Source organism: Pseudoalteromonas agarivorans (assembly GCF_024518735.1).
Classification (GTDB): Bacteria; Pseudomonadota; Gammaproteobacteria; order Enterobacterales; family Alteromonadaceae; genus Pseudoalteromonas; species Pseudoalteromonas atlantica.
Window position 1 is genome coordinate 115,344 of sequence record NZ_JANIGJ010000007.1, and the last position, 115,343, is coordinate 230,686.

General features: G+C 41.5%; 111 protein-coding genes and 1 pseudogene (2 of these 112 cut by a window edge). 62 read left to right on the forward strand and 50 right to left on the reverse strand.

Translation table 11 applies throughout. The annotated features are described in order from the left end of the window. The 4 genes from ftsY to rpoH all read left to right on the forward strand — a co-directional run. Positions 1-701, forward strand: the 3' portion of a protein-coding gene (gene ftsY / locus NQT65_RS13610; protein WP_256851385.1) for a signal recognition particle-docking protein FtsY. 1,276 nt of this gene lie to the left of the window's left edge; the window shows 701 of its 1,977 coding nt (coding positions 1,277-1,977); its start codon lies beyond the left edge, outside the window; the stop codon is at positions 699-701. A 231-nt stretch (positions 702-932) separates the two neighbouring features. Beyond that, positions 933-1,610 (forward strand): cell division ATP-binding protein FtsE, encoded by a 678-nt coding sequence (gene ftsE, locus NQT65_RS13615; protein ID WP_256851386.1) that lies wholly within the window; start codon positions 933-935, stop codon positions 1,608-1,610. Further along, a complete protein-coding gene (gene ftsX / locus NQT65_RS13620; RefSeq protein ID WP_256851387.1) occupies positions 1,607-2,593 on the forward strand; it encodes a permease-like cell division protein FtsX in 987 nt (328 codons plus the stop codon). The genes ftsE and ftsX overlap by 4 nt, the downstream gene beginning before the upstream one ends. A 260-nt stretch (positions 2,594-2,853) precedes the next feature. Further along, on the forward strand, positions 2,854-3,717 hold the full coding sequence (gene rpoH, locus NQT65_RS13625) for an RNA polymerase sigma factor RpoH (protein WP_004588621.1): 864 nt from the start codon (positions 2,854-2,856) through the stop codon (positions 3,715-3,717). A 154-nt stretch (positions 3,718-3,871) separates the two neighbouring features. Here rpoH and NQT65_RS13630 read toward each other — a convergent pair whose 3' ends face one another. The 4 genes from NQT65_RS13630 to gpmM all read right to left on the reverse strand — a co-directional run bounded on the left by NQT65_RS13630 (position 3,872) and on the right by gpmM (position 8,820). Beyond that, positions 3,872-4,633 carry a divergent polysaccharide deacetylase family protein gene (locus tag NQT65_RS13630; protein WP_256851388.1) on the reverse strand — a complete coding sequence of 254 codons (762 nt, stop codon included), beginning with the start codon at positions 4,631-4,633 and terminating at the stop codon, positions 3,872-3,874. Positions 4,634-4,830: 197 nt separating this feature from the next. Beyond that, positions 4,831-6,096, reverse strand: a complete 1,266-nt coding sequence (locus NQT65_RS13635) for a S41 family peptidase (RefSeq protein WP_256846212.1) — start codon at positions 6,094-6,096, stop codon at positions 4,831-4,833. Positions 6,097-6,132: 36 nt separating this feature from the next. After that, entirely contained in the window at positions 6,133-7,272 is a 1,140-nt protein-coding gene (locus NQT65_RS13640; protein WP_256851389.1) for a murein hydrolase activator EnvC family protein, read from the reverse strand. Between the two features lie 3 nt (positions 7,273-7,275). Next, the gene (gene gpmM, locus NQT65_RS13645; protein ID WP_004588617.1) at positions 7,276-8,820 is read right to left on the reverse strand and encodes a 2,3-bisphosphoglycerate-independent phosphoglycerate mutase; all 1,545 of its coding nucleotides are present in this window, start codon (positions 8,818-8,820) and stop codon (positions 7,276-7,278) included. A gap of 530 nt (positions 8,821-9,350) precedes the next feature. Here gpmM and NQT65_RS13650 point away from each other — a divergent pair. The 4 genes from NQT65_RS13650 to gpsA are packed head-to-tail and all read left to right on the forward strand — an operon-like array spanning position 9,351 to position 11,602. Continuing rightward, positions 9,351-9,782, forward strand: a complete 432-nt coding sequence (locus NQT65_RS13650) for a rhodanese-like domain-containing protein (RefSeq protein ID WP_256851390.1) — start codon at positions 9,351-9,353, stop codon at positions 9,780-9,782. 31 nt (positions 9,783-9,813) lie between these two features. After that, a complete protein-coding gene (grxC, locus tag NQT65_RS13655) occupies positions 9,814-10,071 on the forward strand; it encodes a glutaredoxin 3 (protein WP_004588615.1) in 258 nt (85 codons plus the stop codon). Positions 10,072-10,105: 34 nt separating this feature from the next. After that, positions 10,106-10,591 carry a protein-export chaperone SecB gene (secB, locus tag NQT65_RS13660; protein WP_004588614.1) on the forward strand — a complete coding sequence of 162 codons (486 nt, stop codon included), beginning with the start codon at positions 10,106-10,108 and terminating at the stop codon, positions 10,589-10,591. 3 nt (positions 10,592-10,594) lie between these two features. Next, positions 10,595-11,602, forward strand: a complete 1,008-nt coding sequence (gene gpsA, locus NQT65_RS13665) for an NAD(P)H-dependent glycerol-3-phosphate dehydrogenase (protein WP_024031407.1) — start codon at positions 10,595-10,597, stop codon at positions 11,600-11,602. A 97-nt stretch (positions 11,603-11,699) separates the two neighbouring features. On the opposite strand, the gene trmL is transcribed toward gpsA, so the two are convergent. After that, a complete protein-coding gene (gene trmL / locus NQT65_RS13670; RefSeq protein WP_029773366.1) occupies positions 11,700-12,164 on the reverse strand; it encodes a tRNA (uridine(34)/cytosine(34)/5-carboxymethylaminomethyluridine(34)-2'-O)-methyltransferase TrmL in 465 nt (154 codons plus the stop codon). A gap of 107 nt (positions 12,165-12,271) precedes the next feature. On the opposite strand from trmL, the gene NQT65_RS13675 reads away from it, so the two are divergent. Continuing rightward, positions 12,272-13,189 (forward strand): cation diffusion facilitator family transporter, encoded by a 918-nt coding sequence (locus NQT65_RS13675; protein ID WP_029773365.1) that lies wholly within the window; start codon positions 12,272-12,274, stop codon positions 13,187-13,189. On the opposite strand, the gene NQT65_RS13680 is transcribed toward NQT65_RS13675, so the two are convergent. From NQT65_RS13680 to NQT65_RS13690, 3 genes are read right to left on the reverse strand one after another with little or no spacing between them, the layout of a single operon-like run. Next, positions 13,149-14,096: an alpha/beta fold hydrolase gene (locus NQT65_RS13680; protein ID WP_055252664.1), complete on the reverse strand. Its 948-nt coding sequence runs from the start codon at positions 14,094-14,096 to the stop codon at positions 13,149-13,151. The genes NQT65_RS13675 and NQT65_RS13680 overlap by 41 nt on opposite strands. A 2-nt stretch (positions 14,097-14,098) precedes the next feature. Next, the gene (locus NQT65_RS13685; RefSeq protein WP_256851391.1) at positions 14,099-15,514 is read right to left on the reverse strand and encodes an ATP-binding protein; all 1,416 of its coding nucleotides are present in this window, start codon (positions 15,512-15,514) and stop codon (positions 14,099-14,101) included. Continuing rightward, positions 15,492-16,181 carry a response regulator gene (locus tag NQT65_RS13690; protein ID WP_004588608.1) on the reverse strand — a complete coding sequence of 230 codons (690 nt, stop codon included), beginning with the start codon at positions 16,179-16,181 and terminating at the stop codon, positions 15,492-15,494. The genes NQT65_RS13685 and NQT65_RS13690 overlap by 23 nt, the downstream gene beginning before the upstream one ends. 175 nt (positions 16,182-16,356) lie before the next feature. On the opposite strand from NQT65_RS13690, the gene NQT65_RS13695 reads away from it, so the two are divergent. Beyond that, positions 16,357-16,848, forward strand: a complete 492-nt coding sequence (locus NQT65_RS13695) for a Spy/CpxP family protein refolding chaperone (RefSeq protein WP_004588607.1) — start codon at positions 16,357-16,359, stop codon at positions 16,846-16,848. Between the two features lie 67 nt (positions 16,849-16,915). Here NQT65_RS13695 and yacG read toward each other — a convergent pair whose 3' ends face one another. The 8 genes from yacG to nadC form a co-directional block, all read right to left on the reverse strand. Beyond that, positions 16,916-17,146, reverse strand: coding sequence for a DNA gyrase inhibitor YacG (yacG, locus tag NQT65_RS13700; RefSeq protein WP_138685529.1), 231 nt, complete (start codon positions 17,144-17,146; stop codon positions 16,916-16,918). A 47-nt stretch (positions 17,147-17,193) separates the two neighbouring features. After that, positions 17,194-18,870 carry a type IV-A pilus assembly ATPase PilB gene (pilB, locus tag NQT65_RS13705; protein WP_126008292.1) on the reverse strand — a complete coding sequence of 559 codons (1,677 nt, stop codon included), beginning with the start codon at positions 18,868-18,870 and terminating at the stop codon, positions 17,194-17,196. 146 nt (positions 18,871-19,016) lie between these two features. Then, entirely contained in the window at positions 19,017-19,637 is a 621-nt protein-coding gene (gene coaE / locus NQT65_RS13710; RefSeq protein ID WP_256851392.1) for a dephospho-CoA kinase, read from the reverse strand. A 1-nt stretch (position 19,638) separates the two neighbouring features. After that, positions 19,639-20,541 carry a prepilin peptidase gene (locus tag NQT65_RS13715; protein ID WP_126008289.1) on the reverse strand — a complete coding sequence of 301 codons (903 nt, stop codon included), beginning with the start codon at positions 20,539-20,541 and terminating at the stop codon, positions 19,639-19,641. A 152-nt stretch (positions 20,542-20,693) separates the two neighbouring features. Then, complete coding sequence (locus NQT65_RS13720) at positions 20,694-21,923, reverse strand: type II secretion system F family protein (RefSeq protein ID WP_126008287.1); 1,230 nt, start codon at positions 21,921-21,923, stop codon at positions 20,694-20,696. A gap of 89 nt (positions 21,924-22,012) precedes the next feature. Next, entirely contained in the window at positions 22,013-23,356 is a 1,344-nt protein-coding gene (locus NQT65_RS13725) for an O-antigen ligase family protein (RefSeq protein WP_164521629.1), read from the reverse strand. A 66-nt stretch (positions 23,357-23,422) separates the two neighbouring features. Continuing rightward, the gene (locus NQT65_RS13730) at positions 23,423-23,860 is read right to left on the reverse strand and encodes a pilin (protein ID WP_126008285.1); all 438 of its coding nucleotides are present in this window, start codon (positions 23,858-23,860) and stop codon (positions 23,423-23,425) included. 474 nt (positions 23,861-24,334) lie between these two features. Continuing rightward, entirely contained in the window at positions 24,335-25,180 is an 846-nt protein-coding gene (nadC, locus tag NQT65_RS13735; protein WP_248530497.1) for a carboxylating nicotinate-nucleotide diphosphorylase, read from the reverse strand. Positions 25,181-25,395: 215 nt separating this feature from the next. Between nadC and ampD the strand changes: the two genes are divergently transcribed. The 11 genes from ampD (at position 25,396) to NQT65_RS13790 (ending at position 40,591) form a co-directional block, all read left to right on the forward strand. After that, positions 25,396-25,950 (forward strand): 1,6-anhydro-N-acetylmuramyl-L-alanine amidase AmpD, encoded by a 555-nt coding sequence (gene ampD, locus NQT65_RS13740; protein WP_256851393.1) that lies wholly within the window; start codon positions 25,396-25,398, stop codon positions 25,948-25,950. Positions 25,951-25,963: 13 nt separating this feature from the next. Beyond that, on the forward strand, positions 25,964-26,815 hold the full coding sequence (ampE, locus tag NQT65_RS13745) for a beta-lactamase regulator AmpE (RefSeq protein WP_256851394.1): 852 nt from the start codon (positions 25,964-25,966) through the stop codon (positions 26,813-26,815). A gap of 404 nt (positions 26,816-27,219) precedes the next feature. Continuing rightward, positions 27,220-27,969: a pyruvate dehydrogenase complex transcriptional repressor PdhR gene (pdhR, locus tag NQT65_RS13750; RefSeq protein ID WP_004588597.1), complete on the forward strand. Its 750-nt coding sequence runs from the start codon at positions 27,220-27,222 to the stop codon at positions 27,967-27,969. A gap of 90 nt (positions 27,970-28,059) precedes the next feature. Next, a complete protein-coding gene (aceE, locus tag NQT65_RS13755; RefSeq protein ID WP_024031395.1) occupies positions 28,060-30,726 on the forward strand; it encodes a pyruvate dehydrogenase (acetyl-transferring), homodimeric type in 2,667 nt (888 codons plus the stop codon). 10 nt (positions 30,727-30,736) lie between these two features. Further along, positions 30,737-32,647 (forward strand): pyruvate dehydrogenase complex dihydrolipoyllysine-residue acetyltransferase, encoded by a 1,911-nt coding sequence (gene aceF, locus NQT65_RS13760; protein ID WP_256851395.1) that lies wholly within the window; start codon positions 30,737-30,739, stop codon positions 32,645-32,647. A gap of 175 nt (positions 32,648-32,822) precedes the next feature. After that, positions 32,823-34,250, forward strand: coding sequence for a dihydrolipoyl dehydrogenase (lpdA, locus tag NQT65_RS13765; RefSeq protein ID WP_126008273.1), 1,428 nt, complete (start codon positions 32,823-32,825; stop codon positions 34,248-34,250). 253 nt (positions 34,251-34,503) lie between these two features. Next, the gene (locus tag NQT65_RS13770) at positions 34,504-35,190 is read left to right on the forward strand and encodes a tRNA-uridine aminocarboxypropyltransferase (protein ID WP_256851396.1); all 687 of its coding nucleotides are present in this window, start codon (positions 34,504-34,506) and stop codon (positions 35,188-35,190) included. Positions 35,191-35,965: 775 nt separating this feature from the next. Next, complete coding sequence (locus NQT65_RS13775; RefSeq protein WP_256851397.1) at positions 35,966-36,970, forward strand: Fe(3+) ABC transporter substrate-binding protein; 1,005 nt, start codon at positions 35,966-35,968, stop codon at positions 36,968-36,970. After that, positions 36,970-38,601 carry an ABC transporter permease gene (locus NQT65_RS13780; RefSeq protein WP_256851398.1) on the forward strand — a complete coding sequence of 544 codons (1,632 nt, stop codon included), beginning with the start codon at positions 36,970-36,972 and terminating at the stop codon, positions 38,599-38,601. Before NQT65_RS13775 ends, NQT65_RS13780 begins: the two co-directional genes overlap by 1 nt. Next, entirely contained in the window at positions 38,602-39,648 is a 1,047-nt protein-coding gene (locus tag NQT65_RS13785; protein WP_256851399.1) for an ABC transporter ATP-binding protein, read from the forward strand. It abuts the gene before it with no gap. A 43-nt stretch (positions 39,649-39,691) separates the two neighbouring features. Continuing rightward, on the forward strand, positions 39,692-40,591 hold the full coding sequence (locus NQT65_RS13790) for a Dyp-type peroxidase (protein WP_256851400.1): 900 nt from the start codon (positions 39,692-39,694) through the stop codon (positions 40,589-40,591). Here the strand turns inward: NQT65_RS13790 and argR are convergent. After that, positions 40,588-41,055 (reverse strand): transcriptional regulator ArgR, encoded by a 468-nt coding sequence (argR, locus tag NQT65_RS13795; RefSeq protein ID WP_004587918.1) that lies wholly within the window; start codon positions 41,053-41,055, stop codon positions 40,588-40,590. The genes NQT65_RS13790 and argR overlap by 4 nt on opposite strands. Before the next feature lie 225 nt (positions 41,056-41,280). Here argR and mdh point away from each other — a divergent pair, with 225 nt between their 5' ends. Next, positions 41,281-42,213: a malate dehydrogenase gene (gene mdh, locus NQT65_RS13800; protein ID WP_004587919.1), complete on the forward strand. Its 933-nt coding sequence runs from the start codon at positions 41,281-41,283 to the stop codon at positions 42,211-42,213. Between the two features lie 94 nt (positions 42,214-42,307). On the opposite strand, the gene ispB is transcribed toward mdh, so the two are convergent. After that, positions 42,308-43,279 carry an octaprenyl diphosphate synthase gene (gene ispB / locus NQT65_RS13805; RefSeq protein ID WP_054982281.1) on the reverse strand — a complete coding sequence of 324 codons (972 nt, stop codon included), beginning with the start codon at positions 43,277-43,279 and terminating at the stop codon, positions 42,308-42,310. Between the two features lie 421 nt (positions 43,280-43,700). Between ispB and rplU the strand changes: the two genes are divergently transcribed. The 7 genes from rplU (at position 43,701) to NQT65_RS13840 (ending at position 49,389) form a co-directional block, all read left to right on the forward strand. Then, positions 43,701-44,012, forward strand: a complete 312-nt coding sequence (gene rplU, locus NQT65_RS13810; RefSeq protein WP_004587921.1) for a 50S ribosomal protein L21 — start codon at positions 43,701-43,703, stop codon at positions 44,010-44,012. Positions 44,013-44,028: 16 nt separating this feature from the next. Next, complete coding sequence (gene rpmA / locus NQT65_RS13815) at positions 44,029-44,286, forward strand: 50S ribosomal protein L27 (RefSeq protein WP_004587922.1); 258 nt, start codon at positions 44,029-44,031, stop codon at positions 44,284-44,286. 136 nt (positions 44,287-44,422) lie between these two features. Next, on the forward strand, positions 44,423-45,574 hold the full coding sequence (cgtA, locus tag NQT65_RS13820; RefSeq protein WP_004587923.1) for an Obg family GTPase CgtA: 1,152 nt from the start codon (positions 44,423-44,425) through the stop codon (positions 45,572-45,574). Between the two features lie 72 nt (positions 45,575-45,646). Beyond that, positions 45,647-46,138, forward strand: a complete 492-nt coding sequence (gene folA / locus NQT65_RS13825) for a type 3 dihydrofolate reductase (protein WP_004587924.1) — start codon at positions 45,647-45,649, stop codon at positions 46,136-46,138. A gap of 78 nt (positions 46,139-46,216) precedes the next feature. Continuing rightward, positions 46,217-46,594, forward strand: a complete 378-nt coding sequence (locus NQT65_RS13830; RefSeq protein WP_126008266.1) for a DUF3718 domain-containing protein — start codon at positions 46,217-46,219, stop codon at positions 46,592-46,594. Between the two features lie 325 nt (positions 46,595-46,919). Next, positions 46,920-48,845, forward strand: a complete 1,926-nt coding sequence (locus tag NQT65_RS13835; RefSeq protein WP_256851401.1) for a methyl-accepting chemotaxis protein — start codon at positions 46,920-46,922, stop codon at positions 48,843-48,845. A 70-nt stretch (positions 48,846-48,915) separates the two neighbouring features. Continuing rightward, positions 48,916-49,389 carry a peroxiredoxin gene (locus NQT65_RS13840; protein ID WP_055252698.1) on the forward strand — a complete coding sequence of 158 codons (474 nt, stop codon included), beginning with the start codon at positions 48,916-48,918 and terminating at the stop codon, positions 49,387-49,389. Positions 49,390-49,434: 45 nt separating this feature from the next. On the opposite strand, the gene NQT65_RS13845 is transcribed toward NQT65_RS13840, so the two are convergent. Next, positions 49,435-51,561 carry a S8 family peptidase gene (locus tag NQT65_RS13845; RefSeq protein WP_256851402.1) on the reverse strand — a complete coding sequence of 709 codons (2,127 nt, stop codon included), beginning with the start codon at positions 51,559-51,561 and terminating at the stop codon, positions 49,435-49,437. Between the two features lie 329 nt (positions 51,562-51,890). On the opposite strand from NQT65_RS13845, the gene NQT65_RS13850 reads away from it, so the two are divergent. Further along, positions 51,891-53,075, forward strand: coding sequence for a BaiN/RdsA family NAD(P)/FAD-dependent oxidoreductase (locus NQT65_RS13850; protein ID WP_256851403.1), 1,185 nt, complete (start codon positions 51,891-51,893; stop codon positions 53,073-53,075). A gap of 77 nt (positions 53,076-53,152) precedes the next feature. Next, on the forward strand, positions 53,153-54,064 hold the full coding sequence (locus NQT65_RS13855) for a tetratricopeptide repeat protein (RefSeq protein WP_223230617.1): 912 nt from the start codon (positions 53,153-53,155) through the stop codon (positions 54,062-54,064). Here the strand turns inward: NQT65_RS13855 and NQT65_RS13860 are convergent. Both NQT65_RS13860 and NQT65_RS13865 read right to left on the reverse strand, forming a co-directional pair. Further along, positions 54,061-55,167, reverse strand: a complete 1,107-nt coding sequence (locus tag NQT65_RS13860) for an S-methyl thiohydantoin desulfurase family protein (RefSeq protein WP_256851404.1) — start codon at positions 55,165-55,167, stop codon at positions 54,061-54,063. The genes NQT65_RS13855 and NQT65_RS13860 overlap by 4 nt on opposite strands. A 112-nt stretch (positions 55,168-55,279) precedes the next feature. Next, on the reverse strand, positions 55,280-57,424 hold the full coding sequence (locus tag NQT65_RS13865; RefSeq protein WP_256851405.1) for a TonB-dependent receptor: 2,145 nt from the start codon (positions 57,422-57,424) through the stop codon (positions 55,280-55,282). A 196-nt stretch (positions 57,425-57,620) separates the two neighbouring features. On the opposite strand from NQT65_RS13865, the gene NQT65_RS13870 reads away from it, so the two are divergent. Then, positions 57,621-58,139 carry an Lrp/AsnC family transcriptional regulator gene (locus tag NQT65_RS13870; protein WP_024031376.1) on the forward strand — a complete coding sequence of 173 codons (519 nt, stop codon included), beginning with the start codon at positions 57,621-57,623 and terminating at the stop codon, positions 58,137-58,139. A 55-nt stretch (positions 58,140-58,194) separates the two neighbouring features. Here the strand turns inward: NQT65_RS13870 and NQT65_RS13875 are convergent, their stop codons facing one another. The 4 genes from NQT65_RS13875 to NQT65_RS13890 form a co-directional block, all read right to left on the reverse strand. Beyond that, positions 58,195-59,469 (reverse strand): purine-cytosine permease family protein, encoded by a 1,275-nt coding sequence (locus NQT65_RS13875; protein WP_256851406.1) that lies wholly within the window; start codon positions 59,467-59,469, stop codon positions 58,195-58,197. A 236-nt stretch (positions 59,470-59,705) separates the two neighbouring features. After that, entirely contained in the window at positions 59,706-60,905 is a 1,200-nt protein-coding gene (locus NQT65_RS13880; RefSeq protein ID WP_029774333.1) for an AGE family epimerase/isomerase, read from the reverse strand. Further along, entirely contained in the window at positions 60,902-61,879 is a 978-nt protein-coding gene (locus tag NQT65_RS13885; RefSeq protein WP_256851407.1) for a carbohydrate kinase family protein, read from the reverse strand. The genes NQT65_RS13880 and NQT65_RS13885 overlap by 4 nt, the downstream gene beginning before the upstream one ends. A 16-nt stretch (positions 61,880-61,895) precedes the next feature. Beyond that, positions 61,896-63,197 carry an MGH1-like glycoside hydrolase domain-containing protein gene (locus NQT65_RS13890; protein WP_138684930.1) on the reverse strand — a complete coding sequence of 434 codons (1,302 nt, stop codon included), beginning with the start codon at positions 63,195-63,197 and terminating at the stop codon, positions 61,896-61,898. Between the two features lie 196 nt (positions 63,198-63,393). Here NQT65_RS13890 and NQT65_RS20260 point away from each other — a divergent pair, with 196 nt between their 5' ends. The 4 genes from NQT65_RS20260 (at position 63,394) to NQT65_RS13910 (ending at position 70,084) form a co-directional block, all read left to right on the forward strand. Next, entirely contained in the window at positions 63,394-65,835 is a 2,442-nt protein-coding gene (locus tag NQT65_RS20260) for a TonB-dependent receptor (protein ID WP_256851408.1), read from the forward strand. Positions 65,836-66,020: 185 nt separating this feature from the next. After that, positions 66,021-67,601 carry a sodium:solute symporter family protein gene (locus tag NQT65_RS13900; protein WP_054982291.1) on the forward strand — a complete coding sequence of 527 codons (1,581 nt, stop codon included), beginning with the start codon at positions 66,021-66,023 and terminating at the stop codon, positions 67,599-67,601. Between the two features lie 10 nt (positions 67,602-67,611). Next, the gene (locus NQT65_RS13905; RefSeq protein WP_256851409.1) at positions 67,612-68,853 is read left to right on the forward strand and encodes a glycerate kinase type-2 family protein; all 1,242 of its coding nucleotides are present in this window, start codon (positions 67,612-67,614) and stop codon (positions 68,851-68,853) included. 73 nt (positions 68,854-68,926) lie between these two features. After that, complete coding sequence (locus NQT65_RS13910; RefSeq protein WP_024031368.1) at positions 68,927-70,084, forward strand: ROK family transcriptional regulator; 1,158 nt, start codon at positions 68,927-68,929, stop codon at positions 70,082-70,084. A 106-nt stretch (positions 70,085-70,190) separates the two neighbouring features. Here the strand turns inward: NQT65_RS13910 and NQT65_RS13915 are convergent, their stop codons facing one another. From NQT65_RS13915 to coaBC, 3 genes are all read right to left on the reverse strand, one after another. After that, positions 70,191-72,950, reverse strand: a complete 2,760-nt coding sequence (locus tag NQT65_RS13915; protein WP_256851410.1) for a S9 family peptidase — start codon at positions 72,948-72,950, stop codon at positions 70,191-70,193. A gap of 158 nt (positions 72,951-73,108) precedes the next feature. Beyond that, complete coding sequence (slmA, locus tag NQT65_RS13920) at positions 73,109-73,696, reverse strand: nucleoid occlusion factor SlmA (RefSeq protein WP_004587943.1); 588 nt, start codon at positions 73,694-73,696, stop codon at positions 73,109-73,111. 97 nt (positions 73,697-73,793) lie between these two features. Further along, positions 73,794-74,987: a bifunctional phosphopantothenoylcysteine decarboxylase/phosphopantothenate--cysteine ligase CoaBC gene (gene coaBC / locus NQT65_RS13925; RefSeq protein ID WP_256851411.1), complete on the reverse strand. Its 1,194-nt coding sequence runs from the start codon at positions 74,985-74,987 to the stop codon at positions 73,794-73,796. A gap of 144 nt (positions 74,988-75,131) precedes the next feature. Between coaBC and radC the strand changes: the two genes are divergently transcribed. The 3 genes from radC (at position 75,132) to rpmG (ending at position 76,480) form a co-directional block, all read left to right on the forward strand. Further along, the gene (radC, locus tag NQT65_RS13930) at positions 75,132-75,806 is read left to right on the forward strand and encodes a RadC family protein (protein ID WP_256846120.1); all 675 of its coding nucleotides are present in this window, start codon (positions 75,132-75,134) and stop codon (positions 75,804-75,806) included. A 270-nt stretch (positions 75,807-76,076) separates the two neighbouring features. Next, on the forward strand, positions 76,077-76,313 hold the full coding sequence (gene rpmB / locus NQT65_RS13935) for a 50S ribosomal protein L28 (RefSeq protein WP_004587946.1): 237 nt from the start codon (positions 76,077-76,079) through the stop codon (positions 76,311-76,313). An 11-nt stretch (positions 76,314-76,324) separates the two neighbouring features. After that, positions 76,325-76,480 carry a 50S ribosomal protein L33 gene (gene rpmG, locus NQT65_RS13940; protein WP_004587947.1) on the forward strand — a complete coding sequence of 52 codons (156 nt, stop codon included), beginning with the start codon at positions 76,325-76,327 and terminating at the stop codon, positions 76,478-76,480. Positions 76,481-76,688: 208 nt separating this feature from the next. On the opposite strand, the gene NQT65_RS13945 is transcribed toward rpmG, so the two are convergent. Continuing rightward, on the reverse strand, positions 76,689-77,615 hold the full coding sequence (locus NQT65_RS13945) for a manganese-dependent inorganic pyrophosphatase (RefSeq protein WP_256851412.1): 927 nt from the start codon (positions 77,613-77,615) through the stop codon (positions 76,689-76,691). Between the two features lie 118 nt (positions 77,616-77,733). Here NQT65_RS13945 and NQT65_RS13950 point away from each other — a divergent pair, with 118 nt between their 5' ends. Both NQT65_RS13950 and mutM read left to right on the forward strand, forming a co-directional pair. Beyond that, a complete protein-coding gene (locus NQT65_RS13950; protein ID WP_256851413.1) occupies positions 77,734-78,249 on the forward strand; it encodes a hypothetical protein in 516 nt (171 codons plus the stop codon). Beyond that, a complete protein-coding gene (gene mutM / locus NQT65_RS13955; RefSeq protein ID WP_054983912.1) occupies positions 78,249-79,058 on the forward strand; it encodes a bifunctional DNA-formamidopyrimidine glycosylase/DNA-(apurinic or apyrimidinic site) lyase in 810 nt (269 codons plus the stop codon). The genes NQT65_RS13950 and mutM overlap by 1 nt, the downstream gene beginning before the upstream one ends. A gap of 5 nt (positions 79,059-79,063) precedes the next feature. Here the strand turns inward: mutM and NQT65_RS13960 are convergent, their stop codons facing one another. Genes NQT65_RS13960 through NQT65_RS13975 form a run of 4 tightly spaced genes read right to left on the reverse strand, consistent with a single transcriptional unit; the run spans position 79,064 to position 82,659 of the window. Continuing rightward, the gene (locus tag NQT65_RS13960) at positions 79,064-79,564 is read right to left on the reverse strand and encodes a DUF3299 domain-containing protein (protein ID WP_004589066.1); all 501 of its coding nucleotides are present in this window, start codon (positions 79,562-79,564) and stop codon (positions 79,064-79,066) included. 13 nt (positions 79,565-79,577) lie between these two features. Further along, on the reverse strand, positions 79,578-80,882 hold the full coding sequence (locus NQT65_RS13965) for an ABC transporter permease (RefSeq protein ID WP_256851414.1): 1,305 nt from the start codon (positions 80,880-80,882) through the stop codon (positions 79,578-79,580). Beyond that, positions 80,879-81,577, reverse strand: coding sequence for an ABC transporter ATP-binding protein (locus NQT65_RS13970; protein WP_256851415.1), 699 nt, complete (start codon positions 81,575-81,577; stop codon positions 80,879-80,881). The genes NQT65_RS13965 and NQT65_RS13970 overlap by 4 nt, the downstream gene beginning before the upstream one ends. 11 nt (positions 81,578-81,588) lie before the next feature. After that, positions 81,589-82,659, reverse strand: a complete 1,071-nt coding sequence (locus tag NQT65_RS13975) for a CDP-glycerol glycerophosphotransferase family protein (protein ID WP_256851416.1) — start codon at positions 82,657-82,659, stop codon at positions 81,589-81,591. A 332-nt stretch (positions 82,660-82,991) separates the two neighbouring features. Here NQT65_RS13975 and NQT65_RS13980 point away from each other — a divergent pair, with 332 nt between their 5' ends. The 6 genes from NQT65_RS13980 (at position 82,992) to NQT65_RS14005 (ending at position 89,702) form a co-directional block, all read left to right on the forward strand. Beyond that, the gene (locus NQT65_RS13980; RefSeq protein WP_256851417.1) at positions 82,992-84,095 is read left to right on the forward strand and encodes a phosphoribosylaminoimidazolesuccinocarboxamide synthase; all 1,104 of its coding nucleotides are present in this window, start codon (positions 82,992-82,994) and stop codon (positions 84,093-84,095) included. 121 nt (positions 84,096-84,216) lie between these two features. Continuing rightward, a complete protein-coding gene (locus NQT65_RS13985; protein WP_126008228.1) occupies positions 84,217-84,876 on the forward strand; it encodes a methylamine utilization protein in 660 nt (219 codons plus the stop codon). Further along, positions 84,869-87,184 (forward strand): bifunctional diguanylate cyclase/phosphodiesterase, encoded by a 2,316-nt coding sequence (locus tag NQT65_RS13990; RefSeq protein WP_126008226.1) that lies wholly within the window; start codon positions 84,869-84,871, stop codon positions 87,182-87,184. The genes NQT65_RS13985 and NQT65_RS13990 overlap by 8 nt, the downstream gene beginning before the upstream one ends. After that, positions 87,171-88,004 (forward strand): DUF3034 family protein, encoded by an 834-nt coding sequence (locus tag NQT65_RS13995; protein ID WP_126008224.1) that lies wholly within the window; start codon positions 87,171-87,173, stop codon positions 88,002-88,004. The genes NQT65_RS13990 and NQT65_RS13995 overlap by 14 nt, the downstream gene beginning before the upstream one ends. Further along, entirely contained in the window at positions 88,004-88,423 is a 420-nt protein-coding gene (locus tag NQT65_RS14000) for a group I truncated hemoglobin (RefSeq protein ID WP_126008222.1), read from the forward strand. Before NQT65_RS13995 ends, NQT65_RS14000 begins: the two co-directional genes overlap by 1 nt. Positions 88,424-88,598: 175 nt before the next feature. Continuing rightward, on the forward strand, positions 88,599-89,702 hold the full coding sequence (locus NQT65_RS14005; RefSeq protein ID WP_256851418.1) for a capsular polysaccharide export protein, LipB/KpsS family: 1,104 nt from the start codon (positions 88,599-88,601) through the stop codon (positions 89,700-89,702). Between the two features lie 29 nt (positions 89,703-89,731). Here NQT65_RS14005 and NQT65_RS14010 read toward each other — a convergent pair whose 3' ends face one another. Further along, complete coding sequence (locus tag NQT65_RS14010; RefSeq protein WP_256851419.1) at positions 89,732-90,082, reverse strand: DUF5522 domain-containing protein; 351 nt, start codon at positions 90,080-90,082, stop codon at positions 89,732-89,734. 43 nt (positions 90,083-90,125) lie between these two features. On the opposite strand from NQT65_RS14010, the gene NQT65_RS14015 reads away from it, so the two are divergent. Continuing rightward, positions 90,126-90,452: a hypothetical protein gene (locus tag NQT65_RS14015; protein WP_004589077.1), complete on the forward strand. Its 327-nt coding sequence runs from the start codon at positions 90,126-90,128 to the stop codon at positions 90,450-90,452. 119 nt (positions 90,453-90,571) lie between these two features. Here the strand turns inward: NQT65_RS14015 and NQT65_RS14020 are convergent, their stop codons facing one another. Next, complete coding sequence (locus NQT65_RS14020) at positions 90,572-91,540, reverse strand: class 1 fructose-bisphosphatase (protein WP_004589078.1); 969 nt, start codon at positions 91,538-91,540, stop codon at positions 90,572-90,574. Between the two features lie 155 nt (positions 91,541-91,695). Here NQT65_RS14020 and NQT65_RS14025 point away from each other — a divergent pair, with 155 nt between their 5' ends. Beyond that, positions 91,696-94,125, forward strand: a complete 2,430-nt coding sequence (locus tag NQT65_RS14025; RefSeq protein WP_256851420.1) for a zinc-dependent metalloprotease — start codon at positions 91,696-91,698, stop codon at positions 94,123-94,125. Between the two features lie 46 nt (positions 94,126-94,171). On the opposite strand, the gene mgtE is transcribed toward NQT65_RS14025, so the two are convergent. The 12 genes from mgtE to NQT65_RS14085 form a co-directional block, all read right to left on the reverse strand. Beyond that, entirely contained in the window at positions 94,172-95,530 is a 1,359-nt protein-coding gene (gene mgtE, locus NQT65_RS14030) for a magnesium transporter (protein WP_004589080.1), read from the reverse strand. Positions 95,531-95,789: 259 nt separating this feature from the next. Then, a complete protein-coding gene (locus NQT65_RS14035) occupies positions 95,790-96,062 on the reverse strand; it encodes an HPr family phosphocarrier protein (protein ID WP_004589081.1) in 273 nt (90 codons plus the stop codon). A gap of 40 nt (positions 96,063-96,102) precedes the next feature. Beyond that, positions 96,103-96,948, reverse strand: a complete 846-nt coding sequence (rapZ, locus tag NQT65_RS14040) for an RNase adapter RapZ (RefSeq protein ID WP_004589082.1) — start codon at positions 96,946-96,948, stop codon at positions 96,103-96,105. A gap of 19 nt (positions 96,949-96,967) precedes the next feature. Then, positions 96,968-97,420, reverse strand: coding sequence for a PTS sugar transporter subunit IIA (locus NQT65_RS14045; RefSeq protein ID WP_004589083.1), 453 nt, complete (start codon positions 97,418-97,420; stop codon positions 96,968-96,970). 4 nt (positions 97,421-97,424) lie between these two features. Beyond that, positions 97,425-97,712, reverse strand: a complete 288-nt coding sequence (hpf, locus tag NQT65_RS14050; protein ID WP_004589084.1) for a ribosome hibernation promoting factor — start codon at positions 97,710-97,712, stop codon at positions 97,425-97,427. A 27-nt stretch (positions 97,713-97,739) separates the two neighbouring features. Continuing rightward, entirely contained in the window at positions 97,740-99,239 is a 1,500-nt protein-coding gene (locus tag NQT65_RS14055; protein ID WP_138684915.1) for an RNA polymerase factor sigma-54, read from the reverse strand. A 69-nt stretch (positions 99,240-99,308) separates the two neighbouring features. Further along, positions 99,309-100,034 (reverse strand): LPS export ABC transporter ATP-binding protein, encoded by a 726-nt coding sequence (lptB, locus tag NQT65_RS14060; protein WP_004589086.1) that lies wholly within the window; start codon positions 100,032-100,034, stop codon positions 99,309-99,311. Then, on the reverse strand, positions 100,031-100,579 hold the full coding sequence (gene lptA, locus NQT65_RS14065; RefSeq protein WP_004589087.1) for a lipopolysaccharide transport periplasmic protein LptA: 549 nt from the start codon (positions 100,577-100,579) through the stop codon (positions 100,031-100,033). Before lptA ends, lptB begins: the two co-directional genes overlap by 4 nt. After that, entirely contained in the window at positions 100,569-101,123 is a 555-nt protein-coding gene (gene lptC, locus NQT65_RS14070) for an LPS export ABC transporter periplasmic protein LptC (protein WP_004589088.1), read from the reverse strand. Before lptC ends, lptA begins: the two co-directional genes overlap by 11 nt. Beyond that, the gene (gene kdsC / locus NQT65_RS14075) at positions 101,120-101,671 is read right to left on the reverse strand and encodes a 3-deoxy-manno-octulosonate-8-phosphatase KdsC (protein WP_004589089.1); all 552 of its coding nucleotides are present in this window, start codon (positions 101,669-101,671) and stop codon (positions 101,120-101,122) included. The genes lptC and kdsC overlap by 4 nt, the downstream gene beginning before the upstream one ends. Beyond that, positions 101,672-102,643, reverse strand: a complete 972-nt coding sequence (locus NQT65_RS14080; RefSeq protein ID WP_004589090.1) for a KpsF/GutQ family sugar-phosphate isomerase — start codon at positions 102,641-102,643, stop codon at positions 101,672-101,674. A gap of 2 nt (positions 102,644-102,645) precedes the next feature. Further along, positions 102,646-103,614, reverse strand: coding sequence for a calcium/sodium antiporter (locus NQT65_RS14085; protein ID WP_004589091.1), 969 nt, complete (start codon positions 103,612-103,614; stop codon positions 102,646-102,648). Between the two features lie 254 nt (positions 103,615-103,868). Here NQT65_RS14085 and NQT65_RS14090 point away from each other — a divergent pair, with 254 nt between their 5' ends. Genes NQT65_RS14090 through murA form a run of 7 tightly spaced genes read left to right on the forward strand, consistent with a single transcriptional unit; the run spans position 103,869 to position 108,521 of the window. Further along, positions 103,869-104,672, forward strand: coding sequence for an ATP-binding cassette domain-containing protein (locus tag NQT65_RS14090; RefSeq protein WP_004589092.1), 804 nt, complete (start codon positions 103,869-103,871; stop codon positions 104,670-104,672). Beyond that, positions 104,672-105,451, forward strand: coding sequence for a lipid asymmetry maintenance ABC transporter permease subunit MlaE (gene mlaE, locus NQT65_RS14095; protein WP_024033330.1), 780 nt, complete (start codon positions 104,672-104,674; stop codon positions 105,449-105,451). Before NQT65_RS14090 ends, mlaE begins: the two co-directional genes overlap by 1 nt. Positions 105,452-105,464: 13 nt before the next feature. Next, positions 105,465-106,013 carry an outer membrane lipid asymmetry maintenance protein MlaD gene (gene mlaD, locus NQT65_RS14100; protein WP_004589094.1) on the forward strand — a complete coding sequence of 183 codons (549 nt, stop codon included), beginning with the start codon at positions 105,465-105,467 and terminating at the stop codon, positions 106,011-106,013. Between the two features lie 5 nt (positions 106,014-106,018). Then, a complete protein-coding gene (locus tag NQT65_RS14105; RefSeq protein ID WP_138577854.1) occupies positions 106,019-106,699 on the forward strand; it encodes an MlaC/ttg2D family ABC transporter substrate-binding protein in 681 nt (226 codons plus the stop codon). Then, on the forward strand, positions 106,692-106,985 hold the full coding sequence (locus NQT65_RS14110) for an STAS domain-containing protein (protein WP_024033329.1): 294 nt from the start codon (positions 106,692-106,694) through the stop codon (positions 106,983-106,985). The genes NQT65_RS14105 and NQT65_RS14110 overlap by 8 nt, the downstream gene beginning before the upstream one ends. A 5-nt stretch (positions 106,986-106,990) precedes the next feature. Next, positions 106,991-107,248, forward strand: a complete 258-nt coding sequence (locus NQT65_RS14115; protein ID WP_004589097.1) for a BolA family protein — start codon at positions 106,991-106,993, stop codon at positions 107,246-107,248. A 13-nt stretch (positions 107,249-107,261) separates the two neighbouring features. Continuing rightward, a complete protein-coding gene (gene murA / locus NQT65_RS14120) occupies positions 107,262-108,521 on the forward strand; it encodes a UDP-N-acetylglucosamine 1-carboxyvinyltransferase (RefSeq protein WP_004589098.1) in 1,260 nt (419 codons plus the stop codon). Positions 108,522-108,668: 147 nt separating this feature from the next. On the opposite strand, the gene NQT65_RS14125 is transcribed toward murA, so the two are convergent. From NQT65_RS14125 to NQT65_RS14135, 3 genes are all read right to left on the reverse strand, one after another. Further along, positions 108,669-109,751, reverse strand: coding sequence for a trypsin-like peptidase domain-containing protein (locus tag NQT65_RS14125; RefSeq protein ID WP_024033328.1), 1,083 nt, complete (start codon positions 109,749-109,751; stop codon positions 108,669-108,671). 100 nt (positions 109,752-109,851) lie between these two features. After that, entirely contained in the window at positions 109,852-111,204 is a 1,353-nt protein-coding gene (locus tag NQT65_RS14130) for a Do family serine endopeptidase (protein ID WP_004589100.1), read from the reverse strand. A gap of 149 nt (positions 111,205-111,353) precedes the next feature. Continuing rightward, a complete protein-coding gene (locus NQT65_RS14135) occupies positions 111,354-111,770 on the reverse strand; it encodes a Z-ring associated ZapG family protein (protein ID WP_420875622.1) in 417 nt (138 codons plus the stop codon). Between NQT65_RS14135 and NQT65_RS20295 the strand changes: the two are divergent. The 6 genes and pseudogenes from NQT65_RS20295 to NQT65_RS14160 all read left to right on the forward strand — a co-directional run. Further along, positions 111,709-111,837: pseudogene (locus NQT65_RS20295) on the forward strand (hypothetical protein); the annotation flags it as partial. The gene NQT65_RS14135 and the pseudogene NQT65_RS20295 overlap by 62 nt on opposite strands. A 95-nt stretch (positions 111,838-111,932) precedes the next feature. After that, complete coding sequence (gene zapE, locus NQT65_RS14140) at positions 111,933-113,021, forward strand: cell division protein ZapE (RefSeq protein ID WP_055252727.1); 1,089 nt, start codon at positions 111,933-111,935, stop codon at positions 113,019-113,021. A gap of 285 nt (positions 113,022-113,306) precedes the next feature. Continuing rightward, the gene (gene rplM, locus NQT65_RS14145) at positions 113,307-113,735 is read left to right on the forward strand and encodes a 50S ribosomal protein L13 (RefSeq protein WP_004589103.1); all 429 of its coding nucleotides are present in this window, start codon (positions 113,307-113,309) and stop codon (positions 113,733-113,735) included. 8 nt (positions 113,736-113,743) lie between these two features. Then, positions 113,744-114,136: a 30S ribosomal protein S9 gene (gene rpsI, locus NQT65_RS14150; protein WP_024600778.1), complete on the forward strand. Its 393-nt coding sequence runs from the start codon at positions 113,744-113,746 to the stop codon at positions 114,134-114,136. A 555-nt stretch (positions 114,137-114,691) separates the two neighbouring features. Further along, entirely contained in the window at positions 114,692-115,282 is a 591-nt protein-coding gene (gene petA / locus NQT65_RS14155) for a ubiquinol-cytochrome c reductase iron-sulfur subunit (protein WP_004589105.1), read from the forward strand. Further along, positions 115,282-115,343, forward strand: the 5' end (the start) of a protein-coding gene (locus NQT65_RS14160) for a cytochrome b (RefSeq protein WP_004589106.1). The gene runs 1,204 nt beyond the window's last position; 62 of the gene's 1,266 nt are visible here — the first part of the coding sequence; it begins with the start codon at positions 115,282-115,284; its stop codon lies off the right edge, out of view. The genes petA and NQT65_RS14160 overlap by 1 nt, the downstream gene beginning before the upstream one ends.

Below are 115,343 nucleotides of genomic sequence, written 5' to 3' on the forward strand. Positions count from 1 at the left end.
ACTTAATGAAGCAAGAAATGGCCGCAATGCTTAAAACAGCTGAGCAACCGCTTGAGATACATGCTGATAAAAAACCATTTGTTATATTAATGGTCGGTGTAAACGGCGTAGGTAAAACGACAACCATTGGTAAGTTAGCTAAGCAATTTCAAAATGAAGGTAAGTCGGTTATGTTGGCCGCAGGTGATACCTTTCGTGCAGCAGCCGTAGAGCAACTGCAAGTGTGGGGCGAGCGTAACAGCATTCCTGTTATTGCCCAGCACACTGGTGCAGATAGTGCCTCGGTGGTGTTTGATGCATTTCAAGCCGCTAAAGCGCGTAATGTAGATGTATTAATTGCTGATACAGCAGGGCGCTTGCAAAATAAAGATAACTTAATGCAAGAGCTTGAAAAAATAGCCCGCGTAATGAAGAAAATTGACCCTGATGCACCGCATGAAGTTATGCTAACCATTGATGCGGGTACAGGTCAAAATGCAATTAGCCAAGTAAACTTATTTAATCAATGTGTTGGTTTAACCGGTATTACCCTCTCAAAACTTGATGGTACTGCTAAAGGTGGGGTTATATTTGCGGTTGCAGATAAATTTAATATTCCTATTCGTTACATTGGTGTTGGCGAAGGTATTGATGATTTACGCGCATTTAAAAGCGATGACTTTATTGACGCTTTATTTAGCCAAGATGAGGATGACGCTTAATACATAAAAGGGAGCTTGCTCCCTTTTTTGGTCTGTTTATCTTTTGAGATTAAACATGCGCTGCCCTTTGGGCTATTTCTTTTTATTGCTAGGTTTTACTTAGTCCTCTGGGCTATAAACCTTGCGCCGCGATTAAATAGGCTCTAGGCAAAGCAAATTTCAATCCTGAAAGGTCAACAGGCCCTAGCTAAGGAATTCCATTTTACTAATTTGGGACTGGCATAATAAAAAATGATAAATTTTCAGCAAGTAAGTAAAACCTATCCGGGTGGGCATCGCGCTCTCGAAAAAGTTACATTTCATATTAAGCCTGGCGAATTGGCTTTTTTAACAGGCCACAGTGGTGCGGGTAAAAGTACCTTATTAAAGCTCATTAGCTTAATGGAGCGCCCCTCTGCAGGCAACGTGCTAATTAATGGTGTTGATTTAAATAAAGTTAATTCTCGGCAAATTCCTTATGCGCGCCGCGATATTGGTATTATTTTTCAAAATCATCGTTTGTTAGAGCGTTACACTGTGTTTGATAACGTTGCACTGCCGTTGATTATTGAAGGCACTCATCATAAACAAATCGCTAAACGAGTTCATGGTGCACTAGATAAAGTAGGGCTGTTAGATAAAGTTAAATGTCATCCTTCTACACTCTCAGGTGGTGAGCAGCAACGCGTAGGTATTGCCAGAGCGATTGTAAATTCTCCGCCTATTTTATTAGCTGATGAACCAACGGGTAACCTTGACCCCGAGCTCTCTATGGAAATATTAAGGCTATTTGAAGATTTTAATAAACACGGTACGACAGTACTTATAGCAACACACGATCTAGGTCTGGTGTCGCGTTTAAAATACCTTAGCCTGACTTTAAAAGATGGCCGTATGCTTGAAGACCCACTTGCGGAGGGCACGCTGTGAGCTTGTTATTTAAAGGACGCCAAAACTCAAACGACAAACAAAAAAAATCAGCCATAGCTGGCGGTTATTTTTTTATTATTAATATTTTTCGTCAAGGGGTGCACAGTTTAGGTGAAATGTGGCGTACGCCACTTGCATCATTAATGACAATTGCTGTACTTGGGCTAAGTTTAACATTGCCTGCAACGCTGTATTTAGTTGTAAAAAATGTACAGCAAGTCAGTAGCGGGTTTGAAGAAGCCAGTGAAATATCGCTTTTTGTAAAAGAAAGTATGAGCGAGCAAGAAACACAAACCTTAGTAAAGCGTTTAGCACTTTACGCCGAGGTAGAAAGTGTTGAATTTATTTCTAAGCAGCAAGCACTAACAGAATTTAAAGATGTGTCGGGGTTTGGGCAAGCTTTAGAATACCTAGAAAGCAACCCACTACCCGATGTTGTATTAGTGACACCTACTAAGCGGCATCGCCAGCCTAATGCAGCTAAAGCGCTGCTTACAAAGCTTGAGAACGAGCGCGAAGTAGATTTTGGTAAGCTTGATATTGCTTGGCTTGAGCGCCTAAATGCATTATTAGACTTATTAAAAGAAAGCGTTATCACAATTGCTTTATTACTTCTTACCTCTGTCACGCTTATTATTGGTAATACGATTCGTTTATCGATTATGGATAAAAAGGAAGAAATACAAGTAATGAAGTTAGTAGGTGCTACCAATACGTTTATACACGCTCCGTTTTTGTGGACCGGCATTTGGTATGGCGTTATTGGGGGCTTGTTTGCATTTATTTGTATTGCCTTAATGATGTGGTGGTTAACTAGCGCAGTAAGCAGCGTTGCAGGCGTGTATCAAACAAGCTTTTCGTTAATTGGTTTAACGCTTAATGAGTTTGGCGCATTAGTATTACTAGCAACCAGCTTAGGCTTTATTGGTTCTTACTTATCGGTAAACCGATATATTAAAGAAATTGAGCCTGATAAAGTATAAGTACGGCTGCTAATGGCTGACTCAAAAATGTCATGTTTGTATATTATTATCCTCAAATGAGATTAGTTGTAAATGCGCTGTTACGCTTGCGCTAATCTCTTGCAATCCCTTAGTTCATCACTTATTCAGTCGCATGTAGTAGACTTAACATACACTAAAAAACCGCTTGATTTACGCTTAAAAAAAGTTTTAAATTGGGGTTAGCACTCTTAGAGAAAGAGTGCTAAGATGGTTTCAAATGTTTATCACCGAGGTGAAAAATGAGTAAAGATTTATACGCAATGGCACTTACAGTTGGGCAACAAAGCGCAAGCATGGACGGCTACCTTCAAGCGGTTAGCACAATTCCTATGCTTAAGGCTGAGCAAGAGAAAGAGCTAGCAACACGACTTCAAGAAGAAGGCGATCTTAGTGCTGCAAAGCAACTCATTATGTCGCATTTACGCTTTGTAGCACATATTGCTAAAAGCTACTCGGGTTATGGTTTACCGCAAGCCGACTTAATCCAAGAGGGCAATATAGGCCTGATGAAAGCGGTTAAGCGTTTCGACCCGAGTGTGGGTGTACGTTTAGTGTCTTTCGCTGTTCATTGGATTAAAGCAGAAATTCATGAGTTTGTGCTTAAAAACTGGCGCATCGTAAAAGTTGCGACCACTAAAGCGCAACGTAAATTGTTTTTTAACCTTCGTAAAAACAAAAAACGTTTAGGTTGGTTTAACCAAGCTGAAGTAAGCACTGTAGCGAATGAGCTAGGTGTGAGTGAAAAAGAAGTTCGTGAAATGGAATCGCGCATGAGCGGCCAAGACATGGGCTTTGACTTAACGGGCGACGATAACGACGACGCACCAACAAGTACATATTCACCAGTACAATATTTAACAGACGGCTCAGCTGATTTAGCTGACGATATTGAGCAGCAACAATGGCAAGAGCAGTCTCATACTCGTTTATTTAGCGCGCTTAAAACGCTAGACGAACGCTCACAAGACATTGTAAGTGCACGCTGGTTGTCTGATGACAAAGCAACACTACAAGAGCTTGCTGAAAAATATAGTGTATCTGCTGAGCGTGTTCGCCAGCTAGAAAAAACAGCGATGAAAAAGCTGCAAAGTGCTATGAGCTAATAGCGCAAAAATAGTAAAACTTAAAAAGCCCTGCATTAATATGCGGGGCTTTTGCTTTGTGGCTGTAAGTATTTTAATCAACGTTTTAGCTACTTAATATTGTTTTTGTTAGCTTAGTTGTATGGCTTAAATATACTTAAAATACCGCCTAAAGCTATCTAGCGTTGATCCCTTTACCTTGCGCCTGCGCTAATTGTATATATTTTTTATGCACTAGTTGCGATACCGGAACTAACTCAAAGCCTTGCTCGGTGAGCTCAGGTAGCGCTTGGCGTAAAAAGTCGATGGTTTCTGGGTAGGGGTGGGCAATCGCTATGGCAAAGTGATGTTTAGTCGCTTTATATTTTAGCTCATCCAGCCTTTGCTGCAGTTGCTCATGCGTGGTTATATTGTCTAAAAACACATGGCGGCCTATATTTTCAACCCCGATAAAATTTGCCGCATTTTGCGCTTGGCTTAAGTCGGTAGTACGGCTATCTAAAAAGAATAAATTACGTTTTTTAAGTACTTCCATAGTCCACTTCATGGCTTGGCTTTGTTGAGTGAGAGCCGACCCCATATGGTTATTAACCCCTTTTACTTGCGGTAAGCTTGCCAATGCGGTGCCTAAAGTTTTTTGTAGCTGTTCTTTATCCATATTTACAGTGAGCCCGCCAGGGCCGAGTGCTTTACCGTTTAAGGCTTGCATAGGTACATGCAATAAAAGCTCTTTATTTGCTTGGCTGGCAAGCGTGGCAAAAATTTGAGAGTAGGGTGTGTGGGGCAAAATTGAATACGACAATTGCCCTGGTAAGGTAAGAAATTCTAAATCTCGCTGATGATAGCCAATATCATCAATTACGATGGCTATTTGCTTTGCCCAAGTAGCGCTAGATACAAAGCAGATAGCCAACAACAGCCATTTTATTATTTTCACGTTTATAGTTTTTATTATCTTTTTAATTTATTAAGGGTATTTAATCTCAGCGCCGGGTAATAAAGCTATCTCAGCAGCCATTTTTAGCGCTAACTGCGTTGAATTTACTTAAAACTTATTGCTAGAGAATAGCAGAATTTAATAGTGTTAATATTTATTCTGTTATTAAATCACTTACCTAGAGTTCAGATTATTTACTATTGCATGCTAAGTAATTGCTTAGCTTTTACTAACTGCAAGTCGCCCAGTATTTCATGTTCAAATTGTGGTGCATTTTTGTTCTGCTCATTTTTTATTATAACGGCTTTATTTGATTGTGGAAGTGTTGCTTGCGCAATTGCTACATCGGGGGTAACTCCTACGCCTTCAATCGATACGCCCGCAGGTGTAAAGTACTTAGCAGTTGTTAATTTTAGCGCTGTATTACCATCACCGAGTGGGATCAAAGATTGCACCGATCCTTTGCCATAAGACTGATTACCAACCACTGTAGCGCGCTGATTGTCTTTTAAAGCAGCGGCGAGTATTTCTGCCGCAGAGGCCGAATTTTCATTAATAAGCACCACAATAGGCAAGCCTTTAAGTATGTCGCCTCGTTTGGCGTAGTAGGCTTGGTTAGCGTCGTAATAGCGCCCTTTAGTAGTAACTATAGTACCGCTTTGTAGAAATAGATCCGCTACCGCCACTGCGCTTTGTAAAGTACCACCTGGGTTGTCACGTAAATCAATGACTAACCCTTTAAGGGGCGTGCGATAATCATTTTTAAGTGCAGCTACCTGCAGCGCCACTTCATGTAAGGTGTGATTAGAAAAATTATTTATGGCTAAATACCCAGTGCCTGAGTCGAGTAATTGGCTAGTGGCGCTTTCTAAGTTTATTTCTTTGCGATTTACCGCAAAGCTGATTGGTTGCTGCTGCCCTGCGCGCTTTATTGTTAGTTTAACCGCGTTAAAGCGGGTATCTTTTATCAACGCGGCTACTTGCTCTAAGCTACGTGTTTGCGTGTTTGTATCATTAACACTAACTATAATATCGCCCGCTAAAATACCGGCCTTTTTGGCTGGGGAGTTTTTAACTACACCGACAATAGTAATGTCACTGTCAATGTCTTTTACTTCAATGCCTACGCCAGTGTAATGGCCATTTGTATTGTTAAACAAAGCGTCTAAGTCATTTTCATTGAGGTATTTAGAATAAGGGTCTAGCTGGTCTAGTAAAATTTCAACTTGCTGATTATTAAAGGCACCCTGCGCACCTTTTGAAAGTGATAAGTCATCAACATAATAGGCTTTAATATTGAAGAGAATTTCAGAAATTTGCTGACTTTTAAGATCTTTAACTGAGCTGGCAAGTAATGAATTGCTAAAACAAAAAATAGCAATACAGGTCAATGCGCACAATAAAAACGAATAGCGCGTACGGGAAGAGGGAAATGAGCGTGGTTGTGGTATTTTTTGAGTCATCAGCTGCTCCTAATGCGGTGCAGCTGTTTTATTCACTTAAATACGTCTGCACCATTTAACAGGATTTACTGCGCGTCCTTTGTGGCGTATTTCAAAGTATAGACCAGAACTCGACTGTCCGCCGCTTTGACCTACTAATGCCAGCGTTTCGCCTTCTCGAACCATGTCGCCCACATCTTTTAATAATGTTTGCGCATGGCCGTATAGGCTCATAAAGCCCTCACCATGATCAACCACAATAACCCAGCCAAAGCCTTTAAGCCAATCAGCAAAAACAACTTGGCCATTATTAATACTGTTTACATTAGTGCCTTCTTTTGCACCAATTAACACGCCTTTCCAGTCTATGCCGCCATGTTTGCGCTGACCAAATGTGTGTTTTAGCTTTCCTTTGCTGGGCCAATTAAGCTTGCCTTTACTTTTATTAAGGCCGAGTAATTCAATTTTTTGAGTCTTCTCTTGCTCAAGTTCTTCAATGGTGGTGATTAATGTTTGCTCGTTGTCTTTTAAGTAATTAATCGAGCTTTTAGTGCTATTGAGCTGTGCTTGTAAGTTTTTAAGGTTAGTTTGGCGCTCGCTTTGGGCGTTTACTAGCGCGCTTTGGCGTCTTTTTTGTTCTTCAAATAAGACGGCTAATTTTTGTTTGGTTTTGGCAAGTGCGGCTTGGTTTTCTGAAATTTGTTGTTGTAGTACTTTAAGCTCTTCAATTTGCTCTATGCGCGCTTTATTTAAATAGTTGTAATAGCTTAATGTACGCTCAAATTTAGCTGTGTCTTGCTGGTTTAAAAGCATTTTGGGGTAGTCGTCGCCCCCAGCCATGTAAGCACTTTTTAGCTGGGCAGCTAAAATGGCTTGAAATTGCGCATGTTGAGCTTTTAATTGCTGTGCTTTTTGTTGCTGTGCTTGTTGTTTTTGCTCGGTTTCTTTTACTGATTGCTCAGCCATATTGAGGGCTTTGGCATTTTTAGCTATTTCTAACTCGTGTTTTTTTAAGTTTTTTTGCAGTGCGGCAATTTTTTTTCGCTGTGCATTGTACTCTGCTTGGCTTTGCTCTAATGCAGATTGCACTTCAGATAGGTCTTTTTTAGTGCGGTTTTCGTTAGCAGTTGCAGGTGCAACCACTAACGAAACCAATACAAATGTATAAACACTAAACCAATTTACTGGTTTGCTCATGTGTTATTTCAACGTCATGATTGGCGTGCCGGTCATTTCGCTTGGTTGCTCCATGCCCATAAGGTGAAGCATAGTAGGTGCTACATCACTTAATGCTTTGCCTTCACTTGGCGTTGCATCGCGTCCTACATAAATAAATGGCACTGGCTCGCTAGTGTGAGCGGTATGAGCTTGGCCCGTGGCAGTATTTGCCATTTGCTCTGCATTACCGTGATCGGCTGTGATAAGCGCTTCACCACCAAACTCATCTAGGGCTTCTACCACGCGGCCTATACATGCATCAACAGCTTCACAGGCTTTAACCGCGGCTTCAAACACACCAGAGTGACCCACCATATCGCCATTCGGGTAATTACAAATAATGGCATCAAACTTACCGCTTTTAATAGCTTCAATAAGTTTGTCGGTTAGCATTTCTGAATTCATTTCTGGCTGAAGGTCGTAAGTGGCAACCTGTGGAGAAGGAATTAATTCGCGTGATTCGCCTTCAAATTCATCTTCGCGTCCGCCACTAAAGAAAAACGTAACATGAGCGTATTTTTCTGTTTCAGAAATACGTAGCTGCGTTTTGCCATTTTTTTCAAGCCATTCACCTAATACGTTTACCAATGGCGTAGGCCCAAATGCGACAGGGGCATCAATATCGGCTGAGTATTCTGTCATCATTACAAATGCGCTTAACTGTGGTGATTTTTTCTTTTCGAACCCATCAAAGCCTGGCTCTACAAAGGCACGGGTAATTTCACGGGCACGGTCGGCTCTAAAATTAGCAAAGATGATGGTGTCGCCATCATTTATTTGTGCTGCTTCAGTGCCTTGTGGCGTGATGGTGGTTGGAGCTACAAATTCATCGTTTTCGTCGCGCTCATAGGCGGCTTCTAATGCCGATACACCATCAGCATAATTAAATTCGCCTTCACCTAATGCCATTACATTGTAGGCTTTTTCTACACGGTTCCAACGGTTGTCTCTGTCCATGGCGTAATAACGCCCCACAAGAGAAGCTAAGCGGCCACAATTTAGCTCGGCAAATAAGGCTTCTATACGCTCTATTGATGCTTTAGCACTGCGTGGTGGTGTATCACGGCCATCTAAAAAGCCATGAAAATATACTTCTTTTGCACCGCGTTTAGCGGCTAATTGAATACTCGCGACAATATGATCTTCGTGGCTGTGAACACCACCTGGGCTTAATAAACCCATAATATGCACGGCTTTGCCTGCAGCGACTGCTTTATCGATGTTTTCAACAAGTGCAGGAGTTGAGTCAAATTCGCCATCGTTGATTGCTTTGGTAATGCGAGTAAAGTCTTGATAAACAACACGACCAGCACCTAAATTTACATGGCCTACTTCTGAGTTACCCATTTGCCCTTCAGGTAAGCCTACATCTAAACCTGAGCCTGAAATTAATGTGCGTGGACGGGTTGCCCATAGGTTGTCTAAAACGGGGGTGTTGGCCGCAAGAATCGCATTGCTTTGCTCATCTTCGCGGTATCCCCAACCGTCTAAAATCATTAATACCAGTGGTTTTTTATGCTCTGTCATAATAGCTCCTGAAAATTAGCACCTGTTGATGGGTACTGTGCGCCGAAAGGTTATCTGGTTAGTTTTAGCATACCGTGTTTTAGCGCCAGAATCAGCACTGAGAACAAGATATTAAATTTTTTACTTACTTTCATATATGGGGTGCTTTATGTGTTTTTAAAGCGCAGCAAACTCGCATTTTAACTTGGTTTGGGTATACTTGCGTGGCTAAAGTACAAAATACCTAGAATATTAGGGCGTGTTGCACTTTGGTGGCTGAATTTGCAGCAGTATGTTTGGTTTTTGGTAAGGCAGAGCCTATGAATTGTGGTTATTCCCCATAAATAGGCGATAACGTAGCATAAATACCAAACATGCGCTGCCCGTAGGTTTTTTCTAGGGGCTATTACCTCTTTGTTGCTTGGTTTTTACTTAGCCCACTAGGTTACAAATCTCGCGCCGCGATTTAATCGCCCCTAGATTGAACAAATTTCAATCCACAAAGGCCAACACGCCCTAGGTTTAGAACATAATTTCATAGTGGAAGTAGAATGGATCAATATATTGAATTTATTACAAATCATCCTATTTTAAGCCTAGCTTGGGTTGGTCTTGTATTCCTTATTGTAAGCGGCTGGATAAAGAGCAAGTTTTCAGCAGTGAGAGAAATAAACCCACAGCAATTAACACTTCTTATTAATCGTGAAGATGGCAAAGTAGTTGATATTCGTGCTCAAAAAGAATTTAACGCAGGTCGTATTGCGGGTGCTGAACACTTAAGCCCTGAAAAAGCAAAACAATCTGACTTTTCAAGCCTTGAAAAGCACAAGAGCAAACCCATTATACTAGTATGTGCCACAGGCATGGCTGCTCAAGGTATTGCTAATGCAATGCATAAAGCAGGCTTTGAATCGGTTTATGTATTATCAGGTGGTATGGGGTCGTGGCAATCTGCCAGCCTTCCAACTACAACAGGTCGCTAATCAGTTTAGTAGTACCGATAGAGGATTTATTATGAGTAATGTTGTTTTATACACCAAAGCGTACTGTCCATTTTGCCAACGTGCTCTTGCACTTTTAAACAGTAAAGGTGTTGAGTACACAAATATTGATATTGGTGTTCAACCAGAGCTTCGCGATGAAATGATTGCTAAAGCAGGTGGCGCAAGCACAGTACCGCAAATTTTTATTAATGATGAACATATCGGTGGCTGCGACGACATGATGGCTATTGAAGCGCAAGGTAAACTTGACGCTAAGCTAAATGCTTAATTTTAATTATAAAAACTAACACGTAGGAAGCACAATGAACGAAGAAAATCAAAACGCAGCAGCACAAGAAGGTGGCGCACAATTTACTATTCAACGTATTTACACTAAAGATGTATCGTTTGAAACGCCTAACTCGCCTGCGATTTTTCAAAAAGAATGGACGCCAGAAGTTAAGCTAGACCTAGACACGCGCTCTAATAAGCTAGACGAAGGTGTGTTTGAAGTGGTTTTAGCACTAACGGTTACTGCTTCTATCGGTGAAGAAACTGCGTTTTTATGTGAAATTCAGCAAGCCGGTATTTTTACAGTTGGTGAGCTTGAAGAAGTACAACTAGCACATATGCTAGGTGCATACTGCCCTAACGTGTTATTCCCATACGCGCGTGAAGCCGTATCTAATCTTGTTAACCGTGGTACTTTCCCACAGCTTAACCTTGCGCCAGTGAACTTTGATGCGTTATTTGCACAATACATGCAACAACGTACTGCGCAAGCTGAGCAGGTTTCAGCAGACGCATAATTTATGAGTACAGCAACTTCAGCTGTTACTGTATTAGGGGCGGGGTCTTACGGCACCGCTCTTGCTATTTGCTTAGCCCGAAATGGTCACCAAGTGACACTTTGGGGTCGCAATAGCGACGACGTTGCCACGCTTGCAGCTGAGCGGAAAAATCAACGTTACCTTCCTGATGTACCATTCCCCGACACTCTTTTATTACAAGCCGATTTACAACAAGCCGTAGCCAGCAGTGCTATTGTACTTGTGGTTGTGCCAAGCCATGCCTTTGCAGATACATTGCAGCAAATTAAACCTGCGCTGGTTGAAGGTGCGCAAGTTGCGTGGGCAACAAAAGGGCTTGAGCCAAATACTGGTCGCTTGTTACAAGAGGTTGCCCTGCAGGAACTAGGTGATGAAATGCCGCTTGCGGTTTTATCAGGACCAACCTTTGCAAAAGAAATGGCAATGGGGCTACCTACCGCTATATCGGTGTCGTCTACCTCAACGGAGTTTGCGCAACAACTTGCAGATTTACTCCATTGTGGGCGCTCGTTCCGCGTGTACAACAACGATGACTTTATTGGCATTCAGTTAGGTGGCGCGGTTAAAAATGTAATAGCCATTGGTGCTGGTATGTCTGATGGGGTGGGCTTTGGTGCTAATGCACGTACTGCACTGATCACTCGCGGCTTAGCTGAGCTAACGCGCTTAGGATGTGCCTTAGGTGCAAAGCAAGAAACCTTTATGGGTATGGCTGGACTTGGCGATTTAATCTTAACATGTACCGACAATCAATCGCGCAACCGTCGCTTTGGTTTGGCATTAGGTAAAGGTGAAGGGGTTGATGCTGCTATTGAGTCTATTGGGCAAGTTGTTGAAGGCTTTAGAAACACAAAAGAAGTGTATTTATTAGCACAACGCGCCGGTGTAGAAATGCCTATTACTGAGCAAATTTATAAAGTACTTTATGAAAATAAAGATATGAAAGAAGCCGCCATGGCGTTATTAGGCCGAGAGCAGCGCGCCGAATAAATGAGCATATAATGCCCATTTTATTAAAAGCATGAACATGCTTTGCTATTAAAAAAACCGACGCTATGTCGGTTTTTTATTGTTTGGTACAAGGTGCTTATTGCGCGTTAGGAAAGCCTAGCTGGCGCCATGACTCATAAACGAATACCGCCACAGCGTTTGATAGGTTCATACTACGGCTATTAGGCTGCATAGGAATGCGCACACGCTGATCGTTAGGTAGCGCTTGAATCATCTCATCGGGGAGACCGCGAGTTTCTGGCCCAAATACCAAGCAATCACCGGCTTCATAACTGGCTTCGTGATGAAACTGGCTGCCTTTAGTAGTGCATGCATACACTTTTTTAGGTTGGCACTTTTCAAGGTAGGCTTCAAACGAGGCATGGCGCTGTACGTTACTAAACTCGTGGTAATCTAGCCCGGCACGTTTTACTCGCTTATCGTCCCACTCAAAACCTAATGGCTCAATTAAATGCAATGAGTAACCTGTGTTTGCACACAAGCGTATGATATTTCCTGTATTTGGTGGAATTTCAGGTTGATATAAAACGATATCCAGCATAATGCGCCTTTCTATTAATCTATAATTTGACGAGTGGCAGTATACACGAAACCGGTAAAAAAATGATATACTCGCGCCATTGAATACCGCAAGTAGTGAATATTAACGTGCATCACCGTAGTTACGAATTTTGGGTTAAAACATCAAGCATAGTTACCATGGTTATGGTTAGCTTAATGATAGCCGCTAAAACCTGGGCATGGTTGGCATCGGGTTCAGCTTCTATGCTTGGCTCATTAACCGATTCATTAATGGATATTACCGCCACGGCCATGAGCTTTTTAGTGCTAGGGTATGCACTGCGCCCTGCAGATGACGATCACCGTTTTGGTCATGGCAAAGCAGAAGCCCTAGCCGGACTTGGTCAGGCTGCGTTTATAGCAGGGTCGGGGTGCTTATTGGCGTTTCACGGTATTGAGCGATTATTTAACCCAATTGTGCTTAGTCATTCACTGTTAGGTGTGTGGGTGAGTATATTTGCTATTGCTTGTACGTTAGTGATTGTGTTTTTTCAGATCAAAGTGGTTAAGCATACCGAATCCATCGCTATTAAAGCAGACTCGGTGCATTACAAAGGGGATTTAATTTTAAATGCGGCGGTATTACTTGCTATTTTGCTCTCGTACTATGGGGTGTTATACGCAGATCCGCTGTTTGCCATAGGCGTTGCCGGTTACTTACTTTATAACAGTTGGGATATTGCGTGTGAGAGTGCCGATCATCTAATGGATAAAGAACTCCCAGATGATGAAAAGCAAAGTATTTTAGATATTGCTAATGCACATAAAGATGTACACGGTGTACATGATATCCGCACTCGCCAAGGCGGTAAAATTAAGTTTATGCAAATGCACTTAGAGCTTGATGACCATTTAAGTTTAATACGTGCCCACAATGTAGCTGACGATGTAGAAAAGGCGCTTGCCGAGCGCTTTGACTCTGAGGTTGATATCTTAATTCATCTAGATCCGCTTTCGGTGGTACCTAAGTATCAAACGAAGAACAAAACTGATACAAGCGCATAAGCACAGGTTTTCTAATTTCGTCGCGTTCAAACAATAACTCGTGTTTAGCCCCTGCAAAGCTTTTCAGCTCGGCATTAGGGAGCCTATTTACGAGCTTTTGTTGCGCGTTGTTATCAACCACTTCATCGTTTTGTGCGCTGGCAATAAAAATAGGGAGGTTGATTGTGTGGGTATCCACGGCAGACATAAAAGCAAAGCTTGCATTTAACCAGCCATATGTAACGCCGCCTAACTGTAAAAGAGGCTGTTGTTGATAAGTGAGCCTAAATAGGTTGTACCGCACTTGGCTGCTGGTTAAGGTATTAAGCGCAAATTCTTCTGGGTTGTAATCGTTTTGCCCTAGCGCATAACTGTAGCCAAAACCGAGCTTTGTGGCGGCGCGGGCTATAAATTTAGCCACCGGTTTAGGAATACCTTTAGTGTAAATATCAAACATGGGCGCTGATAAAAACGCACCGCTGAAAGTATGCGGGTAATTTGCAAAATAATCGTACGCTATAGCGCCGCCCATAGAGTGGGCTAATAATATTTTTTTGCCTTGCCAGTGCTTATTTACAATATGTTGATTAAATAAATCTAAGTCGGCACTGTAGTCACTAAAGCGTTTTACATACCCTTTGTGCTTATTTTTTAACGGTCGATACGAGCGGCCTTGCCCTTGGTGGTCGGCTATAAATACCGCATAGTTATTAGTGTAAAGCTCCCACAGCAGCTCTTTGTATTTTTCAAGCCCTTCTATGCGCCCAGAGCTAATTACTATGGCAGTGTTAGCTGTTTCTGGCACTGCGTAAGCAAAAAACAGTTTACCTTCAGATGCATTAAAATAGTTTTTATTAAGTACATTTTCGTAAAAGTGATTAATGCGTGCTTGGTTACTTTCAAGCGCTGATTCGGTACTGTAAAACATGCTTACTCTTTAATTAGTGGCAGGGTGATATTGGCACAAAGCCCGCCTTTTTCTTTATTAGATAGCGCTAAACTACCGCCGTGGGCAATAATAGCATTTTTAGCGATAGCTAAGCCAAGCCCTGTGCCGCCACTTACTCTGTCGCGAGCATCAGATTGCCTAAAAAAGGGCTCACAAAGCTTGCTCAGTTGCTCATTTGGAACGCCAGGGCCATCGTCGCAAATCTCTATATAGATTTGGTTGTTATAGTGTACGTTAAAGCTAATGTTGCTGTGCGCGTATTTTATTGCGTTACGTAATAGGTTTTCGAGTGCGCTGGCAATTAATGATTCATCGCAGCTTAGCATTACATCGGCATTGCCACTAAAAGTAAGTGTTTTAGTATTTTGCTTGGCTTCAAACTGCGCATCGTTTAATACGTGTTCTACTATACCTTTTAACGATTGCTTTTGCAGTGACAGTGTTTGGCTTTGCGCTTCTAAACGCGACACTTGCAGCACGTCGGCAATCATTTTATCAAGCTGGTTTGCTTCTTTTTCTATACGTAATAAATACGATTGGCTTGCCTCGTTGGCTTGCATTTGTGCAAGGCCTGTTGCCATTTTTAAACGCGTAAGCGGGGAGCGTAACTCATGAGATATATCAGCCAGTAAGCGCTTTTGGGCACTAATAAGTTGCTCAAGCTGATTAGCCATGCTGTTAAAGTCGCGTCCAAGTACCCCTAGCTCGTCTTTTCTGCTTGCAGGTATGGCAACTCGCGCTGATAAATCGCCTGATGAAAGTTTTATAGCTGCTTTTTTAAGGCTGTTAATCGGTGCGATTAAATTGCGACTAAAAATAAAACTCAGGATTAAAGAGGCAAAAATAGCCACGAGTACTTTCATCCAATTCGGCATTAACTTAAAGCGCATGAGCAAAGGAGGTTGGTGGTTAATGTCTATTTCGTAGAGGTAAAACTGCCCCTCTGGCACGCTAATATTAACAGGGCCGAAAGCTTGGTATTTTTCGGTAAAAATGACCTGTGGTGCCAAGTTTTGACTAAAGCTAAGTAAGTTTAAATCTATTTCAGCGGGGATCTCTTTATTGCTTAATGCGTCTTCGGGTTGTGCCGCGCCTAAAAATAAAATTTTTCGTTTTGAAAGCCTAGGGTGCGATAAAACATCAGCAAGGGTGCGTTTGTGCTTAGTGGCGCTTCGCTCAATGCTTTTAGCAGTATAAATTAGGTTTTTTTTCATTGGCCCACGCAAAGGCTCGGTGCTTACTGCATTAATTGCCGTAATGTTGCTTAAAAATATAAGCGCAGCCACCGTGCCTGTTATTGTTAGCCAAAACCAAATAAATATTTTAAAAAATAAATAATGTCGAGGGTGCTTTAGCCATGCAAAGTAATGTTTGTTACTCACCTTGGATGAAGACATAGCCTGTTCCTCGCATTGTTTTTATTCGCTCGCCTTGAATATGCTCAGCTATTTTTTTTCGAATATTGCTAACGTGCATATCAATTGAGCGGTCGAACGAAGCTAAGCGCCTGCCTAGCACTTCTTCACTTATTTGCTCTTTACTGACAACTTCGCCGGCATTTTTAATTAATAACACCAGTACTTCGTACTCTGTGCCAGTAAGCGTGAGGGTGTGCTCGTTAATAGCGGCCTCTCGGGCTGCCAAATTAACTGTAATGCCATTTATATTCATTTTGCTAGGCGTTGCAACGTTTAGGCTATTTATGTGCTCTATACGGCGGGTAATGGCTTTTACACGGGCAAGTAACTCGCGGTGATTAAAGGGCTTGGGTATGTAATCGTCTGCGCCAAGTTCTAAGCCAAAAATGCGGTCAAAGTCTTCGCCTTTTGCAGTAAGCATAATAACCGGTGTTAACTTTGTTTGCCTAAGTTGTTTAAGTACTTCAAAGCCATCAAGGGTGGGGAGCATGACATCAAGCAATATCAGCGCGTAGTCATTTGATAGAGCAAGCTTTAAACCTTGCTCGCCATCGTGAACGCTTTGTACGTCAAAACCTTGCGCGGCTAAATATTCAGTAAGTAGTTCGCACAAACCTGTGTCGTCATCAATCATTAATAGCTTCATTTCAAACCCTTAGGCAATTTCTATATGGTTATTTTACTTCTTAAATTGTGCAAAAGTGAATCTTTACACAACCTTTACACTGCTTTGCGTTACTTTGCGTTGCAAGAGGTATAGTTAACTCACTGGCTTAGCAGCCACAACCAAATTCAATCCATCCAATATTAAGGTGATGATTATGACTAAAGTAAATACACTTTCAAAATTAGTACTTATTTGTGGTCTAGCAACGGCTACACTTGGCGCCGGTAGCGTATTAGCAAAAGGCGGCATGCACGATAAGCAAGGCCATTCTCAAGCGCGTTTTTTATTATCTGAGCGCGGTGCCGACAAGCTTGATTTAACGCAAGAACAGCAAACTAAGCTTGAAGCTATTTTTGAAGCGCAAAAAACACAAATGAAAGCATTACGTGGCGATGATAAAGAGGCCCGTAAAGCACAGCGTAAGGCTCAAAAAGAGAAAATGGATGCTCTACTTAGCGCACCAACATTTGACGAAAACGCTGCAAAAGAGCTATTAGCTGCTCGCCACGAAAAAGGCACTGAGTTTGGCTTAATTAAGCTAAAAACACAGCATCAAGTAATGCAGGTACTTAACGCAGAGCAGCAAGAAAAGTTTGCAAAAATGCAAAAGCGTATGGGTAAAAAACACCGTAAGCAAAGAGACTAATTTATAGATTAAACACTAAAAAGCCAGCTTAATGCTGGCTTTTGTCGTTTAAGAGGGTGAAAAACGCTTATTTAAAAAAGTCGTCATCGTTTTTTGCCATCATCTCTTCAATATCTTCAATCATATCTTGGCTAATTTGGTTAGCCGAGGTAATAGGCGTTGATATTTTATTGTTCTCAAAAGACCATTCACCTAAATCAATAAGCTGACAACGCTTAGAACAAAAAGGACGATGTAGGCTTTGCTGTGACCATTCAACTTTGTTTTTACAGGTTGGACAGTTAACAATTGTTGGCATACTTTACTCTCTACAATGTGTTTTAGCCCAAATTAGGGCTATCACTTTTACATATTAGTTACGCGATTAATTTCAGCCAGAGACGTTAAACCATCGGCGGCTTTTCGTAAACCCGATAATCGCAAGTTATTAAACCCAGCTTGTAGCGATACCTCTGCGATTTCGAGCGAGTTGCCACCGCGCATAATAATTTGTGCAATTTCAGGAGTAATTTGCATGACTTCGTAAATACCCACTCGGCCTTTGTAACCATCGGTGCAATTTTCACAGCCTTTAGGTGCGTATAGTGTCATGTCTTCAATTTGTGTTGTGCTAAATCCTTGACGAGCCAATTCTTCTGCTGGCAGTGTTTCTGGGGTTTTACATTTAGGGCATAAACGCCTAGCTAAGCGCTGGGCAATAATCAAACTTATAGAGCTTGCCACGTTATACGCAGGCACGCCCATATTTAATAAACGTGTTATGGTTTCGGGCGCTGAGTTGGTATGTAGTGTAGATAACACTAAGTGACCCGTTTGCGCCGCTTTAATTGAAATTTCTGCGGTTTCTAGGTCACGTATTTCACCTACCATCACTACATCTGGATCTTGACGTAAAAAGGCACGCAGGGCGTTAGCAAAGGTCATTTCGGCTTTCGGGTTAATTTGTACTTGGTTAACCCCTTCAAGGTTTATCTCAACCGGATCCTCGGCGGTACTAATGTTACGCTCTGGCTGGTTAAGTATATTTAAACCTGTATAAAGCGATACGGTTTTACCAGAGCCCGTTGGGCCGGTAACTAGTATCATGCCTTGCGGTTGCCCAAGCGCATCCATATAAAGCTTTTTCTGATCCTCTTCGTAACCTAATACATCAATACCTAGCATAGCGCTTGATGAATCAAGAATACGCATTACTATTTTTTCGCCCCATAACGTAGGCATAGTACTTACACGAAAATCGATACTTTTACGCTCGGTAATTTTTAATTTAATACGGCCATCTTGTGGTTTACGTTTTTCAGCAATATCGAGCCTCGACATTACTTTTATACGCGCCGACAGTTTACTTGCTAAGGTATTGGGAGGGTTGGCAACTTCATGCAAAATGCCATCAATACGAAAGCGAATACGGTATTTGTGCTCGTAAGGTTCAAAGTGTAAATCAGAAGCGCCTTTTTTAATGGCATCCATTAATATTTTATTGATATAAACAATGATTGGCGCATCGTCTTTATCATCATCTTTAGGTGTGGTTTCTTTAGGGCCTTCATTATCTAAGTCGGCAAACTCTTTAAATTCATCGGCGCTTAAATCTAAGCTGCCTGCAGCATCAAGTAGTTGCTCAATTTTGCTATCCAGCTGAATATAGTCAACCACGACTATTTCGCACGATAAGCCGGTGCTAAATTCAAAGTTTTCAAAGGCACCGTAATCGGTCGGATCTGAGGCGGCAATGTATACTTTTCTGCCTTTTTGAACCAACGGTAAAATGTGGTGTTTACGTATTAGCTTTTCTTTAACTAAGTCTTCGGGGATTTGTGCAGGGTCGAAGTCTTTTAAATCAAAATACGGTACGCGAAATAAGTCTATACATTGTTCAGCTAAGTCGTTGCTGTCAATTTTTCCACATTTAGATATAAGCTCAGCGGTTGAGGCAAACTCTTGCTGTTTTGCTTTTACGGTATCGGCATCAATGCGGCCAAGCGTTATAAATTTTCTCAATAACGGTGAGTTAATATTCATTGCGCACCTATTTTAGTCCTTCAATAGTTAACAATTTATCAGAAAAAAGCAGGTGATTAAATTCGCTGTGCTTATCAACACCTTTTTTGCTAACCAAATTACGAGTTTATGTTGTTATGACCGCATTAAGGGGCATTAGTTGTATTTTATACTGCATATTGTAGGTAATTTTTATGAAGAACAACAAGTTCTGCATGAACAAGCGATAAATCGCGGTCATTATTTAGAATATCATCAGCTTTTTGTTGTTTTTCTTCACGCGGCATTTGCGACGCTATAATGCTATTTACTTGCTCAAGGCTAATATTGTCGCGTTTTATAGTACGTTCAATCTGCACAGGCTGTGGTACATCAATCAATAAAGTACGGTTGCAGTATTTGTTAAGTTTATTTTCAAACAATAATGGTGCAACTAATACAACATAAGCACTGCTTGCATTATTTAAATCGGTGAGTATTTTTTCCCGAATAAGTGGGTGTAATAGTGCATTAAGCCACTCTTTATCATCATTGTTGGTAAATATTTTAGTGCGCAGCCTTGCTCTGTTTAATGTACCATCGGGCAGTAAAATACCCTCGCCAAAGTGTTCAATAATTGCATTTAACCCTGTGCTATTAGGCGCTACTACTTGGCGAGCAATAATGTCGGCATCAACAACGCAAATACCCAGTTCTTCAAACATATTACTAACAGCCGTTTTACCGCAGCCAATACCGCCTGTTAAACCCAATACCCAATTGTTTATTTTAGTTGCTGGCTCATTCATACTAATAACCAATTAAATTAAAATACGCAGCTTGAATTTGAGCGCCCCACAGCAGTGCTATCCAACCCGCTATGGCTAAATAGGGGCCAAATGGGATAGGGGTTGCTTTGTCTTTACCTTGGATACTTAAAAGGGCAATACCAATAATGGCGCCCACCACACTTGAAAGCAAAATAATGGTTAATAGTGACTGCCAGCCAAGCAGTGCGCCAAACACGGCCAGTAACTTAAAATCGCCATAGCCCATGCCTTCTTTACCGGTTAATAGCTTAAATAGCCAAAATACACTCCACAGGCTTAAATAGCCGCATGCTGCCCCCACTATTGCTTCGCTCGGGCTTATTGTTAAACCCATTACAGCGGCTATGAGCGCAAGCCATACTAAAGGTAAAGTGAGCTGATCGGGCAGTAGCATATGGTCAATATCAATAAAGGTGAGCGCCACTAAAATCCAGGTAACAAAAATATATAAAAGGGCGTGCTCAGTAGCCCCAAAACTATAGGCAATAACTAAACTCAATAGTGCGGTAATGGCTTCAACTATTGGGTAACGTGCTGATATTGGGTTACTGCAATTAGCGCATTTACCTTTAAGTATAATCCAACTAATAATAGGGATATTTTGCCAAGGCTTAATTGCGGTATTGCATTTAGGGCAGGTAGAATTAGGTTTTACTAAATTAAATGGCTCACTGTTACTGGCTTGTGTAGGTTTGGTTGTTAGCTCATCTTCTAATAGTAACCTGCATTCACTTTGCCATTCTCGCTGCATCATTAACGGCAGTCGATAAATAACTACATTTAAAAAACTACCTACACATAAACTAACTAAGCCAACGGTGGTTAAATAAAACCACTGTTGACTTTGCATCGCAGTGGTTATATCAAGAAAAAAATTTTCCATTAAAATACCTAACTTCAGGCCATTTATAGGCCAATTTTATTTTGCTTTGTTGAATAGTTCTTACTATTCATTTTATCTTGCGAGCTATTAATTAGCGTTTGAAATTTTGCTTACAGCTTACAGCTTACAGCTTACAGCTTACAGCTATGCTTTTAAATTACAGAGCCTAACTGGAAAATTGGCAAGTACATGGCAACAATTAAGCCACCTACAAGCACACCAAGCACTGCCATAATAAGCGGCTCTAATAAGCTAGATAAGCCATCAACTGCATCATCAACCTCTTGCTCGTAAATTGTTGCTACTTTGGCTAGCATACCATCTAACGAGCCAGACTCTTCACCAATGGCTACCATTTGAATAACCATATCAGGGAATATTTTAGAGTTACGCATCGCCCAGTTCATTTGATTACCCGAGCTCACCTCTGCTTTAATATCTAAAATAGCATAGCGATACACAGCATTACCGGATGCACCAGCAGCTGAGTCAAGCGCATCAACAAGGGGTACACCCGCAGCAAAGGTGGTCGAAAGCGTACGAGCATATCGTGCAACAGCGGCTTTATTTAAAATCATACCAATTACAGGGAGTTTTAATATAGCCCGGTCTGTTGCATCTCTAAGTTTTAAACTTCTGAGCTTGGCTTCTTTGAACGCGTAACCAAAGCCAACAATGGCTATTAAAATCACCCACCAATATTCCTGCATAAATTCCGATATACCAATAACAAATAAGGTAAAGGCAGGTAGTTGTGCGCCAAATCCTGCAAATATATCTTGAAACTGAGGTACTACGAATATAAGTAAAATAGAGGTTACAATGCCAGCAATAACCAATACTGAGATAGGGTAAAACATCGCTTTTTTAATTTTTGATTTGAGCGCTTCAGATTTTTCTTTATATAAAGCTACCCGGTCAAATATTTTATCAAGCGCACCCGATTGCTCGCCCGATGCCACTAAATCACAATACAAATCATCAAAATAGCGAGGGTGTTTTCTAAGTGCTTGTGAGAGAGGTTGACCTGCTTTAACTTCATCGCCAATGGTTTCCATTAACTTACCAACACTTTTGTTGGTGGAACCTGAGCCAATCATTTCAATGGCTTGAATTAATGGAACGCCGGCCATTAACATAGTGGCAATTTGGCGTGTAACTAACGCAATATCTTTAGGAGTAATTTTTTGAACACTTTGTATGCCAAATAACGGCTTAGGCTTGCGCTTAACTTTTGATGGGGTGATACCTTGTTTTCTAAGCTGGGCTTTAACTAGGGCAACACTAGAGCCTGTTAGCTCCCCTTCAAGTTTTTTCCCTCGTGCACTTACGCCTACCCATTGAAAGGTATCAAGGCCTTTATCTTCTTGTTTTTTTGCCATTGGAAGTACTCAGTTTTATTCGGGTTAAAGATTTATAATCATCATAAGCATAACTTAAACTAATGATTCTTGGTAGAAAATATGTTTTGTCAAAAACGCTGGCCAACAGACCAAAACCGTGGGCCGTATATATAGCCTTTATCAGGGTCTATATTATTATAAATTTCTATTGCTTTTTGTAAGTAGAATGCCCATCCGAGAATAAATACACATGCTAAAAAAAATTTTACATACATATTAATGGAAAGTGGCTGGTTTTTCTTCTTATAAACCCTTCCAATTAGTAAACCCCACATAATAAATAATAAAGTCTGTGAAACAGGCATCACGTGCACACCAGAGAATAGCGAATAGGTTAAACCTATAGTAAAAGAATAAAAAATACCTTCTGTAACTATATCATTTTTATGTTTTCTTAAGTGTGTAAATGCTTTTTTTAGCATTGTAAATACCAACACAACAATACATATAAGAGCAATTCCACCCCATTCATTCAAAATTTCAATTAATGAGTTATGTGGATGGCTAAAGGGTGCAGAGCTTCCCAGCGACATTTCAAATACCCCGGGACCATTTCCTATTAGTAAGTTCTTCCAAGTTAAATTGAATAACGTATTCTGCCACAAGTCAATGCGTCCTGATGAGCTTGTACGGAGTATTTCAGCACCTCCTTGATTAAGTGAATCCAGTACATAAAAACTAATATAGCTTACAACTAGGCAAGCTAACCCTGTTAGTATTTGCTTTTTTAAAGAGGTTTTTAATATAAGGGCTAACACCGAGAAGGTTAGAAAAGAGAGCAAAGCGCCACGGGCTTGACCAATAAATATGAGTAACAGGTTTAAAAATAAAACTATGAATACGATGCGTTGAATATTCTTAAATTTCAGAAGTAGTATTAAAAAAGGAAGAATAAAGACCTGTACCTGATTAAAAAAGCGGATATTGATAAAGCCAGAATATATTATATAAGGATTTAGTGGTTGCTGCTCAGAAAGCGTAAAAATGATGTTGAGCAAACAAATTAATACTAAGCTTGTGTGGGATATTAATAATACATAAATGATAAATAAAATAGATTTCTTATCACTTATGGTACTTACATAGTACATACATACAATAAATAAACTTATATGAAATGTATAAAGCAAGCTAAAACTTTGCTCTTCACTCATCAACGATGATAAGAAACCACAAAATAGAAAGGTACATAGCAAGACGCCACTTTCTTTATCTAATAATGATTTTCTGATAGGTTTTTTATTAGAGAAAAGATCAGTAATAGCTAGAAGACTTAGACTAATTAAGAAAGCTATTTGGATGATTCGTTGGTGGTTATGATAATCGTAGGAAACTATAGGAATTATAGGAATTAACGCATATATAAAAAGTAAACTGATGGGGAGTGTTTTTATTATATTTTTAGTATTCATAAGTGCTAATTTGCAGCATTAAAAAAGCGCCTCACTAGGCGCTTTTAAGTCTTAATTAATAGAGCATTAAGAGTGAGGACAGCTCTTTGGAGCTAAGTCTGTGGCATCACCTGATAGACCAGAAGTCGCACATGACCAAGCGCCTGATGCATTTCTCGTCCACGTTAATACTGCGTCAGTTATTTGTGAAGGAGCATTTTCAATATTGCAGATAATAGTACCCTCACCATCGGTCATAGTGGCTTCTATAGTGCAATTTTGAGTAGTAGCGTTTTTAATTGCTTTAATATCATCAACATCATCAACATCTTCGCCATTATTGGCTAATATTTCCATTTCAGTTTTAGCGCCAGTAATCTCAGCTAAACCAGCTGTAAGTTTTGAAGATGCTTGGTAGTTTGAATATGCTGGCAATGCTACTGCAGCAAGAATACCGATGATTGCTACAACAATCATTAATTCGATTAGGGTGAAACCCTGTTGTTTTTGAGTCATTGTTTTCATGTTTCCTCTCCTAAAGGATAATGTTTTGTAAGATAGTCAGGTTACTGGCGAAAGTGCCAAGCTTAATTTACCTGATTAACTTTACAGATTTACTTAAAAATAAATTTTCACGTACTTTTAGCCTTAGGTATGAAACACAAAAGCTAAATGTGAGTTCATTATGTTGCAACTTGCACAGACTACCTAAACACAAAGTAGACTAAATATAGGAAACATACTGACCATTTGCTTTAATCTTTTAGGTATTTTTTGAAGATTAAAACAAAAAGCAGTTACTTATTACTATATTTTTCAAGGAAGTAATACAACAGGGTTAGTCTAACACTTTTTTTATGCTTAAAGCACACAAAATTTTCTAAAAAGGATACTTTATTTAACAAAATGTTACAAAGTAAGCCTTTTGGATTATTAAAAGTCTTTTCATGCGTTTTGTCAATTAATTAGCATCAATAAAACTAAATTGTTGTCGTGCTTTTATACAAAACGCATCGATAAATCGATTGATTGTAAATTTTTTGTAAGTGCGCCGCTGGATATAAAGTCTACACCTGCCTGCGAGTAAGTTTTAAGCGTTTCTAGCGTCATATTGCCAGAAACCTCTAATTTAGCGCGCTTATTAGTAGTGACCACAGCTTGCTGAATTTGTTCAACGCTAAAATTGTCGAGCATGATTATATCGGCGCCTGCATTAATGGCTTGCTCAAGTTCACTTAACGACTCAACCTCTACTTCTACGGGTTTTGTAGGGTGGTTTTGCTTGGCTTGTGCGACTGCTTTATCAATTCCGCCACACGCTGCTATGTGGTTTTCTTTAATTAAAAACGCATCGAATAAGCCTATACGGTGATTTGCACCTCCGCCGCATTTAACAGCGTATTTTTGAAGTAGCCTGAGCCCTGGTATTGTTTTACGGGTATCGAGCAGCTGGGTTGTGGTGCCGCTAAGCTCTTTTACATAATTTGCAGTTGTGGTTGCGGTACCTGAAAGCGTTTGTACAAAATTAAGCGCGGTACGCTCTGCAGTTAAAATAGCACGGGCAGAGCCCTTAGCTGTAAATAAGGTGCTATTTGCTGGCACAAAGTCGCCATCATTTACTAATACGTTTACTTCAACGCTTGGATCTACTTGCTTAAACACTTCTATAATGATGTCTTTACCGCAAAAAACGCAGTCTTCGCGGGTAATTACTTTAGCATTTGCGTGCTCGTTTTGTGGAATAAGCTGCGCGGTAATGTCACCGTCTTGTGCAGATTGATAATTTAGATCTTCATCTAAGGCGAGGGTGACAAGTTGAGTAATAAGCGTGTGCGAAATTGACATATGAAGGCTCATAAGTGTTAATAAATTAAGCAAATTTTACTATGTTTAAATAACTAATAGAAGCGCTTTTAAATGAGCGGGGTTTATTACACCTACATATATAGCGTGGCTGCTAAAAGTTATGCTACCAGCTGAATGTTAGCTAGCCGCAATGGCTATCATTCTTTATATAAATCCTTTAGCATCAAGTTTATGTATACCGTGGTATTAAAATAATGCAGATAGATTCAAGCGGAGTTGTCGCTAATATAACACAGCGGCCCTGTACGCATTTTGATGAGCGCCCTGAAAATACCGATATTTCGCTGTTGGTAATTCATAATATTTCATTGCCGGCTGGGCAATTTGGCACCGAACACGTTGATGCACTGTTTATGGGGGAAATTAACTGTAAGGCGCACCCCAGTTTTTGTGATTTAAATGGGCTTAGAGTGTCAGCGCACTGTTTTATAAAGCGTACTGGCGAGATTATTCAATATGTGCCATTTAATAAACGCGCGTGGCATGCCGGGCAATCTGAATATGAAGGGCAAAGCGCATGTAATAACTTTAGTATAGGTATTGAGCTTGAAGGTACAGATACCACACCTTACACTCAGGCGCAGTACACCAGCTTACATAATCTAACAAAGGCAATTATGACCCGTTACCCGCTTATAACCACTAAGAGAGTAGTAGGGCATTGCGATATAGCACCTGGGCGAAAAACCGACCCTGGGGAAAGTTTTAATTGGCCAGCTTATATAAGCAGGCTAGAACAAGCAAATTAAGTGAGTCGCTATCATGATTTTAGTTTCTATAATTATTGCACTAATACTTGAGCGTTTAGGTGCGCGCTCACAGTATTGGCAAATAAGCCATTACGTTAATGGTTATTTAAATCGCTCGGGTAAATTACTTAGTGAAAACGGATTGTTTGGCTCGGCGATTGGCTTTTTAATTTGGTTAGTTTTGCCGGTAGTGGCTGTTGCGCTTATATATGTACTCTCTGACTTTGTACTGTGGCAATTAGCTATAAATGTTGTGGTTTTATTGGTTTGTTTTGGTTGTGCTAAGCACCGCGCTTTGTATAAGTCGTATTTAAATGCACTAACGCGGGATGATAAAACCGCGGCCTCATTATACGCACTACAAATGGGGCAAAAACACCTAGAGGATGAAGAGGGCGGAGAAACATTTGGGCAAACCTTAGCGTGGATTAATTTTAGATTTTATTGCGCCGTTATTTTTTGGTTTGTAATGCTTGGCGCCCCAGGAGCCGTGTTGTATGCAATAGTGCGTACGTTGGCCGATTTAGTCAAAGAAAACCATAAAGTGGTGTTTGCAAATCGTTTTACGCTGCTGCATAAATTATTATTTTGGCTAGATTGGCTACCAGCGCGTGTTGCAAGCTTTGGCTATTTAGTCATTGGTAACTTTAATAAAGGTACAAGCTGCTGGCTGCATTATGTATTGGATTTTAAAACGCCAAACCGCAAAGTTGTTACGTGTACAGCACTTGCGGCTGAGCAAGTAGAACAGCGTTATTACGGATGTGCTATTGAAGCCACTTGTATGATTAAATTAGTTAAACGCAACGTGCTTTTTTATTTAGTACTTATCGCACTGCTTACTTTATTTGGCGGTTTATCGTAGTCGCGATTTTATATCGCGCAATGTACGCCGCGCTTAGGGTGAGTATCGCGGCAGGATAATTAGTCGCGGGGTAAGCCCGCAGCAAGGGCCTTCTCTAATTCAAAAATTAATTTCTTCAATAAATTCAACTAGAGTGAATATTCTAATCCACTCTGGTCAGACCATTTGTTTTCATCTTGTTAACGTTTGAATAAAACAACCTCAATTGTGCATTGTTTGAACTTCGTTCAAAATGCGTTACGCTACTCTAATTGCTCAAATAACCCGTAAATTGACAGTTATTTGCCTTTTTGATACCTTATTGAAAATTTTTGGTATGACCAATTTACCTTTTGGGTGAATCGTCAAGCTCTAGGCCTTCAAAATTAGGCTTTTTAGTATTTATGCAACGTGGACGTTGATTAATGTCTTTAAAGATTAAAGCAGCAAAATTATCTGATGTTATTTTACAGCAACTTGAGAATATGATTCTTGAGGGCTCATTAGCGCCAGGTGAAAAACTGCCGCCAGAGCGCGAACTAGCAAAACAGTTTGAGGTGTCTCGCCCCTCACTGCGTGAAGCTATCCAAAAGCTAGAAGCAAAAGGATTGGTCACTCGCAGGCAAGGCGGTGGCACGTTTGTAAAAAATCAGCTTGAAGAAGGACTCACTGATCCGTTGTTTGATTTGATCAGTAAGCATCCTGAATCACAGTTCGATTTACTTGAATTTCGTCATGCGCTTGAAGGGATTGCTGCATATTATGCGGCGCTTCGTGGTACCAGCACCGATTTTACCAAGGTTAAACAAAGCTTTGATAAAATTGCTCAAGTTAATAACGATTTACAATTAAAAGCCAAAGCAATTAATGCGTTTCACTTTAGTGTAGCCGAAGCCTCACACAACGTGGTTTTACTTCACTTAGTGCGAGGCATGCAAGCGCTACTGGAGCAAAATGTATTGCAAAACTTAACGGTTTTATTAAAAAAACCAGATATTAGCAATCAATTAGCCCAGCACAGGCGCTTATTAATGGATGCCGTAATTGAGGGCAATCCAGAACAAGCCCGTTTAGCAAGTAATGCCCATTTAGCCTTTATTGAAGAAGCATTACTTGAAGCGGGTAAAGAGCATTCGCGAATTGAACGTAGTTTAAGACGCACAAAACAAAATTAAGCTAATACGCTGTACTTAGAACACACTAAATTAGGTATACGTGGTATTAAATTAACAACATTCGTATTTTAAACATAAGGAAACCTCCATATGTCTGAAGTCAATAAAATTGACGTAGACGCGCTAGAAACACAAGAGTGGTTACAAGCTCTTGAATCAGTTGTGCGCGAAGAAGGTGTTGAACGAGCTCAGTATTTACTTGAGCAAGTGTTAGAGCAAGCCCGTTTAGACGGCGTTGATATGCCAACTGGCACAACAACTAACTACGTTAATACTATTCCAGTAGATCAAGAACCGGCGTACCCAGGGGATGTAAACCTTGAGCGTCGTATTCGTTCGATTATTCGTTGGAATGCAATCATGATTGTATTACGTGCATCGAAAAAAGATCTCGACTTAGGCGGCCATATGGCGTCTTACCAATCATCAGCTGCGTTTTATGAAGTGTGTTTTAACCACTTTTTCAAAGCGCCAAATGAGGTAGACGGCGGTGACTTAGTTTACTACCAAGGTCATATTTCTCCGGGTATTTATGCGCGTGCATTTGTTGAAGGTCGTCTTACGGCTGAACAGCTTGATAACTTCCGTCAAGAAGTAGATGGCAAAGGTTTACCGTCATACCCGCATCCTAAATTAATGCCTGAATTTTGGCAGTTCCCAACGGTATCTATGGGCTTAGGTCCAATTGCGTCTATTTACCAAGCACGCTTTTTAAAATACCTAGACGGCCGTGGCTTAAAAGACACTAAAAACCAACGTGTATACGCGTTTTTAGGTGACGGTGAAATGGATGAGCCAGAATCACGCGGCGCAATCTCTTTTGCTGCACGTGAAAAGCTAGACAACCTATGTTACCTAATTAACTGTAACTTACAGCGTTTAGATGGCCCAGTAATGGGTAACGGTAAAATTATCCAAGAACTAGAAGGCCTATTTAAAGGCGCTGGTTGGAACGTAATTAAAGTTGTATGGGGCAGCGGGTGGGATATTCTGCTAGCTAAAGATACATCAGGTAAATTACTACAATTGATGAACGAAACAATTGATGGTGATTACCAAACATATAAAGCTAAAGATGGCGCGTACGTACGTGAGCATTTCTTTGGCCGTTATCCAGAAACAGCTGCACTTGTTGCAGATATGACTGATGACGAAATTTTTGCGCTTAAGCGTGGTGGTCATGAGCCATCAAAACTTTATGCTGCATTTAAAAAAGCTGAGCAAACCAACGACCGTCCTACCGTGATTCTTGCTAAAACTGTAAAAGGTTACGGCATGGGTGAAGCGGCCGAAGGTAAAAACATTGCGCACCAAGTGAAAAAAATGGACATGAGCCATGTTGAACACTTACGTGACCGTTTAGGCCTACAAGATTTAGTATCAGAAGAGCAAATTAAAGATCTTCCATACTTAACGCTTGAAGAAGGTTCAGAAGAATACAAGTACTTACACGCACGCCGTGATGCACTTAAAGGTTACACACCTACACGTATTCCTAAATTTACTGAAGAGCTAAAACTGCCAGAAGTAGACGCGTTTAAGCCGCTACTTGAAGAGCAAAAACGTGATATTTCTACCACAATGGGCTTTGTACGTGCACTTAACGTGTTGCTAAAAGACAAAGGCATTGGTAAAAACATTGTGCCAATTATTGCTGATGAAGCACGTACATTTGGTATGGAAGGTTTATTCCGTCAAATCGGTATTTACAATCCACATGGCCAAAACTATACCCCTCAAGACCGCGATATTGTTTCTTACTACAAAGAAGCTACATCAGGCCAAGTACTTCAAGAGGGTATTAACGAGCTAGGTGCAATGTCGTCATGGGTAGCTGCTGCAACATCTTACAGCACTAACGATTTACCTATGATCCCATTCTACATTTACTACTCTATGTTTGGTTTCCAACGTGTTGGCGACATGGCATGGATGGCGGGTGACCAACAAGCACGTGGTTTCTTATTAGGTGCAACAGCAGGTCGTACTACACTAAATGGTGAAGGTCTGCAGCACGAAGATGGCCACAGCCACATTCTTGCAAATACGGTTCCTAACTGTATTTCTTACGACCCAACGTACGCATTTGAAGTAGCGGTAATTATTCAAGATGGTATTCGTCGTATGTACGGTGAAAACCAAGAAAACATTTACTACTACCTAACGCTTATGAACGAAAACTACCATCAACCAGCAATGCCAGAAGGCGCTGAAGAAGGTATTCGTAAAGGTATTTACAAGCTTGAAAGCTACGAAGGTAAAAAAGCCAACGTACAGCTATTAAGCTCAGGTACTATCATGACTGAAGTGCGCAAAGCTGCAGCTATTTTAAGCGAAGAGTACGGTATTGCTTCTGATGTTTACTCAGTAACATCATTCAATGAGCTTACCCGTGACGGTCAAGACGTTGAGCGTTTCAACATGCTTAACCCAGAAAGCGAGCAAAAAACGCCATACATCACTAGCGTATTAAACGACTCAGTGACTGTTGCTGCGACCGACTACATGAAAAACTACGCAGAGCAAGCGCGTTCATTTATTCCAAGCAGCAACTATAAAGTGCTTGGTACAGATGGTTACGGACGCTCTGATAGCCGTGAAAACTTACGTCGTCACTTTGAAGTTAATGCAAGCTACGTGGTTGTTGCTACGTTATCTGAACTTGCTAAACGTGGTGATGTTGAAAAGTCAGTGGTTGTTGAAGCAATTAAAAAGTTCGACATTGACACAAATAAACTAAATCCACTGTACGCATAAGAGGTTTGCAATGAGTATTGAAATTAATGTACCAGATATCGGTGGCGATGACGTAGAAGTAACCGAAATCTTAGTAAGCGTTGGCGACAAAGTAGATGTTGATCAATCGCTACTAACCGTTGAAGGCGATAAAGCATCAATGGAAGTACCTGCTGCGCAAGCAGGTACAGTCAAAGAAATTAAAGTAAGCGAAGGCGACACGGTCACAACAGGGTCGTTAATCATGATTTTTGAAGGCGAAGAGTTAGGTTCACAAAGTGAGCCAGAAGCGCCAGCTAAAACTGAGGCATCTGCACCTGCAGAAGCTTCAGGTTCTTCAACTAAAGAAGTAACCGTACCAGATATTGGTGACGACGAAGTTGAAGTAACAGAAATCATGGTCGCTGTTGGTGACAGCGTAGATGAAGAGCAGTCAATTTTAAGTGTTGAAGGCGATAAAGCATCTATGGAAGTACCAGCTCCTTTTGCCGGTACTGTAAAAGAAATTAAAGTAGCCGAAGGCGACAAAGTAAAAACAGGCTCTTTAGTGTTTGTTTTTGAAGTTGCTGGCTCAAGTGCACCTGCATCAGATGCGCCAAAGCAAGAATCTGCGCCAGCAGAGACTACTCAAAGCGCCGAGCCAAGCACAAAAGAAGTAAACGTGCCTGATATTGGCGATGATGAAGTTGAAGTAACTGAAATCATGGTTGCTGTTGGCGATACGGTTGAAGAAGAGCAATCTATCTTAAGCGTTGAAGGCGACAAAGCGGCAATGGAAGTACCAGCCCCGTTTGCTGGTACCGTTAAAGAAATTAAAGTGGCCGCTGGCGATAAAGTCAAAACTGGCTCACTTGTGTTTGTTTTTGAAGTTGCAGGCAGTGCGCCAGCAAAAGCAGCAGCCCCGGCTGAGCAAAAGCCAGCGGCTGCACCAGCAAAAACCGAGTCTGCGCCAGCTCAAGCTGCACCTGCTGCTAAAGCAAGCGATGAAGGTTTTGAAAACAACAGCGCATATGCTCATGCATCGCCAGTTGTTCGCCGCTTAGCGCGTGAGTTTGGTATTAACTTAGCAAACGTTAAAGGCTCAGGGCGTAAAAACCGTGTAGTTAAAGAAGACGTGCAAAACTATGTTAAAAACCTAGTTAAGCAAGTTGAATCAGGCCAATTACCTGCTGGTAAAGGCAATGCGGGCGGTGGTGAGCTTGGCTTAATTCCGTGGCCGAAAGTAGATTTTGCTAAATTTGGCGAAATTGAAGAGAAAAAACTATCGCGTATTCAAAAGCTGTCGGGTAAAAACCTACACCGTAACTGGGTGCAAATCCCACATGTTACACAGTTTGACGAAGCTGATATCACCAGCCTTGAAGTGTTCCGTAAAGAACAAAACGTGTTAAGCGAGAAGAAAAAGCTTGGCGTTAAAATCACACCACTTGTGTTTGTGATGAAAGCGGTAGCTAAAGTACTTGCTGAGTTCCCAACGTTTAACTCGTCATTGTCTGAAGACGGTGAAAGCCTTATCCTTAAAAAGTACATCAATATTGGTGTGGCAGTAGATACGCCAAATGGCTTAGTTGTTCCAGTATTTAAAGATGTGGACAAAAAAGGCATTATTGAACTATCTCGCGAGCTGATGGATATTTCTAAAAAGGCGCGTGAAGGTAAGTTAACGTCATCTGATATGCAAGGCGGCTGTTTTACTATTTCAAGCTTAGGCGGTATTGGCGGTACGGCATTTACGCCGATTGTTAATGCACCAGAGGTGGCTATTTTAGGTGTGTCTAAATCTGAAATGAAACCTAAGTGGAATGGTAAAGACTTTGAACCAAAATTAATGGTTCCGCTTTCTATGTCGTACGATCACCGTGTGATTGACGGTGCTCTAGCTGCACGCTTTACCGCAACGCTTGCTAGCTACATGAGCGACATACGTCAATTAGTGATGTAATCGCTACAATATGAACAAAATCAAATCCCAGCCAGTTGTTTTTAGCTGGGATTTTTACTATATGCAATGATACAATCTTTGCACTATTTGTGAATTGCTCTGATTTTCTGCCCATGCAGAAACATGGCAGTTAAATTTTAGGGCAGTGTCCCGTTCAAACAATTAAGGTAATAGCATGAGCAACGAATTAAAAACTCAAGTTGTTGTACTAGGCGGTGGTCCTGGTGGTTACTCTGCGGCTTTCCGTGCTGCTGACTTGGGCTTAGAAGTTACATTAGTAGAATCGCGTGAAACATTAGGCGGCGTATGTCTTAATGTTGGTTGTATTCCTTCAAAAGCACTTTTACACGTAGCTAAAGTGATTGATGACGCTGCTGAAATGTCATCTCACGGTGTTTCGTTTGGCGCGCCACAAATTGATTTAGATAAAATCCGTTCTTGGAAAGATTCTGTAGTAAGCAAGCTTACTGGCGGTATCGACGGTATGGCTAAAATGCGTAAAGTAAAAGTAGTAAATGGCTACGGTAAATTTACTGGCAGCAACACTTTAGCTGTTGAAGGTGCTGACGGTACAACAACTATCACTTTCGAAAATGCAATTATTGCTGCAGGTTCTCAACCAGTTAACTTACCTTTCATCCCAGAAGATGACCGTGTAATTGATTCAACTGGCGCACTAGAGCTTAAAGATGTACCAGAAAAACTACTTGTATTAGGTGGTGGTATTATCGGCCTTGAAATGGGCACAGTTTACCGCTCATTAGGTTCTACAGTTGATGTTGTAGAATTTGCAGACCAACTAGTACCAGCTGCTGATAAAGACGTAATTAAAATTTACTCTCGCTACGTTAAAGACAAGTTCAACGTTATGCTTTCAACTAAAGTTGTTGGCGTTGAAGCGAAAGATGATGGCTTATACGTATCATTTGAAGGCAAAAACGCTCCAGCTGATGCCGTACGTTATGACAAAGTACTTGTAGCTGTTGGCCGTACGCCAAATGGTAAGCTTTTAGATGCAGATAAAGCAGGCGTAAACGTTGATGAGCGTGGCTTTATTAATGTTGATAAGCAATTACGTACTAACGTAAACCACATCTTCGCAATTGGTGACTTAGTTGGCCAACCTATGCTTGCGCATAAAGCGGTACACGAAGGCCATGTTGCTGCAGAAGTTATCTCTGGTCAGAAGCACTTCTTCGACCCTAAATGTATTCCTTCAATTGCGTACACTGACCCAGAAATCGCATGGGTAGGTGTTACTGAGAAAGAAGCAAAAGAGCAAGGCTTAAGCATTGAAACTGCGGTATTCCCGTGGGCTGCTTCAGGTCGTGCAATTGCATCTGCTCGTACAGAAGGTCAAACTAAACTAATCTTTGATAAAGACAGTGGTCGTATCATTGGTGGTGCTATGGTTGGTATTAACGCAGGCGAAATGCTTGGCGAAATCGGCCTAGGTATTGAAATGGGTGCTGATGGCGAAGATATCGCATTAACAATTCATGCTCACCCTACATTGAACGAATCTATCGGCCTTGCAGCTGAAGTATTTGAAGGTTCAATCACTGATTTACCAAACAAAAAAGCAGTTAAAAAGAAGAAGTAATTTAACTTTTTAATTTAGCCTTTAAAAACCCAGCTTTTGCTGGGTTTTTGTTTTTATAGCCGCCAATTAAAAAAATAAAACAAAACTAGCTTTTGTTGGTATCGTTTTTTATTTTGAGCTGATAGCTGATAGCTGATAGCTGATAGCTGATAGCTGATAGCTGATAGCTGATAGCTGATAGCTGATAGCTGATATCTATTCCCTTTTATTTTAGCTACAATACGCGCCGAACAAATTTTAGGTAATAGCCCTCTTGAAAAATCCCCAACATAACTCAGTATTAGTTTTACGTGCTCAGCAAATTAGCGAATCGCGCCGCGAATTTAATGCCCGTGGCGGCAAAATGGATCGCTGTGAGCAGTGTTTAATTGCTAAGCATTACTGTATATGTGAGGGGGTAGAACAAGCGCTGTGCGATGCTGGCGTGTGTTTATTAATGTATCATAATGAAAGCTTTAAACCGTCAAACACAGGGCGTTTAATTGCTGAAATAGTCCCTGACAACTATGCATTTAGATGGGACAGAACAGAGCCAAGCGCTGAGCTGTTAGCTTTATTAAACAACGCTGATTATCAACCTATGGTGATATTTCCAGCTGAAGATGTAGAGCCGGGCAGGGCAACCACCGAAGTAAACATTGAGCCTGGCAAAAAGCCATTATTTATATTTTTAGATGGCACCTGGCGCGAAGCTAAAAAAATGATCCGCAAAAGCCCGTACCTAGATAATCTACCGGTGTTGTCGATCACCGCAGATAAACTATCAGATTACCGTTTACGCGTTGCACCTCACGCATATCAGTTAGGCACTGCTGAGGTAGGCATTATGGTGTTAGCGCTCGCAGGTGAGCAAGATGCCGCCTTAAAGCTTGAACAGCACTTTATAAAATTTCGTGATGCGTACTTACTTGGTAAGCGAAATAAGGGCAGGCCACAGTAACTTAATTTTAGGCAAAGAAAAGCGCGCTCTATCTCTAGGCGCGCTTGCGGAATCTTCTAATTTTGCATCCTGCAATTGAACTTAATCAACTCCAATTTTTACTTATCCATGTGATTACGATATTACTTTTTAGTTCTATGTAATTTAGGCTATCCGGGCCTATCTCCTTTAAATCCCTGTACATCCTGTAGTGGTAAAAACTATTACCTATTCCTTTTGGCACCTCCTAGTGCAGTCCATTAATTTACAATTCCATTGTGTTGCCTCAAGGGCCTGTCCATTCAATTCCTATCACATCCTGTTAAACAACTATCCGCTGTTGTTATCCTTGCTGTATCGTCCTGATACGTTCCTTTGTGCAACAATCCATTGCGATACTCATCCTGAGCCTGTCCTAATTTCCGTGTTGTCCGTAGTAACCTAATCATTGGTTGTTCGAGTAAGCAGTCCATTTCCTTTTACTCGATAAGCATCACTGCTTGGTTGATGTAGTAATTGTAGCGTGCTGGTGCAACTAAAATAGGTTAAAACGGCTATAGATTTACTTATAAAAAATGAGTGTTTATAATAAATTGAATAAAAACAATGATTTATGTTGGTTTCGCTGGGTTGTTATAGGTTTTTTTACTCATTAGCTGTCATCTCTGTAAGAAATGTCTTACGCGGTATTTCCTTTTTGGTCATTAATTACTTATTTACATTTATGTAAAGAGTGTATATTTTCACTTATCACGATAACATCCCCTGTAAATAATTACTATTTAGGTAAATTGATATGAGAACTGCACTGGCTATACTTACTTGTATTATTAGCGCTTCGCCTGCGTTTGCGAGCGATGTTGTTAATATTTACTCTTTTCGTCAACCGTTTTTAATTCAACCTATTTTAACCGACTTCACTAAGCAAACAGGCATTAAAACGAATGTGGTTTTTGCAAAAAAAGGGTTAATAGAGCGTGTTAAGCGTGAAGGAAAACACAGTAAAGCCGATTTAGTATTAACATCTAATTTTAGTTCACTTATTCAGCTAGAAGATCTAAATTTAACGCAAAGTATTAAAAGTGATCGCATTAAAAACAATATTCCTGCGTCGTATAGAGATAGCGACGGGCAGTGGGTGGCATTAACTAAGCGGGTTCGCAATGTGTATTCATCAAAAGAGCGCCTAGGTGCATTACCTGAACTCACCTACGAAGATTTGGCTAACCCACAGTACAAAGGACAAATTTGTACACGCTCTGGCAAGCATCCTTATAACCTTGGCTTAGTTGCTTCGATGATTGCTCATCACGGTGAGGAAAAAACTAAAACATGGTTAGAAGGTGTTAAAGCTAATTTAGCACGTAAGCCACAAGGGAACGATCGCGCGCAGGTAAAAGCGGTAAAAGAAGGTTTGTGTAATCTTGCTTTAGGTAATAGTTACTACCTTGGCAAAATGCTTCAAGACGACGAGCAAAAAGCGTGGGCTGAGTCTGTTTATATTAATTTTCCTAATCAGCAAAATCGCGGCTCACACATAAATGTTTCGGGTGCTGTCATTACTAAATATGCAAAAAATCCTGATAATGCCCTTAAGCTTATTGAGTTTATGAGCGAAACCCAAGCACAAAATATGTATGCCTCAGTAAATATGGAGTACCCGGTTAAGCAAGGCGTTGAGCTATCAAGTTTAGTGGCCTCTTGGGGAAGCTTTAAAGAAGACGGCCTAGCACTTGATGAGATCAGTAAATATCGTCCGTTAGCCCTTAAGCTAATAGATGAGGTGAAGTTCGACCTTTAATGAATTTTATATTTAAGCTGTCTAAATGGCAGCTCTTTGCTTGGTCGACAGGGCTTTTATTGTCGGCCCCGCTGTTTTTTCTGATATATGAATCTTTACAAGGCGACTCAGAGGTATTTTCTCATCTGTGGGATACCGTGCTGTGGGATTATATTACTAACACCGTACTGCTTATTTTTGGCGTATGCCTGCTTAGCTGTGCAATTGCGCTACCGCTTGGCTGGCTCAGTGCGTATTGCTCCTTCCCCGGAAAAAAGCAATTTGAATGGGCGCTTATGCTGCCCCTTGCAATGCCTACCTATTTAATAGCTTATGTGTATACCGATTTGCTAGATTACGCTGGCCCTGTGCAAATAGCCCTAAGAGACTGGTTTGATTGGCACTCGCCAACGGATTATTGGTTTTTTGATATTCGCACTTTGCCCGGCGCTATTGTAATGATTGCACTTGTGCTGTATCCGTATTTATTTTTAATTTTTAAAACCGCACTGCGAGAGCAGTCATTTAAGCTAGTGCAAGCTAGTCAATTAATGGGTTTATCGCCTTGGCAAAGCTTTTTTAAGGTAAGTATAGTGCTTTCTCGTGGCTCAATTGTGGCAGCCCTTGCGCTCATAAGCATGGAAACCATGGCCGACTATGCAACGGTAAGTTACTTTGCAGTGAGCACTTTAACCACCGCAGTGTACGATACATGGTTTGGTTATTACTCACTCACGGCTGCAGCGAAAATATCGGGCGTTATGCTGTTACTGCTGTTTTTAGCTTTAATGGCGGAGCGCTTTAGTCGGCGTAACCAAGCCGTGTTTGAGCGTCAATCAGGTGTTAATAGCGAGTCGTTATACAAACTTAAAGGTAAACAAGCATGGCTGGCTACGTCATTTTGCAGTGTTATTTTGCTCATTGCTTTTATTATACCTATGTTGGTATTGCTAAATTATGCAATAACTTACTTTGATAAAGCGTGGAACACGGCATTTTTTAGTTACGCGTGGCAAAGTTTAAAAGTAGCTATTACTGTAAGCGTAATCAGCATAGTACTCGCTACACTAATCGTTTTTTATCACCGTGTGGCAAAGCAAGGCTATTCTTTAATACCTGGTCGCTTAGCGAGCACCGGCTATGCACTGCCAGGTACGGTACTGGCTATTGCTGTGTTATTACCGCTTAGCGCATTAGAAAACTCAATAAATATAGCCCTTGAGAGCTACAACCTAGATATAGGCTTATTACTAACCGGCAGCATTGTCACTATTATACTGGCTTACTTAGTGCGCTTTTATGCCATTGCGCACGGTGCTATAGAATCGAGCTTTGTACGTATTAGTCCATCACTGGATATGGCTAGCCAATCTATGGGTAAAAGCCAAGGGCAAACACTGCGCTTAGTGCACCTTCCTTTATTACGTAGAGGTCTTTTAACAGCTGCATTGCTTGTATTTATTGAATGTATGAAAGAGCTGCCAGCCGCATTACTATTAAGGCCTTTTGACTTTGAAAGTTTAGCCACACATGTATTTCAATATGTGAGCGATGAGCAGCTTGAGCTTGCTTCTATTTCCGCTTTATTTATTGTTTTGGTTGGGTTGATCCCCTTGTATTTTATTAATCGTTCTATGGAGCAACGCAGTTAAATGAGCCGTTTAAATTTACAAGGTGTGGGTTATCACTACAGTGGCACGCACGTGCTACACAATTTAGATTTAACGGTGGGTCAAGACGAAATTGTGTGTTTGCTCGGGGCCAGCGGCTGCGGTAAAACAACCACCTTAAAAGCAATTGCTGGCCTTATTGAAATAAATGAAGGTAGCGTATTTATAGATGGCAAATGTGTAAGCGATAAGCATACATTTGTATCACCAGAGCATCGTAATATAGGGATGATGTTTCAAGATTATGCCTTGTTTCCGCACCTCAGTGTGGCCGATAATATTGCGTTTGGGCTGGGTAAAGTAAGCAAAGCGCAAAAACAGCAACGGGTAGAGGAAATGCTAGAGCTAGTGCATTTAACGGGGTGTGCAAAACGCTACCCTCATCAGCTCTCGGGTGGCCAGCAGCAACGCGTGGCTATTGCGCGGGCTTTGGCTTATAAGCCTAGTTTATTGCTTCTTGATGAGCCTTTTTCGAACATAGACACACAAGTACGTTTTGAGTTAATTGCTGATATTAGGCGCATTATTAAAGCGCAGCAGGTTTCTGCGGTATTTGTTAGCCACTCAAAAGAAGAAGCCTTTGCGTTTTCAGACACGCTAGCCATTATGCATCAAGGAAAAATAGCCCAACAAGGTACACCAGAGCAGCTTTTTGCCGTGCCAAAGACAAAGGAGGTTGCAGAGTTTCTGGGTCAGGGCATATACTTAGGCGCAGAAGTGTTAACGGCAACTGAATACACAACGCCTTTTGGTGTTGTGCAATCGCAGCATGAGCATACGCACAGTGCAATAAAAGGGCAGGTGTATATTCGTCCACACCATATTGAGCTTGCGCAAAATACGCAGGCCGATAACCCTCAAGGTGTGAGCATTTTAAGCCGTCGGTTTATAGGCTCGGCTTATGTTTACACTGTTGTAATTGCAGAGCAAGAGATTGAAGTTGCCGCACAATATGGCCAGTCATTTGAAATAAATGAGCAGGTTATAATAAAAATAAAACCTCACACGGTGAATTTTTTCGAATCATAACAAATGTGTTATTCGCTGTGTTTTATAAAGCTAAGGAATAACAATGACGCAAGCGCAATCTGGGATTTGTGCTGAAGCAAACTTACACGGTTTGCATTTATTTTTTAATGTATTTGATGGTCAAGACGAGTCATTGCGTGCAAAGCTTAAGCGCGTAAGCGCAATTGAAGAAGAGTTTAGTGATCAGTTCTCCGAAGCCATGCTCTCTTGCATGGTGGCTATAGGCGCGCAATATTGGCCGCATATACTACCTGAATATATCCCAAGCGAGCTGCAAAGCTTTCCTAATATAAATCACAGTGATTTTGTTATGCGCGTACAGCCATGTGATTTATTCATACAAATTCGCTCAGACCGAGAAGATGTTAATCACCTTTTTGCATTGCAAATATTAAAGTTGTTTTCGCCCGATGTAGAGCTGGTTGAACAAATTCGCAATTTTAGGTTTTTAGATGGGCGAGACTTTAACGGCTTTATTTATGCAGGCGACACCCCACATGGACGCCAAAAACGAATCACGGCACTGGTTAATAACCCCGACAGCTTTGAACACCAAGGCAGCTATATTCATGTACAGCGTTATAAACATGACCTGAGCGTATGGCAGCATTTATCACTAAGCGAGCAAGAGCATATTATGGGGCGCACGCGTTTAGATAACACTTTAATTGAGCCTAAGCTAGATACTAGCCACGCGACTAGAAGTGAGCTTAAAGATGAGAGCGGCCAAGCAATACTGCTTAACCAAAGCATGCCGTATGGCGATGTTTACGAGCAAGGCATGCTAAGTATTACATGCTCAGCATCGGGGAATGCGTTTGAAAAGGTACTTAACAGCCGCATAGGAAAAGGGGAGTTTTACGACCACTGGCTTGATTTTACTCAAGCCGATATGGGCTCAGCGTTTTTTGCGCCGTCAGTTAGTTTTTTAAAACAGCTTTAAACCGTATCAAATAAAATACGTACGCGCTCTAGTGTAATGTCTATTTCAGATATTTTTGCTGGCGCAATAAAAATAGTGTCATCTCCGGCAATTGTGCCCAATACACCATCCGCTTTGCCTAATGAGTCTAATAAGCGAGCAATTAGCTGCGCAGCCCCTGGGCTGGTGGTTATAATAATCATCATTTCGTTATGCATAATATCAATAACAAGCTGGCGTAGTGGGCTTTTAGCAGTCGGTACGCCCATTTCTGCGGGTAGGCAATAAACCATTTCTTGTTTAGCATTACGGGTACGCACAGCGCCAAACTTGCTAAGCATGCGCGACACCTTACTTTGGCTTATATTGTCAAAGCCTTGCTCTTTTAATGCTTCGACTATTTCGCCTTGCGAGCCAAAGTTCTCTTCTTTTAAAAGTGCTTTAAACGCTTTTACCAGCGCTTCTTGTTTGTCTTGTGGTTGCATAGTCTTTATTCATTTTTGTTATTTATAATGCAAATTCTACACAAAAATGAATAATTATGCAGCAGTTGTTTAGTTAACTTGCCAGTTTGCTGCGATAAACCAACAAAGTTTACAACTATGGTCGAAAATATACCTGAAATAAGCAGGATAAATTTGTTTTTAGTCGCTAATTTCATTATCTTAAGAGCCACAAATATTTCCTACCTCAAATTACGGAGAATTCCAATGAAAGTTGCTGTATTAGGTGCTGCAGGCGGTATCGGTCAAGCGTTGTCTTTATTATTAAAAACAGGCTTACCAGCTGGTTCTGAATTATCACTTTACGATGTTGCACCAGTTGTACCAGGTGTTGCGGTTGACCTATCTCACATCCCTACAGATGTTAAAGTGGCAGGTTTTGGCGCAGACGATTTAAATAAAGCGCTTGAAGGGTGTGATATCGTACTTATCCCAGCGGGTATGCCACGTAAACCAGGTATGGATCGTGCGGATTTATTTAACGTAAACGCAGGTATCATCAAAACATTAGCAGAAGGCATTGTCGCTAGCTGTCCTAAAGCGTTAGTGGGTGTTATCACTAACCCAGTAAACGGCACTGTGCCAATTGTTGCTGAAGTATTCAAAAAAGCAGGTACTTACGACGCTAAGCGCGTATTTGGTATCACTACGCTTGACGTAATTCGTTCAGAAGCATTTGTTGCTGAGCTTAAAGGCGTAGACGTAGCAACCGTTAAAGTACCAGTAATTGGTGGCCACTCTGGCACAACCATTCTGCCTCTACTTTCTCAAGTTGAAGGCGTAAGCTTCACTGAAGAAGAAGTAGCTACACTTACTCCACGTATCCAAAATGCAGGTACTGAAGTAGTAAATGCTAAAGCGGGCGGTGGTTCAGCTACATTATCTATGGGTGCTGCTGCAGCACGTTTTTGTATGTCTTTAGTTAAAGGCCTACAAGGTGAAGACGTAGTAGATTACGCATACGTTGCTGTTGAAAATGGCGATGCAGAGTACTTTGCTCACCCAGTACGTTTAGGCACAAACGGCGTAGAAGAAATTCTTTCTTACGGCGAGCTAAGCGCATTTGAAGAAAAAGCTAAAAACGACATGCTTGAAACTCTGAAAAAAGACATCAAAGAAGGTGTTGATTTCATGGCATAATAGCCAAGTTATGCACAAAAAAGCCTGCTTATGCAGGCTTTTTTATTGCTCGAAAATTATGGCCCTTAAATACTAATTAAGGGAGGCTGCAAAGTTAGTGATCTCGCTCTACAGCTATACGCGCTAAGCTGATTAACGCTTGCTTGTACTGCGACTCTGCTAAAAAGTCTAAACAGGCAATGGCCTTGTCTGCTTCTTGCTGCGCCTTTTGCATTGTAAATTCAAGTGCGTTGGTTTGTTTAAGTGCCGTTAAAATAGCCTCAAGGTTATCCATACCATTGCAATGCTCAATGGCATCACGAATAAGGGCTCTTTGCTGATCACTGCCGTGCTTCATCGCATATATTAGCGGTAAGGTTGGCTTACCTTCTGCTAAATCATCACCAATATTTTTACCTAATTGGTCAGCGTCTGCGTTGTAATCAAGCACGTCATCAACTAACTGAAAAGCAGTACCTAAGTGCATACCATATAAATTAAGCGCATCTAACACACTGTTATCTTGCTCGGTAATAATAGCCGCAAGCCCTGTAGCGGCTTCAAATAATTTAGCCGTTTTAGAGTAAATAACCTGCATGTAACTTGCTTCGGTGGTATTAGGGTCGTTGCAATTCATAAGTTGCAATACTTCGCCCTCAGCAATCACGTTGGTGGCATCAGCAAGCACTTGCATAATTTGCATTTTTCCCAGCCCCACCATAAGTTGAAACGAGCGGGTGTAAATAAAATCCCCAACCAGCACGCTGGCAGCATTACCAAACTCGGCATTTGCAGTTGGTGTACCACGGCGCAGGTTAGATTCATCAACAACATCATCATGTAATAGTGTTGCAGTATGAATAAATTCAACAATCGTTGCCAAAGTAATGTGATCTTTACCTTGGTAACCCAAAGCTCTTGCTGCCAATATTGCCAGCATCGGGCGTACGCGTTTGCCGCCGCTGTTAACGATGTACAAACCAAGTTGATTGACTAACGCCACATCTGAGCGCATTTGCGCGTGTATAAGTTGATTGACGTCATTCATATCGCTTTCGATTAACGCCTGGATAGCTTTTATATCCATTGATCTCCGAGCCAATTTTTATGTGTGAACGGCGCCGATTGTACAACAAAAAAAGCACTAGCTCGATATTTTGTGACGATTCATTAAAAAAACCGAGTTAAAAACCTTAATTAGCGCTTAATTAGGGTATTTAATTGTATATTTCACACTCAAAGCGCGACTATTTATTGCGCAGTCAATGGGTTCTGGAGTAGGCATAGCGACACGTAAATTTATTTTGTCTTTGCGCTAAAAAGCGCTTGGCAACAGGGCAATTTAATATAAAATAGGGGAAATATTGAATTGCTCTCAATGCAGCTACTTTTTATTCATTTTAATTACAAAATAGGCTTGCTAGTTTTTATGCATTAGCGTAAACTTCGCGCCCTATCGAAGAATATTTTAGTTGCGTCGATTTGAGGGCGCACAGACGGAGTTAATTATGTACGCGGTTTTCCAAAGTGGTGGTAAACAGCATCGTGTGACTGAAGGTCAAACGATTCGTCTTGAAAAATTAGACGTTGAAACTGGTGCAGCAGTTGAATTTGATTCAGTACTTTTAGTTGCTGATGGTGAGAAAATCGAGATCGGTGTACCGTTCGTAAACGGTGGTAAAGTAACAGCTGAGGTTGTTTCACATGGTCGCGGTGAGAAGATTAAGGTTGTTAAATTTAGACGCCGTAAGCATTCTCGTAAGCAAATGGGCCATCGTCAATGGTTCACTGAAGTTAAAATCACTGGCATTAGCGCTTAATTAGAGGTACTTAGAAATGGCACATAAAAAAGCAGCTGGTAGTACTCGTAACGGTCGCGATTCAGAAAGCAAACGCCTAGGTGTTAAGCGTTTTGGTGGCGAATCAGTTCTAGCGGGTAGCATCATTGTTCGTCAACGTGGTACTCGTTTCCACGCTGGCGCAAACGTAGGTATCGGTAAAGACCACACTATCTTCGCAAAAGCAGATGGTAAAGTTCAATTTGAACAAAAAGGTCCTTTAAACCGTAAATACGTAACTATCGTAGCTGAGTAATCAGTAAGGTAGTAAAAAACCCCGCCTTTGCGGGGTTTTTTGTTTTCAGAAACGTCAAATATATACCCAAGCCTGCATTTACGTTGGCTTGGGTATATAATAGTTAAATTAAAGCCAATCCCTAAAGTGAGTAATCATGAAGTTTGTAGATGAAGTAGAAATTCGCGCAGAAGCTGGTGACGGCGGCAGCGGTGTCGTGTCTTTCCGTCGAGAAAAATATGTACCAGACGGTGGCCCGGACGGCGGTGACGGTGGAGACGGTGGTAGTGTTTATCTACAAGCTGATGAAAACTTAAATACCCTAATTGATTACCAGTTTGAGCGTTTTCACCGTGCAGAGCGTGGTACTAATGGTCAAAGCCGTAACTGTACAGGTAAAAAGGGCGAAGACTTGGTAGTAAAAGTACCTGTTGGTACACGTATTACCGACGTTGACACTCAAGAGGCGTTAGGCGATTTAACGCAGCATGGTCAAAAAATTGTGGTTGCAAAAGGTGGTTTCCATGGCTTGGGGAATGCACGTTTTAAATCAAGTACTAACCGTGCTCCACGTCAAAAAACTTTAGGTACTCCAGGCGAAGTTCGTAACCTTAAATTAGAGCTTATGCTACTTGCCGATGTAGGCCTATTAGGGTTGCCAAATGCAGGTAAATCAACGTTTATTCGCAGTGTATCGGCAGCAAAGCCAAAAGTAGCTGATTACCCGTTTACCACGCTAATTCCTAATTTAGGGGTTGTGCGCCCAGAGGCTAACAAATCCTTTGTAATAGCCGATATTCCGGGCTTAATTGAAGGTGCCTCAGACGGTGCTGGCCTAGGTATTCGCTTTTTGAAGCATTTAGAGCGTTGTCGTGTATTGTTACACGTGATTGATGTTATGCCTGTTGATGGTTCAAACCCTGTTGATAATGCATTTGCCATTATTAACGAGTTACACCAATACAGCCCTAAGCTTGCTGAAAAGCCACGCTGGTTAGTGTTTAATAAAATAGACTTATTACCAGAAGATGAAGCGCAAGCTTTGTGTGAGCAAATTGCGCAAGAGCTAGGTGAAGAAGAAAACGTTTACCGTATTTCAGCAGTCAATAAGCTTAATACTCAGCCATTAATTCACGATATTATGGCATTACTTGATAGCATGCCTAAAGAGAAGTTCGTTGAGATTGAAGACGAAGAAGTTGAGTTCAAGTGGGATACCTACCATCAAAAAGCAACCAAAGGCGATGATGATGATTGGGACGACTGGGATGAAGACGACTACGATGTAGAAGTGGTCTACGAGCGTTAATAAAAAACATATTTTAAAAAGGAGCATAAGCTCCTTTTTTATTTTTTAAGAATAAAGTACTAGGTATTTGATGTGATAATTTCAATGATCGCCGCAATGGCAAACAACCGTGTAATTGGTCTTGATAATAAAATGCCGTGGCATTTACCCGCCGATCTACAGCATTTTAAAAAGGTAACAACAGGCAAACCTGTCGTTATGGGGCGTAAAACATTTGAATCGATAGGTCGCCCTTTACCTGGGCGTCGCAACATAATTATTACCCGTAATAGCCAGTATAGCGCTCAAGGTATTGAGACGGTCACCACCCCAGAGGCTGCGCTAGAGCTGGTTAAAGCCGAAGAAGAGGTGATGATAATTGGCGGTGGTAATATTTATCAGCAGTTTTTACCAAGTGCCGATCGTTTATATTTAACCTTTATAGATTTAGAGGTTGAAGGGGATACGCAGTTTCCAGATTACCAAGCGGTAGCAACGTGGGAAAACGTCGACGAACAGGCAAATAAACCCGATGAAAAGAATCAATATAGTTATAAATTCGTAACTTTATATAAAAAAGATTAACATTATTGCGAAACTTACAGCAGGTTGGTACAATATTAGACAATCAATATAGGTAAAAAGTACCATAAAGGGTGTTTCATGTTTAAATTGTCAAAGCTAATTGTTATTACAGCCGTTGCTGCTGGTTCGTTAATGTATACCGTGCCTGCTAAAGCCAATGATCAATTAGCAGTATCTATTTGTGAATATATCACAGCTGATGATAAAAACCGTTTACGTAGTAAACTAAAAAGCTCACGTGTAAAAATTCGCAATATTTACGATGCTATTCAATGTAATGGTAATAATTTACTTCGCCATGCTGTAGTTAGTAACGCTGTTGACTCGGGCGAGTACATAGTTAAAAACTTATCAAAAAGCGCACTGTCTGATGGCGCTGATATAGCATGGGCCGAAGGCAATGGCCACGGTGGCTCACCGTTAATTGCTGTAATTAAAGACCGTGCTGGCCTTTAATTAACACAATAAAATAAAAACCGCGCTGGTCGCGGTTTTTTTGTGCCTGGCGTTAGCTAATACGCTGCGCTTTAGTAATGGTGATAGCTGTATTAAGCCTATTTTAATTTACCCACCCAAGTGATGAAACTCTCACCTTGTAATTAACCTGCGTTTCTTATCTTTAATAGTATATAAATTTAAGTCGGTTGGTTTAATAAAGGCGCTGCATTCGCTAAGCCTTTACTCGTATATTTGGGGCAAATATACGTGTTTTCCCTGAGTTACATAAAATTGTCATAAATAGTTAATAGTCTACGCGCTTAAACAATAGGGGTTGTTATTTATGCGCGTATCATCTTTTACTCGGCTGTTAGCCATACTGTTAACATTGGCAAGTATTTTATTAGCCATCACACTATTTTGGGCAAGCCAAACTTTACTTAAGCTTGAGCAACAAGACAGCGCATACAGTAAATTAAAAAACACTATTTTAGTGGATTTAGCCGGTGACTTAGGCAGTTATCTAGAACAAGGTGATAGCCAATACTTAAATCAATCATCAGCCCTAATTGAGCAAGTAAAAACACAGCAACTCACAGTACTCCCCTCGGTACTTGCCGAGCAATTAAATGAGCAGCTCAGTACGTTAGATACCGATATTAAAGGTAAGTACAGAGCGCTGGGTAAATTGTCGGGCAACGAAACGGCGTTACTTGATAATGCAATTCGCCAAATGGCCGGCTCAGCCTCGTTACTGATTGGTTATGCAAAAAAATCCCCTAATCAAAATAGCGATGCGCAAGCTTATTACACACTGGGCGCAGATTACTATAATGAGGTGACCAACCTTGCCTTATTTACTTATCAACTAATCGTAAGTTACGACAACAATACTGAACAAAGTTTGCAGCAAAGTATTGCTAATTTAAATGGGTTAGCAGCCAAAATAGAGCAACTCCCTAATTTAGGTGTTATGAGCGAAGTTGACGAAGATGCTTTATTTTTTGACGAAGAAGCTGAAGATTTGGCCGATGAAATAAAATCTGAAATTACCAGCTGGCCTAACCGCTACCCCCGTGATTTAGCCAGTACATTAGCGCAAGCCCAGCAACGAGAAGCGGGCACCAATGAATTGCGTGAGCAAATTAGCTTGCTCTCTAAAACCGTTATTAATGCAGAGCAGCAACTAAAACACGCACAAGGGGCGCTTAAAGAAAACGTATTTTGGGTATTTTGCTTTGCTATTGGCGCTTTGGTGATGCTAGCCGCAGGGGTTTATATTGTGCAGCGTAACCAAGTGCTCAACCCATTAAGGCAGCTCAGAGACGGGTTTGCCTTTTTAATTGAAAGTAACGAGCTTAAAAACATTGAAAGTAAGAACCCAAAAACAGAGGTTGGCGAAATAGCCAGTTACTTTAATTTATTAATTGAACGACAGCGCAAAGAGGCGCAAGAGCGTGCCCAAATGCTAAAAGTGGTAAATGATTTTATGCAGCAAATGAGTGAGCATTTGCAAACTATTAGTCAAAAAGCGTCTACAAGTCATGGGCAAGTGGAGCAAAACCAACATTTGCTTGCTGATATTCAACAAATTGGCGAGCAGGTAAATAATATTAATGCCCAAGTGGCTGATAACGCTCAACACACTTTTAGTGCAATGGAGCAAAGTTTAGGCTTTGCACAAAGCATGCTAAGTGCCAGTTCAGACACGCAAACACGGGTTGAGCAAAGTATGCAAAACCTACAAGAGCTGCTTGCGGGGGTTGAAGGCGTTGGGCAAATTATTGAAGTGATCCGCAATATTGCCGATCAAACAAACCTACTAGCGTTAAATGCAGCAATTGAATCAGCACGTGCTGGCGAGCATGGCCGAGGCTTTGCTGTTGTAGCTGATGAAGTACGCCAGCTTGCCCGCCAAACTCAAGGCTCATTGAGCGATATTAATGAGCAGCTCACACTACTGAGCGAAAAGTCGGGCACAGTATCTACACAAATTGCGGCCTTAGCAGATGGCGCGCAGTCGCAAACACAAAACGCGCAAGAGCTAAAAGTAAACTCAGAGGGCGTGGCCGATAACGCTCAGCAAGCCAACAAAGTGGCATTTGAGGCCATGGAGCTGGCTAAACAGCAAAGTAATTTGCTAGATAACTTTAGCCAGTCAATGCAAAGTATGAAAGGCCAAGTAAGCGAATCAAGCTTACTTGTTGACGATATTCATAGCCAGTTACAACAGCAAATGCAAACCATAAAAGTAAACCTTGGCTTGTAAATACCTGCTAACACAAAGGTAATTAGCGTTATACTGTAGGCTCATTAATCAAATGCTTTAAGGATTTATCATGATTGAACAAGGTCAAACGTTACCCGCAGTTACATTAACGCAGCTAACAGACGAAGGCATGCAAACTCATACTAACGCTGAGCTTTTTAATGGTAAAAAGGTTGTGCTTTTTGCTGTACCGGGTGCATTTACGCCTACCTGTTCAAATGCGCATTTACCTGAATTTATAACCCTTAGTGATAAAATTAAAGCGAAAGGTATTGCGGCAATTTACTGTGTATCGGTTAACGATGCTTTTGTAATGAAAGCGTGGGGAGAATCTCAAAATGCCCAACAAATCGATATGTTAGCAGATGGCGATGGCAGTTTTACTAAAGCGTTAGGGCTTGATAAAGACACCGGCAGTTTTGGTGGAACACGCTCTACGCGCTATGCAATGATAGTCGACGATAATGTAGTAACAGGGCTGTTTGTAGAAAAAGACAAAGAGTTTTCAGTAAGCCGTGCTGAGTCTGTGTTAGAAAAACTATAATCGCATTATTAAAGCCCTAAGTGCATGCACTTAGGGCCTTTTTAATTATGGCTGGTATTGGCCACTTAATGTTAAACCCGAAAAGGTTCTGTAAGCGTTAACGCTTAAATGCCACGTACCCGCTTGCGGATTGCTAAACGTACATGTTTCTGCGTTGCCGTTTTTATAAGGACGACAATCGTAGCTAGATGCGGTAGGTTGGCTGCCAAACTTAACAAATAAGTCGGCATCACCTGTACCACCTGAGGTGGTGACTGTAAATGTGCTCATTCCTGCTGGCACATCTAAAGTGTAGTGCTTCCAGTTACCTGTTGTAGCCGTTACATCGCTGACCGTGCCGCCACCGGCTTCTGGTGCAGTTGAACCGCCACCTGTAGAACCACCTGTAATATTACCCACTAAACTAACGCCAGAATAAGCCGAGTAGCCACGAAGCATTACATGGTATGTACCAGCTGTTGGGTTATCAATAGAACACTCCTCACTATTACCGCCTTTGTACGGACGACAATCGTAGCTTGAGGTAGTTGGTTGGCTGCCTGCGCGTACGTATAAATCTGCATCGCCGCTACCGCCACTCATTGTGAATGTAACATTCGTTGCACCACTTGGCACAGTCATCGTGTAATACGCTTGTGAACTTGCAGCGCCGCTTAAGCCTGTTTTAGCTTCGCCATCTGTCAGTTCGCTATCGCCACCGGTAGGAGGTGTTGTACCGCCACTTGCTGCGGCTACAGCGGCGGCTGCATCAACAATACCTGTACCACAACTTGTACACGTTGCTGGGAATGAGCGGGTGGTCGATTTTAAAATGCTTTCTATTTCATCTGGGGTAGCATTTGGTTTAGCTTGCTTTATCAGGGCTGCAACACCGGCAACATGAGGCGCCGCCATTGATGTACCTTGAGAGAACGCATAGTTATCGCTTGAAGGTGTAGACGAGCCTGAGTTATAAGTTGATAAAACGCCTTCAGAGTCGTTTGCAAAGCTTTGTGCGCCGCCCGGCGCTGCAACATCAATATTGCTACCGTAGTTTGAATAATATGCTCGTCCGCCGTTACGTCCAACAGAGGCAACATTGACAACGCCACTACAGTTACCTGGATTATAGTTTGCTGAGTTATCGTTATCATTACCGGCAGCAATAACCACGACTGCACCGTTGCTGCGTGCTGTGTTAATTGCGTTTTGTGTGGTAGAGCTACACGAGCCGCTGCCACCTAAGCTCATGTTAATTACATCAGCAGGGTTTGAGTTGGCAGGAATGCCCGATACACTTCCGCCAGATGCCCAGATAATGCCATCAGCAATGTCTGACGTTAAACCACCACACTTACCAAGTACACGTACAGGCACAACTTTAGCGCCATAAGCCACACCGGCAACACCTTCACCGTTATTAGTAACAGCCGCAACCGTACCTGCTACGTGCGTACCGTGCCAGCTTGAGCCTTGTGCGCCGTTATTTCCACATTCGCCAGCAGCTACAGCATCGCCCGGATCGCGTGCGTCACTGTCGCGACCGCCGCCATCATTAGCTACCGATAGATTAGAGATCATATCGTAACCCGGTAAAATGTTAGCATTTAAATCAACATGTGGGCGGTAGCCAGTATCAAGTACCGCAACCACTACGCCACTGCCTGTTGCAGTATCCCATGCGGTTGGTAAGTTTAGGCCGCCAGCTTGCTCGTAGTAGTGCCATTGATCGCCGTAACGAGGGTCGTTAGGCGTTGCAAATGGTTTTAACATTTGATCCACTTCAATGTATTCAACATTGCCAGAATCAACCATTTCTTGCATAAATTCTTGTGCTTCTGCAGCGCTTAGTTTTTTATCTGCGCGCATAACGTGGTGGTTATTAAGGGCCATTGCACGGATGTACTTCGCTTTTACTTTACCTTTTTTAGAAGCGAAATTTTTTACAAAGCGTTGAGCACGCTTTTTCATATTTGCAGGGCTTGCGTCAGCAGACGAAATGCTTAGCATATCGTTCGCGCTATTTTTGTACTTAATAATAAACTGAGTTTCAAAACCCGATTGGCTTTGTAGTTTGGCTGTTGTTTCTGCCATAGAGGTAGACACATCTTGAGCAACACTTGCAGATGCTGCAAATACCGTACTAATAGTGAGCGCGATAGCGCAACGCTTAAATGATTTACTTGTTGTCATAATTATCCCTAGTTGTTATTAGTTAGTTCGTAATATTGAATTACGAAACAGAAACAAAGGTAAATGATCTGTTAATTTCTTTAAAATAATAATTGCTTATGTACCTATTTCTTTTAGTTATAACCTAGGTGTACGGTGCCTTTGTCGTTGTTTAGTATTTATCATATAAAACAAAAATAAGTATAAAGGATTGTTATATTTACACTGTTTAGAAAAGCCCATAACTAGCCTTGGTTACATTTATTGCTATAAATTTAATAATAAATTCTATTCAGAGTGTTTAAACAAACTTTGCTATAATCGGGCAAATTTTTGAGTAGGGCGAAGTAATGAATCAAGTAGATGTAATTGTGATTGGCGCAGGTGCAGCCGGATTAATGAGTGCAGCACAAGCAGGTTATCGCGGGCGTAGCGTTACAGTGCTTGATATGGGCAAAAAGCCTGGTCGAAAAATTTTAATAAGTGGCGGTGGGCGTTGTAATTTTACCAATGAAAATGCCAGTCCAGAAAACTACTTATGCAGTAACCCTCACTTTGTTAAATCGTGCTTAAGCCGCTATACCCAACACGATTTTATTGAGCTGGTGGACCGCCACGCCTTGGCATACCATCATAAAACCTTAGGCCAATTGTTTTGCGATAACAGCGCGCAAGATATAGTCGATATACTACTTACCGAATGCGAGTGGGCTGGTGTTAATATTAAATTGCGCAGCGAAGTGTTAAATGTTGCTAAAACCGACATTGGCTACCGTGTTACCACTGAGCAAGAAACACTTACTTGTGAATCGCTAGTCATCGCATCGGGCGGTTTAACAATGCCCAAGCTTGGCGCCACTCCTATAGGCTATAAAATTGCAGAGCAGTTTGGCTTAAACGTACTACCTACCATGGCGGCGCTTGTGCCATTTACTTTGCATCAACACGATAAAGAACGCTTTGAAGGGCTTTCAGGAATTAGTATACCGTGCGAAGTGTCTAGCGAAGACGGCACCGTATTTAAAGAGAATATTTTGTTTACTCACCGAGGTTTATCGGGGCCAGCCATATTGCAAATAAGCTCATTTTGGCGAGCGGGGCAGGCAGTAAGCATAAACTTGCTCCCTGATCTCGATTTAAAACAGCAACTGGCTGATTGGCGAGAAACACAAGCCCAAAAATCATTAAAAAACAGCCTTGCGACTATTTTACCCAAACGCTTTATAGACATACTGCACGACAGCAAAGCTATTCCAGATTGTAATATTAATCAGCTTACCCATGCTCAAATAGATGAGTTAGCAAGCTATATTCACGCATGGCAAATAAAACCTAATGGCACAGAGGGCTATCGTACCGCCGAGGTAACTTTGGGGGGCGTTGATACCGATGAGCTGAGCTCTAAAACCTTTGAAGCTAAAAAAGCCAAAGGCTTATATTTTATAGGCGAAGTAACCGATGTAACGGGCTGGCTTGGGGGCTATAACTTCCAGTATGCGTGGAGCTGTGGGTTTGCATGTGGGCAATATGCATAAGTATTTCAGCGTATTGTGATAGATGAGATAAAAATATTACACTCTTAATTAAGGTGATTTTAAAGAGTGTAATATTGGTGCGTATATTTTTGCTGTTAAGTATTGTCGCTACAAGTTTTAATGCATTAGCATCAGAAAACTACAGCGATCATGAAGCGTTTTGCTTGCAACAGCCCAAAACGCACTGTTTAACTTATATTGAAACGCGCCTTAATGAAGTCAAAGATAACCCTGCACAGTGGTACAAAATAAAAACCTACCAATTTGATTACTACTACGACTACCAACAGTTCGAAAACTTACTCAACGCTATTACTCCTTTTTTAGAGCAAGATAAGCTGCCCGATGTATTTAAGCTACAAATGTATTTTTATTACGCGAAAGCACTTAACTATATTGGCAAAAAAGCAGAAGCTAAAACGTATGCCGCTAAAGCGTTTACCCAGTTAGACGGGATATATAATGCTTTTGGTGACCCTTTAAGATTAGTGGAGTTGGCTAACCTACACTATGTGTTTGGTAGTAAAAAAGCAGCGATGCGATTACTAAGAGATGCCGAGCAGCGCTTTGCAAAAAATAACGATCCTATTTTTCATTTAGAGCTGCACATTAACAAAGCGCATATTTACTTAAAGTGGCAGCAATACGAGCACGCAGTAAAAAGTAATTTAATGGCCTATAACGCCATAAAAAACACCAACCACGCTGCTAAAATAGTGCTTGCTAGCGGTAACTTAGCGTACAGTTATCAGCAAAATAAAGAGTATTTAGAAGCTATAAATTATTATAAAACCGCATTCAAATTTACTGAGCCCTCAAGCATTTACCATGCTATTTATAGCTTACGTTTAGCGCAGGTATATTTACAAATAGGTAAAAAGGTACAAGCGAAAGAATGGCTTAGTCGCATTGATAGAAACGCCACCGAGTTTGGTAAAGGCCATGCTGCATTGTATAGCAAGCTGCAGCACGCCCTTAGCAATAATTAATTTGCAATCGCTGCTTTATATGGGGTGTTAACGCCTGCGTAACGCGGGCCAAATATTTCTAAACCTTTAGGGCCTGTAAACTCCTTTGGCGCTGGTAAAATTACAACGGCTACTTTCATGCCTACCTCGTAATTAGGATTAGTAATTGGTGTGCCTGTTTGGCTGTTAATACAGCATATTAAATCAGGAATAGTTACGTGCACTTCATCATTTAAAAACGCGGCCATGTTTTCGTTTTTAACCGTTATTTTGTAGTTGTTATTTACAAACTCGCCTAACCCTTTAAGTGTTACTTCGCCTAACGTAAAACCCTCTACGGTGTTAAATTCAAATGTGCTTACCTCGCCTTCAAAGGCAACAAAGCCGCCGCCGTGCTTGGCAATTATGTGTGCGGTGTTAGCGTGCTGCTCGTTGGCCTCACGCATTGCTTTACCGAGTTTAAGGGCTTTACTAATGGTGCCATGAATAACCGCGTTTTTCATTTGCTCAATAGGTAAAATATGATCAATGGCTGCTATGTCGTTACGGCTAATTTTAGCCAGTGCTCGCACGACTGTTTCGGCGCGTAAGTCGTCCATTACATTTTCGCAAATAAAGCACTCACCAAATTCATTCGCGGTAATAATGGGCGCTGCGGGTAAGTTATTTAAATAATAGGTTGAATGGGTGATCTCCGGTACTGCGCGCCCAGCGGGGTCGGCATCAATAATGTAGCCATCAAACATTGCAGCTAAGTAAAACGATACTGCGGTGTTTGAGCCGCCAAGCTCACAACAAATAGTGCCATAAATAGCATCGTTACCTGTGTATTCAAGGGTGCGCTGGTAAGCGGCTAAAATAGCGTGCTTAGTGCTGCGGGGCAGGTTTGCATACGCGCGTTCTTCTTGTTCACTTAAAGCAGAAATAGCGCCTAACATGTAAGGCGTACAAACAAGCTCACCCGCGGGGACTTCATCGGCACTAATTAGTTTAAAGGTTTTACCCTGTGCGAGTGCTTCGTCAATATAGGCGATGCCTTCACTTAACTCACCGCCGCCGCCAGTGCCTAAAATGGCGCAGCCGTATAAAATATCAATAAGTTGGTCACGATTAAGAATTTGCATGTGTGTATCGCTATTGGTTAACTCATACCCATCCCCAAAACAGATCACTTAATTAAGCGGATTGGTATAAAACAGCAGGCATTAAAAAATACCTGCTGTAAAGGTGAAAAAATTAAAATTGGTAACTGAGCTCAATACCGTAACTACGAGGCTTATTAGGTTGGCGCACTAGGTCTGTAACCCCATCGGCCAGTAGAAAAATATCTTCAATAGCGCGCTCATCCGTAAGGTTGTCTACGTAAACTTGAACGCTCCACTGCTCTGATTTAAGCCCTACACCGGCATTTAGGTAGGTATAACGCGACGACTCAACATCAGGAATATCAATACTAAATGTTTTAGGGCCTTCAATTAATAGCTCAGCGCGCGAGAACAATGACCACTCACCGTTTAGTGCTAAGTTATGATTTGCCGACAGCCCGTAGTTATACTCAGGCACCCAAAATTGTGGCCTGCCAGCCAGTTCGGGGCGCAGTGCAAAGTGTTTAATTTCTGAATCAACAATACCTGCACTGAGGTCAATACTTAAATTGCTGGTGGCAGCAAAAGCGGCTTCAAGCTCTAAGCCTTTGGTTTGTACTTCGTCAATAGAGAGGTTTTCAAGGGTGAAGGTATCTATATTAAATTGGGTAAATTGCGCATCGTCTTGCTCAATAATAAACGCGGCGCCATTAAGGGTAACTTTGTTATTAAACAAAGCGGTTTTAAAGCCTATTTCGTAGCTGTCAGAAATTTCTTTATCAAAGGTGCGGCTAATACCGTCGGCCGGCTCGTTAAAGCCCCCACTTCTAAAACCACGCGAGTAGCCGGTGTAAAGTAGTAGGTCGTCATTCATTTGGTACGCTAAGGTAACTTTAGGCTGTAATTGGCTAAACGATTTTTTAGCGTAAGTGGCGTCTTTATTGGTTGGGTCGAACGACTCACGAGTATCGTGATCGTAACGCATCGCACCGGTGAGCTCTAACTGCTCGTTTATATCGTAGTTAAACTGCCCAGCAAGTGCCCATGCATCGCTGCTGTTATTATCGATAATTGAAAGGTAGGGCTCGTCGCTGGCAAAATCTGCACGCGTTAAAATTTCGGCATCGGTAAAATCATCGTAAAATAATACCGCAGTATCGCGGTCGCGCTGTTGATAAAACGCCGACACCGACCATCTAAAAGCCTGAACCGACTGGGATATAAACCGCGACTCTAGCGTTAACGATTCAATATCGTATAACCCTTCAGTACCAAATGGGGCTCTAAAAAAGCCATCTTCGTCAATAAAGGTGGCATCGGCAGAGTAGTCGCCATCGTAAAAGTGCTCGTTTTCTGAATTGCTGTACGCGGTTACAAACTCAAATTTACCTATATCGTAATGTTGGGTTAGCTTGGCGCTTAGCTCATACACATCACGCTCATCTTGGTTAATAATATTTTGTGAGGTATTAATTGAAAAGTCTTCAATGGTGTCATCGCTCACCCCTTGGTAGTAAGCAAACCCAGCTTCGCTTGAGGTGTATTTACCTTTAAGATTTATTGAGGTGTCTTCGCTTAGCTCAAACTCTAACTGTGAAAAAACCGATTGCTCTTTTAACGGGTCGGCGTAATCGCCTGTGTAGGTATTTTTAATCAGTCCGTCGGTATCTTTAATGTAACCACCGGCTCTAAAATAAGCGGTGTTTTCATCGTTAAGCGAACCCGATACAACCGCATTCAAATTATACGTGTTGCCATTACCTATTGAGCCTTTAATTTTACCTTCAAAGTCTTCAATAGGTTTTTTAGTTGTTACAATAACCGCACCACCAATGGCGCCGCGGCCATACAGTGCCCCTTGTGCGCCACGCATAACTTCAATACGTTCAATATCAACTAGGTCTTGGTTTATAAACTCTAAATCGGGGGCGGTAACACCATCAACTACAAACGCTAATGGCGGATCGCCCACCTGCGGTGTAATTAAGCCACGAATAGTAATACGGGCAAGGCCGGGTCTAAAATTATCGAGCTGCGATAAGTTGGGAGTTAAATTAGCAACATCACGAAAGTTAGTAATACGTGAATTTTCGATTGTCTCGGCGCTAAATGCGGTAACAGAGTCGGGCACGTTTTGTATCGACTCAACACGCCCACGCGATATCACCGAAATTTTCTCTATAGTGTCAGTTACTGTTTGTTGTTGTTCTTGCGCATGCACATAGTTTATGCACGACAGGGTAACTGCCGATGCTAATAGTGTTTTACGAAAGCGTATTTTGTTGTATCTGCTCATGTTCTATGTCCTAATGTGACTATCATGGTGATGTTACTTAGTGATAAACATTGTCGCTTTTTCAGACAAAATAATATTTTGTAAACCCTTAATACAGCACACACAAATTGCTGAAAATAACGCTTAAGCGCGTAATTTTATGTATTTGTTGACCTTAAATTTACAAAATTCATTATTATTAAATGTGAAACCGGTTATGAAAAAAACGATAAAAATAGACAGGTACAATCAAAAAATACTGGCAATTCTGCACCTAACTGCCGATTTAACAAACGTTGAATTGGCCGAGCAAGTTAACTTGTCGCCCAGTGCATGTTTTCAGCGAGTAAAAGCATTAAAAGAGGCGGGATATTTTAGAACCTTTCATGCTGATATAAATTTAGAGCAAATTTGTGAGCACGTGTTTGCCTATATGGAATTTACACTAGAGGACAATAACCTAGCAGCACGGCGTAAGTTTTTAGCTGACATACACAACATTCCAGAAATAATGGATTGCATGCAATTAAGTGGCGATATTGATTATATTTCTTTTTGTTGTTTTGCCGATATTCAAGCGCTTAATGCAATGTGCGACAGGCTAACCGGCAGCTCACAGTATGCAATTAAAAAGCTGACTACACGCATAGTGCTTGAGCGCGCTAAGTTCTTTTTAGGCTACCCGTTGGAAAAACTTAAATGGCGAGACGAAATGAAAGTAGACGACGAAGAGTAGCCCCCTAATTTAGATTAGTAAAAAGGCGCTTTATGCGCCTTTTTATTGTTTAAAGTTATTGCTGAATAACCGGTTTGGGCGCAATGGCTTTTGCAAACAGGGTATAAATAACGGCCGTTAATATAATGGCGTCAATCACGGTAATACCGCTCATTGATACGTTAAATAAAGTGCCATTACACACCGCATATGCCGCGCCTACAAACCATGCGCTAAATGCGGGAAGTGAAAAGTTAGCGTTATTTGCCAAAGCCGCTGCGTTATAAGCATGGGGTTTAATAAACAGTGCATCAACAATAATTACGCCCGCTACCGGTACAAAAATATCAGACAAAAACGCTAAAAAGCTTATAAACATATCTAAAATATTTATAAAGGCTGCGCCAATTCCCACCAAACCTAATAACACAATAACCCACTTTTTATGCCAATGCGGGAAGGTAGCCTCCACGCTAAGTGCGGTACTGTAAAGGTTTAACGAATTTAAAATCCAGCTGCCTGCTATCACAATAAAAAACGCTGAAAACCCTAAATTAAGCGCAAGCATTAAGCTTAATATTTCGGTTTCTTGCATGGCGGCTGCGGCAAACACAGCCACAAAAATAACCAAAAGCTCAATAATCATATACGCAATAAACGAGGTGTACACGCCGCCACGTTTTTGCTTAGAAAAACGGGTAATGTCGGGCAATATTATTGCGCCAATAATAACGCCGCCAACAATGGCAGCTACACCATCTTCAAGAGAAAGCGCTGCTGATTTTTCTAAATTAATAAAATCAACCAGTGGCATACTATCGAGTGCGCCAAAAAGCATCATAGCGGTGACCGCAGCCAAAATAGGGATCATGATAGAGGCCAGCACATTAATGGCTTTAAACCCATACAGCGTGGTTATGAGCATGGCGCAACCTGCGACTATATCGATGGGCCATTCGGGCATAATAATATTAAATTCTGCACTGAGTAAGCGCACCACGGCATTAGAAAACAAATCAATATTTACGCCAAACCAGCCAATTAAAGATAAAGCAAAGGCAATATTAACAATGCCCGCGCCAGCATTACCAAACGCTATTTTTACCAATAAATAAGAGCTTAAGCGGCTTTTTACACCTATGGTGCCCATGGCCCCACCAATAAGGGTTAATATAAGTGAGCCAATAATTAACGCCCACAGTGTATTACTCACACTTGAACTTTGATGTATTTCTAGGCCGGTGATAAAAGTGGGCAGCGAAAAGCTGAGCATAGCGGCTATGGCTGCAATGCGCGGCCAGGCAACAAGTTCGTTGCTATTAATAGTGTGGGGGTCGTTCCCGTTTGGCATTGCCTGTTTCTCTTTTTTATTATCTTTTATATTACTATACGCCGCTGGCGTGCAAAATTTTTTATTATTAGGTGTTTATTCAAAATATGAGGTTTAAAAAGTAGGGGGCGCACAAAATTATATTTTGTGGTGATTATTTTTAGGGGGTTAAAGGCGTAATCATTTAGGCAAAAAAAACCGCCAAAAAGGCGGTTTAAAGGTCTACACAACACAATTAAATGTTTTACCTTATTGGGTTATTTTAATAACGCCAATACATCAAAGCAGGCACCCATAGTATGGTAATCCGTTTTACCAATTGGGCTTTTCATGGTATCTATTTTTTTGTTATCTACGGTTAAAATTCTAAACCACGCACCGTATTGATGATCAACTAAGTGCTGCCACGAGTACTGCCAAATTTTGTCATACCACTGCTGGTATTTTTCATCCCCTGTGGTTTCATAAAGGTAGGCCGCACAGCACAGTGTTTCGGCTTGCACCCAAAAGTACTTGTCGTCATCGCATATGCTTTTATCTGGCGCAAATCCGTAACAAATACCGCCGTGTTGTTTATCCCACGCAACGTCTATTGAATTATCAAATAACGCTTGAGCGCGCTCTACAAGCCAAGTTTGTGGCTTATGCTTATTTAAAAACATTAGTAGCTTTGACCACTCAGTTTGGTGACCTGGCTGAAAACCCCACGGGCGAAACAAATTTTTAGGGTCGTCTTTGTTGTACTCTAAATCAACCTGCCAATTTATATCGTAGTGCTCCCAAATAAGCCCACCCATTAAATTAGCTTGGCGATTCACCATGTTATCGGCCAGTGTGAGCGCACGATTTAAAAATAGCTCATCTTGAGTTGCTTCATAAGCGGCAATAAGAGCTTCGCACGTATGCATATTGGCGTTTTGCCCGCGATACGGATCGCACTTAGTAAAGTCACTGTTGTGCTGATCTTTATATAAACCCGCTTTTGCATCCCAAAAATGCGTTTCCATTGTTTGAAATGTATCGTTTAGGTATTCGCGTGCCTCTGTAACACCTACACGGTATGCCCAACTGTAGGCTAAAATCACGAACGCAAAGCCATAGCAGTGGTTGGTATCATCAAGTACAGTGGCGTTACCTTGCTCAACACTTAATAACCAATTGTAACCGCCTGTTTGCTCAACAAAGTGGTGCTTACGAATAAACTCAATACCCGATTTAACGCGGTTTAGGTACTTTTCGTCATTAAAGGTTTGGTACGCACGTGCATAGTTAAATACAAACCGAGTAGAGCTTACTAAGTGGCGAGTTTGCTTATCAAATACCTCACCATTATCCGAAAAGTTTTGGTAAAAACCGCCGTGTTCGTCGTCTATGTTTGGCTCATAAAACGCCAGCGTATCGGCAATATGTTGTGTTAAAAATTCGCGGCTTTTAAAGTTATCAGGTGTGTGGCTCATAGTGCGCTCCTAAAATCGTTAAGCGATTTTTCGTTAGGAAGAGACGTAAATGCCCCTTTGTAAGATGCTGCATGAGCACCACATAACGAAGCAAATTCAAAAATAGTTGTTAGTGTTTCGGGGTTGTCGCAAAGCTTACTAAAAGAGCTAGGTGTCAGGTTTTGTAAGCCTAGTTGATACAGCAATCCACCTACAAACGCATCTCCTGCGGCGGTGGCATCAACCATAGTAACCTTTTTAGGGTGAAGCGTTTGCTTGGCATTTTTGGTATACCAATGCATCGGGTTGCCTGCATCGGTAACCACAAATAACTCACAGCCATTATTGAGAGTGTCGGCTATAAATTCTTCACCCGTTTGCTCACCCGCTAAGTATTCAAGCTCTTCTTTAGAGGCTTTAATAATAGAGCAGTGCTTTAGTAAGGGTAAAATGTGTTCACGCGGGTTAGCATTACTAGGCCATAAGTTGAGGCGTAAGTTAATATCAAAACTGACAATTGAGTTATTTTGCTTGGCAAATTCCACCCCATACGCGGTGGTTTTACGTATGCGCTCGTCGGTTAAGGTATTTGAGCAAATATGAAAAATATCGCATTGCTCAAACCATTCACTGCTAAAGTCACTATTAGTAAAGTGCAGATCGGCGGTGTTATCGCGGTAAAACTCAAACGTACGGTCGCCGTCATTATCGAGTGATACAAACGCAAGGGCGGTTTTTGCTTGGTCGGTAAAGCGCATAAAGTCGGTTTTTACGCCTTGCTCTTTTAAGGCGTTATGTAAAAAATCACCAAAGCTGTCGGTGCTTAGCATGCCAGCAAAGTAGGCGTTACCACCTAGCTTTGCAATAGCTACGCTTACGTTTGCAGGCGCACCGCCTGCAAACTTAGTAAACGCTTCGTGCTCGCTGTTGTTTTGGCTTAATTTATCAGAGAGTAAATCAACCAATACTTCACCAAAACATATTGTGTGTTTCATAATGCTGCCTTAGTTATTAATCAAGTAGCCAATGCAGCGCAATAGCGGCTGTCCATGAGAAATCTTTACCACCACAGCCAGCGCCTGTTTCTGGGTTAAAATATTCGTAGTAACCCGATTTAAGCACTAAATCGCGCGTGTCGTCCTGAATTTTATCTGCCGTGGTCACAAACCCTGCTTCTTTAAGGCCGATGGCTATCATCCAGTTAATGTGTAACCAAATAGGGCCGCGCCAGTAACGCTGTGGCTCGTATTTTTCTTCTTTAGGGTGGGTAGATGCCACACTAAATTGACTCGACTCAATAAAATCTTCTGTCGCGGTATTAATAATACGCGTTTGCTCGTCAGTTGTTAAACCAGCATAAACGGTTAGTAGTGCCGCTGATGTTTTAACTTTCGCTAGGCTGTTGGTTAACACGTTTTTACAGTAAAAGTATTCGCTTTGCTCACACCATAACGTGTTAATTGCTGTTTGAGTTAGCTCTAGACGCTGTGCTAAATAATCGGTACGTGCATCGTTTAAACCGAGCTGTTCACCCATTTTGAGTAAATCTTTTGTTGCACGGTGCAAAATAGCAATAATACCTAGGTCGTTCATTTTGTACGGGCAGGTTTCGTAAATTACTTTGCTATCAAAATTGTTACGTTTAAAAAAGTCTACTAGGTATAAGAAACGGTCGTACTCGCTTTTATGCGGGCGCTGCGACGAATCAACATGGCTGGTGTCGCGGCGGGTGTATTCCCAATCAACACCAGGTACAGCTTCAAGGGCATCATCCCACGATGGGCTGTTATCCATACCCGATTCCCACGGGTGATAAGTGACCACTAAGCCTGTGTTTTCAGGATCGCGGTCGTTGTACCACCATAAATGGTAATCAACAACTTGAGAAAATAATGCTTTAACTTTTTGCTCTGCAAGGGCTTTATCTTGTGCGCTAGCAAGCATTTCTTTCATTACTGTTGCCACAACCGGTGGCTGCGAAATAGACGTACTTTTAATTTTTTTATCAGAGCCCCACACATCTGGGCCAGGGAAGTAGGTAGTTGAGTCTTTATGAAATAAGATATGTGGCACCATGCCGTCATCCCACTGGCCTGAAAATAACACATCAATTTCTTGCCACGCACGGCTCTCGTCAGACTTCATCCACCCTAGGGCTGTAATCGCTGAATCCCAGTTCCACTGAAACGGGTAAAGGCCATGCGTAGGGACGGTATAGCCACCTAAATCGTTTGCTATAAGTGTTTTAGTAGCAAGTTCTGTAAGCGATGCCGCTGTGGCTGCATCAAGTTTACCGTTGATTGTAGTAGTCATATTGGGTGCTCTTTGTGTGTTATTTTCAATTTGGATAATATTAAAGCACTCATTATGGGTTGTAAATGTTTTTTTTCTGTGCTTAAATCCTGTTCGAAGTAACAAAAAACTAACATGTATACTTGATTATTTCGCACTTACTTAGCCACACTCTAAGTAATTACACACAGACAACTAGCACAATTGGAGAATACCCGTGAATAAAACTACGATCGCCTCTATTGTATCTTTATGCCTCACACAAGGCGCGTTTGCCGCAGAAGAGACTGCGCCAGATACAGCAAAAAAAGAAAATAACGTTGAACGTATTATCGTCTCTGGTACCAGCAAAGGACGCGTTATTTCAGATACCCCACAGTCAGTAACCTCTATTAGCGAAGATGAGTTAATAAAGCTTTCATCAAGCAGCCAAGCAGATGTATTACGTTATATCCCAGGTATTAAAGTAGAAGGGGGCGGTGGTGAGGTTGGAACAAACCTACAAGTAAGAGGCTTACCTTCATCGGGTCAGTTTCAGTTTACGCCACTGTCGTACGACGGTTCACCTAGTTTGAGTGTTTTTGGCTTAAACTCATCGGCGTTTGATGTGTACTACCGAAACGACTTAGGTATTGAGCGTGTAGAGTTTGTGCGTGGCGGTGTGTCTAACTTATTTGGCCAAGGTTCTGTAGCGGGTATTATTAACTATATTTCTAAAACAGGCAGCGATGATCCGCAAAGTACTGTGCAAATGGAGCTTTCTGATCAGGACCGTACCCGTTTAGATTTTGCTACAAGCGGGCCGCTAAACGAAGATGGCCTTTATTATGCGTTGTCGGGCTTTTACCGTTACGATGAAGGCCCGTTAGATACAGGGCTTGAAACGAAAGGCACTCAGCTGCGCGGTAATATTCGTAAAGAATTTGATGACGGCTCTGGCTCATTTACGGTGTATGGCCAATACATTGACGACCAAGCGCAGTTTTACCTGCCTATTCCGCTTGATGGCGACAGCCGCGAACGCTTAACTGGTAACGATGGACGCGAAGTGGAGTCATTACAAACTGCTAATGTGTCTAACCTGTCTTACGATACTGCCAATGGTCGTTATGAATCGCCAATTAGTGATGGTGTGGTAACTAAAGGTGGCTCTATTTCAGTGGTGTTTGAAAAAGAGCTCGCTAACGATTTTGCTATTAACATGCGCAGTAAATACGCAAAGTACCAACACGAATTTAATTTATTTTTAGATGGCGACGGTATTATTAATGTACCTGAGAGCCAAGAAGAGTTTTTAGCTAACCGTGGCTTAGGTGATGTAAGCGATGCAGCGTTTACTTACACTGCATCGGGGCAGGCACTGGCAAGTGATGACTTATTATTTGCTAATCGTATTTTAGATAGAGACCGCCCAGCAGAGGATTTCTCTGCCGAATTTAATATTGTTAAAAGTATTTTTGTTGGCGATTTTAGCCACGATATTACCGTAGGTACGTTTTTCTCTCACAGTGAAGCCGATGACGATAACGTTATTACGACCTACTTGGGGGAATTTAACAATAACCCAGAACTGGTTGATTTAACGTACACCAATGCCGATGGTGATGTTGTTCAGTACACACAAAATGGTATTAGTGGCCCAGGTATTTCTTACACCAACCAAACAATTAGCGCTACCCGTCGTGCGCTTTATGTAGCGGACCAAATGGAAAGCGATGATTGGATTATCGACTTTGGTGTACGTTATGAAGAAATTGACGGCAAAATTAGCCGTGAAGGCAGCCAAGTTGTACAAATTTCTGATGATCCATCACTTGCGCCTAATTTACAGGTAAACACCACAGGCAGTGGTGTAATGACTTACGGCGAAGTAGACACCTCTGAATTTGCCGTATCGGGTGCAGCCTTATACCGCTTAACCGATAACTTAAACGTATACGCGAATGCATCTCGCGGGTTTTTCTTCCCAGAAATTAGAGGAATTCAGTTTAATGATTTAGGTGAGCCTGCCAGCTACGAAGCCGAAATTGTTGAACAAGGCGAGCTTGGTATTAAGTTTTTTGATAACGACTTTAGCGGTAGCATCGCGTTATTTAGAACCGACTTAAAAGACAGACGCAGCGTAGACTTTGTTAACGATGGCAACGGTGGCGTATTAGAGCTGCCTGTTATGCAATCAACCAAAGCAACGGGTGTGGAGCTTACTGGTCGCTACGATATTACCGACGAGTGGGCGGTTGATGCCAACATGACCTACACTGACCACGAATTTACTGAGTTTGACTCAGACCCTTCTATTATTGGTAACGAGTTACGTCGTAAACCAAAAGTATTATTTAACTCTTCTATAAGCTACACCGCAGATAATTGGGATGCTGCTTTGTATCATAACTTTACAGGTAAAAACTTTGCTAACGATGCAAACTCTGTAGAGCTTGATTCATTCCACTTGTTTAGATTTGATGCGGGTTATAACTGGCAAATCGCCCCAGAGCAAACCGTACGTTTAAGCGTAGGGGTATTTAATTTGTTTGACTCTGATGGTGTTACCGAAGGCTCGCCGCGTTTAGGTAATAGCCAAACGTCAGACAATCCTTACTTTGTAGGCCGTCCAATTCTCCCACGACGCGTTACATTTAGAGTCAAATACGACTTTTAAATAAATGCTTTACGCCTATTAACCTGTTTTGGGGTTAATAGGCTTTTTGCATTGTGATGCATTTTTCAGCTAAGTTAGCGATAGGCTTGTTTTTAGGGACTGTTTTAGAAGTAAGCATGTAGCTGTTTAGTTTTTTATTTTTGAGAAGGCGCTGTGTTTTCTTAATGTGAATACGCGAAATAATTATGAATATATTAGATTTTTCAATAGTTGCTCTTTACCTTGGTGCCTTATTGGTAATGGGGTTTATGCTACGCGAACAAACCAATAAAAGTGATTACTTTTTAGGAGGCAAAAGCTTAGGGTGGAAACCTTTAGCTTTGTCGGTAATGGCCACTCAGCTTTCGGCCATTAGCTTTATTTCGGCTCCTGCATTTGTTGGTTTGCGTGAAGGCGGTGGTATGCAATGGCTCTCGTATGAGTTAGGTGTGCCGCTTGCGATGATTTTAATTTTAGCGACTATTTTACCTAAGCTTTATAAAAGCGGCATTGTAAGTATTTATGATTACTTAGAAATGCGTTTTGGTCGTTCTACCCGTGTGCTTATTAGTGTGGTGTTTCAGTTTAGCCGCGCATTTGCCACCGGTATTATGATTTATGCGGTATCGCTTATTCTCCAAGGCACCATGGGCATAGAAGCATGGCAAGCCATTGTGCTTACCGGCGTGATCACGGTGTTATATTCACTGCAAGGCGGTATGAAAGCCGTGGTGTATGGTGATGCAATTCAAATGATCATCATTGTACTAGGTACTATTGCTTGTATTGGCTTTGGACTTTATCACTTAGGTGGGGTTGATACCTTTATTGCTAATGTTGATTCGAGCCGATTAGAAGCCATAAAATTTGATTCGTTTGGATTTAGTGGCGATGGTTTTGGCTTTTTACCTATGATTTTTGGTGGTGTGGTGCTTTACGCCTCTTACTATGGGTGTGACCAAACACAAGCGCAACGTGCACTTAGTGCAAAAGATCCTAAAAACTTACGCTACATGATTTTAGCCAACGGCGTTGTGCGTTTTCCTATTACTATTTTATATTGTGTGTCGGGCTTAATTGTAGGCACACTGGCTATGAGCAACCCCGAGTTTTTAGCCAAAATTCCAGCCGATAACCCAGATTGGATGATGCCAATCTTTATTTTAGATTACTTACCACATGGCTTAATTGGTTTATTAGTGGTGGCTATTTTATCTGCGGCTATGTCATCACTTAGCTCTGCTATTAACTCGCTTTCGGCGGTAAGTATTGAAGACTACAGCCGTATTTCAAATAAAGAGCTAGACCAACCAACCTACTTAAAACTGGCTAAATACTTAGGGCTTATTTGGGGGGCAATTACGTTAATTTTATCGCTTTATGCTGGTGATATAGCGCCAACTATTATTGAAGCCATTAACAAAGTAGGCTCGTTATTTTATGGCCCAATACTGGCGGTATTTTTAATTGCCGTAGTTAGTAAGCGCAGTGCTGCGCTGCATGCAAACATAGGCTTAATTAGTGGTGTGTTAATTAACTTGTTGGTGTCGGTATTTGCGCCAGACGTATTTTGGTTTTGGTGGAACTTTATTGGCTTTGTGGCCACTGCGGTGATTACCCTTACGACAAGCATTGCGATTCCACGCGAAGTAAACGAGGTTGCTAAAGCGCAAAACGCTGAGACTATCTCAAACTCAATTTTAACCGGTAAAGATATCGTTATGCTGCTTAGCATGTTTGTTGTGATGGTATTAATTTGCCTTGCTATTCCATCAATTTTTTCGTGAGCGTTAACCCATGGATTCTAAAAAGTCATTTTTAATCGATTTATTTACCACGGCGGTAAATGCCTGTAAACCCAGTGCGTGTATGAGCAAGTACTTGGAAAGTATAGATGCCAGCAATGGTTTATGTGTGGTGGGCGCCGGTAAGGCCGCCGCCGAAATGGCCGCAGAGGTTAACCGTTTTTATGGTGATAAATGCTTTGGTGCGGTAGTGACACGTTACGGTTACGAAAGTGCCGGCGATACTGGGCGCATTAAAGTGCTTAGTGCTAATCACCCAACGCCAGATGATAACAGCTTAGCAGCAGGTAAAGAGTTATTGGCGCTTGTAAAAAATAATCCGGCCGATATTCCTATTTTGTTTATTATATCAGGCGGCGGCTCGTCGCTTATGTGTTTGCCGGTAGATGATGTGCCGTTTGAGCAAAAGCAGGCGCTTAATCAGTTTTTACTTAAAAGTGGTGCAAGCGTTGATGAAATTAACGTTGTGCGCAAACAGCTCTCGCTTGTTAAAGGCGGTAAGTTAGCACAAGCGGCTAAGTCGGATTATGTCACGCTGATTATTTCGGATGTAGTAGGGGATAAGCCAAGTGATATTGCATCAGGCCCCACAATTAGCGATAACAGCACTAAAGCTGATGCGCTGGCTATTTTACAAAAGTACAACTGGCCGGTTATTAACGAAATTGAAGCGTATTTATTAAAGCCTGAGCAACCACGCGAGGCTGATACTCAAGGCAAACACTTTATTGTGGCTAATGCCCAGCACGCGATTGACAGTGCTATTGATGTAGCACAGCACCAAGGCTGGGATACGCAAGTACTGGGGTACGACATTCAAGGTGAGGCAAAAGAGGTTGCCCGCGCACATGCTAAAATTGCCCTTGAGCAAAAAGCGCAAGGTAAGCGCGTTATGTTGTTCTCTGGCGGTGAGCTTACAGTAACGGTAGCCGATGTTTATGGCGATGGTGGCCCCAATCAAGAGTACTTAATGGCATTGGCTGAGGCGCTTAACGCCGAGGCGGGTATTTATGCCATAGCCTGTGATACCGATGGTGTAGATGGCAGTAAAGACGTTGCCGGTGCGTATATAAATAGCAGCACGATTGCGCGCGCACTTGATGCTGGCGAAAACTTACACGCTCAGTTAGAAGGCCATAATAGCCATCAGTTTTTTAAAGCCATTGATGATTTAATTATTACTGGGCCAACCAATACTAACGTTAACGATTTTAGAGTGATAGTGATTGAGTAGGCGCGCTCGCCTACTTGTTCTTTAAAGTGGTTTAACGTAACCTTGTGCTCCAATTTTATTAGGGTTAATAGCTATGTTTTCGCTAAATAACAGTAACTTATTACGCTCAGGATTTGAGCTTGGAAAAGGCGACAAACTTTTTCAAGACATTGAACGTGATATTATTAAAGTGGTGTTTTGGGAGCAGTGCGTAACACAAAGCCATATTGTGAGCGCCACCCGAATTCCGCAGCAAACTGTCTCGCGTTTACTTAAATCGTTAACTCAGCATGGCGTAATAATGCAAACCGATACGCTTATCCCTAATAAAAAGGGTAAGCCTGGGTTTGGTATTGCGCTTAACCCCGAATACGGCTTTACCTTTGGTTTAGCTATTTTGCTTGATGCTATTTCTGTAGCGGTCATGGATTTTACCGGCAAAGTTATTTACACCCATATGCAGCTTATGTCAGACATGAGTATTAATAACGTACTTAAAAGTGCGCAAAAGCTGGTGGACGATATAAGCGCAGAGCATAACATTGCAAGCGAAAAAGTGCTGGGTATGGGCGTGGGTATATCGGGCTTTTTTAGTTCTATGGACGGGAAAATGAATACCCACCATATGCTAGAGGAGTGGTCGCAGGTTGATATTATCGATATTGTCTCTAAGCACTTTCAACTCCCTACGTGGGTGGTGAATGACGCTACAGGCGCCGCCGCTGGCGAAGGGGTTGCAGGTATAGGCCGCGAGTATAAAAACTTTGTTTATATGTTTGTCTCGGCGGCATTTGGAGGCGGAATCGTAAATAACGGCGATGTATTGCGTGGTACTTACGGTAATGCTGGCGAGCTTGGCGATATGTTACCGCCAAAGTTATACGCTCATCCCAATTTAGAGTTACTAAAGCGCATTTTGAAAAAAAATGGTGTAGCGGTTGATTCAATTTACGACTTGCACGATAACTTTGACCCAGAATGGCCAGGCGTTGAAGAGTGGCTATTTAAAGTTCAAGACTCTTTTGATTTAGTAGCAACTTGTTGCTCGGCGCTATTAGATGCAGAAGCGATTATTATTGGCGGCCATATACCTAAAGAGCTGGCCGAAAAAGTAATAGCGCGTACTGAGGTTTACGCACAATTTAGACGAGGCGCTAAACGCCCAATGCCCAAGCTGGTGGTCTCAAACATTAATAATTTTCCGGTCTCCATTGGTGCAGCCACTTTGCCATTTAGAGAGCTGTGTTTGTAGCTTAATAATAGAAATTTTAAAACAAAAAGCCGATATTGATTTATACAATATCGGCTTTTTTAGTATTTAAACCTACTCCTTAACTAAGTGTTATTGCGAATGGGTTTTACTCTTCAACGAACGGTTCACCTTCTGTCATCCACTTAGCTGCTGGCTTGCCTTTTAAGTAATGGTCAAAGTACTGCATCATACGCACTGAAAAATCGACCTGATTAGGAAACTTTTTCAAATGATGTGGTTCACCTTCGTATTGTAAAAAGGTGGCGTCTTTACCCGCACGGCGCAGGGCTAAGTAATATTGCACGCCTTCGTGCCAAGGCACTGCGTCGTCTTTATCCCCAAACATAATTAAAATAGGGGTATTTACTTTATCGGCAAAAAACACTGGTGAGTTTTCGATGTATAGCTCGGGTGCTTCAAATAAATTTTTACCTATGCGGCTTTGCCCAGTTTCGTACTGAAATTGACGCGCAAGGCCCGACTTTAAACGTATGCCGCTGTATGCGCTGGTCATGTTTGATACCGGCGCGCCCGATACAACCGCTTTGAACATATCTGTTTGGGTGATCATAAACGCACTTTGATAGCCTGCCCATGAATGCCCTTGTAGGCCTATTTTATCTGGGTCGGCTATGCCTAAATCTATTAATTTTTGGGTAGCGTTTATCATGGTTTGCGTTGACGATTTACCTGGGTGGCCTATTTCAAAGCGGATGTCAGGTAAAAAGATTGCATAACCATTTGAGGTAAACATAGGGAAGTTAGGGCGATGATTTAGCTCCATTTTAGGAAAATCATACATGCGCTGGCTCATATAGCGGTAAAAATACACAACAACGGGCACTTTATCGCCTTTTTTGTAGCCTGCTGGTTTAATTAATACCCCTTGTAAGTCTTCGCCATCAAAGCCTTTGTAGCTAATTAGCTCAGGCTTTTCGCCCCAGGAAAAATCCGCCATTTGTGGGTTTAAGTTGGTAATTTTTTTAGGCGCTGTAAAGCTAAAGTCGCTTTGGTAGTAATCAGGAAACTGATGATAAGTTTGCTCGGTAAAGAGGTATTTATCGGCATGTTTTGCCTTTTTAACTACATCAATACGTTTTTTGCCACTCAGTACGTTAGTAACCGTTTGTGAGGCTAAATCAAGCTTGGCTACTTCACGTTGCTTTGATTGTAAGTTAATGGCTGATACAAGTAATGTATCGTTTTGGGCAAAGCCTACGTGGTTTTTATCAAGTTTAATAACGCGATATTGCGTATTGCTTGGTTTACCATTAGTTAAACGCTCAGCGCGTTGAGTGTTGACATCAAACGCCCAAATATCGTATTTGCTATAAACCAATACTTGGCTGCTGTTATTTAACCAACCGGCAAACCCATAACCAGGTTGCGGTGATGGATAGTCGTGTTTGTCATCGGCAAACGTGGCATTAATAGCTTTGCTAAGGGCGGTAACTTTATTGGTTTTTAAATCTTTAAGTTGTACTTGGCTTTGTGCAAAGTATGCCGCATAGCGCCCATTAGGTGCAAGGCTTGGTGTAAACGGTGAATTTTTAATAATGGGAGTTTGCTCACCGGTATTAATGTTTATGCTGTAGTAGTCGGCAAAAAAGCCACCGTACATAATTTTTTCTAGGTGGGCTTGGTTAGAGTAGCCTAATACACTTTGGCTACGATTAGTGTTAAGCGCTAAATCGCTGACTTTTTCATTGCTTAGTTGTACTGCTTTTTGGCTTTTTAAATGAAAAACAGCGCTGTAATGGCGGTTTTTATTAACCTTGTTCCACTGTTGTTCTTCTCGTGGTTTTATTTGGGCATCGTTGTTGTGCCACACGTTTAGCGCTTTATGTTCACGAATCGTGTCAAAGTCATACAGTGATGCTTCGTCGGTGTACTCTTTTGCTTTTATTTTAGCGACCAGTTTGGGGTGGTTTTCAAAATATAAGCGCTCGCCATTTTCAGACCAGCTAATCGATGCTGTTTTACCTATTACCCATTCTTTATTAGGGGAGTCGATAGTGCTAAGGGTGTTATTTTGCCAAAGCTTTAGAGAGTATTGTCTGCGACGCTCATCATCGTTTACGTAGTTACCGAGGTTAAATGCGGCTATTTCTTTATCAGGGTGCCAACTAATTGATTGTGCAACCACGCCTGGCTCATCAATTAATACGCTTTGCGCAAAGTTATTATTAAGCTCAAGCAGTACAAGTTGATTGTTATTGCCATCACTAAAGCTTTGGCTGGCAAGTAGCTGAGCGCCACTTGGGCTTAGCGCATAACTAAATACATTATTTAAGCTGTGGGTGGTGCTGTTTTTTAAATTTATTATTACTAGCTCAAAGCTTTTATCTTTTTTATCTGGTGTGATAGCGCTTTTTTCTTCGCTGTTATCTTCAGCAGGTGTGTCTTTTTCTGCTTTTTTATCAACTCGATAAGCAAGCCACTGGCCATTGTTACCTAAAACATAGTCTTTTACGTCGGCAAATTGCTGTTTTTCGCCGGTTTGGGCATTGACTAAAATGAGGTTGTTTTTAAGTGATGACTTTTTCTCGCTGGTCTCTTGCTCAAGCAGGGTGGGTACTTGTGTAAATGCCACCCAATTAGCCGCTTTGTTAATAACGGGCTTGGTGCCGCGCTCCACGGTGCTAATAAGGGTATTTGTTGTTAAGTCATAAACTTGCCCATTTGCATTGCCACGGTAGGGTTTAGCGCTAAAGCTGAGGATTTTACCATCATCTGAAAGTTGGGTGTTTTTTGCGTACTTAAAATCGAATACGTCTTTAAATTCTAATGGCTTTTGAGCCCAAGCAGTGGGGCTCGCTAAGCTTGCAAGCAGTGCTGAGCTTAAAAAGGTGAGCGTTGTTTTCATTATTGATTCTCGTTTTTCACAGTACTTTTAATGTAATAAGTATTGTAGCGAGTTTGGTTTATATTTCGAGCGGATCAGATAAGCGGTATAAGAAAAGGGACGAAAGTGTAACCGTTAGCGCGAATAACTAGCGCTAACGGTAAAATAATAAAGTAAGGTTATAACCAAATTTTTTGTAGTTCAGGCCATTGTTTTTCAAATTGCGAACTTGGCTTTACTTTAAAGTCGCTGCGCACAAACTGGTTCATTTTACCTTCAACATAGGCTAGTAAAAAGTTAGCAAGGGTGAGTTCGTCACTTTGAAAGGTTTTACCTTCACGAAGTTTTCGCTCGCGCAGTACTTGTTTAAATTGCGTTTCTAGCTTTTCAAATAGCCCTTGTACACGTTCGCGTAAACGCTCTTGCTCGCCTTGCAGGGCGTCGCCGGTAAGTATGCGTGTTATACCTGGGTTTTTTTCTGCAAACGTTAGTAGCAACAACAAAATATTATAAACGCGTGTTTGGCTTTCTTTTTCGTTTTCTAAAATAAGGTTAATGCGCGATAAAAGCGTGTCTTCGATAAACTCTATTAGGCCTTCAAACATACGTGCTTTACTTGGAAAGTGACGGTAAAGCGCAGCTTCAGACACGCCCACTTCAGCAGCAAGCTTTGCAGTTGTAATCCGTTGTCCTGGGCTGGTTTCTAACATTTGCGCGAGGGCTTGCAGTATTTGCTCTTTGCGATTACTTCTTTTTGTCGCAGGCATGAACCTTCCTTTTTTATTTGTTATTTTTAGCTGCTAATCATTTTTTGTTCAAATGAGTGGCTTATGTTAATGTTTTATTCAGTTTGTTTCCAGCACTTTATAGTTGCTTGGCAAGTTGTTTAATTACCTCAAGAGCAATGCGTGTTTTACTATTTACCGCAAGTGCTAACTGCTCATTTTGCCAGTAAAGTGTTAAAGCATTGTGATCGGAATTAAACCCTAAACCACTTTGCGATACATCGTTAGCGCAGATCATATCGAGATTTTTATTTTTAAGTTTACCCTTTGCATAGCTCTCTACATTTTGCGTTTCAGCAGCAAAACCCACAGTGTAAGGGCGGTTTTTCGTTAAGTTTGCCACGGCGGCTATTACATCGGGGTTTTTAACAAGGGTGAGGGTAAGCTCATCGCCTTGTTTTTTCATTTTTTGAGTCGCTACATTAGCCGCTCTATAATCGGCTACGGCTGCACAGCCAATAAAAGCATCAGAGAGTGGGGCATAGGTTAATGATTCATTTAATAGCTGCTCAGCGCTTTCAATGTTTATTAAATTAACGCCAACAGGGGCCTTGATATTGACAGGCCCTGAAATTAAATTGACATGAGCGCCAAGCTTTAAAGCGGCCTCAGCCAGGGCAAAGCCCATTTTTCCAGAGCTGTGATTAGAGATAAAACGCACAGGGTCAAGCGGCTCTCGGGTTGGCCCTGCCGTAATTGTAATGGTTTTACCTGCTAATAATTGCGGCTGATCTGTAGCAGTGCACAAAGCCACAAGCTCATGCGGCTCTAGCATGCGCCCAGCTCCTACATCGCCACAGGCTTGCTCACCTTTGCCTGGGCCCCAAATAAGTACGTCACGTGCTTTTAAAGTGGTTAAATTTGCTTGTGTTGCAGGGTGTGCATACATTTGCTGGTTCATTGCTGGGGCTATTGCCACTTTAGCAGGGGTTGCCAGTAATAGTGTGGTAAGTAAATCATCGGCTATGCCTGCGGCCATTTTGGCAATGGTATTACTCGTTGCAGGCGCGACTAAAATTAAATCAGCCCATTTGGCAAATTCTATGTGGCCCATTGCAGCCTCTGCTGAGGGGTCAAGTAATGAATCAGACACCATTTCACCACTCACCGCTTGCATGGTTAATGGGGTTATAAAATGCTTAGCTGACTCGCTCATAACTACTTTTACTTCGCAACCTGCCTCTTTTAAGCGCCTAACGAGCTCGGCACATTTATAGGCCGCGATGCCGCCGGTGATGCCAAGTACGATTTTTTTGTTTGTTAAGTTAGTCATGAGTGTTTTTTGCTTGAGTGTATATGCAGGCTAAAATAACAAATCTTTGTGCTTTGAGCTAAGTTTTTAGGATTAAATAATCAGGCTAATTTTAAAAATTGCATTACAGTTATAAGACTGTTTTTTAATCATCAAGGATGAATAATGCAATTAACATCGTTACCTAACTCACTTCGCCCACGCGAAAAACTCATTGCAAAAGGCCCTAAAGCATTGACCGATGCTGAGTTATTAGCGATATTTTTGCGTACAGGCTTACCCGGTATGAATGTGGTTGAGCTTGCACAGCACCTGCTTAACGAAAACAAAACATTGCATAATTTATTTAACGCCAGCCAAGATGAGTTTTGCGCACAAAAAGGGTTAGGGATGGCAAAATATGTGCAATTGCAAGCGGTGCTCGAGCTGAGTCAGCGTTACATGCAGGAGCGTTGCCAGCGCGATGCGGTGTTTAATTCGCCAAATGCGGTGTATGAATATTTAACGCTGCAAATGCGCGGGCTACAGCAAGAAGTGTTTATGGTGCTTTATCTCGATAGCCAAAACCGTTTAGTAAAAGACGAAATTTTGTTTTATGGCACGATAAACTCAGCCAGCGTTTACCCCAGAGAAGTTCTAAAAGCGGCCTTAAAAAATAATGCTGCGGCCATTATTTTGGCACACAATCACCCAAGCGGGATTGCCGAACCAAGCCAAGCAGACAAACTTATCACTAATAAATTACAACAAGCACTGCAATTAGTAGACATAAATGTGCTTGATCACATCATTGTAGGAGGAGAAACGTGTGTTTCTTTTGCACAGCGAGGCTTGATTTAAGGTTGCTTGATGAATAAGTGTGTTAAAAATGAGCGGTTTGGACGGTTTTAGCAAATTAGTTTAATTTAAATGCAGTTTTTACTTTCCCTAAGGGCATTCGATCTTTATAATTAGCCGCTATCAAATTTACATATGAGCTGGTTGGATAGATCAGTATTTGATCTTTGCCTGTAAAAGCTGTATAAAGAGCGCCCTTCGATTTATCTAGGGCACAAATACATGGCCTTAGGTTAAATTAAGCTCGAGCGAAGTTATTGGAGATATATAGACATGTCTAAAGTATGTCAAGTTACAGGTAAGCGTCCAACGGTTGGTAATCACCGTTCACACGCGAGAAACGCGACTAGACGTCGTTTCCTACCTAACCTACAAACACACCGTTTTTGGGTTGAAAGTGAAAAACGTTTTGTAACACTACGCACTACTACTAAAGGTATGCGTATTATCGATAAAAAAGGCATCGACGCGGTACTTACAGATATCCGTGCTCGCGGCGAAAAAGTTTAAGGAACTGAATCATGCGCGATAAAATCCGTTTAGTTTCAACTGCTGGTACTGGTTTTTTCTACACTACCGACAAAAACAAGCGTAACATGCCTGAAAAGATGGAAATCAAAAAGTTCGATCCTAAGGCTCGTAAACATGTGATTTTCAAAGAAGCTAAAATCAAGTAATTTAGTTTTCTTTCAGAATTGTAAAAACCCAGCTTATGCTGGGTTTTTTGTTTTTAGCACTTATCAATATTAAACAGCCCCTAAAATATTTTATTAAATCAACAGATATAATTTAGGCATAAAAAAACCTTGCAGGTAAAACCCACAAGGTCATTATTTTTACAGCTTACAGCTTACAGCTTACAGCTTACAGCTTACAGCTTACAGCTTACAGCTTGGCAAACACGTCTTGTAGTGGTGGCACTACTTGCTTTTTACGGCTTAATACGCCATCTAGCCATACTTTATCTTCGCTCAGCTTTTCACCGTAAGCTTGCTCTACAAGGTTTGCATCATCTGAAGCAATCAGCATTTGTGAGCCTTCTTTCATGATGTCGGTAAGCAGTAAAAATACTGAGTGGCGGTTGCCTTCAATTTTTAGCTTAGCAATATCGGCTTCTAAGTCTGCTTTAATTTCGTCAAACACTGCAAGGTCAATAACCTCTAGCTGGCCAATGCCCACTAGGTGACCGTTCATGTTGAAGTCTTTAAAGTCACGCATTACTAAGTCACGCACAGGGGTGTCTTCAACAGCTGACTTAACACGGAACATGTCCATGCCTAGTTCTTTAAAGTCTTCGATGCCGGCAATTTCTGCTAGTGCTTCTACACATTTAATATCAGCCGTTGTACAGGTCGGCGATTTAAAAATAACGGTATCGCTTAAAATTGCACATAGCATGATGCCAGCAATATCTTTAGGGATTTCTACGTTGTAGAAGTCATACATCATTTTAATAATGGTGTTTGAACAGCCTACCGGACGGATCCAACACTCAAGCGGTGTAGATGACGTTAAATCGCCTAGTTTATGGTGATCGACTACGCCAACAACACGTGCTTGGTCGATATCATCTGGTGCTTGTGTTTTTTCTGTGTGGTCAACAATATATACATCTTCGCCAGCGTAGCTTAATTTAAGCTCAGGTGCTTCGAAGCCAAATTTATCTAGGATAAATTGAGTTTCTGGTGACACTTCACCAAGGCGTGTTGGAATTGCTGGCTCATCGATTTGGTTTTTTAAATAAGCAAGTGCAATTGCACCACAAATTGAATCTGAATCTGGGATTTTATGGCCCACTACATACATAGACATTGATGGAACTCCTTTAAATTTGCCGATATTCTACCAAAGTCTGTGGCCTTTAACATATAGACAGTGCAATTAAGTTTTAGTTACACTTTAAAATCTTGAATTTACTGGGTGTATAAATATGCGACTGGGCCGCAAAGGTTGGAACAACGTTATTATTTTTTCGATGTTGATTATGATCTTCTTTTTAAATGGCTGGCATAAACAGTTTTTAGGGGGCGAAGACGAGCCTACATTACAACCGGTACTGCCATTACAAAGTTTTGTGTTAACACTGAGCTTTGTTGATCAGAAAATTGAACGTATTGGTACAAGTTGGCGTACAACCGCATTACAAGAAAATACGCCCGTGAGGTGGGGTGCATCACAGCAGCAATTAGCTGAGCTAATTAACCATTGGCAAACGGCTGCGTTGATGCAGGTAAATGAGTCTGTTGTATTTAATCCAAACTCACCATTGTACGTGGCCACCTTTGAGCTGGCTGGCGAGCGCTTGCCTTGGGTTTATTTACTGTACAAAGGTAACGGTAAGTATTATTTGTTGGAAAAAAATAGCCAGCGCGTGATGGGGCTTGATTTAGCGACTGCAAAGCAGTTATTTCCAAGTGTTGATTTTTCAAAAAGTGAGTTGCATTAATGCCTGAATTACCAGAGGTAGAAGTAAGTAGACTGGGGATCACCCCGCATGTAGAAAACCAGGTAGTGACGAAGGTAAATATTTATAATGCCAGCATGCGATGGCCTGTGCCCGATGATGTTTATCAGTTAGAAGGGTTGAGGGTAGAGCGAATTGAGCGCCGTGCAAAGTATTTATTGCTGCACTGCGAATTAGGGAGTGCTATTTTACATTTGGGAATGTCGGGTAATTTGCGCGTTGTGGATAAACGCGAGCCGCTTAAAAAGCATGATCATGTTGAGTTTGTTCTTAGTAATGACAAGGCGCTGCGATTAAACGACCCACGCCGGTTTGGTTGCTGTTTATGGCAAGCACCGGGGGATGTTCATAAGTTACTTTCAAAACTTGGCCCTGAGCCGCTTACGGATGATTTTTTTGCAAAGCGTGTATACGAGCAATCGCGAAACAAAAAAGTCCCCGTGAAGCAATTTATTATGGATAACGCGGTGGTAGTGGGCGTAGGTAATATTTATGCCAATGAGTCGTTATTTAAGGCGGGGATACACCCCAAACGCGAAGCAGGCAAAGTATCGTTAAAGCGATATCAAACCCTGATCCCTATTATTAAAGACACTCTAGCAGCGGCAATAACACAAGGCGGTACAACCCTTAAAGACTTTGCCCAAAGTGATGGCAAACCAGGTTATTTTGCACAGCAGTTGTTAGTGTACGGGCGAAAAGGAGAGGCGTGCGTAACGTGTAAAACGCCACTTGAAGAAATTAGACTAGGGCAGCGCAGTACGGTGTTTTGTAAGCACTGCCAAAAATAGCCGTGTTATAGCTCAAATGGCGCCACGCCGACGGCTTTCATTTTATAGCCCACTTGGGCTATTTCACCAGACCAAGTTTCGGTACTGATAACGCCGGTAACAACAATCGCATCATACAGGCTCTCTATGGGGACGCCGCCTTTTACTGTTACATGAACGATTTGATTTGGCGGCGGGGGCGGTACGTGAATACACGCGCCAAAGTATGGCACAAGCAAAAACTCAGTAATGACTTCACTGTCGCCCTCAAGTGGGACAACAAACCCCGGTAAGCTCACTGATTGGCCATTTAATGCTTCAACCACAGGAGCATCTAGCTCTGGTTGCACCCAGTTTTGTTCACTGCCTTCGTGGTTAGCCTGTGCTTGGGTATCTATTTGTACATGCCCTTGTGGGATTAAGTCTTCCCAAAAAATTTCTTTCGGCGGGTTTGCACTACTGACAAAGCTAATAAGTAGGCAGCTTACTAGCGTGCAGTAATAAAGCGCGGATTTAAAAAGTATCATGAAATTCCTAAAGTTAAGTTTTTATACTCATACCATCGCTAAGCGAATAAAAGTAAGCGCGGGTGGCTGGTATTAAGCCAATTATAAACCCAGCGGCCATAATAACGACTATTAAAGTGAGTTCATAGTAAGAGAGCATGGCAATATTAACGCTTATGCCTGCATGGCTTTGCAAATAGCTGCTACTGATAAGCATAACGCCATAATACAAAGCACAGCCAACTAGGCAGCCTAATAATGTTGTAAATAACGATTCCATGCTTATTAGTGTAAATAGCTGCCATGGCCGTGCGCCGACTGAGCGCAATATAGCAAGCTCTCTTCGGCGTTGATTTAAATTGGCCAGTAGTGTGGTCAACATGCCCAATAAACTGACTAATATAACAACGCCTGAAAACAGTAAGAGTACTTTTTCGACAATGGCGAGCATTTGCCACAGCTCTTTTAAGGTCACTGTGGGCATAATGGCCAGAAGTGGCTCTTTTTTGTATTGGTTGATATTACGCCTAATTTGCAATGTGTATAAAGGCGAGTCGAAGCCCATTAAAAACGCAGTAATTTGACTTGGCTCACCGATTAGGTTGTTATGCTCATCGTGCTCATCGTGCTCATCGTGCTCATCGTGCTCATCGTGCTCATCGTGCTCATCGTGCTCATCGTGCTCATCATTCGCAGAGTGTGAACCACCATGTATTAAATCAATAGCTGCTAGAGGTATGTGTAAGGTTTTATCTACTGGCGTGCCAGTGGCGTTTAAAATACCGATAACAGTAAACGGGTTGTCTTTATGATGGTGAAAGCTCGTATTACCCATGCCGTGTGAGATTACTACGTTATCACCTAGTGTATACCCTAAACGGCTCGCTACATCGCTGCCAAGTACCACCTGGTTTAAATGCTCAAACGCGTGGCCTTGTTGAAAACTTAACGTTTGTTTTTTACCAAAGCGATAGTGGGTAAAGTAATCACGGCTTGTACCTAGTACAGTTTGGCCTTTGTGGCTGTCGCCTAAACTAATAGGAATGCTCCATTTAACACCACGTTGAGCTGCGATGTACTGATAACTTTGCCAGCTTACCCCATTATTTGCGTAACCTATTCTAAATACAGAGGAAAGAAGTAATTGAATATCGCCGGTGCGGGCGCCTACAATTAGGTCTGTCCCAGATATGGTATTACTAAAGCTGGTTTTTGCATCCACGCGAATTCGCTCAATACTTAGTAAAAGCATCACGCTAATAGCAATGGTAAACAATGTGAGCAGTACACTTGCTCGGCGATTTAGCAAACTTTTATAAGCTAACTTAGTCAGGATCATAGCTGCTCCTGTAAGCTAACTAGGCTAATTTCACGATTAAATAGCGGTTTTAATGTTTCGTCATGGCTTACAAAAACTAACGTACTGTTGGCGCGCTTAGCCTGTTCGAATAACAGCTTTATAAAGCTTTCTCTATTTGCGGTATCGAGTGCCGAGGTAGGCTCATCAGCAATTATAAGCTCTGGGCTGCCAATAAATGCGCGAGCGGCGGCAACCCGCTGTTGCTGACCAATACTGAGCGAGGCAACATCTTTACTATGATAAGACTCACTTAAGCCTAATGCTGTTAATAAGCGTATCGCTTCTTTTTGTAAGCTTGGCTTGGGCTCTGTTGTTTGCTGTAAGGCTTTTTGTTTTCTGCTTTTTGAAAATTCACAGCCAAGCGTGACATTCTCAATGGGTGTTAAATACGGTAATAAATTAAAGTTTTGAAAAATATAGCCAATATTCTCCGCTCTAAATACGTCTCTTTGCGTATTGCTAAGTGTATTTAAATCGCGATTTAAAATACGTATGTTGCCACTACTTGGTGTGTTTATACCTGCCAATAGCGCAAGCAGGGTTGATTTACCGACGCCGCTGGGACCATGTAAAAAAATATGCTCGCCTTTATTAATCCTAAGGGTTGGGATATTTAGCGTAGGCTTGGCATCATTTTTATGCCATTTAAAGGTTACATTATCAAGCTCAATCATACAGTGTGGTGTTACCAACCCCAAAAGTTGAATTCTTTACGCATTTTAAGATTTCTAAATAGGTTAAGCGGTTTAGGTTTTAGCTTTTCTTTTTTGTGCAAAAATTCATTTGCAGCATTAAGCACGCGTTGGCTAGATTTACCATCAGTATATGGGTGGAGCTCTAGGCAATAGTCTTCAATACTTTGCATTAATTTATTAGGTTTAGTTAACGCATGTTCTATTGCTGCTTCTACTTTATCGGCTTCAGTTACATCAAGTAAGTGAGGGAGTGGTTTTTGATTGCAAAACGTAACAACTGGCTTTCTAAGTAATAAAAACATCAATAATACCGAGGATGTATCACACAGCATTACATCTGCAGCTTTAAGCAAAGGGAGTACGTTGTCGGTTTCTATAAAGGTTAAGTTTTCATTATTTAATGCTTTATATTTCTCAACCCATTCTTGGGGCATTTTAGGATGAAACTGCATTAAAATACGCCACTTCCCTTGTAGGCTAAAATGCTTTATTTGCTCATATAATTTGGGAGCAAGTGATAATTTTTTTGAAAAAGTAGAGCAAATAAGCAGTGTTGGACGTGGGTCGTCGCTTTCGTATGGGTTAGCTTGTGTATCGGTAAATAGGGGGTCGAGCGTTGGCCAGCCGGTTTCTACCACTTTAAAAAAACCATGTTGTTGCGCCAACTCTTTAAATCGGGTGGTAGTATTGGGGCCCTGCGTACAATACAGGTCGTAGCAGCCTCGTATCGCAAAGTGGCCATGATTGCCCTCTGAGCTGCGCTTCTCAGAATTAAAACCATGAAAAACAGCAACTTTTTTACCAGGAATAAAACTTGGAACAATATTGCCTGGAATATAAGTTATATCAGGGTGCCAGCTTCTCACATCAGATATTGTATGCAAGCGCTGCTCATCATCATCTAAAAAGTCGGGGTTTACTTCATTACCTGCTAAAAACCACCGAACTTCTCCACCATGGGCTAAAATTTGCGCCTGAAGCGGCCTTAAAATAGCGTATGAATAATTTTGCGAAATATACATTAGATACTTTTTATTTGCGGTCGCAGTTAGGTAGTCCAAGCGTTACTCCTCTAGTTAGCACGCTAAGTTTACCGCATTATTACAGTCATATAAATATTGCGTGGTTATTTAAACTGAGCTCTGGGTAATAAACCTATTTCTAGCAGCTATTGACGCGTAAATTCGCCTTACTTTCATTGAAAATCTCTGGCTAGAGAAAATAAATTTAAATTTCAGCATATTACAACACGCCCTAGTAAGTCTCTTAACCAGAGTTCAGGTTATTTAGTTTTCAGTGCTGATTGAGCTTTAGGGTAGGCTGATTTATTATATAGCGCTTATAACCCCATACCATACTTTGCTCTATGAGCATCCCTAACCCCGGAGATAGCATGACTAGCTATAAAGTTTTAGACGTAAACGATGACTTACCCATTCGCACTAAAGGTGCCGTACACAGCGGTAAAGTTCGTTCGGTTTATTGGCTAACAGATGAAGACAGCGCACGCCTCATTAAAGAAAAAAACTATAAAGTTCCGCAAGGAACTGAGCTGGCAATTATGGTTATTTCAGACCGTATTTCTGCTTTTGATTGTATTTGGCAAGGAGAAAATGGCTTAAACGGCGTGCCGGGAAAAGGTATTGCGCTTAACTCTGTTGCATCTCATTGGTTTAAGTTATTTGATAAAGCTGGCCTTGCGGGTAACCACATTGTTGATATTCCACATCCTTATGTATGGATTGTGCGCAAAGCAAGTACCGTAAAAGTAGAAGCGATTGCGCGTCAATATATAACCGGCAGCATGTGGCGTGATTACAGTAAAGGGGTTCGCAACTTTTGTGGCATAGATTTACCTGAGGGCTTAACGGCAAACCAAAAGCTTGAAAATGTACTAATAACCCCTTCTACAAAAGGTATTATCGAAGACGTGGCTGATATTCCACCTGTTGATGATGTGAATATTACGCGCGCTAATATCACTGATAATTTAGACGTATTTAATTTTAAATCGGCAGAGGATGTGACTAAATACGAAAAGCTATTGGTTGAGGGCTTTAAGCTAATTAGTGAAGAGCTGGCAAAGCTTGATCAAATATTTGTAGATACAAAATTTGAGTTTGGTTATGTAGAGGATTTAGACGGAAACCAACAGCTTATTTATATTGATGAAGTAGGCACCCCTGATTCTTCGCGCATATGGGATGGCGCGGCTTACCGCGATGGTAAAATAATCGAAAACTCTAAAGAAGGGTTCCGCCAGTTATTAATTTCTACTGTGCCAGAAAGTGACGTGCTGTTAAATAAAGACCGCATGGATGAGCGTGAGCAGCTTGCTAAAGACTTTATTTTACCAGAATCGGTCATGCTTGAGGTGTCTAACACTTATGTAGGCATTGCCAGTAAAATCATTGGTAAAGAGATTGTAATTCCAGAAGATCCTCGCCAAGAAGTAATTAATATTTTAGATACTGATTACGGTCTTATTGTAAAATAGTACAACTAAAGTATTAAAATAAACAAAGCCCAGTCTTTATTTTTAGTTACTGGGCTATATTCCTTGCAATTAGTGCTGGTCTCTAATTAACTTAACCTAAGATTAACTTTTAGGTATTGATATGTTTAGGCAAGTGCAGCAAGTTTTTAATAAAAGAGGTTATTTACTCGCCGCTACTTTATTTTTTAGCCAAGGAGTACTGGGTGCAAATATTGATTTAGTAATTCAAGACCAGCATGGTCAGCCACTAAAAGACGCAGTCGTTGAGCTTTATAAGGCGGCAAAGTCAGAGCGCACTATGTTACCCGTTGCGGTAATGGACCAAGTACATAAAGCGTTTTTACCTGATTTACTGGTGGTGCAAAAAGGCCAGCAGGTTAACTTTCCTAACAGCGATAATATTCGCCATCATGTTTACTCTTTTTCTCAGGCTAAGCCCTTTCAGCTAAAACTCTATTCAGGCCAACCTAAAGAGCCTGTAATTTTTGATCAACAAGGTGTTGTTGTACTAGGCTGTAATATTCATGACTCTATGGTTGGCTATATTTATGTAGCCAATAGTGAACACGTTTATAAAACGAATAATACGGGTAAGTTATCCTTAGACATAACGCCGTTACCGACTACGCTGAGTGTGTGGCATGCGCTACAAACTGCACCGTTGGAAAATAAAAAAATGATAACAATAAACAATAACAATGAGTTACTAATTAAGGTTAATACCTCCACCCCAGCACCGCGAAATACTTTTGGTAGTAAGTTTAAGGGCGGTAATGACTAACAGTTTAAAAAACCGCATTATTGTTTTATGTGTAGGCTTAGTGTTACTGACCACTATGGTGAGCATTGTTAGCTTTTGGTGGTCTACAAGTAAATTTCAAGAAGAAAAAGTAAATCAAGATATTAGCGTAGCGCAAAATGTATATAAGCAATATCTGAGCGCAAAAGAAAGCCTACTGCTTACTGCTGCTAAAGTACTCACTGCCGACTTTGGCTTTAAGCAAGCGGTTGCCACTCGCGATGCAGGCACCATAAGTAGTGTGTTGTTTAATCACAGCCAGCGTATTGATGCAGAGCTTATGCTACTGATTGATTTATCAGGTAAATTAATTTCAGCCAATACTAATGCAGATTTGTACCCTCAAAATTTAAAGCCGTTACTGGATGAGTTATTAACTTCGCCAGAGCAATCGAGCTTTGTTGTTCTTAATAATCAGCTATATCAAGTTATTTTACTACCTGTAAGGGCGCCTAGAACCGTTGCATACAGCTTAGTGGGTTTTAAAATTGATGACGAAGTCGCCCTCGAGCTTAAAAATCTAACAGGAATGGATGTCAGCTTTATTGCTGAGCAGGACAACCTCGTAAGAAGCTCGTTGCTTAATCGCCCAGAGGTTTTTTCACCTAAAAACTACTTTAACACTACCACTACAACGCGTTTGTTTGGTGATTATCCTGTATATAAAAACCAAGATATTATGTTGCCCTCCCTACAAGGGGATGCGGTAACAATTTTGCTCAGTGCTGATTTAACGCAAAGCTATAACGATTTTGAAAACTTATTGTTTACGCTAATTATTATGGCCATTTTAACGATGCTGGTGGGGGTTATTACCAGTAGTTTACTGGCAAATAACTTAACAACCCCACTCTCACAGCTTGCTGTTATTGCCAGGCAATTTGCACAAGGTAATTACGCATTTGAATTTAATGCATCTAAACAAAGTACCGAAATAGCAACCCTTGCTAACGCCTTTGATAACATGGGTAACGATATTAACGAGCGTGAACAAAAAATTAGTTTTCAGGCACGCCATGATTCGCTTACAGGCTTTTATAACCGCTCGGCTATGCTTGAAGTACTCGATGATGAGCTGACTCCCTCTACACAATACACCCTAGTTGCTATTGATATAAAAGGTTTACGGCATATAAACGATAAGCTAGGCCCACGCGTAGGCGATGAATGTTTAAAAGCGGTTGCCAATCGAATTAGTGGCTTTTCGGACGAACTTGGCGGCTTTCATGCGCGTATTGGTGGCGATGAGTTTTTAACTGTGTTTCCAAGTGCCGCTGCCAGAGAGAAAAAAAGCGGTGTAGTTGGTTTAATGGCACAGCTATTAGCGTGTTATATCATTAAAACGTTAAAAATTAACTTACGCTTTAGCGCTGGGGTTGTCGAGTATCCTATGCAAGGCCTTGCCAGCGATGATTTAATGCGACGCGTACTTATTGCCGTAGACAATGCAACAGATAGCCAAGACAGTATTCATTATTACCAAAATGGTGAAGACGAAGCGCATTTAGAACGCCTTAAAATGTTAGATGAGCTTAAACAAGCCATTAGCGATGATGATGGGCAATTATTTATGACCTATCAGCCTAAACTGCATTTACACACACAAAAAATAAATAAAGTCGAATCACTGATCCGCTGGCAGCGTAAAGATGGCAGCTGGGTAAACCCAGAGCTGTTTATTGATTTAGCCGAGCAATCGGGGCTTATTGTTGAGCTTACATCATGGGTTGTTAACACTGTTGTTTCTCAGGTGGCTGATTGGCAGGCTAAAGGGATTGAAATGCAGGCAGCAATTAATGTATCAGCACAAGATATTGCCTCACCGAGTTTTCATTCAGCGTTAGTGCGTACTCTAAAAAAATACAATGTTGATCCAACCCTCATTACTGTTGAATTAACTGAGCGCGACATGATTGAAAATGAGGAAAAAGGCATAAAAGCATTACAAAACTTAAAAGCCATCGGTGTAAAAATTTCATTGGATGATTATGGCGTAGGGCAAACATCACTGGGGAGATTAAAAATGCTGCCTATTGATGAGCTAAAGTTAGATAAGTGCTTTATTTTAAAGTTAGATGAGTCGCGCAAGGATCAACACATAGTGCAGTCGTCTATTACCTTAGGGCATCAACTAGGCTTTAGCGTTGTTGCAGAGGGCGTTGAAAACAGAGATTCGTTAGACTTACTTAAACTTATGCATTGTGACCATGCTCAGGGTTACTACCTAAGTAGGCCTTTAAAAGCAGAATTATTAGAACAGTGGCTAAAGGAATATTATGAAAAAAGTTAAGTGTTTATTACTTGGGTTATTACTTAGCTCGAGCTTTTCTGGTTTCGCAAGCGATGGTAAATTATTAGCGACCCCCGGGGTTTCGCAAATAGAAGGCGGCGGGGGCGGCGGTATTGTGCCTTGGGCACAACTTGCAGGTTACGCCAGCGAAGACGAGTTCTCTGTGAATGGCTTTTGTAGCCGTGCAGATGTAACAGACTACACTTTAGATGTATGTGGAGCACAAGTTAACCTATTTAATCGTGTAGAACTTAGCTACGCTCAACAACGTTTTGACGTGCCTGCACTTGATACCGAAATAGAGCAATCTATCACGGGCGCTAAAATTCGTTTATACGGCGACATAGTTTACAGTGACTGGCCGCAATTGAGTGTAGGTATACAGCATAAATCCCTTGATGATGGCGCTGTTGCGACCCTAGTAGGTGCAAAAGATACTAGTGGCACTGATTACTACCTCGCAGCTAGTAAACTCCACTTAGGCGCTGTAGGGGGGCTTAACTGGTTTTGGAACGTCACAACTCGCTACAGTGAGGCTAATCAACTCGGTTTGCTTGGTTATGGTGGGGCAAATGATGATGCAAAAATTTTATTTGAAGGCAGCACCGCTGTGTTTTTGAGCCGAAGTGTTGCCGTAGGTATAGAGTATAGGCAAAAGTCTAATAACCTTAATTTGGGTGAACAAGACTGGAAAGATTTATTTGTTGCTTGGATGCCAAACAAACACGTGAGTGTCACCGCTGCATACTTAGATTTAGGTAGCATTGCAGGAGCGAGCGATCAAACAGGGTGGTACTTATCGGTAACAGGGTATTGGTAATGAAAAACGTTGTCATTTTATGGTTGTGTTTAAGTGCCCTGGCAGGGTGCGCAAGCTCAACAAATTTATCGCTTTATCAACAGCTTGATGGCCGAGCGGGGCTTACGCGTATTGTAGACAGTTTTATTTACCAAATAGGTAATGATGAACAAGTACTGCATTATTTTGAACACAGCGACATAAGCCACTTTAGAGAAGGCTTTATTATGCATATGTGTATGCTAGTTGATGGCCCATGCAAGTACAAAGGTGACTCTATGGTAGATATTCATACTGGGATGCACATAACTGAGAAAGATTTTAACCATGTGGTGGACTTACTTATAAATGCGATGGAAGAGCAAAATATTAGCCATAGCATACAAAATGAGATCCTATCTAGGATGGCACCGCTGCGTAGTAAAATAATAAGTATTTAGGTAACATCTATAAATTATTTACTCGTAGCAGTGAACCTTACTTTTGTAATAGTGTCCACTTAGTATTATTTCCTATAAACAATAATTGGCGCGCACAGCTTGTATGTCTTACCTATTTATATCCCGCAAAAATGTACACGCAAAGTACTATAAAAAAATAATCAAAAAGCTGAGTATGGATTGCCAACTGCATGTTATGGGGGCGCCAAAGCTTTCAGCTATACACTATTTAAGTAAAGCGTTTAAAGTTGATTTTAACGATGTTATTAATGCACAACTAAAACGTAAGCGCGCCCGTAATAACCTTTGGAACAATGCTTTAGTATCGGCGGTTTACAAAGTGGGGCTGCGCTTTTTTGAGCGTTTGCGTTACGCAAAATATTTAGCTTTATTAACTGAAGTTAACCCTGATGTAATGGTGATATGGAACGGTAATAAATTGCCTAATACTACCGTTGCTATGGCTGCCAAGGCACTGGGTATTAAGCAATTTTATTATGAAAATGGTTTGCTTCCGGGTACCACCAGTTTAGACCCTCAAGGGATTAACTTTAATGCGTCGCTAAGTCGAGATCCTGATTTTTATTTAAATTTTAATGTAAATAATGCCTTAAACTTTGATGCACCGGCGCTTGTCCCTCGAGAAAACCATAAAAAACGCTGTGATTTTGCAGCTGAAAATATACCTGAACGCTACATATTTGTGCCTTTTCAAGTGCCTCACGATACGCAATTAGCGAGCTTTTCGCCATGGATTGACTCAATGGAAATGCTATACGATGAAGTTGTTAGCGCAGTGAAAGCGTTGAACGATCCTAGTTTTAAGGTCGTTTTTAAAGAACACCCGTCGTGGCACAAGCATTACACCCATTTATACGATAAAGACCCAATTGCACTTTTTGCAAACGGCAATAAAACCTGTGAACTTATTGAATGCGCAGAAGCGGTGATCACTATCAACTCTACGGTCGGTTTAGAAGCGCTGTTACTAAATAAGCGGGTAATTACTGTAGGGCAGGCTTGTTATAATATAGAAGGCTTAGTTAAGCATGCTGATACTCGTGAGGGCTTAGCTGCCCAAGTAGCAGATGTAGCTCAAGGATGGCAGTTTAATCCGCAGCTACGCGATAAGTTTTTTTGCTATTTAAAGCATGTGTATAGTGTGCCGGGCGTTTGGAAACACGCCGAAGAAGAGCATATCAAAGCAATTGAGTTACGTTTTAAAGGGGCGGATAAATTTGCACAATATAGCAACAGTGTGCCCAACGAACTTATTTAACCGCGTATTGTATATCAACATGTTGTGATTTAGCTGTAAGGACAATTTTTACAGCCATTTTTACAGCATGTTCCTCGCTTTAAAAAAAACCATTTACTAAACACCATGTAGCCATTTTGCATGGTGTAGTCTAGCCCTTCAATTAAATTGTCAGTACCTCTAAACTTTTTAGCAAACTCAATTTGTGCTTTGATTGGCTGAGTATAAATATGCGCTAAATAAGCGTTTATTTTATTAAGCGTACATTGCGGGCATAAACAGCTTGTTGCTGACTCTTCAAGCGGTAAAATAGCAGGTAATTGGTTACACCAGCATGCGTTTATATCGTTTACATTACAACTAAGCGGAGTGTGGCATTGTGAGCAGTTTAATCTCGTCATTTTAAGTCTTATCAGCAGTAGAGCAGCAAGAATAACAAATATTATGAATATACAAAAAGCATTGGCCGAATTTATTACCTTTGGTGAGCAAAGAGATGATGCTATTAGCGTGATTATTTCTACCCCAGCAGAGGAAAGTGCTCCCGGTTATACACTCACAAAGCCGGTATTGATTGACGTGTTAACACGTTGTGTAAACCACGAAATAGAAATAGATGATTTAGAGCTATGGGCAAATGTGGTTGAATCGCGAGATGATATAAATTGCGCCGAACACGAAGGGGTTATTTTTGCGCTCAGTAATAGCGAGCAAATGGGAGAGCTTGATAGCCAAAAGCTTGAACAATTACTGGCATTATTGAAGGACTAGATATTTAGGCTGACTCTTATTTTAGATGCCAACTTACTGCGGTTATATGTAACGAATAAATAAAAAAGCCGTATTTAAATTAAATGCGGCTTAGTATTTTTTTACCACTGACAATTAATTTACTTATGATATCCCAAGCACGTTTCTACTTCGTTTTTAGAGCCTAATATTACCGCCACACGCTGGTGGATTGCATCGGGTTGAATATCCATAATACGCTCAGTACCCGTAGAAGCGATGCCACCTGCTTGCTCAACTAGCATAGCCATGGGGTTGGCTTCGTACAGTAAACGTAGTTTATTAGGTTTGTTTGCATCTTTGGTGTCGGTTGGGTAGGTAAATAAACCACCACGGCTAAGTACACGGTGCACATCGCCAACCATAGCGGCAATCCAGCGCATGTTAAAGTTTTTAGCACGTGGGCCGGTATCGCCAGCGAGTAAGTCATTAATATAGTTTTGCATTGCTGGCTGCCAATGACGCTGGTTTGACGCATTAATGGCAAATTCGTTTGTATCAGCAGGGATAGTGGCAAAGTCTTGTGTTAGTAAAAAGCTACCTTGGGTTTTATCTAGCGTAAACATGCGTGTGCCTTTACCTGTAGTAAGTGCAAGCATAGTTGATGGACCGTAAAGCACGTAACCTGCAGCAACTTGTTTGTGGCCTGGCTGCATAAATATACTTTGATCGGCGGCATCTGAGCCTTCTGGGGCTTCCATAATTGAAAATATAGTACCCACTAACGAGTTAATGTCAGTATTTGATGAGCCATCAAGCGGGTCAAACGCCACAATGTATTTAGCGTCTTGGTTGCCAGCTACTGTGTAATCTTCTTCTTCTGAGGCGATGGCTTTAACTGACCCAGACTCCAGTAAAATATCTTTTAAAAGCTGATTAGATAATACATCGAGCTTTTTTTGGGTTTCACCTTGAATGTTTTCATCAAGCGTTGAGCCTAATACGCCAGAAAGCGCACCTTGGCCAACACGAAACGAAATTTCTTTACATGCTGCTAAAATGGTTCTAATTAACGATAAAAGTTCTCTAGGACAACCGTCTTCTAGTAATACTGGTGGGAGTCTACGCATTCTATTTTCCTGATAACGTGTACTAGCTAATCTAAATGTGAGAGAGATTAACTTAGTGCGCTGAATTTCGTCTTAAATACCTGTATTGTTTAAATAGCACTGTAATAATGGTGCCACCTAATCGTACTTAAAACGCCAATAACAAAGATAAGATTATGAAAAAAATACCACTAATAAGTTACATATTCTTTACTGTGCTGTGCTCTATGATAACCCAAGCGCACGCAGCAATTAAGCCTATAGATGAATTTACTGCGCAAATGAATCACTTTCCTGGGTACTTTTCGTTTTACTACGATACTCAAAACGGCAAAGTGTTTTTAAAAGTAGATAAATTAGAGCAGCAATTTTTGCTTCAGCAAAGCTTACCCTATGGAGTTGGCTCTAACGATATAGGCTTAGATAGAGGCCAACTTGGTAACACGCATTTAGTTCAGTTTGAGCGTTTTGGCGATAAAGTAATGTTGCGCGCGCTAAATACATATTATCGCGCTAATACCACTAACAAAGCTGAGCAGCAAAGTATCAAAGAGGCCTTTGCATCCAGTATTTTAGCGGGCTTTAAAGTGGTAGCGCAAAGCGAAAAAGCGCTCCTGATTGATTACACACCTTATTTATTAAGCGATGTACACGGGGTAAGCCGTACGCTTGCAACGCGCAAGCAAGGCAGCTTTAGCCTTGATGAATCACGCAGCGCTGTATATATGAATCGCTCAAAAGCGTTTGTAAAAAACACCGAGCTTGAAGCAGTATTAACGTTTAAGGGCACTAAACCAGGTAAATTTGTGCGCCAAGTAAGCGCCGATGCATACGCACTTACTGTACATATGCACCACTCACTTATTAAATTACCTGATGATAAATACACGCCACGTAAATTTGACCCGCAATCAGGGTATTGGAGCATTGAGCACAAAGACTATGCAGCCCCCCTTGGTGAATCTATGTTTGTGCGCTATATACCGCGTCATCGCTTAGCTAAAAAAGATCCAAGTTTACCGATTAGTGAACCCGTAGAGCCCATTACTTACTACCTAGATCCTGGCGTTCCTGAGCCGGTTAAAAACGCGTTACTTGAAGGCGGTAAGTGGTGGAATGATGCCTTTAGCGCAGCAGGCTATAAAAACGCATTTATAGTCAAAGTATTGCCGAGCAATGCTGATCCTATGGATATTCGCTATAACGTTATCCAGTGGGTGCATCGTGCTACACGCGGATGGTCTTACGGAAGCTCTGTTATAGACCCTCGTACCGGCGAAATACTCAAAGGGCATGTAACACTTGGCTCATTGCGTGTACGCCAAGATATTTTAATTGCAGAAGCCCTTGGTGCGCCTTATTTAAAAGGTAACGAGGTGGCTAGGAACTTACAGGCAATGGCACTTGATAGGATTCGCCAGTTAAGTGCACACGAAATTGGCCATACGCTGGGCATTGCACATAACTTTGCAGCCTCGGTGGGGGATAGAGCGTCGGTTATGGATTACCCACACCCACTACTTAGCTTTAACGAGCAAGGCGAGCTTGATGTAACCCGCGGCTATGCAAGCGGTATGGGCGTATGGGATACCCAAGTTATTAAATATGGTTACAGCGACTTCACTAATCAAGATGAAAGTGCTGAGCTTGCAGCAATATTAAAAGAGAACAAAACGAAGGGCCTTGAGTTTATATCTGATAGCGACGCTCGCGCAAAGGGCGGGGCACACCCTACAGCGCACTTATGGGATAACGGTACTAACCCAGCGCAAGAGTTACTTAGAGTGCTTGATGTACGTAAAAAAGCGCTTTCGCAATTTGGTATTAACAACATTAAAACGGGCGATGCACTCTCGCAGTTAGAAGAAAAACTCGTGCCGCTTTATTTATTTCATCGCTATCAAGTAGAGGCTGCAGTTAAGCTAATTGCGGGGGTTAATTACGAATACGAAACACGTAACAACTCACCTGCTAAGGGCGCGCAAGTGGTTGCAAAAGCGAAGCAGCAAGCGGCGCTTGGTGCTATTTTAACAACATTAAAACCGGCTAATTTAATTTTGCCTGAGTCGGTGTTAGCGCTTATTCCGCCAAAAGCGTATGGCGAGTCTAAATCGCGTGAAAGCATAACAGGGCGTACGGGTTTAACACTTGATGCGATGGCCTTGCCAGAAGTAGCTGCGCAGCATAGTTTATCGTTATTATTAAACCCACAGCGTTTAAATCGTTTAGCTCAACAACAAGTACGTAATTATAATTTTTACAGCTTAGATGAGTTGCTAGAGCAGCTTTACAGCCAGGTGTTTAATGTGTCATCACCTAATACAATGAAAGGCAAAATCACCCAGCGGGTGCAATTTTTAACTGCAAAAAATATGGCTGATTTAGTCACTAGTGACAAGGTAAGCCCAGAGGTGCAGGCGCAGTTACGTTTCTACTTGGTAAAATTAAGCAAAGAGTACAATCAAAACTCAATGTTAAGTAATACCAGTGTAGGAGAAAGCGCGTTTAAACAGTATTTAGCAGAGCAAATAAAACAGTTTTTAAAAGTAGGTAAGTGGCCTGAAAACTTCAGTGGTTTACCAATGCCACCGGGCTCACCAATTTAATTATATGTTTTAGTGTGTAGTGGCTACTTAACCTCAGTTCAGGTTGCTAAATAAGTAGCCACGTTGCGGTGCCTAAAAAGGCAAAAATACCGACAATATCAGTCACCGTTGTAAGTACAACACTACCGGCAAGTGCAGGGTCTATATTCATTTTTTTCAATAAAATAGGAATACATGCGCCAGCAACACCAGCCACTACGAGGTTCATAAACATTGCAAATGCGAGTACGCCGCCAAGCATAAAATCCCATTGCCAAAGCGCAATTACACTGGCTATAAGTATTGACCAAATAACCCCGTTTAATGCGCCTATCGCCAGCTCTTTAGCCATTAAAAATCGTTGGTTAGTTTGGTTAATATGGCCCACGGCAATACCGCGAATAACCAGAGTTAAAGATTGGCTACCTGCTACACCACCCATTGAGGGCACAATGCCATTGAGTACAGCTAAAATAGGTAATATATCTAAGGTGCTTTCAAAAAAGCTGGCCACAAAGGCGGCAGCTAAGGCAGTGAGTAAGTTAACACCAAGCCATACTGAGCGTTTTTTTGAGCTTTTTAAAACAGGTGCAAAGGTGTCTTCTTCATCATCAAGACCGGCAAGGCTTAATAAGCTGTGCTCTGCATCTTCACGAATAACATCAACAATATCATCAATGGTGACACGTCCAAGCAAGTGGGCGTTATCATCGACTACAGGGGCCGATATCCAGTTGTGGCGCTCAAATAACTGAGCAACTTCACTTTCATCCATCGAAATAGGGATAGACTCACAGTCTTCATCCATTAAATCTTGAACAATTTTTTCAGGCGGATTAGTTAACAGTGTACTAAGTGACAATGCACCTAAAAAACAGTTATGTTTATCAACAACGTATAAATCATCGGTGCCCTCTGGCAGCTCACCGCGTAGCCTAATATAGCGCAGCACAACATCAAGTGTAACGTCTGGGCGAATGGTCACCGTATCGGTGTTCATTAGCGCGCCTGCAGAACGCTCTTGGTAAGATAAAGCCTGTGTAGCGCGTTCGCGGTCTTGCGTATCCATAGCGCTAACCACATCTTTGTACACGGTATCAGGTAGGCTACGCAGGACTTCACCTAAATCATCGTGGCCCATATCCTCAGTGGCCGCGGCAATATGCTCAGGTTCCATTTGTGCAATGATACCTAAACGTACATCTTCAGAGAGCTCTTCTAGCACATCCCCTTGCACATCTGGGTCAACCAGTTGCCAAAGCATGCGTCTAATTTTATGCGGAGAGGATTCAAGCAGCAGTGCTGTATCACAAGGTGCTGTTTTTGCTAGCATGCGTCTTACTTGAACAAATTGCCCACTATTAAGTGATTTAGTCACTTGTTTTAATTGCTGTAGTGGATAGTCTTGTTCAAACGCTTCTGGCATTGGCATCCTAAATATTTTTGTGTAATGGAAAGGTGTTTAGTAAGTGGTGTTGCCCACTGTCATTTTCTTTATTTTTTGTGCTAAACCCAATGCTGGGACTAAATTAGTGTTTAAAATTAAGTAACCAAATTTAGCAGGGGCATGGCTTTATTACTCTAAATTAAAGCACTAAATTAGGCGAGTCGGAATACCCTAACTTACTAAATCTTTATAGTCTGGCCTGATAAGTCTTTAACTTATAAGGCTATGGTGCTTTAAATTATTCTTGTTCGTTAAATCGTTGTGCAATTAATTGCCCAACCGCATGCAAAGCTTGCTCTGAATCAGGGCCTTCACAGACTACTTTAACTTCTTTACCTTTACTGCTTTCAAGTAGCATTAAAGCTAATACGCTGTCGCCTGCGGCTTCTTTATCATCTTGGTGTAAGGTGATTTTAGCATCAAACTGCACAGCTAATTGCGCAAGGACCGTTGCCGCTCTGGCGTGTAAGCCTAATTTATTTTTTATTAAAAATGTGTCTTCACAGCGCATAAATTACTATACCTAAACTGAACAGGTTATTATTTTAAGGTTACTTTTCTTGCTCACGATGACGAATTTTGACATTCGGATGCGTCATAGCAAAGCTCTCACCAATGGCTTGCGCTAAATAAACCGAGCGGTGTTGACCACCAGTACATCCAATTGCAATAGTGAGGTAACTACGGTTATTACGCTCTAAGTGTGGCAACCAAGTTTGTACAAAGGTCTGAATTTGCCAAGTGAATTTTTGCACTATGCTGTGATTTGCCAAGAAATCTTTTACTGGTTGATCAAGGCCCGTAAGCGGTTTAAGTTCAGGCTCCCAGTGGGGGTTTGGCAAAAAGCGAGCATCAAAAACATAATCAGCTTCTTTAGGTATGCCGTGTTTAAAGCCAAACGATTCAAACGTTACAATAAGTTGCTTATCTTTTTTACCCAGTATTTTTTCGCGAATTGACTCTGCTAATTGGTGCACACTTAAATCGGTGGTATCAAGCATAAAGTCAGCGCGCGTTACGAGTACATCAAGCAGTTCTTTTTCTTTTTTTATTGCTAAATCAAGCGGCAGTGAATCGATGGATAAAGGGTGTAATCTGCGTGTTTCTGAAAAACGTTTGATCAGTGTTTGATCATCACTATCTAAATAAAACAGTGTGGGTTTAGCAAAGTCAGGAAGGTACTCGAGAATATCGTTAAATTCGTCTTGTTCTTTGGGGATATTACGAACATCTATACTAACGGCTATTTTGTCATAGTTATCTGAAACACTTCGCACTAAAGAGGGCAGTAGGTTGACCGGAATATTATCTACGCAATAATAGCCTAAATCTTCAACCACGCGTAAAGCAACCGACTTACCTGAACCAGAACGGCCGCTTATGATAATTAACTCCATTTATAGCCCTTAGTATTTACTACGATTGATCAACAATTACTTGATACAGCTCTGCATCGGTTTTAGCACTACGCAGCTGTTTACAAAATTCTTTGTTGCTCAGTTTATCAGCTATGGTTGCCAGAGTCTTTAGGTGCTGTTGGTTATCGCCATCTGGTACGATGAGTGCAACAAAAATATCAACAGGGCAGTTATCAATAGCGTCAAAGTTAACAGGCGTGTCGCTAACAAGTACTAAAGCCAGCGGCTCTTCTACGCCACCCATTCTGCCATGAGGAATGGCGATCCCCCGGCCAATACCAGTACTGCCTAGCTTTTCTCTGCTTGCCAGCGCATTAAGAATATCTTGTTGTGGTAAGTAGGGGAGCTTTTCATGAGCAAGCTCACTGATAAACTCTAAAATTCTTTTTTTACTACTAAAAAGGACCGCAGCTTTGCTGCAGTCCTGGCATACTAATGTACTTAATTTCATAATATTAGTGTCTAGCAAGCTTCTCTTTATGTTTTATGACTTGACGATCGAGCTTGTCAATCAACGAGTCTATAGCGGCATACATATCTTGGTGCTCTGTTGAGGCAAATAAATCTGCGCCACTTACATGAATAGTCGCTTCTGCTTTTTGGTTGAGTTTTTCTACATCGAGAATGACATGCACATTGCTAATATGATCTGAGTGCCTTTCTAGCTTTGCAAATTTATTATTTACATAGTCTCTAAGTGAATCAGTTACTTCTACGTGACGACCAGTTAGGTTTAGTTGCATAAGCATTTCCTCTTTGTTTTTTACGTCTTATATCAAACTCTTTCTCTGATTTGACGGTGGAATAGCTAGCGATTCACGGTATTTTGCTATTGTGCGTCTAGCTACTTTAATTCCTTGCTCTGCCAATATATCCGCAATTTTACTATCACTCAATGGTTTAGCTGAGTTTTCCGCGGCAATTAGCTTTTTAATTAGGGCACGTATTGCGGTTGATGAACACTCTCCGCCGTTTTCAGTGCTTACGTGGCTTGAGAAAAAATACTTAAGCTCAAAAATACCACGTGGCGTATGCATATATTTTTGCGTAGTAACACGCGAAATTGTCGATTCATGCATTTCTACCATTTCAGCAACATCGTTTAAAACCATTGGCTTCATGGCTTCTGGGCCATGTTCAAAAAATGCCTGTTGCTGTTTTACAATACAGTTAGTTACCTTAAGTAGCGTGTCGTTTCTGCTTTCAAGGCTTTTTATAAACCATTTAGCTTCTTGTAAGTGAGAGCGAATAAACTGGCTATCACCACTTGATTTTACGGTACGAGACATAGCCGCGTACTGACTATTTACGCGTATTTTTGGCATGCTATCTGGATTTAGCTCTACCACCCAGCGGCCTTTTATTTTTTTAACCGACACATCCGGTATTACATACTCAGACTCTTCCCTTACTATTGTATCTGCAGGTTTTGGGTTGAGGGTATGTATTAGGGTCATGACCTCTTTAAGCTCGTCTTCTTTAAGCTTAGTCTTTTTCATTAATGTACGATAGTCGCGTGCCGCTAATAGATCAATGTGATCGGTTAAGATCATTTTAGTTTGTTCTATAAAAGGGGTGTCTTTATCAAACTGGTTTAGCTGAATACACAAGCACTCTTGTAAACTGCGCGCGGCTATACCTACAGGGTCAAATAACTGAATACGCTTTAAAACGGCTTCTATTTCGTCAAGTTCAACTTCAACTTCGTCATCGTTTTCTTGGTTAAAGCTTTCTAAAATTTCTTCGCAACTTAGCGTTAAAATACCCGAGTCATCTACAGCTTCTACAATGGCAATAGCAATGGCTTCGTCAGTTGGGCTAAAAGGAGTAAGCTGAAGCTGCCACATTAAATACTCATGTAGCGTTTCAGTAGAGGCACCTTGATAAATAGACTCATCTTCTGGCATTGGGCCTGAGGATGCAGCAGGGGCTGCGCTCATGTACTCATCCCAAGTTACATCCATTGCCATATCATCGCTAATGGTGTCTTTATTTAAAGCTTCGCCACTGTCTTGCTCGTACTCGCTGGTTGTATCGTCAGCCGATGCGCTTACGGTTACATCATCCGTATCTGCTTTTTGTTCATTTTTTCCAGCCGACTCTTCCGTGTAATCTTGCTCTTCTACTTCTAATAGCGGGTTGCTATCAAGTGCTTCTTGTATTTCTTGCTGGAGATCCAATGTACTGAGCTGCAGCAAGCGAATCGCTTGTTGCAATTGTGGAGTCATTGTAAGTTGCTGGCCCATGCGCAGCTGTAATGATTGCCTCATGTATCTCTAACAATCCTTTTATGTTGTTATAATTAATATTAGCAGATGCTTGTAGGTGTGGCTTAAATGTTACAGCCTAAATTGCTCGCCTAAATAAACATCGCGTACAGTTTTGTCATTTAATACGTGTTCTGGGGTGCCAGATGCAATTAGCTCCCCATGAGAAACAATGTAGGCTTTTTCACAAACATCAAGGGTTTCTCTTACATTGTGATCGGTAATTAATACGCCAATGCCACGGTTTTTAAGATGTTCTATTATTTTCTTTATATCTAACACTGAAATCGGATCAACACCAGCAAAAGGCTCATCCAATAAAATAAATTTAGGGTTCGCTGCCAGTGCTCTGGCAATTTCTACACGGCGGCGTTCACCACCAGAAAGCGCCATACCTTGGCTATCGCGAATATGCTGAATACTAAATTCATCAAGTAAGTTGTTAAGCGTTTCTTCTCGCGCGGCTTTATTGAGCTCTTTACGCGTTTCTAAAATCGCCATTAAGTTTTGATAAACTGTCAGCTTTCTAAATATTGATGACTCTTGCGGCAAATAGCCAATGCCTAAGCGGGCGCGGCTGTGCATAGGTAATAACGTAATGTCGTTATCATCAATAGAAATTTTGCCTTTGTCGCTAGGTACTAACCCTACAATCATATAAAAGGTGGTGGTTTTACCTGCGCCATTAGGGCCCAATAAGCCAACAATGCTGCCGGCTTCTACCTCAAGGCCTACATTTTTTACAACTTGGCGGCCTTTATAGCTTTTTGCTAATAGTTCTGCTTTTAAGGTGCTCATGGTTGACCTTCGTTACCTGTTTTTTCTTTAATTTTTGCTTCAACAGGCACTAAAATTGTGTGGACACGATCCGTAGAGTTTTCGTCTTTTTCTGCGCTAATAAGCTGCTGCTGCATATCGTAGGTAATACTTTTAGCATTAATTTTTTGACCGGCTTGTGCGACTTCAGCATCGCCAACAAGCGTTAAAAATCGCTTTGCTACGTCGTAACGTACTTCGTTTGCACTGGCACTCATTACAGTACCATCGTCTTGTTTTTCTTCGAAGTAGGCTGGGCTGCCAGTGGCAATAAGGAGTTGTTTGTTATCCCCTAAGTCTTCACGTTTATGTACTTCGAGTCGGTCGGCTGTAATTTTGCGATTACCATGCACAATTTCGACGTTCTTTTCAAAAATACCTACGTTTTCTTTAAGTTGGCCTTCTTGACGGTCTGCACTAATAGAAATTTGATTTGCTGGCGGTTGAGCAGCAGGCTCAGCAGCAGAGGCGCTAAATGCAAGCATTAGCGATGGGATAATAAGTATTTTAGTGAGTTTATTGGTCATAATATATTGTTCGCGTATGGTTAATTAGTTTTATTACTTCGGTTTTTAAATCGGCTTCAAGGCCTTTACCGACAATTTTTAAATTAGGCCCAGTGACAACCACTGGCTGCTCAGAGCGCATTGTTAGCGCTTTAATGTCGACTTCGATGTTATCGGCATTGATGTTATCTATCATGGCGTTATCAACTAAATTTTTAGCAACCACATTGCCTTCTAAAATAAGTTGTTTATCTTCGTAAAGCGTTGCTTCGTCTGCATTTATTCGCCATGTTTGCTTTTCGTTATACAAGGTGAAAATAGGTTTTTCAAAAAATGTAAAACCAAGCTGTTGGTACAGCTCCATTTTAGCCGCAGTGACTTTATGGCTTATTTTGCCTTGCTCGTCATAGGCTGTTTGCTTAAGCTCTATAGCGGTGTAATCGGGCTTTGCAATTACTTCAGGTTCTTGCTCTGGCGCTACATTGGTTTGGGTAAAATAAGGGTACCAAAGCCAAACCATACAGCCGATGAATAACGCACTGAGTATAACGCGTGCTGCATTCATGAACTGGTGCCTTGTGTTGTAAGCGCTATGCCGTTCTCTAGCATAAGTAAATCTGTGAGCTCTCTAACGGCGCCAAAGCCACCAGGCATTTGCGTAGTGTAATGCGATAAGCGCTTAATTAGCGGGTGCGCATCGTTAACTGCAACGGCAAAGCCAACACGCTCCATTACTGGCATGTCAGGGCCATCGTCGCCAATATAGGCTATTTGTTCATCAGTTAACTTTAAAGTGTTTTTGAGTTCTTGATAAGCAATAAGCTTGTCTTCTTGGCCTTGATAAATGTGCTGCACAGTTAAGCTGCTCATGCGAGTTTGTACTATTTCTGAGTGACGCCCCGTAATGACCGCAACTTCAAAACCGCTATTAATTAGCGCTTTAATGCCAAAACCATCTTTTGTATTAAATGCTTTTAATTCTTCGCCTTGGTTACCGAGGTAAATTCGGCCATCAGAAAATACACCATCAATATCGCATATGAGTAGTTTTACTTTTTTGGCGCGTGCTTTGGCATCATCGCTTAGCGGTTGATAGAGATCTTCAAATTGCATTTATAATACTCCTGCTTTTAAGAGGTCTTGCATATTTAAGGCGCCTATTGGCTGGTTTTTATCATTGACCACAATTAAACCATTAATACGTTTGTTTTCCATTATGTTTAGGGCTTCAGCTGCAAGTATATCGGCCGTGGCAGTTGTGCACGACTTAGTCATAACCTGGCTAATAGCGGTGCTATGTATATCAACTCTTTGCTCTAAAATACGGCGTAAGTCACCGTCGGTAAAAAGGCCGGCAAGCTGTTGATTGTTATCTACAATAGCGGTCATACCCAGCCCTTTGGCTGACATTTCTATTAACGCGTCTTTAATTGTTTGCGTTACACCTATAATAGGGGTGTTTGTGCCGCTGTGCATTACATCTTTTAAAGTGAGCAACAATCGCTTACCTAAACTGCCGCCAGGGTGAGAGAGTGCAAAGTCATCGGCGGTAAAGCCGCGTGCTTCTAAAAGCGCAACCGCCATTGCATCACCCATTGCTAAAGTAGCTGTGGTGCTTGCTGTAGGCGCTAAACCTAATAAACAGGCTTCTTGTTCTACTTTTATGCATACGTGCACATCGGCAAGTGTAGCCATAGTAGAGAGCGGGTTGCCCGTCATAGATATTATTTTTGCACCAAGGCGTTTAAGCACCGGAATAATATTAAGTACTTCGCTGGTTTCGCCCGAGTTTGATATAAGCATAACCACGTCATTTTTGGTTATCATGCCTAAATCACCATGGCTTGCTTCGCCAGGGTGAACAAAAAAAGCAGGGCTGCCTGTACTTGCAAGGGTAGCAGCAATTTTATTACCAATATGGCCTGATTTACCCATGCCAATAACAATAATGCGGCCTTGGCAATCAAACATGAGCTGACACGCACTATGAAAGTTTTCGTCAACGTATTGTGTAATATCAGCAAGCGCTTGGCGTTCAATGTTTAATACGCGTAAACCTTGCTCTATAAAATTTAGTTGTGCCATTGTTACCCTACTTGACTAAAAATATAACCTTGGTACGCCAAAAATGCGATGAGTAATAGGCCACCTTCTACTCTATTGATACGCTGAGAACCTCTAAAGTTCAATGACATAATAATAAGCGCAAGCGTAGCACCTAACATAATAAGTATGTCGCGGTTTGCAAGTGACGGGTCAACCACTGATGGGTTAATAATACCTGCAAGCGGTAATACCGCTAAAATATTAAATATATTTGAGCCCACAATATTACCTAGGGCTAAATCATCTTCGTTTTTAAGTACACCCGCTACAGAAGCTGCAAGTTCAGGCAAGCTTGTGCCAATGGCGATAATGGTTAAGCCAATAACTAAGTCGCTTAAACCAAAGTATTTAGCAATATCGACTGCTGAACCAACTAAAAAGTGTGAGCTAACAGGCAATAAAACCATGCCGACAATTAGCCATAAAACGGCTTTTTTAGTTGGTACATCGTTAGGAACCTCATCGCAGGCTTCTGAAACAAAAGGGTCATCTTGATTTTTTGCGCGCAAAGAAACCACAATCAAGCCACCAATAAACACAGCAAATGCGACTAGCAACGCCACCCCTTCGGTGAGCGAGAAGTAGTTGTCTGAAAATACATACCACGTAGCCAAGGATACCAGCATAACAAGCGGCATTTCGCGTTTTAAAGTGCTTGATGACACACTCAAAGGGCGTAGCAGCGCAGTAATACCTAACACAAGTAAGATGTTTGTTATATTTGAACCTACCGCGTTACCGACCGCTGTGTCGGTTTTATTTGCCAAAGCAGCCGAGGCCGATACCATCATTTCAGGGGCCGAAGAACCCATAGCAACAACCGTTAAGCCAACAATTAAAGTAGGGACTCCAAAGTTTTTAGCAAGCGCTGCCGCACCGTATACAAATCGGTCGGCGCTCCACACAAGTGCAGCAAAACCAAGAATTAAAATAACAAACGAGGTAACCATTATGTTAAGCCAGATGTTCAAAATACAGATGGCGCGAATAGTAACAAAAGCCAACATGAAAGTATAAGCAAAAGAGCAGGGTCTACTATTGCAGTGCGTGAATTTTATGCGCTTAAGCAAAGGTTAAGGCAATTTACTTCAGCCTTAGAGCGCTTTTTGTAGGCGTATTACAAAATCTTACGAATTGTTTTTTCCATCTTGGCTAAAAAACCCTTAAAATAGGAGCACGAGTGAACATTGTTACGGAGAGCGACTTGTCGCAATCAATAGTAGAAGTCAAGGATGTTAGCTTTTCGCGAGGCGATAGAACCATATATAAAAATATGAGTTTTAGTGTTCCTAAAGGTAAGATAACAGCGATTATGGGGCCAAGCGGAATTGGCAAAACCACAATGCTACGCTTAATTGGTGGGCAGCTTAAGCCTGACGCCGGCGATATTTTATTCGAAGGTGGCAGTATTCCTAGTATGTCGCGCAAAGAGTTATATGCGGCACGAACCAAAATGAGCATGCTGTTTCAAAGCGGTGCGTTATTTACTGATATGTCGGTATTTGACAACATTGCATTTCCTCTGCGAGAGCACACCAAGTTAAGTGAAGCGTTAATTAAACTAGTCGTATTAATGAAACTGCAAGCGGTGGGTTTACGCGGTGCTAAAGATTTAATGCCTTCTGAGCTTTCTGGCGGTATGGCCAGACGAGCAGCACTTGCACGTGCTATTGCACTGGACCCAGAACTTATTATGTATGATGAGCCTTTTGCCGGCCAAGACCCAATATCTATGGGTGTATTGGTAAAGCTTATTAAGTCGTTAAATGAAGTGCTAGGTTTATCATCCCTTATTGTAACCCACGATGTAACGGAGGTAATGAGTATTGCCGATCACGTTATTATTATTGCCGATCAAGGCGTAATAGGGGCAGGGACACCGGATGAAATGCGTAATCATGAATCTCCATTAGTACAGCAGTTTTTAAAAGGGTTATCGGATGGGCCTGTGCCATTTCATTATCCTGCACAAACGTATGCTGATGAGCTGTTAGGAGAAAACGCTTAATGTTGGATTTATTTCAAAAGTTAGGTCATAAAACGCTTGGGCGTTTTGCTGCATTAGGGCGCTCTGCCAACATGCTTTTTAATGCATTGTGGAATGTACCTAACTTTAAAAAAGGCACACCGCTGTTAGTGCGCCAACTTTATATGGTTGGTTCGCAATCATTATTAATTATTATGGTGTCGGGTTTGTTTATTGGTATGGTGCTTGCGCTGCAAGGTTATACCGTATTGGTTGGCTATGGCGCCGAAGACAGCCTAGGCCCATTAGTTGCGCTTAGTTTATTACGCGAACTAGGCCCTGTGGTTACAGCGCTATTATTTGCTGGGCGCGCTGGAAGTGCGCTAACGGCAGAAATAGGCTTAATGAAAGCCACCGAGCAACTCTCTTCACTAGAAATGATGGCAATTGACCCTCTCAAGCGCATTATTGCACCGCGCTTTTGGGCAGGTTTTATTAGTATGCCATTGCTTGCACTTATTTTTTCTGCGGTTGCCATTATCGGTGCTCATTTAGTTGGGGTTGATTGGTTAGGCGTAGATACCGGCAGCTTTTGGTCGATAATGCAATCGCAAGTATCGTTTCAAGAAGATGTATTAAACGGCATGATAAAAAGTTTTGTATTTGCCATGGTAGTGACCTGGATTGCGCTTTATAAGGGCTACGACTGTATCCCAACCTCAGAAGGGATCAGTAAAGCAACAACAGAAACAGTCGTACACTCATCACTGGCAGTATTAGGGTTTGACTTTATTTTGACAGCGGTAATGTTTACCAGCTAATAGGGTATAGATAATGAATTCACGGAAATTAGAGATTTTAGTTGGCTTTTTTGTCGCATTAGGCATTTTAGCGTTTGCAATGTTAGCACTTAAAGTGGCTAATTCGGGTATTAGCGGGTCGGGCGAAACCTACACGCTAAATGCAAAGTTTGAAAATATCGGCTCACTTAAAGCGCGTGCACCGGTAAAAGTAGGCGGTGTAGTGATTGGCCGTGTCGAATCTATTTATGTACACCCACAGGAGTTTTTGCCTGTGGTAAATATGACGATAGATGCACAGTATTTATGTCGTTTTTCAGACACTAGCTCAATCTCAATTTTAACATCGGGTATTTTAGGGGAGCAGTACTTAGGTATTCACCCTGTTATTTCTCCTAATGCAGCAGAGCAGCGCTGTTTAGGTGAAACAGTGACCGAAAACGCACAAGATCAAGCAATCGATGAGTTATTTGGCGTAGAGAGCAAAGCGTTAGGTGATGGTGATTCAATCACAGATACTAAGTCTGCACTTGTTTTAGAAGAGTTAATAGGGCAGTTTTTATTCAACCAAGGTAGTGAGTAATTATTATGTTGAAACAGTTTTTAGCCGTTATTGCACTTGGTGCAACCCTAGCTGTGCAAAGTGTTAGCGCAGCCGAAGTTAAACTGACAGATCCTAACAAAATGGTGCGTCAGGTAGCAGAGCATACATTTGAGCGCATTAAAAAAGATCAACCGCTTATCACTAAAGATAAAGAACACCTTCGTGTTATTGTAGAAGAAGAGCTGATGCCTTACATAGACTACAAATATGCAGCACTTCGTGTGTTGGGTAGTGAAGTGTCTAAAGTGCGTGCAATTACCGATGAAGCCGAAAAAGCCGAAGCAATTAAAGACATCCAAGAATTTATTGGCGCGTTTAGAGCCTATTTAGTTGCTACTTACGCGGGGGTATTTACTCAATACACTGACCAACATGTAGAATTTGGCGCAGAGCAACCATTTAAAGGCAAAGATGTAGTTGTAGTAAAAACTAAAATTACAGAAGATGGCAAGCCTGACATAAAAATTGATTTTAAAGTGCGTGAAGATCGCAGCGGCGAGTGGCGCGCATACGATATGATTGCAGAAGGAATTAGCTTACTCGATGCAAAACAAAGTGAGCTACAAGGTATTTTACGCCAGCAAGGTATTGCACACGTAAGCAAATTACTAGAGCAAAAGAGCCAGTTACCTGTGCAATTTAGAGGCAACAACAGCAATGACTAAATTGGCAATTAGCCAAGTAGATGAGCAGCACTATAGGGTAAGTGGTGAACTTACCCGCAGCTCAATTGGCAATGAACAGCTTCTGAACGCCAAGTCATTAAGTAAGCATAAAACCATCTATTTTGACCTTTGTGAGGTAATGAGGGTTGACACAGCGGGCTTAGCTTGGTTAATTCACTCTTTTGCTGAATTTAAGCAACAGGGCACACGCCTTGAATTGCAAAATCCACCTGAGCAATTGCAAAATTTAATGCAGTTGGGTCAGGTAACAACTTTATTTGAGTGAGAGTTATGGAAACTAGCCAAGTCGAAACATTATTACGCGACGAACTTCAATTATCTGAAGTAAAAGTAAAAGCCAATGGTAGCCATTATGAAGTAATTGCAGTAGGTGAGTGCTTTGACGGTTTAAGCCGCGTTAAAAAGCAACAGCTAGTTTATGGCCCATTAATGAATACTATTTCAGACGGTACAATTCACGCTGTATCAATTCGTGCATTTACGCCAACTGAGTGGAAGCGTGAACAAAAATTTATTTTACCTCAATAGTTAAGGCCTCTTAATGGATCAGTTTGTAATTCAAGGTGGCACTTCACTTGCAGGTGAAGTAACTATTTCTGGCGCTAAAAATGCCGCATTACCAATTTTGTTTGCCGCACTGCTTGCCGATGGTAAAAGTACATTTACGAATGTTCCTCGCCTTCGCGATATTGTGACCACTGAGGCGCTTTTAAGCACTTTAGGCGCAACTGTAAATTGGCAAGGCGATACACTGTATATTGATGGCGCAACAGTTAATAAAACGCTTGCTCCTTATGATTTAGTTAAGCAAATGCGTGCCTCTGTTTTGGCGCTCGGACCTTTAGTGGCGCGTTTTGGTGAGGCGCAGGTATCGCTACCTGGCGGCTGTGCTATCGGTGCACGCCCGGTTGATATACATATTCAAGGTTTAGAGCGCATGGGCGCACAAATAAACGTCGAAAATGGCTATATCAATGCAAAGGTAGAAGGCCGCCTTAAAGGCGCTGAAATTTTCATGGAAATGGTCAGTGTTGGCGCAACCGAAAACTTACTAATGGCCGCAGCACTTGCCGATGGTAAAACGGTGCTTGAAAACGCAGCACGCGAGCCCGAAATTATTGACCTTGCCAATTGTCTAATTGCTATGGGTGCAAAAATTACTGGTGCAGGTACAAGCCGTATAGAAATTGATGGCGTAGAGCGTTTAGGCGGCTGTGAGCACAGCATTTTACCTGATCGCATTGAAACGGGCACTTTTTTAGTTGCAGCAGCGATGGCTGCAGGCGAAGTACTTTGTAAAAAAACAGATTTTCATTCACTTGAGCCTGTTATTGAAAAATTACGTGCCGCAAATGCATTAGTTGAAGTAAACGATGACAGCATTTATTTAGATATGCGTAATCGTGAGCTCAAAGCCGTTAATATTAAAACCATGCCACACCCTGGTTTTCCAACCGACATGCAAGCGCAGTTCACCGCGTTAAATGTAGTGGCTAATGGTAGTGCAACAATTACCGAAACCATTTTTGAAAACCGCTTTATGCACGTACCAGAGTTACAACGCATGGGCGCTAATATTCGTTTAGAAGGGCACACCGCTATTTGTGGTGAAACGCAAAGTTTAAGTGGCGCACAAGTAATGGCAACCGATTTACGCGCCTCTGCAAGCTTAATTTTGACCGGTATTGTGGCGCAAGGTGAAACGGTAGTCGATCGTATTTACCACGTAGACCGAGGCTATCAACGCATTGAAGATAAACTCAGTGGCTTAGGTGCCAATATTAAGCGCAGAAGTAGCTAATACCTATTCGCAATAATATTTATTCGCTTTGAGGTGAGAGCACACTTGCTCCTTAATTAAGCGCGCTGGGTTAAACACAGTTTACTTTAGACATAAAAAAAGGTCGGATACGCGTATTGCTATCCGACCTTTTTATTGCCATTTTGGTTAGAGTTTAGTTTCGAGCTCAGCAACTCTAACCATTATTTTTTCTACTTTACCGTTTCGGTACAGCTCAAATTCTATTTCTTTACCGGGCTGTGTATTGCCTATTTTTTCGAGTACTTTTTGCGGGTTAGCGACACTTAACCCTGCAATTTTAATAACGATGTCTTGCTCTTCAATGCCAGCTTGCCATGCAGGGCCTAATGGGTCTAAATTGGTGATGCGCATACCAGCAACCTCAGTAAGGCTGTCGTTTACCTCTTTGCCCGTGCTATCAACCGCAGTGCCTTCAAAGCCTAAATAGCCACGTACTACACGGCCATGGCGTATTAGCTTTGCCATTACTTCTTTGGCGAGCGAATAGGGAACAGCAAAAAAGATTCCTTGGATGTTTAGGTTTTCACGGGTTTTAAACTGCGCAGACGTGATCCCCACTAAGTCCCCATTTGAATTAACCAAAGCACCGCCAGAGTTACCTACATTTATAGCAGCATCCATTTGCAGTAAGTTGTTATAAGGGCTATCGGTAATTTTTTGTTTACCGGTGGCACTAATTATACCTTGGGTGATGGTTTGCCCTAAATTGAGTGGGTTACCAATGGCCAGCACTACATCACCTACACTGGTGGTATAATTATCGTTTACGGGGATCACCGGCAGGTGGTCGGCGTTAATTTTTAATAAGGCTAAATCGGTAATGGTGTCAAAGCCAATTAACTGCACATCAAAAAAGCGTCGGCCATCGGTTAATATAACCAAGATTTGATCTGCATTATTTATAACGTGGTAGTTAGTTAATATGTAGCCGTCTTGCGCCATAATTACGCCAGAGCCAAGCTCTTGAACGGTGTTTTGTTGCTTATATCGAGGCTCTTTAGAAATGCTTTCTGAAAAAATAGTTACTACCGACGGTGCAGCACGTTTAACTGCGTCAGCAAAACTAAGGTGATTTGAGCTCATAGCACTGGGCAAGGGAACATTAGGGAGTAAAGAGGCGCGCATATTAGGGCTGAAAAAAACCACTAAAAAAGCGATACCTAAACCGACAAACAAAGGGGGAAGTACAAATTTTAGTAATTTCAGCACGAGATTCTTATTGTTAGTGAGCAATTCTTTATGATGGCACAAAAAAAATAACAGCGGCAAGTGCTGCTGTTATTTTTATTGCTTATTTATAACGTGTTACTTATTGGATAAGTACAAAGATAGACTCTCTGCCACGTTTAACGCCAAGTACAATATTACCTTGGGTATCTTCGATAATTTTGTTCATTTGACGAATGTTTTCTACACGTTGGCGGTTAACTTGTACAATCACATCACCTTCTTCAAGACCAACACGTGCAGAAGGAGAACGCGGATCTACTGTGGCGACTTCAATACCTTTAGTGCCATTTTTTTGCACGTTTTCAAGTGTCGCACCTTGGAATGCAGGATGCAGTTCATCGCCTGCGGCGGTTACACCCGATGCACCATCAAGCGTTACTTTAATGGTTTTTACTTTGCCATCGCGGTAAATACCTAATTTAACTTCGCGTCCTTCACCTAACGTTGCTATTTTACTGCGCAGCTCGTGGAAGCCACTAATATCGCTGCCATTAATACTAATAATAACATCGCCGGCTTTAATACCTGCTTTGCTTGCTGCGGTATCATCCATTACTTGCATAACGTAAGCACCTTGTTTAACGTCAAGTTGCTGTGCTTTTGCAAGGCCTGCATCAAGTGGGCGGCCAGAAATACCCAGTGAGCCACGGCGAACTTCGCCATGTTCAATAATTTGGTCGACTAAGTTTTTCATCATATTTGATGGAATGGCAAAGCCAATACCAACATTTCCGCCCGAGGCACCTAAAATAGCAGTATTAATACCAATAAGTTCACCATTTAGGTTAACTAAAGCGCCTCCTGAGTTACCTTGGTTAATAGCTGCATCGGTTTGAATAAAGTCTTCATAGCCTTCAATATTTAAACCACTACGCCCTAATGCACTTACAATGCCCGAGGTTACTGTATGGCTTAAACCAAATGGATTACCAATTGCTACTGCAAAATCGCCAACACGCAATTTATCTGAATTTGCCAGTTTAACTTCGGTTAAGTCATCTGCATCTATTTGTAATAGCGCAATATCAGACTCTTTATCGGTACCAATTTTGGTGGCTTCAAATTCACGGCCGTCTTCTAGCGTTACCACCATTTTTTCGGCATCTTGAATTACGTGGTTATTTGTTACTACATAGCCTTCGTCGGCATCTATAATAACCCCTGAGCCTAAACCGCTAAATTGGCGCTTTTGACTACGTGGCTGAGGGTTTCCAAAAAAGTATTCAAGCGGGTCTGCACGGCGGCGTACTTCTTTTGAGCCAGAAACCTGAATGCTCACAACGCCAGGGGTAATTTGCTCAAGCATAGGCGCAAGTGTGGGTAATTGTTGGCCGTTAACTGCAATAGGCAGTTTTGCATAAGAGGCCATTGGGCTTAGTAATAAGCTTGTAGATAAGATTGCAGCACTAATAAGTGATAATTTCATTTTCATAGTCAGGGTGTACTCCACATCACAGGAAAAGCAAAAAGGCTGCATAAGCAGCCTTTTCGAATTTAAATATAAAGCTGTTACATTTAAAGACTATGGGGTCAAAAAAAAGTTCCTCAAGATAACACTAACATTTTAGCGTGCTCAGTGTGTTAAGAGGCTTTTGCAGATTTTGTATCGCCATTTTGCCCTGCAAATAAACCAGACTCACCCGAGACGTAATCGGCAGGTTGTGCTTGTGCCGATGAACGGTCAACCTCGCGCTCTTTTAAAGACGCTTGTAATTGCTCTGTTGTTTCTTTAGAGAAAAACGGCTCGCTAGGCGCTTTGTTTTTATCATCAAGTAAGAGTTGATTGGTTTCTTCAACATGGCTGAGTAGTTGGTCGTAGTTTTCTTTCATTTTATTCACAAGCTTACCTGTGCTTGCTAAATGATCGGCCACATCTTGGCGATACTGCTCAAGCGCGTTTTGTGCTTGCTCGGCTTGTTCTTTTAATTCATCTTGCTTAAATTGCTTTTTAGTAACGAATGCACCAACAAAAAATGCCACTACAGCAGTAATAATAATTAAACCTACCCACGTAACTGTGCCCATAACTTTACCCCTTTGGGAAAAAATATCTAATAATGCCTGATTCAAATATAAATCATCCTGTGGGTAATATACCCCGAGTTAAGATGCGTGTTAATATGTTGTGCAAATTAAACTGTGTTTAAAATGTAATTAGATATGACTCCTTGGCAAACTTACCAGCAAGATCTCAAGCGCGATGACTTTGTACATGACCAAGCACAAGAAAATGCAGTGCGCCATTTACAACGTTTATACGATGACCTCACAAGTAAAAAACCACAGCAACAAGGCTTTTTTGCAAAGTTGTTTAATAAAAGCGAACCTGAGCCAATCAAAGGGCTTTATTTTTGGGGCGGTGTAGGGCGTGGTAAAACCTATTTAGTAGATACCTTTTACGAAGCGCTGCCAGGTGAGCGTAAAATGCGCGTGCATTTTCATCGCTTTATGCACCGAGTTCACGATGAACTAAAAAAGCTAAATAATAAAAGTAATCCACTGGAAATTGTTGCCGACATATTTAAAGCCGAAACCGATATCATCTGTTTTGATGAATTCTTTGTTCAAGATATTACAGATGCCATGTTACTCGGCGGCTTAATGCAGGCATTATTTGCACGCAATATAGTATTAGTCGCCACCTCTAATATAGTGCCTGATGATTTATATAAAAACGGCTTACAGCGTGCGCGTTTTGTTCCGGCCATTGAGCTGGTAAAAGCGAACACAGAAATAGTAAATGTAGACTCTGGTATTGATTATCGCTTGCGTACACTTGAGCAAGCCGAAATATTTCACAGCCCGTTAGATGAGCAAGCCGATAAAAACTTATTTGAATATTTTGATAAGCTCTCGCCAGAGGCGGGGGAACTTGATCAACCCATAGAAATAGAAGGGCGCTTAATCAACACACGCAAAGTGGCTAAGTGTGTCGTGATGTTTGAATTTAGCGAATTGTGTGAAACCGCACGTAGCCAAGTCGACTACATGGAAATTAGCCGTTTATATAACACTGTTATTATTTCTAATGTTAAACAGCTTGGACAAAATAATGATGATGCAGCTAGGCGCTTTATCGCTTTAGTGGATGAGTTTTACGAGCGACATGTAACATTAATTATTTCGGCTGAAAAACCGATCACGCAGCTTTATACCCAAGGTAATCTTAACTTTGAATTTAAGCGCTGCATTAGCCGCCTGCAAGAAATGCAGTCTTTAGAGTATTTAGCAAAAGAGCATTTAGCATAGCGCTAATACGACTGTATCGACTCTTTAAAGTGACCTTATTGTTGTTTTTATATAAATGCATAAATTTTTGTAATTTTCTTGTGGAAAAAACAACCGCTCGGTAGCAATGTGTTTTAAGTGCTGGTATACTCCCGCGTCTGCCACGTTGCGTTCTATGTCCTCATATAGTTTAGCCACTTGTGAGCGGCGCTAAAGTCTAAAACTCGAAGGGGTTATAGCATACTTAGAGCGGTAGTTAATAATAACTGCCTGTGGTTTTAATTGAAAAACATTGGATTTTTATAAATGAAAACGTTTGTTGCTAAACCAGAAACAGTAAAACGTGACTGGTACGTAGTTGACGCTGAAGGTAAAACTTTAGGTCGCATCGCTACTGAAATCGCTCATCGCCTACGCGGTAAGCACAAAGCTGAATACACTCCACACGTAGATACTGGTGATTACATCATCGTTATCAACGCTGAGAAAGTTACTGTAACTGGTAACAAATTCAAAGATAAAGTGTACTACGCTCATACTGGTTTCCCAGGTGGTCTTAAGTCTACTACTTTTGATAAACTTCAAGCTGCAAAGCCTGAAATGATCATCGAAAAAGCTGTTAAAGGCATGTTGCCACGTGGTCCTTTAGGCCGCGCTATGTACCGTAAACTTAAAGTTTACGCAGGTACTGAGCACAACCATGCTGCACAACAGCCTCAGGTTCTAGACATTTAAGGAGCACTATCATGGCAAATCAATACTACGGTACAGGTCGTCGTAAAAGTTCAAGTGCTCGCGTATTCTTACGCCCAGGCACTGGTAACATCGTAATCAACAAGCGCTCTTTAGAAGAGTACTTTGGTCGCGAAACAGCACGCATGGTTGTTCGTCAAGCTCTTGAGCTTGTTGACATGACTGAAAAATTTGACCTTCACATCACCGTTGCCGGTGGTGGTACAACTGGTCAAGCTGGTGCTATCCGTCACGGTATCACTCGTGCACTTATGGAGTTTGACGAGTCATTACGTCCACAACTTCGTAAAGCAGGTTTTGTTACACGTGATGCACGTAAAGTTGAACGTAAGAAAGTGGGTCTTAAGAAAGCGCGTAAGCGTCCACAGTTCTCAAAACGTTAATTTTTACGTTATCAAGAATTCAAAAACCCAGCTTATGCTGGGTTTTTTGTTTTTGGCATTAAAATTTAAGTACTTACCTACCTCAAGCCCGCTTTTTTAAGGCTAGGCGCTGATCATATTTTATAAATACTGCGTATTTAATGTACGAAAGCTTTAAAATACCCATTTCGCTGCAAAAAAGTTAAATAATTATCGCAATTAGTGTAAATCCATCAGTTAATTGGTGGAATTTTTTGCTACAATTGGCTGGCAAGTAGTATGAGCAAGTTCAACATCACCATGTACAGTTTATCTGTTTCCTCGTAGTGGGGTTGATCTTGGTCAGTATATTGTTTTTACAGAAGCGCTATTATAGTCATTCGGCTTTATTCTCGAGCTTACTTTATCAAACTATTGATCAAGTCGGGTTATTCGAGCGTGAGGCTGTGAATAACCTTGTTTTAATCAAGGGTTTTAATTATGATCGCTTCTATTTTAAAAATTTCGAAAAATTAACCTGCTGTAACTGATGTTCTCAATATAGCAAGTGTTGAGAATCATAGTGGAGATAAGTGGATGAGCAATGCGCCTGTAGACAATGGCCGACGTCGCTTTTTAACCATAGCTACCTCTGTTGTAGGTGGTGTTGGTGCGGCTGGGGCTGCTGTTCCTTTTATTGCGTCTTGGAATCCAAGTGAGCGAGCTAAATCTGCGGGTGCGCCTGTAGAAGTAGATATCAGCAAACTTGAGCCAGGACAATTAATACGTGTCGAGTGGCGTGGTAAACCTGTATGGGTTGTATCACGTACCCCTAAAATGCTTGAGCAGATGAAAGAACATGAAGGTCAACTTCGTGATCCGCAATCGCAAGAGCCACAACAACTAGAATCATCAACAAATGATTACCGTTCATTACGCCCAGAGATTTTTGTCGCTGTTGGTATTTGTACGCATTTAGGGTGTTCTCCAGGCTTTTTCCAAGGTAACTTTAGTGAAAAAGTTGAAGGGACAGATGATGGTTTTTACTGTCCATGTCACGGTTCTAAATTTGATATGGCTGGGCGAGTATTTCAATCAGTTCCTGCACCATTGAACTTAGAAGTACCACCTTATACTTTTCTTGATGAAACCACTATTTTAGTGGGCGAAGAAAAAGGGGTAGCCTAATGTTTGGTAAAATTGTTAGTTGGATTGACGACCGTATCCCAATGACACGTGTTTGGAACAT

Coding starts and splice junctions, on each gene's coding strand:
- NQT65_RS13980 (WP_256851417.1), top strand. CDS start 82,992: ATGACTAGCTATAAAGTTTTAGACGTAAACGATGACTTACCCATTCGC.
- lptA (WP_004589087.1), bottom strand. CDS start 100,579: ATGACCAATAAACTCACTAAAATACTTATTATCCCATCGCTAATGCTT.
- NQT65_RS13650 (WP_256851390.1), top strand. CDS start 9,351: ATGGATCAATATATTGAATTTATTACAAATCATCCTATTTTAAGCCTA.
- hpf (WP_004589084.1), bottom strand. CDS start 97,712: ATGCAACTAAACCTAACTGGTCGTCACGTAGAAGTAACTGATTCACTT.
- aceE (WP_024031395.1), top strand. CDS start 28,060: ATGTCTGAAGTCAATAAAATTGACGTAGACGCGCTAGAAACACAAGAG.
- lptB (WP_004589086.1), bottom strand. CDS start 100,034: ATGAGCACCTTAAAAGCAGAACTATTAGCAAAAAGCTATAAAGGCCGC.
- NQT65_RS13830 (WP_126008266.1), top strand. CDS start 46,217: ATGTTTAAATTGTCAAAGCTAATTGTTATTACAGCCGTTGCTGCTGGT.
- NQT65_RS14055 (WP_138684915.1), bottom strand. CDS start 99,239: ATGAGGCAATCATTACAGCTGCGCATGGGCCAGCAACTTACAATGACT.
- rpmG (WP_004587947.1), top strand. CDS start 76,325: ATGCGCGATAAAATCCGTTTAGTTTCAACTGCTGGTACTGGTTTTTTC.
- lptC (WP_004589088.1), bottom strand. CDS start 101,123: ATGAATGCAGCACGCGTTATACTCAGTGCGTTATTCATCGGCTGTATG.
- NQT65_RS13690 (WP_004588608.1), bottom strand. CDS start 16,181: ATGAAGCTATTAATGATTGATGACGACACAGGTTTGTGCGAACTACTT.
- zapE (WP_055252727.1), top strand. CDS start 111,933: ATGACTCCTTGGCAAACTTACCAGCAAGATCTCAAGCGCGATGACTTT.
- NQT65_RS14010 (WP_256851419.1), bottom strand. CDS start 90,082: ATGACGAGATTAAACTGCTCACAATGCCACACTCCGCTTAGTTGTAAT.
- rpmA (WP_004587922.1), top strand. CDS start 44,029: ATGGCACATAAAAAAGCAGCTGGTAGTACTCGTAACGGTCGCGATTCA.
- coaBC (WP_256851411.1), bottom strand. CDS start 74,987: ATGACTAACTTAACAAACAAAAAAATCGTACTTGGCATCACCGGCGGC.
- NQT65_RS14020 (WP_004589078.1), bottom strand. CDS start 91,540: ATGCGTAGACTCCCACCAGTATTACTAGAAGACGGTTGTCCTAGAGAA.
- murA (WP_004589098.1), top strand. CDS start 107,262: ATGGATCAGTTTGTAATTCAAGGTGGCACTTCACTTGCAGGTGAAGTA.
- NQT65_RS13970 (WP_256851415.1), bottom strand. CDS start 81,577: ATGATTGAGCTTGATAATGTAACCTTTAAATGGCATAAAAATGATGCC.
- NQT65_RS13835 (WP_256851401.1), top strand. CDS start 46,920: ATGCGCGTATCATCTTTTACTCGGCTGTTAGCCATACTGTTAACATTG.
- ispB (WP_054982281.1), bottom strand. CDS start 43,279: ATGGATATAAAAGCTATCCAGGCGTTAATCGAAAGCGATATGAATGAC.
- NQT65_RS14105 (WP_138577854.1), top strand. CDS start 106,019: ATGTTGAAACAGTTTTTAGCCGTTATTGCACTTGGTGCAACCCTAGCT.
- ampE (WP_256851394.1), top strand. CDS start 25,964: ATGATTTTAGTTTCTATAATTATTGCACTAATACTTGAGCGTTTAGGT.
- mdh (WP_004587919.1), top strand. CDS start 41,281: ATGAAAGTTGCTGTATTAGGTGCTGCAGGCGGTATCGGTCAAGCGTTG.
- rapZ (WP_004589082.1), bottom strand. CDS start 96,948: ATGGAGTTAATTATCATAAGCGGCCGTTCTGGTTCAGGTAAGTCGGTT.
- nadC (WP_248530497.1), bottom strand. CDS start 25,180: ATGTCAATTTCGCACACGCTTATTACTCAACTTGTCACCCTCGCCTTA.
- NQT65_RS13730 (WP_126008285.1), bottom strand. CDS start 23,860: ATGAAAACAATGACTCAAAAACAACAGGGTTTCACCCTAATCGAATTA.
- mlaD (WP_004589094.1), top strand. CDS start 105,465: ATGAATTCACGGAAATTAGAGATTTTAGTTGGCTTTTTTGTCGCATTA.
- NQT65_RS13725 (WP_164521629.1), bottom strand. CDS start 23,356: ATGAATACTAAAAATATAATAAAAACACTCCCCATCAGTTTACTTTTT.
- NQT65_RS13850 (WP_256851403.1), top strand. CDS start 51,891: ATGAATCAAGTAGATGTAATTGTGATTGGCGCAGGTGCAGCCGGATTA.
- lpdA (WP_126008273.1), top strand. CDS start 32,823: ATGAGCAACGAATTAAAAACTCAAGTTGTTGTACTAGGCGGTGGTCCT.
- pilB (WP_126008292.1), bottom strand. CDS start 18,870: ATGAATATTAACTCACCGTTATTGAGAAAATTTATAACGCTTGGCCGC.
- coaE (WP_256851392.1), bottom strand. CDS start 19,637: ATGAATGAGCCAGCAACTAAAATAAACAATTGGGTATTGGGTTTAACA.
- NQT65_RS14025 (WP_256851420.1), top strand. CDS start 91,696: ATGAAAAAAATACCACTAATAAGTTACATATTCTTTACTGTGCTGTGC.
- NQT65_RS13780 (WP_256851398.1), top strand. CDS start 36,970: ATGAATTTTATATTTAAGCTGTCTAAATGGCAGCTCTTTGCTTGGTCG.
- NQT65_RS13870 (WP_024031376.1), top strand. CDS start 57,621: ATGAAAAAAACGATAAAAATAGACAGGTACAATCAAAAAATACTGGCA.
- NQT65_RS13990 (WP_126008226.1), top strand. CDS start 84,869: ATGACTAACAGTTTAAAAAACCGCATTATTGTTTTATGTGTAGGCTTA.
- cgtA (WP_004587923.1), top strand. CDS start 44,423: ATGAAGTTTGTAGATGAAGTAGAAATTCGCGCAGAAGCTGGTGACGGC.
- NQT65_RS13680 (WP_055252664.1), bottom strand. CDS start 14,096: ATGTTTTACAGTACCGAATCAGCGCTTGAAAGTAACCAAGCACGCATT.
- NQT65_RS13960 (WP_004589066.1), bottom strand. CDS start 79,564: ATGATACTTTTTAAATCCGCGCTTTATTACTGCACGCTAGTAAGCTGC.
- NQT65_RS13875 (WP_256851406.1), bottom strand. CDS start 59,469: ATGCCAAACGGGAACGACCCCCACACTATTAATAGCAACGAACTTGTT.
- gpmM (WP_004588617.1), bottom strand. CDS start 8,820: ATGACAGAGCATAAAAAACCACTGGTATTAATGATTTTAGACGGTTGG.
- NQT65_RS13890 (WP_138684930.1), bottom strand. CDS start 63,197: ATGACTACTACAATCAACGGTAAACTTGATGCAGCCACAGCGGCATCG.
- NQT65_RS14005 (WP_256851418.1), top strand. CDS start 88,599: ATGGATTGCCAACTGCATGTTATGGGGGCGCCAAAGCTTTCAGCTATA.
- mgtE (WP_004589080.1), bottom strand. CDS start 95,530: ATGCCAGAAGCGTTTGAACAAGACTATCCACTACAGCAATTAAAACAA.
- rplM (WP_004589103.1), top strand. CDS start 113,307: ATGAAAACGTTTGTTGCTAAACCAGAAACAGTAAAACGTGACTGGTAC.
- grxC (WP_004588615.1), top strand. CDS start 9,814: ATGAGTAATGTTGTTTTATACACCAAAGCGTACTGTCCATTTTGCCAA.
- NQT65_RS13685 (WP_256851391.1), bottom strand. CDS start 15,514: ATGTCTTCATCCAAGGTGAGTAACAAACATTACTTTGCATGGCTAAAG.
- NQT65_RS14015 (WP_004589077.1), top strand. CDS start 90,126: ATGAATATACAAAAAGCATTGGCCGAATTTATTACCTTTGGTGAGCAA.
- secB (WP_004588614.1), top strand. CDS start 10,106: ATGAACGAAGAAAATCAAAACGCAGCAGCACAAGAAGGTGGCGCACAA.
- NQT65_RS14080 (WP_004589090.1), bottom strand. CDS start 102,643: ATGGCACAACTAAATTTTATAGAGCAAGGTTTACGCGTATTAAACATT.
- NQT65_RS14000 (WP_126008222.1), top strand. CDS start 88,004: ATGAAAAACGTTGTCATTTTATGGTTGTGTTTAAGTGCCCTGGCAGGG.
- NQT65_RS14035 (WP_004589081.1), bottom strand. CDS start 96,062: ATGCGCTGTGAAGACACATTTTTAATAAAAAATAAATTAGGCTTACAC.
- NQT65_RS13950 (WP_256851413.1), top strand. CDS start 77,734: ATGCGACTGGGCCGCAAAGGTTGGAACAACGTTATTATTTTTTCGATG.
- slmA (WP_004587943.1), bottom strand. CDS start 73,696: ATGCCTGCGACAAAAAGAAGTAATCGCAAAGAGCAAATACTGCAAGCC.
- gpsA (WP_024031407.1), top strand. CDS start 10,595: ATGAGTACAGCAACTTCAGCTGTTACTGTATTAGGGGCGGGGTCTTAC.
- NQT65_RS13790 (WP_256851400.1), top strand. CDS start 39,692: ATGACGCAAGCGCAATCTGGGATTTGTGCTGAAGCAAACTTACACGGT.
- NQT65_RS13985 (WP_126008228.1), top strand. CDS start 84,217: ATGTTTAGGCAAGTGCAGCAAGTTTTTAATAAAAGAGGTTATTTACTC.
- NQT65_RS13910 (WP_024031368.1), top strand. CDS start 68,927: ATGTTTTCGCTAAATAACAGTAACTTATTACGCTCAGGATTTGAGCTT.
- NQT65_RS14085 (WP_004589091.1), bottom strand. CDS start 103,614: ATGGTTACCTCGTTTGTTATTTTAATTCTTGGTTTTGCTGCACTTGTG.
- NQT65_RS13865 (WP_256851405.1), bottom strand. CDS start 57,424: ATGAGCAGATACAACAAAATACGCTTTCGTAAAACACTATTAGCATCG.
- trmL (WP_029773366.1), bottom strand. CDS start 12,164: ATGCTGGATATCGTTTTATATCAACCTGAAATTCCACCAAATACAGGA.
- ampD (WP_256851393.1), top strand. CDS start 25,396: ATGCAGATAGATTCAAGCGGAGTTGTCGCTAATATAACACAGCGGCCC.
- rplU (WP_004587921.1), top strand. CDS start 43,701: ATGTACGCGGTTTTCCAAAGTGGTGGTAAACAGCATCGTGTGACTGAA.
- NQT65_RS13995 (WP_126008224.1), top strand. CDS start 87,171: ATGAAAAAAGTTAAGTGTTTATTACTTGGGTTATTACTTAGCTCGAGC.
- NQT65_RS13945 (WP_256851412.1), bottom strand. CDS start 77,615: ATGTCTATGTATGTAGTGGGCCATAAAATCCCAGATTCAGATTCAATT.
- NQT65_RS13880 (WP_029774333.1), bottom strand. CDS start 60,905: ATGAGCCACACACCTGATAACTTTAAAAGCCGCGAATTTTTAACACAA.
- yacG (WP_138685529.1), bottom strand. CDS start 17,146: ATGCCAACAATTGTTAACTGTCCAACCTGTAAAAACAAAGTTGAATGG.
- mutM (WP_054983912.1), top strand. CDS start 78,249: ATGCCTGAATTACCAGAGGTAGAAGTAAGTAGACTGGGGATCACCCCG.
- kdsC (WP_004589089.1), bottom strand. CDS start 101,671: ATGCAATTTGAAGATCTCTATCAACCGCTAAGCGATGATGCCAAAGCA.
- NQT65_RS13635 (WP_256846212.1), bottom strand. CDS start 6,096: ATGACTCAAAAAATACCACAACCACGCTCATTTCCCTCTTCCCGTACG.
- pdhR (WP_004588597.1), top strand. CDS start 27,220: ATGTCTTTAAAGATTAAAGCAGCAAAATTATCTGATGTTATTTTACAG.
- petA (WP_004589105.1), top strand. CDS start 114,692: ATGAGCAATGCGCCTGTAGACAATGGCCGACGTCGCTTTTTAACCATA.
- rpmB (WP_004587946.1), top strand. CDS start 76,077: ATGTCTAAAGTATGTCAAGTTACAGGTAAGCGTCCAACGGTTGGTAAT.
- aceF (WP_256851395.1), top strand. CDS start 30,737: ATGAGTATTGAAATTAATGTACCAGATATCGGTGGCGATGACGTAGAA.
- NQT65_RS13885 (WP_256851407.1), bottom strand. CDS start 61,879: ATGAAACACACAATATGTTTTGGTGAAGTATTGGTTGATTTACTCTCT.
- NQT65_RS13840 (WP_055252698.1), top strand. CDS start 48,916: ATGATTGAACAAGGTCAAACGTTACCCGCAGTTACATTAACGCAGCTA.
- NQT65_RS13965 (WP_256851414.1), bottom strand. CDS start 80,882: ATGATCCTGACTAAGTTAGCTTATAAAAGTTTGCTAAATCGCCGAGCA.
- NQT65_RS14110 (WP_024033329.1), top strand. CDS start 106,692: ATGACTAAATTGGCAATTAGCCAAGTAGATGAGCAGCACTATAGGGTA.
- NQT65_RS13720 (WP_126008287.1), bottom strand. CDS start 21,923: ATGGCAAAAAAACAAGAAGATAAAGGCCTTGATACCTTTCAATGGGTA.
- NQT65_RS14045 (WP_004589083.1), bottom strand. CDS start 97,420: ATGAAATTAAGTACATTAGTATGCCAGGACTGCAGCAAAGCTGCGGTC.
- NQT65_RS13640 (WP_256851389.1), bottom strand. CDS start 7,272: ATGAGCAAACCAGTAAATTGGTTTAGTGTTTATACATTTGTATTGGTT.
- NQT65_RS13845 (WP_256851402.1), bottom strand. CDS start 51,561: ATGACAACAAGTAAATCATTTAAGCGTTGCGCTATCGCGCTCACTATT.
- radC (WP_256846120.1), top strand. CDS start 75,132: ATGCAATTAACATCGTTACCTAACTCACTTCGCCCACGCGAAAAACTC.
- rpoH (WP_004588621.1), top strand. CDS start 2,854: ATGAGTAAAGATTTATACGCAATGGCACTTACAGTTGGGCAACAAAGC.
- NQT65_RS13905 (WP_256851409.1), top strand. CDS start 67,612: ATGGATTCTAAAAAGTCATTTTTAATCGATTTATTTACCACGGCGGTA.
- NQT65_RS13915 (WP_256851410.1), bottom strand. CDS start 72,950: ATGAAAACAACGCTCACCTTTTTAAGCTCAGCACTGCTTGCAAGCTTA.
- NQT65_RS13715 (WP_126008289.1), bottom strand. CDS start 20,541: ATGGAAAATTTTTTTCTTGATATAACCACTGCGATGCAAAGTCAACAG.
- NQT65_RS13900 (WP_054982291.1), top strand. CDS start 66,021: ATGAATATATTAGATTTTTCAATAGTTGCTCTTTACCTTGGTGCCTTA.
- NQT65_RS13695 (WP_004588607.1), top strand. CDS start 16,357: ATGACTAAAGTAAATACACTTTCAAAATTAGTACTTATTTGTGGTCTA.
- mlaE (WP_024033330.1), top strand. CDS start 104,672: ATGTTGGATTTATTTCAAAAGTTAGGTCATAAAACGCTTGGGCGTTTT.
- ftsE (WP_256851386.1), top strand. CDS start 933: ATGATAAATTTTCAGCAAGTAAGTAAAACCTATCCGGGTGGGCATCGC.
- NQT65_RS13775 (WP_256851397.1), top strand. CDS start 35,966: ATGAGAACTGCACTGGCTATACTTACTTGTATTATTAGCGCTTCGCCT.
- NQT65_RS13860 (WP_256851404.1), bottom strand. CDS start 55,167: ATGCAAATTCTTAATCGTGACCAACTTATTGATATTTTATACGGCTGC.
- NQT65_RS14115 (WP_004589097.1), top strand. CDS start 106,991: ATGGAAACTAGCCAAGTCGAAACATTATTACGCGACGAACTTCAATTA.
- NQT65_RS14130 (WP_004589100.1), bottom strand. CDS start 111,204: ATGAAAATGAAATTATCACTTATTAGTGCTGCAATCTTATCTACAAGC.
- argR (WP_004587918.1), bottom strand. CDS start 41,055: ATGCAACCACAAGACAAACAAGAAGCGCTGGTAAAAGCGTTTAAAGCA.
- NQT65_RS13785 (WP_256851399.1), top strand. CDS start 38,602: ATGAGCCGTTTAAATTTACAAGGTGTGGGTTATCACTACAGTGGCACG.